Genomic DNA, 113,143 nt, shown 5'->3' with positions numbered 1-113,143 from the left:
CGAGTTGCTGTCGTTATGTGCACGGCGGTCCGCTGGCGCTTCCTGGTCGCAAAACCCGCGACGAGGCCCGGAGCAGCACAGACGGAACTGCCCCAGGCGCTTGCACCACAAGGGTTTGCGGCAAGCAGGCGCAGCGGGGCGTCGTGCAGGATTCTTGGGATTAAGGCGAGATTCTAACGCCAAAACGACGCCGTAAGGGGAGTTATCCACAGGGCCGGACCAGTCGATCGGGACGTACGGGGGTGTCGGAACAAGCCTCTAAGCTATTGACGACCAAGAGAAAACCGGCTTAAATAGCGGGTTCGGCGTAAACCAATTTCCAGCACCACCGTTCATTGCGTTCCCTGCGATGCTCGCGCGGTCATTTCTCAACAAGTGAGAGCAACATGAAACGTACTTACCAACCTTCCGTGACGCGCCGCAAGCGCACCCATGGCTTCCGCGTTCGCATGAAGACTGCGGGTGGCCGCAAGGTCATCAACGCACGCCGCGCGAAGGGCCGCAAGCGCCTCGCGATCTAAGGGCTGCTTCAAGCGGATTGCGCGCCGTGTCCGGCACCCGCGCTTCAGCGGGAACGGCTCACACGCCGCAGCAGGGATCGATTCCGTTGCGCGCGCAGGCCGCCTTCCCCAAAGCCGCAAGGCTGCTGAAAACGGATGAATTCTCATCCGTTTTTCGTTTGCGCCCGTGGCGCCGCTCTGCGCATTTCGTCGTGTACGCTAGTCCGACAGGCAACGAAGCGCGCTTAGGGCTCGTGGTCGGCAAGAAGCATGCACCGCGGGCCGCAACCCGCAACCTCGTGAAGCGCCTCGCACGCGAGGCGTTCCGGTTGCGGCGCGCCGACTTCGCCGGCTGGGACGTGCTGCTGCGCCTGCATACGAAGATCGACAGGAAGGCGTTGCCCAGCGCCTCGTCGCCGCCGCTGAACGCGCTGTGTACTGAAGAGATCAAGATGCTGCTCGACAAGGCCGCGCGTGAAATCGCCAGGCGTGAGGCGCAGCCTGCTGCACCTGCACCGCTTACACCGCCGGCTGCGACGCCATGACGCGCAACCGGCGTCGGCCCGCTCCGGTGAACACGGTGCCCGATCTTCCCCCTGTGCGGCGCAATCCGGTCGCTCAAGCCATGCAAACGGTACTCATCGCGTTGCTGCGTTTTTACAAGGTTGCCGTCAGTCCGCTGCTCGGCGACCGGTGCCGTTTTTATCCTTCCTGTTCCGATTACGCGCGCGAAGCAATCCAGTATCATGGCGCCGCGCGCGGAACTTACCTCGCCGCCAGGCGCCTGTGCCGCTGCCACCCGTTTTCGGCGGGCGGCATCGATCTCGTCCCGCCTCCCACTTCTGAAAAGCGCTGACGCGCCGTTCCCTCGACACTGAGACAACGCATGGATATCAAACGCACCGTCCTATGGGTCATCTTCTTCATGTCAGCTGTCTTGCTGTTCGACAACTGGCAGCGCGACCACGGACGTCCGTCGATGTTCTTCCCGGGCGCCACGCAGACGCATACCGCGGCAGGCGCCGCGCCGGGAACAACGACACCAGGAACCCAGTCCGCCGATCTGCCCACGGCCAATACGGCTGCGGGTACAGCGGCGCCCGGTAGCACGACGCCGGCCGCCGCCCAAGCGCAGCTGGTTCCGTTCAGCACCGACGTCTATAGCGGTCAGATCGACACCCGCGGCGGCACGCTATCGAAGCTGTCGCTGATCAAGCATGGCGACGGTTCGCAGCCCGACCTCGTCATCACGCTGTTCGATCACACCGCCGACCATACGTATCTCGCACGCACGGGCCTGCTCGGTGGCGATTTCCCGAACCATACTGACATCTTCACGCCGGTGCCCAACCAGCCGCACGACCTGACCGGCGACGCGAAGACGTTCCAGCTCAGCTTCGAATCGCCGGTGAAGGGCGGTGTGAAGGTCGTCAAGACGTACACGTTCACGCGCGGCAGCTACGTGATCGGCGTCGATACGAAGATCCTCAACGTGGGCACCGTGCCGGTCACGCCGACCGTCTATATGGAACTGGTGCGCGACAGCCAGCCGGTCGAAACGCCGCGCTTCTCGCACACGTTCATCGGACCGGCGGTCTACACGGCTGAGCATCACTTCCAGAAGATGACGTTCAGCGACGTCGACAAGAACAAGCAGGACTACGCGACCTCCGCCGATAACGGCTGGATCGCGATGGTCCAGCATTACTTTGCGACGGCGTGGATTCCGCAGCAGGGCGCGAAGCGCGACATCTATGTCGAAAAGATCGACCCGTCGCTGTATCGCGTGGGTGTGAAGGAACCGGTCGCGACGATTGCACCGGGACAGTCCGCTAATGTATCCGCGGAACTTTTCGCCGGTCCGGAAGAAGAGCGCATGCTCGAAGGCATCGCGCCGGGTCTCGAACTCGTGAAGGACTATGGCTGGGTGACGATCATCGCGAAGCCGCTGTTCTGGCTGCTCGAGAAGATCCATAGCTATGTCGGCAACTGGGGCTGGTCGATCGTGCTGCTCACGCTGCTGATCAAGGCCGTGTTCTTCCCGTTGTCGGCGGCGAGCTACAAGTCGATGGCCCGCATGAAGGCGATCACGCCGCGCATGCAGGCGCTGCGCGAACGCTTCAAGGGCGATCCGCAGAAGATGAACTCGGCGTTGATGGAGCTGTACAAGACCGAGAAGGTCAATCCGTTCGGTGGCTGTCTGCCGGTGGTGATCCAGATCCCGGTGTTTATCTCGCTGTACTGGGTGCTGCTGTCGTCGGTGGAAATGCGCGGCGCGCCGTGGATGCTCTGGATTCACGATCTGTCGCAGCAAGACCCGTTCTTCATCCTGCCGGTGCTGATGGCTGTCTCGATGTTCCTGCAGACGCGTCTCAACCCGACGCCGCCGGACCCTGTGCAAGCCAAGATGATGATGTTCATGCCGATCGCGTTCTCGGTGATGTTCTTCTTCTTCCCGGCCGGTCTGGTGCTGTATTACGTGGTGAACAACGTGCTGTCGATCGCACAGCAGTACTACATCACGCGGATGATGGGCTCGAAGAAGAAGGCTGCCTGAGTCTGAGTTTGTCGGGCGAAACGGGAGACGTTGCCCGTTTCGCCCCAGTAAAAAACCGCCCGGTGCAGTTCATGCACCGGGCGGTTTTTTTATGCGGGTACGGCTTCCGCTTGCTGCGCTCAATCCTTGTCGGCGTCGCCGTAGAACTGTGAAATCAGTTCCTGCACGAGATACCGGTGATGCGGCGTCAACGCTTCGATCTTCGATGCGAGTTCCAGCGCCTCGGGAGACAGCGGATACTTCTCGCCGCGCGCTCTCGGCTTCGGCACCGTACGCTTCGCGTCGCCAGGTGGCGGCCCGTAGTGCAGCCAGTGCAGATCGACGTCGAGCCATTCGGCTAGCGTCTGCAGTTTGTCGGCGGTGGGGATCGTGCGGCCGCTCAGCCACTTGTGCGCGGTTTGCGGCGAAATCGGATGCGCGCCGCGATACCGCAGATTGAAATGCAGCGCGAGTTCGGTTGGACCTTGAGGCGTCTCGGGGGCACGGCGCATCGCGAACTGCAGACGTTCGGTGAAGGCGGCTTTTTCTTCGGCGGTAGGCATGGCCGGATTGTGCAATTCGAGTGGTGCGACGCCGACAACCAGTTGCGCTATATTTATCTCCATTTAGTTATAAATAGCTCGACAGCTGACCGACCTGGAACGATACCCGGAACAATTCGGCCACGCACGAAGCTCATTCTGGAAGCGTGCGAGCGTAATTGTCGCGACAGATTGCCCGGCTCGCGATCAATCGCCATTATCTCAATTAAGATACTTCCTAGCCATTCTGACCGAAGACCGCGTGCAGACGCGCTCCGGCGCCCGTCCAAAGCGCCGAAAGCGCGCGCGTTACAATGCGTCGCACTTCATACAGCCCGCCGTCGACCACCTCCCTTCGTTCGTCCACCATGCTCGCCACCGATTCCGATCCCATCGTCGCCATCGCCACCGCTCCGGGTCGGGGTGGAATCGGCGTAGTGCGAATCTCGTTCGGACGGGCTGGCGAAGCGGCCGGCGCATTAATCGAGGCGCTGACGGGCCAGGCGCTCGCGCCGCGGCATGCGAGCTACGTGCCGTTTCTCGATGGCAAGGGCGAAGCGCTCGATCGCGGCATCGCGCTGTATTTTCCGGCGCCTCACTCGTACACCGGCGAGCACGTGTTTGAACTGCAGGGGCACGGCGGCCCGATCGTGCTGCAACTGGTCCTGCAGCGTTGCATCGACGCCGGCCGCGCATTGGGCCTGCGCCTCGCGGAGCCCGGTGAATTCACGCGACGCGCGTTCCTCAACGACAAGCTCGATCTCGCCCAGGCGGAAGCCGTCGCCGATCTGATCGAGGCGAGTACCGAAGCTGCTGCGCGTTCTGCAGGCCGCTCGCTCGACGGCGCGTTTTCGCGCGACATCCATGCGCTCGTCGAAGAAACGATCACGCTGCGGATGCTGGTCGAAGCGACGCTCGATTTTCCGGAAGAAGAGATCGACTTTCTCGAAGCCGCCGATGCGCGCGGCAAGCTCGCCCGGATCCGCCAACAACTCGCGAACGTGCTCGCCGAAGCGAAGCAGGGTGCGTTGCTGCGTGAAGGACTGTCGGTAGTGCTCGCCGGGCAACCGAACGTCGGCAAATCGTCGCTACTGAACGCGCTCGCGGGCGCGGAGCTGGCCATCGTCACGCCGATTGCCGGCACGACGCGCGACAAGGTCGCGCAGACCATCCAGATCGAAGGCATTCCGCTGCACGTGATCGACACCGCGGGTCTGCGCGAAACCGACGACGAGGTGGAAAAGATCGGCATCGCGCGCACGTGGAACGAGATCGAGCGGGCGGACGTCGTACTGCATCTGCTCGACGCGCGCAGCGGCATGACCGACGACGACGTTACGATCGCCGCGCGTTTTCCCGCCGGCGTGCCGGTCGTGCGGGTGCTCAACAAGACCGATTTGACGGGGCTTCCGGCTGCGGTGACGTTGCCCGGAGACGGTGCCGCCGGTTCGGATCTGCGCGAAGTGCGGCTCTCGGCCAAGCAAGGCGACGGTATCGGGTTGTTGCGTGAAGAACTGTTGCGGATCGCGGGCTGGCAGGCTGGCGCGGAGAGCGTGTACCTCGCGCGCGAACGGCATCTGATTGCGTTGCGCGCGGCGCAGGAACATCTGATGCTGGCGGCTCAACATGCGGATCAAAACGCGCAGGCGCTGGATCTGTTTGCAGAAGAGTTGCGTCTCGGCCAGGAACAGCTCAATTCGATTACGGGTGAGTTCACGTCCGACGATCTGCTTGGGGTGATCTTTAGCCGGTTTTGCATTGGGAAATAACGCGTATCGAGGCGCTTGCCTCGCGCGTCCCAATTGCAAAATGTGCAGCAACGTCAAAGATGGTCAATTCCACGCTTAAGAACTTGCCTGCGACCGCACACACACCCAGACTCTGGCAGTGACGTGCATGTATGGCGTTATGTGTGTGGTTAGGCCGCAGTTCCACGAACGCTGCGGCTTTTTTTTGCCCGCACGTTTTGTGCTCGACACCAATGCGCCGTCGCGTTCAGTGAGGATGCCGCAGGCTGCGAATCGGATGGCGCCAGTCGATGCGTCGTGGCGGCGATTGCTGCTCGCGGTCGCGATGTTCCTGCCATAGCTCGTCGGAGAATAGAAACGCGACGATCAATAGCGGCACGACCAGAAATGCGCCCAATATCAGGTGCTCGATCACGATGGCCTCCGATCTTCGTCACGCTGTTCTTTCATTGTAGGCGCACTGCGCGGCGAGTAGGTGAGCTGCCGCTCATACGCAGTCAACTGGCAAGTCCGGCACCGGTTACCACCAACGTCTCGGGGTCACTGAAGATCGTGACCGATCCCACCCCCGAAGTCATCGCGAACGGAAGCCCGTGAGGGAGTGTCATACCGTTATCCCCGAAGGCCGCCCGATTTATCGACGAACTTTTGCGCGGCGCCAGCGTCTCCCCAACCGTCAAGCCGCTCATTCGCAGGTCCGCAAAAATGAACCTGGCATCATTTTTATTCTGCGCGCGCGACTTTCTAGTGGTTTTACGCTTAATTCACTAAACGACTTTGTGTGCGCCGCATCAAGCGGTTACGGCATTTGTATTAAGTCGCTTAATTGAGTCTCCGCGTTTACGCGAATCATCGCGGCAAACCGTTGTAATTAAAGGGTGACACTAAAAGCCATTATTGAAAACGCATCGTTGCTACTGCCCTTTCACCCCACTTTCAGAGGCAAATCGGCGGACTGCGCAGGGTGCGACAATTCGCCACTGTTGCAAGCGCACACAAGATGTGCTTGTGCTCGCCGCTGCATTTTATACAGTGCAAGGTGCGGGTACCCCATTGAAGTTAAATACATAGCTAACCTGAGTAATATCACCCGCACGGAGGCAGTAACATGATCAAGCGTGTCGCTCTTCTTTTTGCAGTTGCGGGACTGGCTGTCGCGTCGGCGGTTCAGGCGCAAGATAACGTGATCAAACCGCAGCAGACGATCCAGTTCAAGCCTAATGCGTATGGCTGTCTGTCGAAGGACAAACTCGATGCAGCCGATCAGCACGCCCAGGCCGGCGAGCAGCAGAAAATGCAGGAATTTTTCTCCGGCTATCAGTGCTTGTCGACTCCTGAAAATGCGAGCTTCCGCGTGGTACGCGTGGTCGGACACGATATTGAATTCGTGAATTCCGGCAACAGCGACACGGAGGGGCTCTGGGCCAACGATAGATTCATCAAGCAATAACGCTGCATCTAGCGCTATTGGCGAATAGCCGATAGGCCGAACGTGCAGAGATTATCCGGCCTTTTACGGGCCAGCGTTGATTCGCGTATATAAAAGGCGGCTGGGAATTATCCCAGCCGCCTTTTTCATTGTGGCTCGTTTTCCCGCGCCGCCGCCCACCTTGCAGCACAGATGCCGCGCACATTCGGTATCATCACGCGCTGACTACCCAGACTTGGCGGACCCGCCACTCTTCGATTTCTCTCAGGCCCGTCACATTGGGCCCCTGGTGCTGCATGGCTCTCAAATCGACCATCTACAAAGCCGATCTACAGATCGCCGACATGGACCGGCACTACTACGCCGACCATACGCTCACGATCGCCCGCCATCCGTCCGAAACCGACGAGCGGATGATGGTTCGCGTCGCCGCATTCGCGCTGTTCGCGCAGGAGCGTCTGGAATTCTCGAAGGGGCTGTCCGATATCGACGAGCCGGATCTCTGGCAAAAAGACCTCACCGGTGCAATCGAAATGTGGATCGAAGTCGGGCAACCGGACGAGCGCCGCATCGCGAAAGCGAGCGGGCGCTCGAACGAGGTCGTCGTGATCGCATACGGCGGCCGTACGTCGGAGATCTGGTGGCAAGGCGTGCGCAGCAAGGTAGAGCGTCTGCGCAACGTGACGGTGTGGTCGCTCGGCGACGACGTCGCGGCGGCACTCGGCAAACTGGCGGAGCGCACGATGCGTCTGCAGTGCACGGTACAGGACGGGCAGGCATGGCTGGGCTCGTCGGAAGCGGACCCGGTGCCGATCGAATGGACGGTGCTGAAGGAGCCGGCCAACGCGTGACGTGTCACGCGTTCGGCGCAGCGCTTAAAGCGAAGTGGCCCGCGCAGCGTCCGGCGGACCTTTGAGTTCGACCATGTTGCCCTCCGGATCGAACAGATACAGCGACGTGCCAAAGCCATCCGCGCCATAGCGCGTCCCCAACTCGCCGATCCGCGCCCCGCATTCAGCGAGGTGTTTTTCCAGCGCAGCGGCATCGAACGGTTCGACGCGCAGACACAGGTGGTCCATGTTGCGTCCCGCGCCGGGCACGCCGCTCTCGGCACGATCAATTTTGCTGCCCACCGCCAGCAGATCGATCAGCGACCGTCCCGCACGCAACTGCACGAGTCCGATTTCGCGCTGCTCCTTCTCGACGCTGCATCCAAGTACGTCGCAATAGAAGCGGGTCATGGCCTCGAGATCGGCGGAACGAAGCACGACGTGGTCGATCTCTCGAATGTGAATCTGCATGGAGCGCACTCCCTTACCGGTTCAGTCCGCGGGTTATTCCGGCTGCGGCTGGCTAGTGGAAGTTTAAAAGAAAGACCAGGTATCTGCCGGCACGGCGAAGCGGCAAATGGCGCGCTCGTGTACGGTTTCATGGAGCTGACCCGGGCGCTGCCCCGGCGGACGATTGCCCGGAATGCAGGCGAAAAAAAGCCCGCTCACTGGGAGCGGGCTTAATCCATATCAGGAGGAGACATGGAGGAGACAAGAGTGACTATACACACGGGGTTGGTGCGACGCAATAACTTTTTAAGGGAAAACCCGGAAATTAACATTCTCTGACACCCCCCCGCTGCAAGCGGGGTCGGAGCCCGCTTCGGAACAGCTGCGGATGGCCACCCCACGGGCCTGAAGGGCTTCACGACGGGCTCCAATGACAGAGCAAGATCCGGAGCGTACTGTGTCGACCTGCGGACTAAATTGGTGAACATCGAAACTGTCTCCCGGAATCCACGATGAAAACCGCCTACACCACCTCTGCCGAACGCTGGGCCGCCGTCACAGGCCGCGACACTGACGCCGACGGTACTTTCTTCTACGGCGTCAAAACGACCGGCGTGTTCTGCCGCCCGTCGTGCGCGTCGCGCCAGCCGCGTCGCGAGAACGTCGATTTTTTCCCGTCCACCGATGAAGCGCGCGCCGCCGGCTACCGCGACTGCAAGCGTTGCCAGCCAGGTCGCCTGCCGCGTGAGATCGAGATCGTGAACCGCGCATGCGCGGCGCTCGACGCCGATCCGCAGGAACGTCTGACATTGCAGCAGTTGAGCGATCTCGTGCACGTGAGTCCGTTTCATCTGCAGCGTCTTTTTAAGCGTGTCGTCGGTGTGTCGCCGCGGCAGTACCAGGCCGCCCAGCGCGGCGCCGCGTTGCGCGACGCGCTTGCGCGTGGCACAGCAGTGACGCGTGCAAGCGTCGATGCCGGCTTCGGCTCACCGTCGCGGATGTACGACAGCGCCGCCGCCGAACTCGGCATGGCGCCGTCCGCGTATCGCCGCAAGGGCGCGGGCCTCGTCGTGCACTACGCGAGCGCCTCGACGCCGCTCGGCCTCGTGCTCGTTGCCGCGACTGGCAAAGGTATCTGCAAGATCGCATTCGGCGATGACGCTACGACGCTCGTCGACGAACTGCGCAGCGAATTCGCCAACGCCGAATTCATCGACGATCCCGCGCGGCTCGCACCGTTCATCGAACAGATCGACGCGTATCTGCACGGCACGCGTGAGCGCATCGACCTGCCGCTCGACATCGCCGCCACCGCGTTCCGGCAGCGTGTGTGGGAAGCCTTGCAGCGCATTCCGTACGGCGAGACGCGCAGCTACTCGGACATCGCCACGGAGGTCGGCTCGCCGCGCGCGGTGCGTGCGGTGGCAAGCGCGTGCGCATCGAACCCGGTCGCACTCGCGATTCCATGCCATCGAGTGATACAAAAGGGTGGCGCACTGGCCGGCTATCGCTGGGGTTTGCCGCGCAAAGCCGCGCTGCTCGATGCGGAAGCGCACCACACCGGCGCGACGTCCGCCCCCGTTACGATGGCAATCGCCGCCGACCTGGATCACGCCGCTTGACGACCGATATTGCTCATAGCGCCTCGCTCGAGTTGCCGTTCAAGGCGCCTTTCGACTGGCCGCGCTTGCTGCGTTTCTTCAAAGGGCGCGCGACGCCAGGCGTCGAAGCGGTCGAGGACGGCGCCTATCGCCGCGCGATCGACTGGGCCGGCGACGCCGGCACGCTGACCGTACGACTGCATCCACGCAAGCGCTGCATCGTCGCCACCATCGACGGCGCCGCGAGCCGGCACGCAGACGCGCTCGCCGCGCCGATCGCGCGCATGTTCGATCTGCACGCGAACCCGAAGGCAATCGGCGCGCATTTCGCCGAAGATCCATGGCTCGCACAGCTCTTCGACGCAGCCCCTGGATTGCGCGTGCCGGGCGCGTGGTCCGGCTTCGAACTCGTGGTGCGCGCGATCGTTGGTCAACAGGTCAGCGTGAAAGCCGCGACGACGATCATCGGTCGTCTCGTGCAACGCGCCGGCGAACGTATCGACGATCATCCGCACGAACACACCGCGTGGCGTTTTCCAACGCCCGCCGCGCTCGCCGCCGTCGACCTCGCAAAGATCGGCATGCCCGGCAAGCGGGTTGCCGCGCTGCAGGGTTTTGCGCAGGCGGTCGCGAGCGGCGACGTGCCGCTCGACAACGACACCGTAGACGCAACTGCGTTGCGCGCCGCGTTGCTCGCATTGCCGGGCATCGGCCCCTGGACGGTCGAATACGTCGCGATGCGCGCGTGGCGCGACATGGACGCGTGGCCCGCATCGGATCTCGTCCTGATGCAATCGATCGCGGCACGTCATCCGTCGCTGGTACGTCCGACGCAGCAACGCGCGCGTACCGATGCATGGCGACCGTGGCGCGCGTATGCGGCGATGCATCTGTGGAACGAAATCGCGGATCGCGCAGGCGCGGCACGCGGCGGCTAGCAGGCAAAGCAGGGCAGGGCAGGGCAGGACAGGGCGCGACAAGGCACGCATCGAACGACGACCACAACCCGAAACGCATCGGCAGTACCGCGCAAAAACCCTGTCATGGCACGTAAAAGCAGCGCCGAGGGCACCTCAAGCAGGTCTCGTGGCGAGATGTTAAAGTGCCCGCTACCAAGAATCCGCCGAACGTTGTCGGCCGCCGCCGGCGGTCATGGCGGCAGACAACGCCCGACCTGCAACTGCATCGATGCCAAATACATCTTCTCCCCATACGACCGATGTGCTGTCCCATCGCCTGTCCGTGCTGAGCGCGGGCCCGCAGGCCGATGCGCTGACTGCCGGCCTGCGCGGCATCGAAAAGGAAAGCTTGCGCGTCACGCCCGCCGGTCGCCTCGCAATGACGGCGCATCCGCGCTCGTTCGGCTCGGCGCTCACGCATCCGTCGCTGACTACCGACTATTCGGAAGCACTGGTCGAACTGATCACGCCGGCGGAACAAGACGTCTCGATGACGCTGGAGCAGCTCGATACGCTGCATCGATTCGTCTATACAAAGCTGGACAGCGAAATCTTGTGGAACAACTCGATGCCCGCGCTGCTGCCCGCGGACGACGAGATCCCGATCGCGCGTTACGGCACGTCGAACATCGGCGAGCTGAAGTATGTGTATCGCGTCGGCCTCTCGTTGCGTTATGGCCGCACGATGCAATGTATCGCGGGGATCCATTACAACTACTCGCTGAGCGAAGAAGTGTGGCGTCTGCTGCACGCGGACCAGCAATCTACAGCGAGCCCTGTCGATTTCCAGTCGGAGCGCTATCTCGCGCTGATTCGCAATTTCCGCCGCACCAGCTGGCTGCTGATGTATCTGTTCGGCGCGTCGCCCGCGCTCGACCGGCGCTTTCTGCGTGATCGTCCGCACACGCTCGAAACCTTCGATGCCGACACGCTCTATCGTCCGTATGCGACGAGCCTGCGGATGAGCGATCTCGGTTATTCGAATACGACCGCTCAATCCGCGCTGCGCGCCGACTACAACACATTGCCGGGCTATCTCGACGCGCTCACGCAGGCCGTGAGCCAGCCGTATCCGCAGTACGAAGCAATCGGCACGCATCGCGACGGCAAGTGGGTGCAGATCAACACCAACGTGCTGCAGATCGAAAACGAGTTCTATTCGACCATCCGGCCGAAGCGCGTCACGTATCCCGGCGAGCGCCCGCTGCATGCGCTTGCGACGCGCGGTGTGCAATACGTCGAAGTGCGCTGCATGGACATCGATCCGTTCGAGCCAGTCGGCATTTCGCTTGAAACGTCGCGCTTTCTCGATGCGTATCTGCTCGTCTGCGCGCTCGACGACAGTGCACCGTTGCCGCCCGATGCGTACTGCGAAGCAAACCAGAATTTCAGCGCCGTGACGTCGGAAGGGCGCAAGCCGGGGCTCGAGTTGACGCGCGACGGCAAGACCGTGTCGATGATCGACTGGGCGAATGAGTTGCTCGCAAAGATCGATCTTGCAGCGGCAAGGCTCGATGCCTTGCACGGCGACGATCGTCACGCCCGTGCAGTCACAACGCAGCGCGCCAAACTCGCCGATGTGTCGCTGACGCCCTCCGCGCGTGTATTGCAAACAATGCGTGAGCGCGAACAAAGCTTCCTCGCGTTCGGTCTTGCGCAAAGCGAAGCGCATGCGGCATGGTTCCGCAGTCGTCCGCTCGATGCTGCAAAAGAGAAAGAGATGACCGAACTCGCCGCGCAATCGCTCGCCGAGCAGGCCACGCTCGAGCGGGAAGAGGTTGGTTCGTTCGATGCGTTTATCGCCGCGTATCGCGCGTATACGTTGAACCGCTTTAGCGTGTAGGCAACCGGTCGTAGAACGGTTGTATCGCAGCGAACGCCGGCACGTTTCAGAGGAAAGAGGGCAGTCCAGACGGACTGCCCTCTTTGTTTACGCCTCGCTATCCGACACCGCAACATCGCACTGCGACCGATAAGCACCACGGCACGGCGATTGCTGCAAAAAAAGTACTGGCAGGATTTCCCGGAATCGCGAACCCGTTGAAACACGCGTGCCTTACGGGAGTCCAACGACTATGCTCTTTCCAGCGACCCGCTTCGCCAACGGAGGAATACCTTGATCAAGCAATACCTGTCGATCGCCGCGCTCTGTACTTTCGGCACGCTCGTCGCCGGTTGTTCTACCCGCGGCCAGGTTCAACCCGATGTCATGCAGATCGCCACCGCGCCGCTAACGTGCTCAAGCAAGGCGGAGTGCGATCTCTGGTGGCAGCGCGCGCAAACATGGGTAACGGGTCACTCGCGTTATCCACTTGAATCGAGCAGCGATACGTTGATCCAGACCACCGGTCCCGACGGCGGCAAACGCGCCCTCGCGTACGAGATCACGAAGACGCCGAACAACGACGGCACCTCGACGATCGGCTTCGCGGCGCATTGCGATAGCGCGCTCGGCTGCAAACCCGACCCGTGGCAAGCCGGTGCGGACTTCAAGCTGTTCGTGCGCAACGGCACAGCGAACGTGCCCGCACCGGGCAGCACGCCGGCGCCCGCCGCAGCGCTGGCACCTGAAGCGATGCCCGCACAGTCGATTGCCTCGCCAACCGGAGAACCGGCTTCTCAGTGATCGGCAACCGCACACTGTTCGTCGCGCGGCGTCAATGTCCCATCGACGCCGCCGCGCCTTTCTTCGGCTTCGTGATCCAGACCAGCGCCGCCAGAAAAATAAAACCGACGCACGAGATGCGGAAGAAATCGTTGGTCGCCATCATGAAGCCCTGCTGCGTCACGATCTCGTTCAACTGTGCAGTCACGCTTTGTCCGGCAACGCCGAGCGAAGACAACGCGTCGCGATAGGCGTTCGTGTTCTGCGAATACACGTTGACCGATTCCGACAACACCGCGTGGTGATAGATCGCGTCGTTCTCCCAATACGTCGTGCTGATCGCAGTACCGATTGCGCCCGACAACGTGCGGAAAAAATTCGACAGGCCGGATGCGCTCGCGAGCCGTTCGTCGGACATGCTCGATAACGTGATCGTCGTCATCGGCACGAAGAAACACGCCACGCCGATGCCTTGCACGAGCCTTGGCCAGATCACATGGTTGAACGGGACGTCGAGCGTGAAGGTCGAGTTCCAGAACGATACGAATGCGAACACGACGAAGGCGAAACTCGCAACCAGTCGCACATTGAGCCGGTGTATGTTGCGGCCGATCAGCGGCGAGAGGATCAGCGCGAGAAAACCGACCGGCGCGGTAGCGAGCCCGGCGAGCCCTGGGGTATAGCCCATCACCGTCTGTAGCCACAGCGGAAAGATCACCACCGAGCCGAAGAACGCCATGAAACCGCCGGCGATGATCAACACGCCGAGCGCGAAGTTGCGATCCTTGAACAGCGTCAGGTCGACGATCGGCTCCTTTTCCGTCAACTCCCAGACGAGCAAAAACGCAATCGATACGACCGCGGTGATGGCAAGCCCGACGATGAAACTGGAATTGAACCAGTCTCGATCCTTGCCGAGGTCGAGCACCATCTGCAGACACGACACACCGATCACGAGCAACGCTAGCCCGATCGCGTCGATACGCTGCTTCGTCGTCTTCGTTTCGCGGCCTCGCAGCAGGAAGTATGCGCAGGCGCCCGAGAACAGACCGATCGGCAGATTGATGTAGAAGATCCAGGGCCATGTGTAGTTGTCGGTGATCCAGCCGCCCATCACTGGCCCGAAGATAGGCGCGACGATCACCGTCATCGCCCATAAACCGAGTGCGAGCCCGCGCTTCTCGGGCGGATACGAGCGCATCAGGATGGTTTGCGACAGCGGCACCATCGGACCGGACACGAGCCCTTGAAGCAGCCGGAACGCGATCAACGATTCGAAGTTCTGCGCGAACCCGCACGCCGCCGACGCGATCGTGAACAGCACGACCGACAGCGTGAACAGCCGCACCTCGCCGACCCGCCGCGCGAGCCACCCGGTGAGCGGTACGGCGATCGCCGACGCCACCGAATACGACGAGATCACCCACGTGCCTTCGCTCGTCGACACGCCAAGGCTGCCGGAGATGGTCGGCACGGCAACGTTCGCGATCGATGTATCGAGCACCTCCATGAAGGTGCCGAGCGCGAGGCCGACGGTCAGCAATGCGAGCCTGCCGCCGGCGAGCGGGGCAGGTTCAGCGGGCGCGGCAGGCGCGGCGGCGGAAGCCGTGGCGGCCATAATTTCTCCTCATCGGGCCAACACTTGTCGTGGCACCCATATGCTGTTGCTATTAAGCAGATATTTCATGCACTAGCACTCTCTGCCCAGACAGACATTCGATTAAAGCAATGGCGCCCGAAAGCGCCCCCGACTGACTTACTCGTCGCCTTCCTCCGACGACTTTTCCCGCACCCCACACACCCCGGCGAGCACATTGCCAGGAGCCTGCGCGCCGGTGCCGTTCGCGATGAAACGGCCGAGCAGATTCACCAGGGTGGCGACTTCGTCGGCGGAGAATCCGTGCAACTGTTCGTTCAGCACCGCTTTGCCGAGTGCCGGCAGTTGACTCGCGGCTTCGCGCCCGGCCGGCGTCAGTTCGAGCTTGACGATACGCCGGTCGGTTTCGCTACGCGTACGTTCGATAAACCCCTTCTTTTCCAGCCTGTCGAGCATCCGCGTCATCGATCCGCTGTCGTACGACATCACCCGCGACAGCTCGAACGGCGTCGTCGCCCGACCACACCACAACAGCATGACTACGCCGACCTGCGGCGCGGTCAATCCCAGCGGCTTCACGGCCCGATCCATCCGCTCGAGAAATACCTCGCGTGCCTTCGCCAGGTAATAGCCGAGGCTCGATTCGATAGGTGTCTCACCTGTGCGATGGGGACTGTCGTTCATGGGAGTCGTACGTGGAGCCGAAAAATTGCAGCGGATTTTATTTACCTGGACCGATTCATCGGTCGACGCCTGAGCCAAAAACAACAAGGACCGTCAGGTTAAGCGGAAGTATCTTGAAATTTGATTGCATAGTCAATATTATTGCAGGCAACGAGTTACGCGCGTTTTCGCGCCACCCGAGACCATGTTCTGACCGCTTTGCCGCGTACAGCGTCCCGCTGCCACGCATAAGGATTCCCGCGATGCTGTACCTGAAAAACACCCTCGGCGGCCTGGGCCGCTCCATCACCGACACCGCACTGCACACGTTCCAGGGCTCGCATCGCTGGTGGAAGCTGGCGCTGTATGCGGCGATGTTCGTGTTGCCTGGGGGATCGCTGGGTGTGCTGCTGCTCGCGTGGATCGAAAGTCGTCGAGCGCGTCGCAACGGGCCGGCCGGGGCAGCGGCGGTGGAACGGCTGGGGCGCTTCAGCCTGCCGTCGCGGGCAAAGGATCGGGAGCCGCAGCCGCATCGCTGGTGCCGGGCGCATCGGTTTGCCAGTCGCGCGGCAACGCGTCGGTGTGCCGTGCCGCCGCGGGCAAGCTCGCGCGACAAAGCCTCAGCGAACGCGTCTGAACCTCAACAGGCGGGCCAAGGTCGGTTCGCCGTTGCATCGCCATTTGCCGGTATCCATTGCGGTTGCCTCCTGGGCCAGGTAATGCCGCGTAACCGGCCGGAACTCCCGGTAACACACCCAAGCCTCGCCCCACATTACTCTTCCTGTTTTCCGCGCCGGAGGCGTCGCGTAAGCTACCATTCCGGAGCCGTCGCGACACACCCGTCTTCTCGCCTCGCGGATGACCGCCCGGCCGCCAGAGCGCCGGCCGGCCGAATCGACAGGAACCCTTCGCATGCCGTTTGACCGTACCCCGCGCCCGCTGGCAGTTGCGCCACGCATCCTGACGCTCGCCGTGGCGGCAACGGTCGCGGCCGTGCTCGCCGGTTGTGCGGTCGGGCCCAACTACAAGCGGCCCGATGTCTCGGTTCCGGCGGCCTACAAGGAAGCCGCGCCGGAAGCAACGCAGCAAGCCGCGGACGGCTGGAAAACCGCCCAGCCCGCCGATCAGCACGATCGTGGCGCATGGTGGACCATCTACAACGACGCGCAGCTCAACGCGCTCGAAGACAAGTTGAACACCGCGAATCAGACCGTTGCGCAATTCGCGGCGGCGTACCGGCAGGCGCGCGCGCTCGTCGCCGAGGCGCGCGCATCGTATTTCCCGGTCATTAGTGCATCGGGGTCCGGCTCGCGGAGCCGCGCGGCGACGGGAACGAACAACAGCGGTTCCACGCGACCGAATTCGAGCGTCATTGGCAACAACTTCAGCGCATCGCTCGACGCCACCTGGGAGCCCGATCTGTGGGGCAAGGTGAGCCGCACGGTGAGCGCGCAGGAGGCCGGCCAGCAAGGCGCAGCCGCCGATCTCGCCAACGCCCGGCTGTCCGCGCAAGGCACGCTCGCCCAGACCTATTTCTCGCTGCGCTCGCTCGACGCCCAGCAAAAGCTGCTCGACGACACCGTCGCCGCCTACGAGCGTTCGCTGCAACTCACGCAGAACCAGTACGCCCAGGGTGTCGCCGCGCGTTCGGATGTGATCCAGGCGCAGACGCAGTTGCAGTCCGCCCAGGCCGCGGCAATTGATAACGGCGTCGCACGCGCGCAGGACGAACATGCGATAGCGGTACTCGTCGGCGAACCGGCGTCGACCTTCTCGCTGGCGCAGGTGCCGCTCGATGCCACACCACCGCCCGTCCCCGAACAGATGCCATCGGCGCTGCTCGAACGGCGGCCCGATATCGCTTCGGCGGAACGCAAGGCGGCGGCAGCCAACGAGCAGATCGGTATCGCGATTGCCGCGTTCTTCCCAACGTTGACGCTGTCCGCGAGCGGCGGCTTCCAGAACTCGGTGTTTTCGCAACTACTGACGGCGCCGTCGCGTTTCTGGACCGTCGGCCCGCAACTCGCGGCGACGCTCTTCGATGCCGGTTTGCGTAGCGCGCAGACCGATGCCGCACGCGCCGCCTACGACCAGCAGGTCGCAACCTACCGGCAAACCGTGCTGGCCGCGTTCCAGGACGTCGAGGACAACCTCGCGTCGCAGCGCATCCTCGCGCGGGAAATCGTCGTCCAGCAGCAAGCCGTCGATTCGGCCCGCCAGGCACTCGACATCATCACGAACCAGTACAAGTCGGGCACCGTCGCTTACCTGAGCGTACTGACCGCGCAGACCACCGCGTTCACGGCAGAACAGAAGCTCGCGAACCTTGCGGGCCAGCGGATGGTGTCGTCGGTGGGACTGGTGAAGGCGCTGGGCGGCGGCTGGGATGTGTCGCAGATGGCTCGCGAGACGGGGGCTGCGGCGGCTCCGGCGGCGGGTGCTTCGGGCACGTCGGCTGTATCGGCCACGCCGGTCGCGCAAAGTGGGGCGGTTACCAGCAATTGATCGCGGCGGAGTCCCCGCCGTGTCAGCCCATCACCGCGTAAACGTCAGCGCAACCGTACCCGGCCCATTCGGACGCCCGAGCAGGTTCAACAGCCCCGCGAGGTTGTCCTTCTGATCAGGCGACGCGCTCGCCGTGCCCTGAAACGACGATCCGCCGTTACCCAGCGTGCCATGCCCATCGAGCAGCAACGGCCCCTTTAACGTCGACAGATCGAGCGTCGACGCCGCGCCTTCTGCCTGAAACACCACCCGGTACGATCCCAACGGCTTGACCCGCGAAACACGCGAACTCATATCGTTGAGCGTGACAGTCAACTGACCGAACGACTGGCCGCGAAACGCGCGCCAGTCGGTCCACGACAGCCGCACGTCGCCTTGCAGATCGAGCGTATTGAACGGTGCGCCGAGCCCCGTCAGCAGCGAAGCCGGGACGGCAATGCTGCCCGCCGACAGCGTCGCGCTACTCGCCGCGGCATCGACGTTCACCGGATCGGGCATCGCCTCGCTCTGCCGCATCTCCATCCGCACCCGGCCGATAAAGAGCGGCCAGAACGCCGTGCGCCATTCGATCCGCCCAGGCAGCAGCGTCGCCGCGCTCGCATCCGGTCCCGCAGCGAGCATCAGCGTCGCCGAGCCGTGCCACAGCGAGCCCGCCGGATCGACGAGGTTGATATGTCCTTGCGTCTTCTTCGCGAACTGCGGCGTGATCCAGGCAGCCGGCAACATCGCCAGCAGCACGACCGCGCACGATACCGTCCCCACCAGCACCCACGGCAGCACGACGCGAGCGCGTCGTATCCAGAGACTCATGCCAAACCTTGTGCTTGTGCAGTCATTGCGGTCACTTCGCGGTCGACGGTTGCAGCGACGCCGTCAGGTCGACCTGGCCGTCGGCCTTCAGCGCCGTCACGTGCGCCTCGGCCACCTGCACTTTCAACTGCTTGCGCACGTCGTCGAGCCACTGGATCCACGCCGGAAACGACGCGTTCTTCAACTGCACCTGAACGACATCGCCGAGCACCTGCACCTGGGTGGGCGCGAGACCGTGTTCGGTGAGCGAGGTGGTGAGCGCATCCTTGAGCGCACCGCCGGTCGGCGCCACGCCTTGCGCGGCGCCCGACAGCGCCTGCGCTTCGTTGGCCTGCGCGGTCATCTCCGCGAGATGCCGCTGCATCGCGGGCAGGTCGTCGCGCAGATGCGCACGGCCCTGCTGCGCCGGCGCCCACAGCACCGACCAGCCGATCACGATGGCCAGCGCCACGCCGCCCCACGTAAGCAGCGCCTTTTCACGCGCATTGCGCGCGTCCCAGAATGTCGCCCAGGCTTCGAGTAATTGCGCTTTCATTGTGCGTTCCCGTGCTTGATCGTCCACTTGCCGACGGTGTCGCTATCGACCGTGCCGGACAGCCCGTTACCAGCAAGCCGCTTGGCCAGATCCGGATCGACCTTGACCTCGGGCTTGAACGTCACGTCGAGGCGCCTCTCGTGATAATCGAGCGCAGCGACCGCGTTCACCGGAATCGGCCCGAGCGAACGTGCCAGACCGTCGGCCAGCGACAGGAAATCGTCCGGCGACAGTTCGCCCGCAGCTACGCGCAGTTGTTGCAACTGGCGCGTCATCTGATCGGGCGCATCGAGCACGACGGTCGTCTTCGGGAACGCATTCAGCAGCAGCTCGGTCATCTGCGCGCTCAACGCGTCGCGTTGCCGCGCGAGCATCAGCCATTGCACATTCGTACAGATGATCGCCACCACCAGCGCCGCCACCCCCAGCAACACGGGGACACGCAAACGCCGCAGCGTCGCGCGATCGAGCCGCCACGGCTGCGACGCGAATTCGAACTGGCACAGGTCGAAGCGGCTCTCCAGCGCACGCCGCGCCAGGGTTTCGAACGGCAGCGGCTGCGCACCGGTTACGTACGACGCGAGACTGCCGCGCGCATTTCCGGCAAGACGCGGCTCGCTGCCCGGCATGTCGGTCAGTACGTGCAGCTTGACGGGAGCGGCGCCCGATAGCGCGGTAAGGGTCGTTTGCACCGTGCTCGCGGGCACGGCGAGCCCTTCGCCGAGCACACCACGCAGCACAGCCAGTTCGACACGCGGCGCGCCGGTGTCGAGCGCGGCCTCGCCAAGCAGCGCCGGCGCGGTCGACACCACCGTGCCAAGCACCGCGGCGACCACCGTCGTCAGTTCAGCCGCAGCGGCGGCCAGTTCTTCGACGCTCGGTTGCGCGGCCTCGGCGTCGCCGGGTTCGGTTGCCTTCCCGGGTGCTCCTAGCGGCGCCGCGGACGGCAGACAGCGCGTCACCGGTACCGCACGCAAACTGCGATGCCCGGCTGCGGTAAAGGACTCGGTGATGAACCTGAACCAGCCGCGATCGATGATCGCAACCACATGCCGACGCTCGTCGAGCGGCTTGGGGTCGACGGCGATGTGACAGGTTTGCGGGTCCTGGATCAGTTGATCCTCGACGATGTTCGGCAACGCCTGACGCAACCGCGGGCCCTTCAACGGCGGCAACGCGGTGGCAAGCATCAGCACATCGCGCGCAGCGACCATCAGCACGGTCGACGATGCGCGCGGCAGCAGCGCGAGCGCCGAACGGCCCGCGCGTTGCGTGCGCCCGGACTTGTCGAGCAGCAGAAACGGCAGCTCCGGCAGTTGCCATTCCTGCGATGGAACCGCCGGGTCGCGCGGCGGCAGTAGAACGATCAGTGTGCTCAAAGGCCACTCTCTGCGGAAAAGGCGTTGTTCATAGTTGGTCTCGCACCCGCACGATACGGGTGGTATGCGTCAACGAGTCGCGATAGACGAGCGTCGTGCGGTCCACTTCCGCGCGCTCGTGCTGCACGCGGCCGTGGACCAGGAAATAACTGGTGTTCACATCGAGCTGGTTCGGATCGATCAATACGTTCTGCACGCCGGCGGCCTGCAGCGCGAGCGTCACATCGCCGACGTTGCGGAAAAACACTGTCTCGCGGCGTGCGACCAGTGCCTGCGCGTTCGACAGATTCATGCCGGGCACGACAGCGGCGATCACCTCGGCGGTGGCGGTGTTCATGTTGATCGGGGTGGCCGTCGGCAGCACGGTCACGAACGGGCGCAGGCGGGCGACCTGTTCCGATGTGAAACCGGGCACGTCGAGCAGCGAATCGACGCTGGTCATCTGCAGCGGCGGGACACCCGTGTCGCTGCTGTCGTCGTCGATGCCAGGCTTGTCGGTGAAGTTGCTGCCATCACCACCGCCCCCACCGCCGATCGTCTGCGTCGAACCCGGTCCGCCCGTAAGCGGCGGCGCCTGAAAACGGGTTGCCGAGTGCAACAGCGCGAGGCGCACCTGGATCGCCGTCGTCTTGGCGAGCTGGCCGTTGATGCCGAGCATCGTGAGCAAACGCTGGAATGCCTGGATCTGCGCGATGTCGAGTTGCAGCGTGCCGGGCGCGGGGCTCGACACGAGATTACGCAGATTGAATTTCGCTTCGGCGTCTTCGATCGAACCCGACAGATACGTGTCCGAACCTTCCTGTGCACGTTTTTCGCCGATCTGCCCGAGAAAATCCGAGAGCCGCGTCTTGGCGATGGGCACGCCCCATACGCCACCGAGGTACGTGATACCGCCCGAGCTATCGGCTTCCGAGCGCAGGATCAGACGGGTCCAGTCGAGCGCGCCGCGCGACACCCATTGCGCCTGCGCGAGCAGACGCTGGTTCTCGATGCGACGGATCTGCACCTGCTGGCGATACAACATGCCCGACACGAGGATGGCCGACAGCGCGACGACCAGCAGCGCGCTGATGATGGCCGCGCCCCGTTCGCGCCCTGTGTGACGAGGACCATGCACATGCGGGCCGCGACGGCGAGCGCAGGCGCGGCTGGGGGCAGTGCCCCGCCGGACCGGCAGCCATGCTCGCATCACCTCAACGCCCCTCATGTCTCACTCCATCGCTCCGTCGCTCCAGCACTTGATCACTCGCCGACCAGAAACACGCGCGTCACCGGTTTCGCCAGCGACGTCGCTCCGATACTGACCTCGAGTCCGCTCACGGCACGCGGCAACGGCGCATTGCCCAGCTGCGGCACCTTCAGGTTATTGGCGTTCTCGGTGATCGCCGACTGCACGTCGGTCATCTGTGTGGTCCAGCCGACTTTCGGCACGTAGAGCCGTGCGTTGATCGCTCCAACGCCGCTCATCAGCGCCACCGAACTCCAGTCATTCTCGCTGCCCGCCTGCAACGCACGCTGCAAGTCGTTCAGGTTGCCGAGCGGCGGCGACACGTAGCGGACCACTCGCCCATTGCCGATGCGGTAACGCACCACCTCCAGACGCGGCGCGACACCCGGTGCATTGAGCTCGCGGACGATCTGCAGCACATTGCCGCGCACCGATACGGCCGGCTGACCCGCTTCATCGTCGGTGGCGGCCTGGCGTGCGTCGATGCGCATCTGATCGAACATCTGCGCGAACACGCGCTCGTCTTCCATCGCGTTGGTAATCGTCTGCCGGCCGCGCATGATCTGGTCGAGCCCGCGCCACGACAACACCGCAATGACCGCCATGATCGCGATCGCCACCAGCAACTCGATCAGCGTGAAGCCGGCCACCGTCCTGCGACCGGTTCGCGACACGCGGCGCTCAGAGCGAACGATTGGTTTCATTCGCCACCACCGTCACCATCTCCGCGAGATTGCCCGGACGTCCGGACAACGTCACCGTTACTTCCACGCGGCGGAATAATGGGTTCGGCGTTCCCGCCACATTCTCCGTGCACGTCAGCTGCAAATTACCTTGCGAACAGTCGAAAGTCTGCGACCCGATATCGGGCCATGTATGTGTCAAGCGCAACTGCGCGAGCGCATTGTCGGCGCTCCAGCCGGCCAGCAAGCGCCGGTGCAGGTCCGCTTCGCCGGTGGCGAGACTACCCACCGCGCGCAGCGACGCCGACAACGCCACCGCGATGATCGCGAGTGCGACGAGCACCTCGATCATCGTGAAGCCACGCGCGGCCGCACGGCCCACGACGCGGCTCCCACATTCCGTTCGCCGCATCTCAACGCACCTCATAGCGGCCATTGCCCGTACCGATGATCGTCGCGCGGTTGCCCGTCGCCGAATACAACGTGACCTGCACCGGTTCGTCGATACTCTCGGTGCCGAACACGATGCGATCCGGATGCGTGTCCGAGCCGGGATAGTCGATCGCTACACCGGTCACGCCACCTTGCCATTGACGCTGGCCGAGCAGATCGTCGCGCAGCGGACGCCAGCCGTCTTCGGAATGCACCTCGAAGCGAAAGCCGCCATCGAGCGGTTGCCATGCGATCGGCCGGGCTCGCACCTGCGCCTCGTCGCCCGCCGATTCGAACAGCAACGCAAGACGCTGCGCCTCTTCGTTCAGATCGGTACGCGGATTGCGGTTCAGCGACATCGACGCCAGCGATAGCAGCAACCCCGCGATCACCAGCACCACCATCATTTCCAGCAGCGTAAAGCCGCGCTGCCGCAGCGCGCCCCGCGACGCCGCATGCGGCGCGCATGGCACCGACGCCTCGCACGAAACGTCGGCATGAAACGGGCAGGGCATACGCATGGTGCGAGCGGTCGTGCGAAAGGGCGAGTGGACGCGGATCAGAAAACTATCGGCGCGTTATTGCCACGAACCCACGTCGGCGTCGTTGCCTTCGCCGCCGGGCTTACCGTCTGCTCCATAGCTGAACACATCGATGTCGCCGTGCACGCCCGGATTCAGATACTGATACGCATTGCCCCACGGATCGTTCGGCAGGCGCTCGAGATAACCGCCGTCCTTCCAGTTGTTCGGTACCGGGTCGGTGGTCGGCTTTTCGATCAGTGCGCGCAGGCCCTGGTCCTGGCTCGGATAACGGCCGTTATCGAGGCGATACAGTTTCATCGCCTGCATGACGGTGCCGATGTCCTGCTTGGCGGCGACACGACGCGCTTCGTCCGGGCGGCTCATGATCTTCGGCACGATCAGCGCGGCCAGAATGCCGAGAATCGCGATCACCACCATGACTTCGATCAACGTGAACCCCCGTTGACGGCCAGCGCGCACACCCGCGATTTCAGCGCGGCGATTGGTCCACATCTGCATAGCTTGCTACCTCGTTCAAAAAATTGGGCTCTCGATTTTGCCGGGTCAGGGCGCACTTCGCTACGTCGCGTGGGACGCTATTGAACACGCCCGACCGGTCATTTTAATGTCATGTGGTTGCAGGGTTTCAACTCAACGCAAAATTCACAATAGTCCGTACAATATGGCGCATGAACGCTATCCAAACCCGCCTCCTGTCGCTCGCGCTGTTCGCCGTATTCTGCGCGACGCTTACGTACTGGATCGTCACGCTCACGTCGCATCCGGCGCCTGTGCCGGCTGCGGCAGCCCGCGTTCCGGTGTCCACCGACCAGGCCGCCACGATATTCGGCGGACAGCTCACACGCAGCGTCAATCAGAACGTGCGGCTGTTCGGCATCCTTGTGCTAAACGGCGGTTCGTCCGCGATTGTCAGCACCGGTGACGAACCGCCGCGGGCCGTGTCGCTCGGCGGTAAGCTTATGCAAGGAGCAACGCTTGCCGAAGTACGTCCCCGCTCGATCATCATCGATCGCAACGGTGCGCATTCCGAAGTGTTCCTGCCCGCCAACGCACCTGGCCCTACCATCTACGTTCGCTAACGTTCGTCGATACTGCGCGGCACCGAGTGCCGCGCTTTCGCATCACATCACTGCACCAGATTGTTCAACTCGATGATCGGCAGCATCACCGCCAGCACGATCACCAGCACCACACCACCCATCGCGAGAATCAGCAGCGGCTCCAGCAGACTGGTGAGAAACATCGTGCGCCGTTCGAGCTCGCGCGATTCGCCTTCCGATGCGCGATCGAGCATCGTCGTCACGTCGCCGGTCGCTTCGCCTGAGCGGATCAGGTGCACGAGCACCGGCGGAAATGTCTTCGTATTGCCGAGCGCGCGCGACAGCGACGTGCCTTCACGCACACGCACGATCGCATCGTCGATGTTGTTGCGCATCGCCTTGTTGCTCAGTGTTTCGCTTGCCGCCTGCAACGCGCGCAGGATTGGCACACCGGCTGCCGTCAGGATGCCGAGCGTACTCGCGAAGCGCACCGTGTTGTAGCCGCGCACGAGTTTGCCGGCGAGCGGCGCCGTGAGCACCCAGCGGTCGAACGCGAGGCGTGGTCCGGCCTGTCGCAACGTCGCGCGCACGATGTAGGCGACCACCGCGATCGCGATCAACGTCGCCCACCACCAGTGCCGCACAAAGCCGGACAGCGCCATCATCATGATGGTGAGAAACGGCAGCTGCTGCTTGGTACTCGCGAACACGCTAACCACCTGCGGCACCACGTAGCTCAGCAGGAACGTCACGATGCCGAAGGCGATCAGTGTGACGATGCCCGGGTACGTGAACGCGAGCACGATCTTCTGCTTCAGCTGGTTGCTCTGTTCGATGTAGTCGGCGAGGCGCGACAGCACGAGACCGAGCTTGCCGGTATGTTCGCCCGCTGCCACCAGCGCGCGATAGATCTCGGGGAAATCGCGCGGATGCTGGGACAGCGCATTCGCAAGCGAATGGCCACCGAGCACTTCTGCGCGAATCGACGCCATCAGCTCGCGGATGTAATCGCGCTCCGACTGATCGGTGAGAACCGCGAGCGCTTCGTCGAGCGGCAGGCCTGCAATCAGCAGACTGGCGAGCTGGCGCGTGACGATGGCCTGCTCGCGTTGCGACAGCCGACGCCCAAGCGAGAGCCGCTGCTGCCGCTCGCCGCGCGTGCGGGTCGCGGCCGGTTCGACCACGAGCGGCGTCAGTCCCTGGGTACGCAACTGCGTGCGCGCACCGCGCGCGCTGTCGGCATCGAGTACGCCTTTCTGCGCCTTGCCGGCCGCATCGATTGCTTCGAAACGAAATGCCGGCATGCTTTTACACTCCGCCTGTCACGCGAATCACTTCTTCAAGCGAGGTGAGTCCCGACGCGAGCCAGCGGTCGCCGTCTTCGCGCAGCGTGCGCATGCCCTGCTCACGACCCGCCTGGAGAATTTCGGCATCGGGTGCGTTGCGGTGAACCAGCGTGCGGATGTGGTCGTCGATCAGCAGCAATTCATAGACACCGCGACGTCCCGCATAGCCGGAGTGACCGCACTTGTCGCAGCCCACCGGATGCCACTGTGTATGCCGTTGGCCGTCTTCGCCTTCCTCGATGCGCTCTTCCTTGCAGACCGGGCACAACCGTCGTACCAGCCGCTGCGCGAGCACGCCGAGCAGCGACGACGCGAGCAGGTAGGGTTCGACGCCCATGTCGGTCAACCGCGTCACCGCCGACGCCGCATCGTTCGTGTGCAGCGTAGCAAGCACAAGGTGACCCGTTAGCGAGGCCTGCACCGCGATCTGCGCGGTTTCGAGGTCGCGGATTTCGCCGATCATGATCACGTCCGGGTCTTGCCGCAGAATCGAGCGCAGTGCGCGCGCGAACGACATGCCGATACGTTCGTTCACCTGCGTCTGGCCGATGCCGGACAGATCGTATTCGATCGGGTCCTCGACGGTCATGATGTTCGTCGTCGTGGTTTCGAGCCGCGACATCGACGCATACAGCGTCGTCGTCTTGCCCGAGCCGGTCGGCCCCGTGACGAGCACAATGCCGTGCGGCCGCGAGATCAGCTTGTCGAACTTCACGAGCGTGTCGGCGGCCATGCCGAGTGCTTCGAGGTTCAGCCGGCCCGCGTCTTTTTCCAGCAGACGCAGCACCGCGCGTTCGCCGTGGCCTGTGGGCAGTGTCGATACGCGCACGTCGACCGGACGGCCGCCCACGCGCAACGTGATGCGACCATCTTGCGGCAGACGCTTCTCGGCGATATCGAGCTGCGCCATGATCTTGATCCGCGAGATCAGTGCGCCGTGCAGTGCTTTCTTCGGTCGCACGACATCGCGTAGCGTGCCGTCGACGCGAAAACGCACCACGGATGCATTCTCGAACGGTTCGATGTGGATATCCGATGCCTGTTCGCGCGCGGCCTGCGTGAGCAGCGCGTTGATCATACGGATGATCGGCGCATCGTCTTCCGACTCGAGCAGATCCTCGACTTCGGGAATCTCCTGCATCAGTCGCGACAGATCGACTTCGCCTTCCACTTCGCCGACCACCTGCGCCGCGCTACCGTCCTGGCGTGCGTACGCCTGGTTGATTGCCTGTACGAGGTCGTCGGGGGTATGCGCAGCACCGACAGCGCGCCGAAATTGCGTCCCACTTCGGCGAGCGCGGCATCGGTCGTGCGTTCGCTGATCCACACTTCGAGACCATCGGCGTGCTGATGCGCGATCAGGATCTGACCGGCCTTGGCGAAACCGTAGGGCAACAGGCGAGCGGCAAGCGGCGAGGGCGGCTCGCGCTCGCCGGAAGCTGTTGCAGCCGGTGCCGGTGCCAGCGTGCTCACGGATGGGCTCCTGGGGATTCGAGGGGGGCTGCGGGGGTGCTCGCGGGGGCGGCGGCGGCAGGCGGCTGCCGGGTCGCCTGCTCACGCCGCATCTTGTCGATATCGAACAGGTTCAGTTTCGATCCACCTTCCGCAGGACCGATCGGCATCGGCGGAGTCACCGGATCGTCCTTGTCCAGGATCAGGTTGTTGTCCGACTTGTATGCACCCTGTACGCCCTGTATGTAGTCATAGCGATTCTGCGTGATCGCCTGAGCGGTAGCACGGTCGTTGATGATCACAGGACGTAGAAACACCAGCAGGTTGGTCTTCGTGCGGCTCTTCGATTCCGAGCGGAACAACTGGCCGATCCACGGGATGTCGCCGAGCAGCGGAACCTTGCTGTTGTTGACCTGATAGTTGTCCTGCATCAAACCACCCAGCACGATGATCTCACCGTCGTCGGCGAGTACCGTCGACTGAATCGAACGCTTGTTAAACGTCGGACCGTTCGGGTTGAGCGCCACGTTCTGCGAACCGTTGACGATGTTCGAGTCTTCAGTAGCGAGTTGCAGTTTGAGAAGGCCGCCTTCGGTGATCTGCGGCTTGATATCCAGCGTCAGGCCGACGTCGACCCGATCGACCGTGTTGAACGTACTGGGGTTGCTGCCGCTGGTACTGGTGAGGTTCGCATACGACCCGGTCGTGATCGGCACGTTCTGGCCGACCACGATCTTGGCTTCTTCGTTGTCGAGCGTGATGAGGTTAGGCGTCGACAGCACGTTCACATCACCGGACTGGGACAATGCCTGCAGCAACGCGCCCAACCCCTTGACGCCGAAGACGTTGTGAAGCCAGCCTACGTTGAGCCCCTGCGAGATGCCGTTCAGCACCCCCGCCGTGCCGGCAGCGCCTCCGGCCAGGCCTGCGGTCAGGCTGGTGATCGTGTTGCCGCTGTTTGAAAAATTAGTACCGGCGAGGAGCGCATTGTTGCCGATCTGCCATTGGATCCCGAGGTCAGCATTGTTATTCGCCGACAACTCAACAATCAGCGCTTCGATGTAGACCTGTGCACGCCGCGCGTCCAACTGATCGATCACCGCCCGCAGGTTGCGGTATATCGCGTCCGGCGCAGTGATGATCAGCGAGTTGGTGGCCGGGTCGGCCTGGATCATGCCGCCCGCCTGGTTATCATCACCCTTGTCCTTGTCACCGCCGAGCAGGCCCGCGGCGGCGGTGCCACCGCCTTGCGAACCCGACGAGCCGGACGAACCACCGAACGACGACGATGAACTGCCAAGCCCAGACGGCAGCGGCGGCGTGCCCGAGGAACCTGTCGAGAAACTCCCGCCGCTCGACGACGACGAGTTACCGTTCTGGTTGAACGAGTTCGCATCGTTGGAGCTGGCCGACGAACCGCTATCACCGCCCTTGCCCATCATGCCGCGCAACGTCTTCGCGAGCTTCACTGCATCCGCGTTGCGCAATGGCACCACATGCATGTTGCCCATCTTCGAGGTCGGTGCATCGAGTTCTTTCGCGAGCTCTTTCGCTGCGTTAAGCCGTGCAGTATTCGACGCACGCAGCAACAGCGAGTTAGTGCGGGCATCTGCTGTGACGGAAACCTTCAACGTAGTATCCGTACTACCGATCGCGCCCGGATCGAGCATCTTCGACAGCGACTGTGCGGTGTCGAGTGCATTCGCGTTACGCAGCGGTATAACGGCCACCTGCTGACCCGCCGCCGTATCGACACCCGCGATGATCTGCGCGATCCGCCGCACGTTATCCGCGTAGTCGGTCACGACAAGCGTGTTGTTCGCAGGGTAGGCAGCCACCGTATTGTTCGGCGAGATCAACGGCCGCAGCACCGGCAACAGATTGTTAGCCGATTCGTTCTTCAGCTGGAACACCTGCGTGATCACCTGGTCGCCGCGCGCAGCAGGTGTATTGCCGACATAAGTCGGTACCCCCTGCAGCTTCGCATCGGCTTCCGGCACGACCTTCAATACGCCGTGATCCTGGACCAGAGAGAACCCTTGCATCCGCAACGCGGATTGCAATGTCTTGAGCGCCTGATCTTCAGGCACCGGGTTTTCCGAAACGAGATTGAGTTGACCCTTTACGCGCGGGTCGACAATGATCGTTTTGCCAGTCGCTGCGCCAATTGCTTTCGCCACCTGATCAATGTCAGCGTTGACGAAATTGAGTGTCACCTGTGCGTGTGCAATCTGCGCGGTGATCAGTCCAGCAACCAGCAGCGCAGTGGTAACGCGCCGCAATGCCATACGATTTATTCTCATGGAATGTGATGTCGATACCGGCGACTATCTTCAGTCACCGACGGTCATGCGCGGCGGATATCCGGGCAGCGGCAACCTCCTCGCTTGCTTTCACGCTCTGGAACAGCGGTGTGGCCCAGTCCAGGTGCGTGCTACCCAATATCCTAAAAGTTTGCACAGTAGCAGCTTTTCATGTCGAATTTGTCACAAAAGAATTGACGCAGTGAATTTCCTCTAATCGTCGGTCTGTGCCGTTAAGTTTTCGAAAGTTATCGAAAGTTTTCGACATCGCGATTGCCGATTTCGGGCTCGCCGTCGTTATAACAGAGACAGACGTCCGGAAGATTTCGCTTTTTCGATGCCTATGTCGGTCAGCCAACTTGACGCATGCCAGCCTGCCGGTATGATACGGGCGGTTCGGCATCGAAAGGCGTCGCTTGAACCGGGGTTTTCCCGTATTCCAGTTAGTGCGCTGCTCCAAAAATTTGGGATTTTCGAACGCGTCGCATGTTTTCCATGCATCCGGCCTGGCAATCCTGAACGTTCCACTGGGATGTCTTATCTGATCGATGAAACTGGCTGCCTTCACCGTTGCCGCTGCCGTTGCGCTAGGTGCACTGTGTGCCGCCGGGCCCGCGCGCGCGGATTGCTTCGACGAGGCGGCAAACTATCAGAAGGTGAACCCGCTCATCCTGCGCGCCATCGCGTGGCAGGAATCGCATAACCGGCCGGAAGCGCTGCATAAGAATGCGAACGGCTCGACCGACTACGGCGTGATGCAGATCAATTCGATCCATCTGCCTACGCTCGCTCACTACGGCATTTCATCCGATACGCTGATGCAGCCGTGCAAGAACGTCTACATTGCCGCCTGGCATCTGCGCCAGAAGATGAACAAATACGGCAACACCTGGCAGGCGGTCGGCGCGTACCACTCGGAAACGCCGTCGCTGCGCGATCAGTACGCGAAGCAGATCGTCGCCATTCTGCAGAAATGGAACCTGTTGCAGGCGTCGCGCTGAGTAGCGCGCGTGACGTTGCCGGTCAACCCGAAGCCTTCCACCTCACGCTTTTCGTTGTGCCCCAGGCTACCGCGAACCTCGGGTGCGCCAGGCGGCCGCGCGGCGTTTGATGCACAATGCGGCTTCGTGCTGCCGCCGGGCGTCCAGGGTCTCATTACGCCGGGGCCGGCCGCCTCCCATTTCCTCCTGCTTTCCGTACTGCGATGAACCAGCCGCCACTGCCCGTCACCGTGCTCTCGGGTTTTCTGGGCGCGGGCAAGACCACGCTCCTCAATCACATCCTCGCGAACCGCGCGGGCCTGCGCGTGGCCGTGATCGTCAACGATCTCGCCGCCGTCAACATCGATGCTGCGCTCGTGCGCGATGCCGCTGCGCTATCGCACGTCGAGGAGCAGCTCGTCGAGATGTCAAACGGTTGCATCTGCTGCACGCTGCGCGACGATCTGCTGACCGAGATCCGGCGGCTTGCCGGCGAACAGCGTTTCGATGCAATCCTGATTGAATCGACCGGTATTGCCGAGCCGATGCCGATCGCCGAAACCTTCACGTTCGTCGACGACGACGGCGTGTCGCTGTCCGACGTTGCACGGCTCGATACGATGGTGACTGTCGTCGACGCGTTCAACTTCCTGCGCGACTATGCCTGCGCCGATGCGCTCGCCGAACGCGGCCTCGCCGCCACCGACGAAGACGATCGCACGCTCGTCGAATTGTTGATCGAACAGATTGAGTTCTGCGATGTACTCGTCATGAACAAGACCGATCTCGTCAGTGCCGACGATCTCACACGTTTGCAGCACATTCTTGCTCACATCAATCCGCGCGCGGTGCAGGTATTGAGCCGCTTTGGCGTAGTTCCGCTCGCTGAAGTGCTCGATACGAAACGCTTCGATTTCGACGAAGCGTCGAATGCACCGGGCTGGCTCGCCTCGCTGCAACACGATCACGACCACGCGCATCACGGCGAGGCTGATGAATTCGGTATCGGCAACTTCGTTTATCGCGCGCGCAGGCCGTTTCATCCGGAACGTCTGTGGGCGCTGCTGCATGAAGAGTGGAAAGGTGTACTGCGTAGCAAAGGCTTTTTCTGGCTCGCGACGCGCAATGACATTGCAGGTTCGCTATCGCAGGCAGGCGGCGCATGTCGCCATGGGCCAGCGGGAATGTGGTGGGCCGCGCAGGATCGCAGCGAGTGGCCCGAGGGCGATGACGAACTGCTCGCGGAAATCACCGCCGACTGGCACGGCGATCTGCACGATACGAGTATCGGCGACCGTCGTCAGGAACTGGTGATGATCGGTGTCGATATCGATCCGACGTTATGGCGCGGAAAGTTTGATGCGTGTCTGTTGAACGACGACGAGTACGCGCAGGGAGCCGAAGCCTGGTCGCATTTCGCCGATCCGTTCCCCGCGTGGAATCTCGATGCCGAAGACGACCATGATCATGACCACGATCACGGCGATGGAGAGATCGTGCACCGGCACGACTAAACAAAAAACGCGGACGAAAAAAAACCCGCCTGAGGCGGGCGTCAACAAAAAAGCAACCGGGTGCTTAGCGCTTGTTGACTGCGTCCTTGAACGCTTTACCAGCCGTGAACTTGACAGTCTTGGCGGCCGGGATCTTGATAGTTTCGCCGGTCTTCGGGTTGCGGCCCGTACGTGCTGCGCGCTTGCCCGAACCGAAGCTGCCAAAGCCGATCAACTGGACCGAGTCACCTTTTGACACAGCCTTCTTGACCACTTCAAGCAACGTGTCCAGCGTTTCACCGGTTTGAGCCTTGCTGGCGCCCGTCTGTCCTGCGACGGCGTCGATCAGTTCCTGTTTGTTCATTAAGGTTCCTTTCTGAGTTTAGGTTGACACGAACAGCGCGAACGCGCCGATTATACGTGCGCGAGCCGCGCCATTGAGCAGCGACGGCTCCGGAAGCGGTCCGGACAAATGCGTCGCGCAAGGTACTGCATGACGGCCGTGCTGCCGCTTCCCTCCGCGGCGCTTGCTATGATAGCGCAGCGCAAACCCATGCAGGATAAGGGTTTCGAAGAATTACAGCGTTCTTTACGCGTTTCTCCTATGGAAAGTGCCGTTTTTGACCTCGACGGAACCCTGCTTACCGCGCGACACCAGTTTTTGTCGCCGTCGAGCGTTGGTTTTTGCCAACGCGGCGCGCCCAGAATCGCGCCCGCAGTCCGCGAAACCCGCACTGGGCGAGCCTTTCCCGGCAGTCTTCCGATGTCTGTTCGAGTGTTTTTTCACCACGCATGACCCACCCGCTCATCCCTGCGACGCTCGCATTTCGCGATAACGGCACACCGTTTTCGCCGCGTCACGACGACATTTATCACAGCGCGGTCGGCGGTTTGGCTCAGGCCGAATACGTGTTCTTGCACGGCAATGGTCTGCCGGAACGATGGCAAGGTCGGCGGATTTTCACCGTGCTGGAAACCGGCTTCGGCATGGGAATCAACTTCCTCGCGACGTGGGCCGCGTGGCGCGCGGACCCTGCGCGCTGCGAGCGGTTGCATTTCGTTTCGACGGAAAAGTACCCGTTTACTGAGGCCGATTTGCGCGCGGCGTACGCGGCGACGGTTGCGGAAACATCGATCGTAGAGCTGGCACAGACACTCGCCGAGGCGTGGCCGACACTCGTGCCCGGTGTGCATCGACTCGAATTCGAGGGCGGTCGTGTCACGCTGACGCTCGCCTTCGGCGATGCGCTCGAGACACTGCCGTCGCTGTGGTTGCGTGCCGATGCGTTCTATCTCGACGGTTTCTCGCCGGCGAAAAATCCCGAATTGTGGACGCCGCCAATCTTCAAGATGCTCGCGCGCCTCGCCGGCGACGACGCAACCTTCGCCACATATACAAGCGCCGGCGATGTGAAACGCGCGCTCACGCAAACCGGCTTCGAGTATCGCAAGGTGGATGGCTTCGGCTGGAAACGCGCGATGCTGGTCGGTCGTTTCGCGCCGCGTTGGCGCGTACGCCGACACGAGCCGCCGGTACCACTCGCCGTCAACGCACGACATGCCGTCGTGATCGGTACAGGGCTCGCGGGATGTGCAGCAATCGAACGACTCGCTGCGCGCGGCTGGCAAATCACGTCGCTCGAGCGACATGCCGACATTGCACGCGAAACATCGGGCAATCCTGCGGGCGTTTTTCATCCGCAGCTTTCGCGCGATGATAGCGGCACGTCGCGCATTACGCGCGCCGGTTTTGCGTACGCATTACAGCGCTGGATTGCACTCGAACACGCAGGTCATGATTTCGCGCGCAGCACCCAGGGCCTGCTGCAACTCGCCGCTGACGACGCCGAACTGCAAGCCATGACCGACGCGTTCACCGCGTTCGCGTGGCCGCGTGATTTTGTCGCACCGCTGTCGCGCGACGAAGCACAACGTATCGCGAAGGTGCCGCTCGCACACGGTGGATGGTTTTATCCGCACGGCGGCTGGCTCGATCCCGCTGCGCTATGTGCAGCGCAATGCGCCGCGGCCGGCACGCAGCTCGAACGGCGTTTCGGTGTTGAAGTTGCACGGATCGAACGCAGCGGCGATCAATGGACCGTGATCGATACATCGGGTCGCGCAATCATTTCGGCGCCCGTGGTGATTGTCGCGAACGCACATGAGGCCGCGCGGATCGCTGGCCTCCAGCATGCCGCGACACAGCGTGTACGCGGCCAGCTCACGCTACTGCCGCGCGGCAGCATCGTGGCGCCGCACGTGCCGGTCATCGGCGCGGGCTACGCTGTACCGCTCGTCGACGGCACTACGCTGAGCGGCGCGACCTACCACGTCGACGACATGGACGCATCCGTGCGCTCCGCTGATCACCTCGAGAATCTCGAACGCCTCGCGGAAATGATGCCGTCGCTGGATCCCGCATTGCGAACACAGAACCCGTCGACCTTCGCCGGACGCGTCGCGTTTCGCTGCGTCGCACTCGACCGCCTGCCGATGATCGGTCAGCTCGCCGACGAAACCGCCGCTACACTCGACGCCGAACGTCTGCGCGGCGCATGGCCGCTGGATCTACCTCGCGCGGACGGTCTATATGGCGCGTTCGCTTATGGCTCGCGCGGACTGGTGTGGGCGGCGCTCGGTGCCGAACTGATCGCCTCGCAGATCGAAGGCGAGCCGTGGCCGATCGAGCGCGACCTCGCCGAAGCCATCGACCCAGCGCGCTTCCTGCTACGCGCGCTGCGACAAAGCACGATCCGCTGAACCAATCCCCCTTCATCTCCTTCGACGCGCACCAGACTTGTCCACGCCAGGCTGTGGATAACTATCGGGAATGCGCGCGCAACTCATGTGGACTCGATGTGGACGTAAACGGGGTAACTTCGTTTCGGCGCGCGCCGCGGCAAAGTTATGCAAAGAAGCCAGCCGCTGTCGCATACGCTTTGCATCCGGTTATGCGTTCGCCAAGCAGATGATTCATTTCGGTAAACCGGGGTTGTCCACAGAAATGCGACCCCTTTGTTAACTGCTACTACGTATACATACAGGTAAACCATTTAAACCAAAGGGCCGCACGGGCTGTCCGACGATCACAGCCGAAAAAGGCACCGCAGGTACGATCTATCTATCTCTAACAGCGCAGCAAACCTGCACGAGGCCACGTTCCATACCCGGTCGCTTTTTCCTTCAATCCCGCACGATCGCGGTTGGTTTTACCGTTTTGCAAGCATGTTCGAGACACTTTCAGTCGAGTACGAAAAAGCTGTGGCACAATCGCCGTTCTTCCCGCGTTGCCGTTGCTTCGAGCGACGGACGCATCAACGGAACGGTTGCCGGTCAATCAGAATCTGATTCGAAAGTCGACGGCGTTCTTTTCATACGGGCCGACTGCTCCCGCTGCGCGACATCCGTTGCGACAGGCAGTGATGCAGTACCGGTTCGTTCTGTTTTCATCCGATCGTTGACAGCTCGCGATGTGGATCGGCCGCAGCGTATTTCGCCATGAACGCGGTGTACGCTCAGTCCTCCACAACGCTCCCCGCACGAGGCGGGTACAGCTGTCGCTGCCAAAGGAGAAGCCACCACGATGAAGTCGGCGTTTTCATTCTTTCCCGCGTGGCCACTCACGCCCGACGCAATTTTCTGGGCCGGTCTGGCGTTGCTTGCAGCAGGGCTGTGCGGCGAACTCTGTTATCGCGCGTGGCATCTGCCACGTATCTCCGGCTATGCGGTGATCGGTCTGATCGCCGGGGCGGCGGGCTCGGGTGTGATCGATGCGAGTGCGGCATCGGCTGCGCGACCGCTGCTCGACGTCGCGCTCGGGCTGCTGCTGTTCGAACTTGGCAGCCGGCTCGATCTACGCTGGATGCGCCGCAATTACTGGCTGATTCTCTCGAGCTTCGCCGAGTCGACGCTGACCTTCATCTTCGTACTCGTCGTGTTGCTGTTCCTCAAAGTGCCGACGATGGTCGCGATGGTGCTCGCATCGATCGCCATGGCAACGTCGCCCGCGATGGTGATCCAGCTGAAGACCGAGTTGCGCGCAGAAGGTCAGGTCACGCAACGTCTGATGGCGCTCACTGCGCTGAACAGCATGTATGCGGTCGTGATCGAAAAGCTCGCATCGAGCTGGCTGCATCAGGAGGTGTACGGCAACGTATTCGCAACGATCCTGCAGCCGCTGTATCTGCTGATCGGTTCGTTGATCCTGGCATATGGGCTCGCGCGCGCCTGTAATTTCTTCTATCGACGCATGAACATGCAGGACGAGCATTCGTTCGTCGCATTGTTCGGTCTCGTGCTGCTGGCCATTGCAGTCGCGCATCTGTTCAAGCTGTCGACGATCCTGAGTCTGCTCGCCGCCGGCATCATCGTGAAGAATCTCGAAGCGCGTCCGCAACTCTGGCCGCAGCATTTCGGCACAGCGGGATGGCTGCTGACCGTGATCCTGTTCGTGCTGACGCTCACCACGTTCGAGTGGAAAGATATCGCGCTCGGTGGCGTCGCCGCAGTGGGATTGATCATCGCGCGGCTCGTCGCCAAACTGCTCGGCGTGCTAGCCTTCGCGAAACCGAGCGGGCTGAACTGGAAGCAGGGCGTCGCGCTCGGTTTGTCGTTATCGCCGATGTCGGCGCTTGCGTATCTGCTCGTCGACGACACCTACACGCTGTACCCGAATTTCGATCCGATGCTGCGCGCGGTGGTGATGTGCTCGATCGTCGTGTTGCAGATCGTCAGCCCGTGGCTGGTCTATCGCAGTCTTGCGCTCGTTGGCGAGCGCCGCGAGTAGACGAACACCTTCATATACCGCTTTGCCATGGCCGGATGTCTTCGAAACATCCGGCCGATTTGACCCAGGGAACGCCATGTCACTCGAACCCTTCGTCGATTCGAAACCGTTCACATTCGGTATCGAACTCGAAATGCAGATCGTCAACACACACGATTACGATCTGACCAAAGCCGGCACCGATCTGCTGCGGCTCATCAAGGATGAAAAAATTCCGGGCAACATCACGCCGGAAATCACCGAGAGCATGATCGAGCTGTCCACCGGCATCTGTACTTCGCACGAGCAGGCCGTCACCGATCTGCGCACGATCCGCGACACGCTCGTTGCAGCCGCCGACCGGCTGAACGTCGGTTTATGCGGTGGCGGTACGCACGCATTCCAGCAATGGAGCGAACGGCAGATCGTCGATACGCCGCGTTTCCAGTACCTGTCCGAGCTTTACGGCTACCTCGCGAAACAGTTCACGGTGTTCGGCCAGCACGTGCATATCGGCTGTCCGGATTCGGATAGCGCGCTGTATCTATTGCATTCGATGTCGCGCTTTATTCCACATTTCATTGCGCTGTCGGCATCGTCGCCGTTCGTACAGGGTGTCGACACCGGCTTTCATTCGGCACGCCTGAACTCGGTGTTCGCGTTTCCGTTGTCGGGCCGCGCACCGTTCGTACTCACGTGGGACAGCTTCGAGGAGTACTTCTCGAAGATGGTGAACACGGGCGTCGTCAACAGCATGAAAGATTTCTACTGGGACATCCGTCCCAAACCGGGCTTCGGCACGATCGAAGTCCGCGTGATGGACACGCCGTTTTCCGTCGACCGCGCTGCGGCGATCGCCTGCTACATCCAGACGCTGGCACGCCACCTGTTGCTCGATAAACCGCTGATGCCGAAAGAGGACGACTACCTCGTCTACACATTCAACCGTTTCGAGGCCTGCCGCTTCGGTCTGGCGGGCACCTGCATCGATCCGCAGACCGGCGAACGCAAGACGATTTCCGAAGACATCATCGAGACGCTCGAGCGCATCGCACCGCATGCCGAAGCACTCGGTTCCGGCCGGGCGCTCGACGAAGTCGGCGCGATTGCACGTAGCCAGATCAACGATGCGACCTGGCTGCGCGGCGTCGTTACCGAAGAAAAATCGTTGCACGAAGCAGTGCGGCAGCAGTGCCTGCAATGGCGGGCGTAGCAAACGGGTACGCGGAAATCGTGTCAACCCCAGGTCTTGAACCCTCATGAACCCGCTCTGTGCGGGTTTTTTTATTTCCGACAGGACCTTCCCAAGGTTTTTATAGAACTGATGTATACGTCTGTAGTAGTAGTTAACAAGGGTCGACGGCTTCTGTGGACAACCCGATAATTCCCTGCAGAGTCATCGCGCTGCACGCAGCACAACCGCGCGATTCGTCTGTGTGCAGAGCACGCGAAACGCGGATAACCCGAGATGCCGGCCGATCGCCCTGCAAGTTGTCAAGAAACCGTGCACCGGTTGTTAAGCGCTTGTACCGTAGTTATCCACAGATTCTGTCGGATAACTTAGCTGTACGATTCGCCGCTCTCGAATAGAATGTTGTTTCCGTACTCCGCGTCGTCGTTCGAGTGGATGTGTCCCACGAGTAATGAAATGAAAGAAGCGCGCGAAAACAGTACGGTACTTTTTTGAGATACTTTATAAATTAGTAGATGTAAGAAGTCGACCCGCCCGGGATTCAGGCGGAAGTGCCCCCACCAGGCTGCCGGCGTTTTGACGCATGGCGACCGACCATGCAGCGAAAAGCTGTCAACAACCAAACAAAGATCATGAGCGAAGGCGTTTACGGAGAGCAGGCGATGGGACGTGTCACCCACAGCCTGTTACGACTGAGCACGGCCATGCGGAGCCAGGCATGGGAATGGGCGGAAGGTGCGGGTCTCACACCGACCCAGGGAGAAATCCTCGTGCTGCTGATGCAGCGCAAGGGGCCGATGCGACTGGGCGAGATCGCCCGTGAAACCGCACTGACCGCTGCCACGACGAGCGACGCGGTAAGCACGCTGGAAGGCAAGGGGCTCGTCGAGAAACGTCGCGCACTCGACGACGGCCGTGCACTGGCGGTGCGTCTGACCACACGTGGACGTACGGCGGCGAAACGCGCGGCGCAATGGCCGGACTTCCTGTCGAAAGCGGTCGGCACGTTGCGCGCCGACGAGCAATCGGCTTTCTATCGCACGCTGCTGAAGACGATTCGCCAGCTCGAAGCACAGGGCCACATTCCGCTACACCGCATGTGTGTGACCTGCACGTATTTCGAGCCGAGCAAGAATCCGAAGAAGACGCCGCATCATTGTGCGTTGCTCGATCTATCGCTGGCGGATACCGACTTGCGTCTCGACTGCTCGGTTCACGAGACGGCTGATGTCGCGACACAGAAAAAGACCTGGAAGGTGTTTGTCCAGCACGTCTGAGCTCAACCTGACGACGGAAGCCGCCGATGAATCCAGAAGTTCTGGCCATCCGCCATGTGCACTTCGAGGATCTGGGCAGTCTCGAACTGGTCCTCGGCGAGCGTAGCCGTCCGGTGCGCTATCTCGACGTGGGGTTTGCGCGCATCGAGGCGCCGGACCCTGTTGCGCCGTCCCTGATGGTCGTACTGGGCGGCCCGATCAATGCCTGCGACGATCTGCGTTATCCCGCGCTGGTGCCGCTCGTCGAGAAGATCGAGAAGCGTATTGCGGCGGGCCTGCCGACGCTCGGCATCTGTCTCGGTGCGCAGCTCATCGCACGTGTGCTCGGGGCGCGTGTCTACAAGGGTGCGCAGACCGAACTCGGCTGGTCGCCGCTGACGCTGACCGACGCGGGTCGCGCGTCGCCGGTGCGGCATCTGGATGCTACGCAGACCTCGATGCTGCACTGGCACGGCGACACCTTCGATCTGCCGGACGGTGCCACGCGTCTCGCGTCGACAGCAGTGTGCGAGAACCAGGCGTTCGCGTGGGGGGATCATGTGCTCGGTTTGCAGTGTCATCCGGAGATTCGGGCGGACCGCTTCGAGCCCTGGCTGATCGGTCACGCTGCCGAAATCGCCGCCGAAGGCGCGGACGTTCTGCAACTGCGCGACGACACGGCGCGTCTCGGACCGGCTCTTGAAGCCGCCGCGCGTCGCATGTTCGGCGAGTGGCTCGATCAGGTCGACGCGAAGCCGTAACGCTTGCTCGAGTATCGGTTTAGCGCGTCTGTCCGCGTGCTTGCGCGCTGCCCGTAGACCCGGTCCGGCACCCTGCAGCAAATTAACCGCGGTGCTATCCTCGATCGCTCATTCGCCTTCCCGGATCCCAATCCATGAGCGCTCTGTTTTCTTCGCTCGCGCTGCGCAGCGTGACGCTTCCGAACCGTATCGTCGTCTCCCCGATGTGCCAGTATTCCGCCGAGCGCGGCGAAGCCACCGCGTGGCACATGATCCACCTCGGCCATCTCGCGCTGTCGGGCGCAGGTCTGTTGTGCATCGAAGCGACGGCCGTCGAACCGGACGGTCGCATCACTCCCGGCGATCTCGGATTGTGGGACGACGCCACCGAAGCGGCGCTCAAGCCGGTGCTTGCCGCGATTCGCAAGCACTCCCATATTCGCGTCGCGATGCAGCTTGCTCACGCGGGACGCAAGGCATCGAGCGCCGCGCCGTGGGACGGCGGCCAGTTGATTCCGGTGGCGGACGGCGGCTGGTTGCCGCATGCGCCGTCGGCGGTGCCGCACAAGGATGGCGAAGAACCGCCGCTCGCGCTCGACGCGGCCGGCCTCAACCGCATTCGCGAAGCGTTTGCCGCAACGGCCCGACGCGCAGTCCGGCTGGGCATCGACGCACTCGAGGTGCATGCCGCGCACGGCTACCTGCTGCACCAGTTCCTGTCGCCGCTCGCGAATCAACGTACCGACGAATACGGCGGCTCGCGTGAAAACCGGATGCGCTTTCCGCTGGAGATTTTCGACATCGTGCGCGCGGTGTTCCCCGCCGATAAACCGGTCGGCGTGCGCGTTTCGGCGAGCGACTGGGTAGAGGGCGGCTGGACGCTCGACGACACGCTCGCCTTTGCCGCCGAGCTGAAAAAACGCGGTTGCGACTGGATCGACGCATCGTCGGGCGGTGTCTCACCGCTGCAGAAGATTCCGCTCGAGCCGGGTTATCAGGTGCCGTTTGCACGCGCCATCAAGCACGCGACAGGTCTGCCGACCATCGCCGTGGGTCTGATCACCGAGGCCTCCCATGCGGAGCAGATCATCAGTGAAGGCGCTGCCGACCTCGTCGCGATGGCCCGCGCGATGCTCTACGATCCGCGCTGGCCGTGGCATGCAGCGGCGCAACTGGGCGCCAGCGTCGAGGCGCCGCCGCAATACTGGCGCTCGCAGCCACGCGATCAGAAGGCGTTGTTCGGCGAGATTTCGTTTGGGCAACGCTGAGCAGGCTTATTGACTGTTGAACGAAGCCAGTCCAAGCGTGTAGGATGCCGATTGTGCCGCACATGCGGCACAGGTCGACGCGGCGCCCGCAAGGCGCCGCGTTTGCTATGAGCGTCGCGAAGGCCGGCGCATCGTCGCCGTGACTGGACTTTTCACCTCCCGTTTTTCACAAGGATTCATTCAATGGGTTCACGCAGGATCGCCGTGCGCAGTTCGGGCGTACACGGTAAGGGTGTATTTGCCACCGGAGCGATCGCGACGGGTGAGCGCGTGATCGAGTACAAGGGCGAGCGGATCTCGTGGAAGGAAGCCTTGCGCCGTCATCCGCACAATCCGGCTGAACCGAATCACACGTTCTACTTCGCACTCGATAACGGCGACGTGATCGACGGCAAGGTGGACGGCAATAACGCGCGCTGGATCAACCATTCGTGCGGGCCGAACTGCGAAGCCGAAGAGATCGACGGGCAGGTATTCATTCACGCGCTGCGCGATATCGAGGTCGACGAAGAACTGTTCTACGACTATGGCCTCGTGATCGATTCGCGCCAGACGAAGAAGCTCAAGCGCGAATACGAGTGCCGTTGCGGATCGCGCAAGTGCCGCGGCACGATGCTCGCGCCGCCGGACAAGCCCGGGAAATCGTCGAAGAAAGACGCGTCGAAAAAGGACGCGAAGAAAGGCAAGAAGAAGAAATGAGGCAACGCTGCGCGATGCGCGCAGCCCGTTGCTAGAAATCGATCGGCGCCTGGTGCGCCGATTTCTTTTCGCTGCGCCGTTCGTCGCGGGCACCGGCACCGGTATCGGCCGCGCTACCTGCTGCAACCAGCGGGATCCGCACGATGAAGCGCGCACCGCCCTCCGGCGCGTCCTCGTAATGCACGCTGCCGTGATGCAGCGCCATGATGTCGTGCACGATCGCAAGGCCGAGACCCGCGCCGCTGTCCACGCCGCCATCGCTCTGACCGTCGCCGCGGAAGAACCGTTTGAACAGATCGGCCTGCTGGTTCTTCGGCACACCCGGCCCGTTGTCCTCGACGATGATCTCCGCCGTGGCCACATCTTCGATCAATACCTGCGATACCGTCACCGTGATGCGGCCGCCGTCGAAACGCGACGGCGGTACGTACTTCAGCGCGTTGTCGAGCAGGTTCGCGATCACCTCATGCAGCAGCACCGGGTTGCCGCGGGCAATCAGCGGATGGCCGTTTTCCGGATCGTCGAGACGCTGGAAGCCGAGGTCGACGTGCACGCCGAGCGCGCGCGGCACCCATTCCGCACCGGTTTCGAACGCGAGTGCAGCCATGTCGACGCTCACGAAACGCGCGGCCTGTTCGCCCGGTTCCGCACGCGCCAGCGACAGCAACTGGTTGGACAGCCGCACCGCGCGATCGGCTGCGGCGCGCAGCTCGTGCACGGCGGCCAGCGCCAGTTGCGGGTCGCGCGCGACGGCGGCCTGCTCGGCATGCAGCTTGACCGCGGTAAGCGGCGTACGCAGCTGGTGAGCGGCGTCGGCGATGAACTTGCGCTGGGCGTCGAGGGCGGTTTTCAGGCGCCCGAGCAACGCGTTCAGCGCGCCTGTCAGCGGCCGGATTTCGACTGGCACATAGGTTTCGTCGACAGGCTCGAGCGAGGTGTGGGTTTGCCGGTTCAGCGAATCGGCAAGATCGGTCAACGGGTTGAGCTGCTGGTTCACGACGCGCCACACGATCACCCAGCCGGCCAGCAGCAACAGCAACAGCGGCATCATGATGGCGACGAGGAATTCCGCAGCGATCTGAAAGCGGTGACGGACCGGCTGGCCTACTTCGACGACGATCGGATTGCCGGCCGGCTGATCGACGCGGACCTGAGCGACGCGCACCGTGGTGCCCTCATGTTCGGCCTCGAACACGTACGCGTAATGCATGCGGCGCACGCTGACACCTTGTAGCGGCAGCTTCGGGTCGCCGGCAATTTCAGTTTCGCCGTCGCTGATCCGGTACACGAGCTGTTCGACGGGATCGGAGAACATCGCCTGCGCGAGCGGCGGCACGGTGATCGACGCATCGGGACCGGCGATCTGGATCTGCTTGGAGATGGCGGTAGCGAGATCGGCGAGCGACCGGTCGACGACATGCTGTGTGTATTGCCACGCAAGCCAGTACGCAATCAGGCCGCTCATTAGCGCGAGCAGCGAAAGCGGGGCGGCGAGGCGGCGCAGCAACGAGCGCCGCAAACTGTTTGCGGCTGGGTAGGGCATGGTCGTGGACAAGCTCGACAGCGGATCGTGGGCGAAGGAACCGCGCTGCGTCGGCCTGAGCCGGCGCAGCGCGCAGCAAGCCTGCATCATAGCGTGCATTGCCGGGCGCGCGCCGCTGTCCCCGCCCAGGGCGGGCAGGGAGGAGCCCCGAGGGGCTCCGATATCGCGCCGCGCTTATGCCGCCTGGCGGATTTCCTGCAGCAGGTAGCCGAAGCCGCGCACCGTGACGATTTCGACGCGGCAGCTCTCGAGTTTCTTGCGCACGCGGTGCACATAGACTTCGATCGCGGTATCGCCGAGATCGCCGCCGAAGTGCGTCAGGTGATCCTGCAACTGCGCCTTGCTGACCACGCGGCCGTGGCGCAGCAATAGCATTTCGAGTACGGCGAATTCGCGCGGCGACAGTTCGAGCGGCTTGTCGTCGTTGAAGATGCGGCGGTCGACACCCGACAGGCGCACACCGCCCAGCGACACTTCCGGACGCGGCATATCGCCGTGCGGACCGCTGCGGCGCATCACGGCGCGGATGCGTGCTTCGAGTTCGGCGGGTTCGAACGGCTTCAGCATGTAGTCGTCGGCGCCGGAATTCAGGCCCTGCACACGGTCGTTCAGCTCGTCGCGCGCGGTCAGCACAATGACCGGCGTGTGCCGGTTGCTCTGGCGAAAGCGCGACAGCAGCGTCATTCCGTCGATGCCGGGCAGACCCAGATCGAGGATCACGAGTTCGTGGCGGTTTTGGGTGAGAGCCTGTTCGGCGAAGATGCCGTCGTGGACCATGTCGACCGTGAAGCCGGCTTGTTCGAGGCTGCTTTGGATGCCGCGTGCGATGGGGCGGTCATCTTCGATCAGAAGGAGTCGCATGGATTTCGCTCAAGTACAATGGGTTAGGCATATCAGGTCACGGTTCGCCGCGGTGTCTGCTGCGCGGGAACCGTGCAGCGTTGCCGTACGATACGCCAGGGTGCAACCACGAGAATCATGTCCGATATTACGATCCACGAACTGGAAGCCGCGATCAACTTCTGGCGCGCCCGCTCACCTGCAAGCGGCGACGAACTTGTTCTGTGCAAGGAGGCTAGCGCGCTCTCCAAGCCCTATGCGCTGATGATTGTACAGCGTCAGAACGCGCTGGCGCGGGAACGTTTAGACCCCATCGCCGGCGATGCCTGGGATTCTTACACCCGCCTTAAGAATGGCCTGTAGAACTGAAGGTTTGCACGCCTGCCAACCTCCAAACCCCTTTCATCCTCTGCGCGCGGCCTGTTCCGGCCGCTAATTGCGGGTCTAAATCAACCCGGCGCCAGCCCTGCATCAGTCCCGCGACGCCGTTTTCGCAATCCCGTCAATAAACTGCGCGAGCTTGATATCCCGCTCGGTCAGACCATTCGCCTCGTGCGTCGACAGCGTGATTTCCACCTTGTTATAGACGTTGAACCACTCGGGATGGTGGTCCATCTCCTGTGCCTTGATGGCTACGCGGGTCATGAAGCCGAAGGCCTCGTTGAAATCGGCGAAGCTGAACTGGCGCTGGATCGCGTCGCGGCCCGTCGCGGCGTTCCAGCCGGCAAGGCTCGCGAGTTGGGTCGCGCGTTCTTCGGAAGTCAGTTTGTGGATCATGGTGTCACCTGCCTGTAGATGGATCGGGCGCGCCGGGGGCGGTAGAGCGCCGCTCCGGTTGACTTGGGCGCATGCCCCGAGCCATCCATTCTCACGCTTTTCCGCGCGGTGGGTACTGGGGATGCGGGGATGCGCGCGGCGCTGCAGGCACGGGCCGATTCAGGTAGATTTGCAGGCTTAGAGCGGGCATCGCGCTTAATGAGCGCATATTCGTCAGTTTAAATTCGATCAATGCGATTAGTTCGCATATTAGTCGAGAAATACGCGGAGAGGCTTCATGCTTGAACTGGATCACTTCGATCTCGCGCTGCTGGAGGTGTTGCAGCGCTTCGGCCGGGCTACCCATCAGCAGCTCGGCGAGCAGGTGCCGCTGTCGCCGTCGCAGATCGGCCGCCGGCTCCAGCGGCTCGAAGCGACCGGCATCGTGGATGGTTATCGCGTCGTGCTGCGGCCGGAGAAACTCGGTCTCGGTGTCACGGCCTTCACCAGTCTGAAGCTCGCGCATCACGGCGATTCGATCATCGAGCAGTTTCAGCAGCAGATCGACGCGCTACCGGAAGTGCTCGAATGTCATGCCGTGGTCGGCGACGCCGATTATCTGCTACGCATCGTCGCGCCGGACCTCGGCTCGCTGTCGTCGTTCGTGATGAAGAAATTGATGCGGGTGACGGGTGTCGACAGCGTGCGCTCGAATATCGTGCTGACTACGTTCAAGCGCAACGGGCCGCTGCCGCTTGGTCATCTGGCGGCTGGGGCGGCGCCGACCTGATATCCCCGGCCTGCGGGGCCACGCACGCCTGTGGGTGCGCGGGCCTCGTAACCAGGCTTCATCCGGCAGCTTGCAGCGACCTCCGATTCGATCGTCGGGGCGTTCCAGCTGCCCCGATTCGACCATCGAGCAGTTCTCGCAGAAGAATCACGCAGCCTGCAACGGCTCCGAATCCGCGTTTAGCAAGTCCACATAGGCCACGGCCACGAGATCCGACTCCGGCACGCCGAGCTTCGCGAACATCGCGTGAGCTTCGACTTCGCCGCCTTCTTCGTCATCGTCCTGCGCCAGCAGCACTTCGAGTTCGATGAAATCGCCAAGGCCGTCGACGCGATCGAGATGAATCCGCGTACGCCCCACCACGTACACATGCCTTTCCTTGGTCACGATGCCGCGCGTCGTGAGCGCGGTGGCGAGCAGCGAATGCATCGCTTCCGGGTTCGTCACGGGGCTGCGCGTGTAGTACGAGGCTTTCGGACCATCGCGGTCGTCGCGCTGGTAGAAGATCAGTTCGGCGGGTGTGCCGTCGTCGAACTGGCGCAGTTTCAGGCGCCCACGCGGCACGTCGTAGAAGAAATCCTGCTGGCGAAAGATCAGCGGCGCTTCAGGCGAGAGTTCGGCGGCGCGGGCGAGCAGCTGGTCGAATTGCCGCGCGCGGGCCTTGATTTCGATGTTGCGTGCCATATGAAGCTCCTGGTGAAACGACGGACGATGGATGGCTGAACCGCAGCGCTCGCAACAACCTGGCGACGTATGCGGACCGGAACCGGGAGTAAAAACGGCTGTACGGCGGGGAGGCGCCGTGCACAAACTCCGAATCTAGCAAAAAGCGCGTGACGGTGTTGTTACGCCGGCCTTTATCAGCGTTGCTCATATTGCAAACGATACCGCGGTACCTCGAGCGCCGTCAGTCATGCGGCGTCAGGCCGACCATTGCTGCTCGATCAGCTTTAGCGCCGCGGCGATCGCGGGTTCCTCCTTGCGCGCAGCCAGTGTGACGAACGCGAGTTCGGTCGGCACCGTGATGCCGTCAACGATCGTTAGCGCATGGGCATGCGCCTGGGCCAGCGCGGTGGCATCGCGGGCGAGTGTGAGGCCAACGCCCGATTTGACGAGATCGAGCATCGACGGCTCCTGGTCGACTTCCGCGACCTTGACCGGCGTGACGCCGGCCTCCGCGAACCGGCGCGACAACAACCGGTGATGCGCCGACGCCGGCGGTGTCCAGATCCACGGCAGCGCGGCGAGCGCGCGCCAGTCGCGCGCGCCCTTGACCCGGTCTTTCCACCCCGCGGGAGCGAGCACCCGGTACTGAAAATGCGTCAGCGTCACCGTATGAAAAACGCTGCCGTCGCGTCCTTCGTCTTCGGCGGGTCGACCGATGTAGTAGCCCACGTCGAGTTCGCGCGCCCGCACCTGGTCGAGCACCCAGCCGGACATACCGTGCCGCAGCGCGGTTTCGATGTGCGGCCAGGTTTCGACGAGCTGCTTCAGAAAGCCGCCGAGGCGCAGGAATTCCGGGTCGAGGATCGTGCCGATACGCAGCCGTCCGCGGATTTCATGGCGCAGTGTCGCTGCGGCCCGCTGAACGTCGCCGGCCGCGACCAGTGCGCGTTCGGCGTGCGGCAGCAGCGACTGGCCGTCGCGCGTCAGCGTGAGACCGTGCGATGTACGCGTGAAAAGCGTCACGCCGAGCGTTTCCTGCAGGTTCTTGATCTGCAGGCTCACGGCAGGTTGGGTCAGGTGCAGGTGCACGGCCGCGCGCGTGAGGTTGCCCTCGCGCGCGACGGTCACGAACGCCCGTAGAAGGGTCAAGTCCATAGCGTCGGGTCCATCCGCTGATATTAGCGCGACTTATAACGCAATTGAGCATAACTCATTGGATTTGCTGCGGGCCTGGCGATTACGCTGTGCATCAGTGAATTCGCGAAGCTGCGGCTACGCCCGACACCCACCGAACGAGGAACTCATGAGCGAGACACATCAAAACGACACGCGCGTGCGCGCACTGACCCACATGATCAACGGCCGCGCGGTCGAAGGCACGAGCGACCGTTTCGGCGACGTCTTCAACCCGGCGCTCGGCAAGGTGAGCGCCCGCGTGCCGCTCGCGAGCGTCGCTGAAGTCGACGCCGCAGTGGCCGCCGCGAAAGCCGCGTTTCCGGCATGGAGCGAAACCGCGCCCATCAAGCGCGCGCGCGTGATGTTCAAGTTCAAGGAACTGCTCGACCGGCACCACGACGAGCTGGCCGAGCTGATCACGCGGGAACACGGCAAGGTGTTTTCCGATGCGAAAGGCGAGGTAATGCGCGGCATCGAGATCGTCGAGTTCGCGTGCGGCATTCCGAATCTGCTGAAGACCGATTTCACCGATCAAATCGGCGGTGGCATCGACAACTGGAATCTGCGCCAGCCGCTCGGCGTGGTTGCCGGCATCACGCCGTTCAACTTCCCGATGATGGTGCCGGCGTGGATGTTTCCGGTTGCGATCGCGTGCGGCAATACGTTCGTGCTGAAACCTTCGGAACGTGATCCTTCGGCTGCGGTGCGACTTGCCGAACTGCTGAAGGAAGCCGGTCTGCCCGACGGCGTATTCAACGTCGTGCACGGCGACAAGGTCGCCGTCGATGCGCTGCTCGTGCATCCGGACGTGAGCGCGCTGTCGTTTGTCGGCTCGACGCCGATTGCCGAATACATCTATACGGAAGGCACGAAGCACGGCAAGCGCGTGCAGGCGCTGGGCGGCGCGAAGAATCATCTGGTGGTGATGCCCGATGCCGATCTCGACCAGGCCGTCGACGCGCTGATCGGCGCGGCCTACGGTTCGGCCGGCGAGCGTTGCATGGCGATTTCGGTAGCGGTGGCGGTCGGCCACATTGCAGACGAACTGATCGAACGACTGACGCCGCGCGTGAAGGCGCTGAAGATTCTCAACGGTATGGATGGCGAAGCTGAGATGGGTCCGCTCGTCACAGCGGTGCATCGCGAGAAGGTGAAGGGTTATATCGATGCCGGCGTCGCAGCAGGTGCGAAGCTGGTGGTCGATGGGCGTGGGCATGAAGTGGCCGGTCATGAGCAGGGGTTCTTCCTCGGCGGCACGTTGTTTGACGGCGTGAAGACCGACATGACCATTTATCGCGAAGAGATTTTCGGGCCGGTGCTGTGCATCGTGCGCGTGCCGGACTTCGCTTCCGCAGTCGAGCTAATCAACGCCAACGAATTCGCGAACGGTGTATCGCTCTTCACCTCCGATGGTGGCGTCGCGCGCGCGTTCTCTCGGCAGATCCAGATCGGCATGGTCGGCATCAACGTGCCGATTCCGGTACCGATGGCATGGCATTCGTTCGGCGGCTGGAAGCGTTCGCTGTTTGGCGATCACCATGCGTACGGCGAAGAAGGCGTGCGGTTCTATACGCGCTACAAGAGCATCATGCAGCGCTGGCCCGACAGCATCGCGAAGGGCGCCGAGTTCACGATGCCGGTGGCGAAGTAACACACACGCTGTAACTGTCAGCATGCATGCCGCGGACGGCGGCTCATGAAGGAGACGACGGTGAGCAAGACTGAAGGTGACGCACGTGCGTCCAGTCGAACGCTGGAAGGCGAGTTCGACTACATCGTGATCGGCGCGGGGACGGCGGGCTGTGTGCTCGCCAACCGCCTGACCGAAGACCCGGATGTGTCGGTGCTGCTGCTCGAAGCGGGCGGCAAGGACGATTACCACTGGATCCACGTGCCGGTCGGGTACCTGTACTGCATCGGCAATCCGCGCACCGACTGGCTCTACAAGACGCAACCGGAAGCAGGCCTTAACGGCCGTTCGCTGTCGTATCCACGCGGCCGTGTGCTCGGCGGCAGCTCGTCGATCAACGGCATGATCTACATGCGCGGACAGCGCGAAGACTACGACGAGTGGGCGCGCGTGACCGGCGACTCCGCATGGTCGTGGAACGCGGTGCTGCCGGTCTTCAAGCGTAGCGAGGATCATCACGGCGGCGCGAATGAATGGCACGGCAGCGGTGGTCCGTGGCGGGTCGAGAAGCAACGCCTGCAATGGAAGATTCTCGAGACCTTCGCACAGGCCGCACAGCAAACCGGCATTCCCGCCACCGACGATTTCAACCGCGGCGACAACACTGGCGTCGGCTACTTCGACGTCAACCAGAAGCGCGGCATTCGCTGGAACGCATCGAAGGCCTATCTACGTGCGGCGTCTGCGCGTCCGAACCTGACCATCATCACCGGCGCCGTCACGCAGCGTGTCGTATTCGAAGGCAAGCGCTGCGTCGGCGTCGAGTATCGCGGCAACGGTGTCGACTATCTCGCGAAGGCGCGCTGCGAAGTGGTGCTGAGTTCGGGATCGGTCAACTCGCCGCATCTGCTGGAACTGTCCGGTGTCGGCGACGGTACGCGTCTGCAGGGCCTCGGTATCGACGTCGTGCACGATCTGCGCGGCGTCGGCGAGAACCTGCAGGACCATCTGCAACTGCGCATGGCATTCAAGGTGGACGGTGTGCGCACGCTCAACACGTTGTCCGCGCACTGGTGGGGCAAGCTGCAGATCGGTTTGCAGTACGCGTTGTTCCAGAGCGGCCCGATGTCGATGTCACCGTCGCAACTCGGCGCGTTCGCGAAGTCCGATCCCGACGATCCATCGCTCACGCGCCCCGATCTGCAGTATCACGTGCAGCCGTTGTCGCTCGATCGCTTCGGCGAGCCGCTGCATCGTTTCAATGCGTTCACGGCGTCGGTGTGCCACCTGCGTCCGACGTCGCGCGGCAGCGTACACATCGCATCGCGCGATCCGCATGCGGCACCGGCGATCGCACCGAACTATCTCTCAACAGACTACGACCTTCGCGTTGCCGCCAACGCGTTGCGTCTCACGCGCCGTATCGTGAGTGCGAGCGCACTTGCGCGCTATCAGCCGCAGGAGATCCTGCCCGGTCTCCAGTTCCAGACGGAAGAAGAACTGCGGGCCGCAGCGGGTCAGGTCGGCACGACGATCTTCCATCCGGTTGGCACCTGCCGCATGGGCACCGCCGACGATGCGAGCGCGGTCGTCGACAACCGCTTGCGTGTGCTCGGTGTCGAAGGACTACGCGTCGTCGATGCATCGGTGATGCCGAACATCACCTCGGGCAACACAAATTCGCCGACGTTGATGATCGCCGAGCGTGCGAGTGAAATCATTCGCGCCGACCGCCGCGCACGCATCGCCGCTTCGGCTTCGTCAACCCACCCTGCCTCTTCGCCTGCCATGTCGATTGCATAACATGTGCGTCAGTGCTTTCCCGTAGACGCAAACGCCTGGTTGCACCAAAACGCCGCCAGGCGTCGACGCGTCGCTAAGGGCCACTAAGTGCAAATCCCAATGATTGCGCTGCATCATTGGGGCGACAATGGCCTCCATGCTGCGGGGTGCGGCATGGACTACCGTCCGCATTGACGCACCACGTCATGAACGACACAAGAGGTGTCGTTATCTTCATGTCGCGGGGGCGTCGCGCGGAAGATCGTCGCGCTTCGCCTTACTTCGCATGGAAGGGAACATGATTCTCGGCGATACGATTCTCGAGACGCGGGGACTGACACGGGAGTTCAAAGGCTTCATCGCCGTCAACGGGGTGAACCTGCGCGTGCGCCGAGGCTCCATCCATGCGCTGATCGGCCCGAACGGCGCCGGCAAGACCACCTGCTTCAATCTACTCACGAAGTTTCTCGTGCCCACTGCCGGGCAGATCGTGTTCAACGGTGTCGACATCACGGGCGAACGGCCGGCGCAGATCGCGCGGCGCGGCATCATCCGCTCGTTTCAGATCTCCGCGGTGTTTCCACATCTGACGGTGTTGCAGAACGTTCGCGTCGGTTTGCAGCGTTCGCTCGGCACCGCATTTCACTTCTGGAAAAGCGAACGCACGCTGCGCGAACTCGACGATCGCGCGATGGATCTGCTCACGCAGGTTGGGCTCACCGATTTCGCCGATGTGCCGACTGTCGAGCTTTCATACGGCCGCAAGCGCGCACTCGAAATTGCCACGACGCTCGCGATGGAACCCGAACTGATGCTGCTCGACGAACCGACACAAGGCATGGGACACGAAGACGTGGACCGCGTGACTGCGCTGATCAAAAAAGTATCGAGCGGTCGCACCATCCTCATGGTCGAGCACAACATGAACGTGATTGCCGGCATCTCCGACACGATCACGGTCTTGCAACGGGGCGAAGTGCTCGCCGAAGGCAGCTACGCCGAAGTCTCGAAGAACGCGCTCGTGATGCAGGCCTATATGGGCAGTGCCGAGGCAGCGCTGGCAGGAGCCCACGCATGAACACAGTGACCGAACGCGAGAACATCGAGGTCAGCGACGCGGCAAGCAGCGCGGAGCCCGCACTGGAAATTGCCGGACTACAGGCGTGGTACGGCGAATCCCACATATTGCACGGCGTCGATCTGACTGTGCACCGCGGCGAGGTCGTTACGCTGCTCGGCCGCAATGGTGCAGGGCGCACCACGACGTTGCGCGCGATCATGGGGCTGACCGGTCGGCGTACCGGTTCGATTCGCATCGGGGGGCGCGAGACGATCGCGCTGGCAACGCATCGCATCGCGCATTGCGGGATCGGTTATTGCCCCGAAGAGCGCGGCATTTTCTCGAGCCTGTCGTGCGAAGAGAACCTGCTGTTGCCGCCGCTGGTCGGTGCGACTACGAACGCGATGTCGCTCGACGAAATCTACGCGATGTTTCCGAATCTCGCGGAGCGCCGCATGAGCCAGGGCACGCGCCTCTCCGGTGGCGAGCAACAGATGCTTGCGGTCGCGCGCATTCTGCGCACCGGTGCGAACCTGCTGCTGCTCGATGAAATTTCGGAAGGACTTGCACCGGTCATCGTGCAGACGCTTGCACGCATGATCATGACGCTGAAGGCGCGCGGCTACACGATCGTGATGGTCGAACAGAACTTCCGCTTTGCCGCGCCGCTCGCCGATCGCTTCTATGTGATGGAGCATGGACGTATCGTCGAACACTTCGGGGCTGGGGAACTCGAATGCAAGATGCCGGTGCTGCACGACCTGCTCGGGGTTTGAAACCAGATCTAACAACAACGCATGAAACGAAGGAGACACGCATGAAAAGGACCACACTCGCGCGACTATCGTCATTCTGTTTTGCGCTCGCCACAGGCGCTGCGCTGACGATCGGCACGGCGCGGGCAGCCGACGATGCGGTAAAGATCGGTTTCATCACCGACCTGTCGGGGCTCTACGCCGACATCGACGGTCAAGGCGGACTCGAGTCGATCCGCATGGCAATCGCGGATTTCGGCGGCAAGGTTAACGGCAAGCCGATCCAGCTCGTCTACGCGGATCACCAGAACAAGGCTGACATTGCAGCATCGCGCGCGCGCGAATGGTTCGACCGCGACGGCGTCGATCTGCTGATCGGCGGCACGAATTCGGCGACCGGCCTCGCGATGAACCAGGTCGCGGGCGAGAAGCACAAGGTGTACATCAACGTCGGCGCGGGCGCCGATACGATGACGAACGAACAGTGCACGCCGTACACGATTCACTATGCGTACGACACGGTCGCGCTCGCCAAGGGCACCGGCTCCGCAGTGACGAAGCAGGGCGGCAAGACGTGGTACTTCCTGACCGCCGACTACGCGTTCGGCAAGGCGCTGGAAAAAGCGACCTCGGATGTCGTGAAAGCGAACGGCGGCCAGGTACTCGGCGCGGTGCGGGCGCCGCTGTCGGCGTCGGACTTCTCGTCGTTCCTGTTGCAGGCGCAGGCGTCGAAGGCGCAGATTCTCGGCCTCGCGAACGCCGGCGGCGACACGGTTAACTCGATCAAGGCGGCGAAGGAGTTCGGCATCACGAAGACGATGAAGCTGGCTGCACTGCTGGTGTTTATCGATGACATCCACAGTCTCGGGCTCGAAACCACTCAGGGCCTCGTGCTGACCGACAGCTGGTACTGGAACAAGGACGAGACGACACGCAAGTGGGCACAGCGCTACTTCGACAAGATGAAGAAGATGCCGTCGAGCCTGCAGGCCGCCGACTACTCAGCGGCGACGAATTACCTGAAGGCGGTGCAAGCGGTCGGCTCGACCGATTCCGACAAGGTGATGGCGCAACTCAAGAAGCAGAAGATCGACGACTTTTACGCGAAGGGCTACATCCGTCAGGACGGCAGCATGATCCATGACATGTACCTGATGCAGGTGAAGACGCCGGCCGAATCGAAAGAGCCGTGGGACTACTACAAGATCACCGCGACGATTCCTGGCGAACAGGCCTTTACGACGAAGCAGGAAACGCGCTGCGCGTTGTGGAAGTAGGCGAGGACTGAGGTCGCCCGCCAGATGTGACGCGCCGCCGGCGGGCGGCTGGCCGTAATTGGTTTCACCTTGACGACGGAATACGCGTTCAATGGATATCTTTGGCATTCCGCTGCCGGCGATGCTGAGCCAGTTGCTGCTCGGGCTCGTAAACGGCTCGTTCTATGCAATTCTGAGCCTGGGTCTCGCGGTGATCTTCGGCCTGCTCAACGTGATCAACTTCGCCCACGGCGCGTTGTTCATGCTGGGCGCCATGCTCGCATGGATGGGGCTGTCGTATTTCAATCTGCCGTACTGGGTCATGCTGGTGCTGGCGCCGCTGATCGTCGGTGTACTCGGCATGGCCATCGAACGCTCGATGCTGCGCTGGTTGTACAAGCTCGATCATCTGTATGGGCTGTTGCTGACCTTCGGTATCACGCTGGTTGTCGAAGGAGTGTTCCGCTCGATCTACGGGTCTTCGGGGCAGCCGTACGATGTTCCTGAGGCGCTCTCGGGCGCGACCAACCTCGGCTTCATGTTCCTGCCGAACTATCGTGCGTGGGTCGTGGTGGCGTCGCTGGTGGTCTGCTTCGCGACCTGGTTCGTGATCGAGCGCACGCGTCTTGGCGCGTATCTGCGCGCGGGCACCGAGAATCCCAAACTCGTCGAAGCGTTCGGCATCAATGTGCCGCGCATGGTGACGCTCACCTATGGCTTCGGTGTCGCGCTCGCGGCGTTTGCCGGTGTGCTCGCCGCACCGGTCATCCAGGTCTCGCCGCTCATGGGCCAACCGATGATCATCACTGTCTTCGCCGTCGTCGTGATCGGCGGGATGGGCTCAATCATGGGATCGATCGTCACGGGGTTGATGCTCGGTGTGATCGAAGGGCTCACGCGCGTGTTCTATCCGGAAGCCTCGGCGACCGTGGTGTTCGTCATCATGGCGCTCGTGCTGCTGATCCGGCCGGCTGGGCTCTTCGGCAAGGAAAAGTGATGCAGAAGAAAGCGCTCTATGGTCTGTTGCTGCTCGTGCTCCTCGTCGTGCCGTTTGTCGGCGTATATCCGCTGTTCGTGATGAAGGTGCTGTGCTTCGCGCTGTTCGCAGCGGCGTTCAACCTGCTGATCGGTTACACCGGTCTGCTGTCGTTCGGTCACGCGATGTTTCTGGCCACGGCCGGCTATACGACCGGCTACGCGATCCAGACGCTCGGACTCACGCCGGAACTCGGTGTGCTCGCGGGCGTCGTCGCAGCGACGCTGCTAGGGCTTGTGGTCGGGCTCTTTGCGATCCGTCGGCAGGGTATTTACTTCGCGATGGTGACGCTCGCGCTCGCGCAGATGGTGTACTTCGTGTATCTGCAGGCGCCGTTCACGCATGGCGAAGACGGACTGCAAGGCGTGCCGCGCGGCAAGCTGTTCGGTCTGCTCGATCTCGGTTCGGACCTGACGCTCTACTACGTGGTACTCGCGGCGATGGTGCTCGTGTTCCTGCTGATCGTACGCATCGTGCATTCGCCGTTCGGCCAGGTGCTGACCGCGATCAAGGAGAACGAACCGCGTGCGATATCGCTGGGTTACGACACCGACCGCTTCAAGCTGCTCGCCTTTATTCTCTCCGCGGGTATCGCGGGGCTTGCCGGCTCGCTGAAGGTGCTGGTGCTCGGCTTCGAAACCCTGGGCGATGCGTACTGGACGATGTCGGGGCTTGTCATCCTGATGACGCTGGTCGGAGGCATGGGCACGCTGTTTGGGCCGCTGCTCGGCGCGGCGCTGATCGTCGCACTCGAAGACCGTCTCGGCGACATCGGCACGGCGCTCGCATCGTGGACCGGGGTCGACTGGTTTCGCTCGCTCGGTGAATCGGCGACCATCGTGACCGGGCTGATTTTTATCGCCTGCGTGCTGGCATTCCGGCGTGGCATTGTCGGTGAAATTGTCGCGCGTGTGAGACCCTTGCGCGCATGAAACACGCGATTGAAAAAATGCTTCGGTCTCCAAGATAAATCGCAAAGTTAATCGCACGAAGCTGCGTGTGAACGGCGCAAATAATCGCGCTATTTATGCGTACTGAGACGCCCCAAATCAGTGCCGCAGTGCACCACTAGGGTAAATGCTAGTTGCCCGTCCAGGGGCCGCCGTTTAATCTTCACGCAGTTCTGATGCACCGCGAAAATTTGCAGGTGGAGAACGAGGAGACATGAGGCACTCAGTGCCCACACGAAAGCGCTGTTGGATGATTCCAACAGCGCTTTTTATTTTGTGCGTTCGCTAATTTTTATTCGCTCGCACACCCGCATTTTCGTTATCGCGCGCGTTTGTCCCCATGCCGGTGCGCACGGCATTTTCCATTTGTCTGATGCTTGCAAAACGCTTGCCGCGCGCAGTTAGCGTCCGTTAAACTCGCCATTCACCGACCGGTTGGTCGGTATTTGAAATCGCCAGATCTAAATCGAACAAACACGGCGACGCAGCGAACAACGGGTGTGAGGAGCGCAATGAAGCGAGCTTGGCATTGGACCAGTGCGGCATCGATCGTGACGGCGAGAGTCGGGGTAGCGAGCAACCCCGCATTGCGCACGGCACTCGAGCGCACTAAGCATCTGCTCGCGTCACACGGCATCTTCAATATGAGCGCGAGCGATCACACTGATCTCGATCAGCGGGCGCACGTGATGGTGCAGATTGTCGGCAGCAAGTCGCAACTTGCTGTCGACTGAACGGAGAACTGGCGAACTGGACCGGACACTCAAAAGGCACGTGCAATCGACGTGCCTTTTTTGTTGCGCGTGTTGTGCATGTTGCGTATGTGCTGAGCAGGGAAAACCATGCTTGGCATGCCCGGACCCGATCACTAGATTCAAGAGCCCGGCTCGCGGCCGGATCACACGGTAGGTAGACAAGGCGTTTGGAGACGGACCATGAAAACGACAAGACAACAGTGGGTGCGCGCCGGCATTGCCGCGGCGCTGGTGTGCGGGGCAGGTGTGGCGAACGCGCAGGTGAAGATCGGCGTGACGCTGTCGACGACGGGACCGGCAGCATCGCTCGGCATTCCGGAGAAGAACACGATCGCGTTGTTGCCGAAGGAAATCGGCGGCAAGAGCGTCGAGTACATCGTGCTCGACGATGCATCCGATACGAGCCACGCGGTGCAGAACACGCACAAGCTGATCGACGAGGATCACGTCGACGCGATCGTCGGCTCGACGGTCACGCCGAACGCGCTCGCGATGCTCGACGTGGCGTCGCAGGGCAAGACGCCGGTGATCTCGCTGGCGGCGTCGGCGGCGATCATCTCGCCGATGGATGCGAAGCGCGCATGGGCCTTCAAGCCGCCGCAGAACGACAGCCTGATGGCCGACGCAATCGCCGACTACATGGAGCGGCACGGCGTGAAGACGGTCGGCTTCATCGGCTTTGCGGATGCGTACGGCGACAGCTGGTACAACGTGTTCAGTACGGCCGCGAATGCCCATCACCTGAAACTGGTGTCGAACGAACGCTTTAACCGCACCGATGCGTCGGTGACCGGGCAGGTGTTGAAGATCATGGGCACCAATCCGGATGCGATCCTGATCGCCGGTTCGGGTACGCCGGCGGCGCTGCCCGCGAAGACGCTGAAGGAGCGCGGCTACAAGGGCAAGGTCTATCAGACCCACGGCGTCGCGAATAACGACTTCCTGCGCGTGTGCGGCAAGGATTGCGAAGGCGAACTGCTGCCAGCCGGCCCGATTCTGGTTGCCGATCAACTACCCGATTCGAACCCGGTGAAGAAGTCGTCGCTCGCGTACAAGGCAGCGTATGAAGCGGCCTATGGAACGGGCTCAGTGGCGACGTTCGGCGGTCATGCATGGGATGCAGGCCAGATGCTGCAGCGGGCGATTCCAGAGGCGCTAAAGAAGGCCCAGCCGGGTACGCCTGAGTTCCGCGAGGCGCTGCGCAGCGCGCTCGAAAACATCAAGGAACTGCCGGTTTCGCACGGCATCATGAACACCACACCGACCGACCATAACGGCCTCGACAAACGCGCCCGCGTGATCGTCGAAGTCGTCGACGGCAAGTGGAAGCTGCAGAACGACTAAAGCGGTACGCGCCTCTCGCGCATGGGCGGCGCTGACGCCGCCCGTTTTTCTGATCGACGACAATGGCACCCGCCCACCGCATTGCGGTGCGGTGGGTGAGTCACGCGTGCGCCGCTGTTAGCGCGTCGCTGCGGCGTGGGTCCGCGGTGGCCGGTTTCGAGGTTCAGGCAACACACGAAGAGGAAGTATGGATCTATCAATTGCGGCGATCCTCGCGCAAGACGGGATCACCACCGGTGCGATCTATGCGCTGCTCGCGCTGGCACTGGTGCTCGTGTTCTCGGTCACGCGTGTGATCTTTATCCCGCAGGGCGAATTCGTTTCGTATGGCGCGTTGACGCTTGCCGCGCTGCAGACGCAGAAATTTCCAGCGACCTGCTGGCTGCTGATCGCGATGGGTGTCGCGTGTTTCGTCGTCGAGACGGCAGGGCTCGCGCGGCATGCGGAGCGCCGCAGGAACGCAGCACGCACGCTCGCTGTGCTGGCCGGCAAGTATCTGCTGTTTCCGGTGGCGGTCTATGCGGTGACGCGCGGCGCTTTCATGCATCCGCTGCCGATGATCGTGCAGATCGCGCTGACGCTGCTGATCGTGATTCCGATGGGACCATTCCTGTACCGGCTCGCCTATGAGCCGATCGCCGAAGCGACCACCTTGCTGCTGCTGATCGTCGCGGTGGCGGTGCACTTTGCGCTGGTCGGTCTCGGGCTCGTGATGTTCGGCGCGGAAGGTTCGCGGACCAATGCGTTTTCCGATGCGACGTTCAACCTCGGCAGTCTGTCGATCTCGGGGCAAAGCCTGTGGGTGGTCGGCACTGCCGTCGTGCTGATCGTGGCGCTGTATCTGTATTTCGACCGCACGATCTCCGGCAAGGCACTGCGCGCAACGTCGGTGAACCGGCTCGGCGCGCGGCTCGTCGGTATCGGTACGACCCAGGCCGGACGGCTCGCCTTTACGCTCGCCGCAGGGCTCGGCGTACTGTGCGGCATCCTCGTCGCGCCGCTCACGACGATCTACTACGACTCCGGCTTCCTGATCGGGTTGAAGGGCTTTGTCGGGGCGATCATCGGCGGCCTGGTCAGCTATCCGCTTGCGGCAGCCGGCTCGGTGCTGGTCGGTGTGCTCGAATCCTATTCGTCGTTCTGGGCGAGTGCCTACAAGGAAGTGATCGTGTTCACGTTGATCATCCCGGTGCTGCTGTGGCGCAGTCTTGCGAGCCCGCACGCCGAAGAGGACGAGGACTGACACGATGAAATCTCTCCTCAGAAACGGGCTGTTCTGGGTGTTCCTCGTGGTGATGTTCGCGTTGCCGGTGCTGCCGGGCGCGGTTCGTGTGCCCGAGTACTGGGTGACGCTGCTCAACTACATCGGGCTGTATTCGATTGTCGCGATCGGGCTCGTGCTGCTCACTGGCATTGGTGGGATGACGAGCTTTGGGCAGGCTGCGTTCGTTGGCGTTGGTGCGTATGCGACTGCGTATCTAACGACGCAGTTCGGCGTATCGCCGTGGCTCGCGTTGATCGTCGGTGTGTTGCTCACGGCGTTGATCGCGCTGCTGCTTGGCCTGGTGACGATGCGCCTGTCCGGCCACTTTCTGCCGCTCGGGACGATCGCGTGGGGGCTCGCGCTGTTCTACCTGTTTGGCAATCTCGAGATGCTTGGCAAGTACGACGGCATCAACGGCATCCCGGTGCTCAACGTGTTCGGCATCGCGCTCGAATCGGGACGCCACATCTACTACCTGATCTGGATCGTTGTGCTGGTTGCTGTGGTGTCTGTTCAGAACCTGCTTAATAGTCGACCGGGACGGGCGATTCGTGCGCTGCGTGGCGGCGGTCTGATGGCCGAGGCGATGGGTGTGAATACGGCATGGATGCGCGTGGTGATTTTCGTCTACGCCGCTGTGCTGGCGTCGATCTCGGGCTTCCTTTACGCGCATTTGCAGCGCTCGGTGAATCCGACGCCGTTCGGCCTGAATCACGGGATCGAGTTCCTGTTCATGGCGGTAGTGGGCGGAGTCGCGCATGTGTGGGGCGCAGTACTGGGCGCAGCCATCCTCACGATCCTGCAGGACTATCTGCAAACCTTGCTGCCGAAGCTGCTCGGTGAGAACGGCAACTTCGAGGTGATCGTCTTCGGCATTCTGATGGTGCTGCTGCTTCAGTATGCGCGTCAGGGTGTGTGGCCTTTCGTTGCGCGACTGTTCCCGCGCGGTCCTCGGGCACACGTGCCGGAGCATGCCGAAGCATTGCCGCAGCGCAGCAAGCCTACCGCCGGCGAACCGCTGTTGAGCGTCGACAAGGCGCGCAAGCAGTTCGGCGGTCTGGTTGCCGTCAACGACGTCAGCTTCGAGGTGCAGGCTGGACAGATCATCGGGTTGATCGGACCGAACGGTGCCGGCAAGTCGACGACCTTCAATCTCGTGACCGGCGTGCTACAGGCGACCAGCGGTGAAATCAGGTTCCGCGGCGAGCGGATCGATTCGCTGAATTCACGTGAAATCGTCAAACGCGGAATCGGTCGGACCTTCCAGCACGTCAAGTTGCTGCCGGGTATGACGGTGCTCGAGAACGTCGCGATCGGTGCGCATCTGCGTGGACATGCCGGCGTGTGGCGCAGCGTCGCCCGGTTGAACCAGGCGGAAGAGGGTCGACTGATGGCGGAGGCGGCGCGGCAGATTCGCCGGGTCGGGCTGGAACAGCACATGTTTGAGGAGGCCGGCGGTCTCGCGCTCGGACAGCAACGGATTCTCGAAATTGCGCGTGCGCTGTGTTGCGATCCGACGCTGCTGCTGCTCGACGAGCCCGCGGCGGGGCTGCGCTACCAGGAAAAGCAGCAGCTCGCGACGCTGCTGCGCAAGTTGAAGGAAGAGGGTATGAGCGTGCTGCTGGTCGAGCACGATATGGATTTCGTGATGAATCTGACCGATCGCCTCGTGGTCATGGAATTCGGAACACGTATAGCCGAAGGGTTGCCGCAAGACGTGCAGAAAGATCCGGCGGTGCTGGAAGCCTATCTCGGCGGGGTGGAATGATGACGACACAAGCAAACAGTACCGCGGAGCCGATCCTTAAAGTGAGCAGCCTCGCGGTTCGCTACGGCAAGGTCGAGGCGCTGCACGGCGCGGCGATCGAAGTTCGCGCGGGACAGATCGTGTCGGTGATCGGACCGAACGGGGCGGGCAAGTCCACGCTGCTGAATGCGATCATGGGCGCGTTGCCCGTGATCGGCCACGCGAAAGGGGCGATCGTCTATCGCGGTGAAGACGTCAGCGCGATCCCGGTCGAGAAACGTGTCGCGCGCGGCATGTGTCTGGTACCGGAGAAGCGCGAGCTGTTCGCGACGATGACCGTCGAAGACAACCTGGTGCTCGGTGCCTATCGGCGCAAGCGGGCCGGCGAGCGAAATTATCTTGATCAGCTGGAGCCAGTTTTCGCCCTGTTTCCGCGGCTGAAGGAACGGCGCAAGCAGGCAGCGGGCACGCTGTCGGGCGGCGAACGGCAGATGCTCGCAGTCGGGCGCGCGCTGATGGGGAAGCCGGACTTGCTGATGCTCGACGAACCGAGCCTCGGGTTGGCGCCGCTTATCGTGAAGGAAATCTTCCACATCATCAGCGCACTGCGGACGAGCAATGTCGCGACACTGCTGATCGAACAAAACGCGCGAGCCGCGCTGCAGATTTCCGACTACGGCTACGTTCTCGAAACCGGAGAGCTGGCGCTGAAAGGGCCGGCGAGCGAGCTTGCGCAGAATCCCCGGGTTATCGAAACCTATCTGGGTTTGGTGAAGAAAGTCGCGTAACGCATTCGGTTGCGACTGCCGATCGGCAAATCAGGCGCCGTGTTTCACGTGAAACACGGCGCTTTTTTATCGCTAGCCGCTCGGACGAAATTCGGGCCAATAGCGAACCCGCTATAATTCGCGCATACATTTTCCTGAGAAAGGCTTACGCAGGGTTTCTTGCGTGAGATCCGCGATGCTTTATCCCACAGAATTTGACGTAATCGTCGTCGGCGGTGGCCATGCTGGCACGGAGGCCGCTTTGGCCTCTGCGCGCATGGGCAACACGACGCTCCTGCTCACGCACAACATCGAAACGCTCGGTCAGATGAGCTGCAACCCGTCGATTGGCGGGATCGGTAAAGGTCATCTGGTCAAGGAAGTCGATGCGTTGGGCGGCGCGATGGCGGCGGCAACGGACGAGGGTGGCATCCAGTTTCGCATCCTCAATTCATCGAAAGGGCCGGCCGTCCGTGCAACGCGGGCGCAGGCGGACCGTCTGCTTTATAAGCAGGCGATCCGGCATCGTCTCGAGAATCAGCCGAATCTCTGGCTGTTCCAGCAGGCCGTCGAGGATTTGATGGTTGAAGGCGACCGGGTAGTCGGCGCGGTGACCCAGGTGGGAGTTCGCTTCCGGTCACGTGCAGTCGTGCTCACGGCGGGGACTTTTCTCGATGGAAAGATTCATGTCGGCTTGAACAACTACACCGGCGGTCGGGCGGGTGATCCGGCGGCGGTTTCTTTGTCCGCGCGGCTCAAAGAATTGAAGCTGCCGCAGGGACGGCTGAAAACCGGTACTCCGCCGCGTATCGACGGTCGCACGATCGACTTCTCGAAGCTCGAAGAACAACCCGGCGATCTCGATCCGGTGCCAGTGTTTTCCTTTCTCGGCAACGCGGCTCAACATCCGCGGCAGGTGCCGTGCTGGGTGACGCATACCAACGCGCGGACACACGACATCATCCGCAGTGGTCTCGACCGGTCGCCTATGTATACAGGCGTGATCGAAGGAGTGGGGCCGCGGTACTGCCCGTCGATCGAGGACAAGATCCACCGCTTTGCATCGAAAGAGTCGCACCAGATCTTCCTCGAGCCGGAAGGACTGACCACCAACGAGTTCTACCCGAACGGTATTTCGACGAGCTTGCCTTTCGATATCCAGCTCGAGCTTGTCCGCTCGATGAACGGACTTGAGCACGCGCACATCCTGCGACCGGGCTATGCGATCGAGTACGACTACTTCGATCCGCGTGGATTGAAGGCATCGCTGGAGACCAAGGTGATCAACGGCCTGTTCTTCGCGGGTCAGATCAACGGTACGACCGGTTACGAGGAAGCCGCCGCTCAAGGTTTGCTGGCTGGTATCAACGCAGGTTTGCAGGTGCAAGGCAAGGATGCGTGGTGCCCGCGCCGCGATCAGGCGTATCTCGGTGTGCTCGTCGACGATCTGGTCACGCGCGGCGTGTCTGAGCCGTATCGGATGTTCACGAGCCGGGCGGAGTATCGCTTGAGCCTGCGCGAAGACAACGCTGACATGCGCTTGACGGAAGCGGGCCGCGAACTTGGTGTGGTCGACGACGCCCGTTGGGACGCATTCAGCCGCAAGCGTGACGCTGTTTCACGTGAAACAGAGCGGCTGCGTGCAACGTGGGTCAATCCGAAGACGTTGCCTACCGAGGAAGCGACCGCGTTGCTCGGCAAGGCAATCGATCACGAATACAGTCTGGCCGACCTGCTGCGTCGTCCGGGTGTGAGCTACGACGGCATCTGCGGCCTGCGCGACGGCACATGTGGCCCCGCTGAGCCGCTCGCCACCGATGAAGTTCTGCTCGCCCAGATCAAGGAGCAGATCGAGATCGCGATCAAATATCAGGGTTACATCGAGCGACAAGCCGACGAAATCGAACGCAATGAAGCGCACGAAAACACACGGTTGCCAGAGAGTCTCGATTACGCGGAGGTGCGCGGTCTTTCGTTCGAAGCGCGCCAGAAGCTGACGCAGTTCCGACCGGAGACGATTGGCCAGGCGTCGCGTATTTCAGGCATCACACCCGCAGCCATTTCATTGCTGATGGTCCATCTGAAGCGCGGCTTGGGGCGACGTGTGGCAAAACCCGCGAGCAGCGCAAGCAACGGCGACAGCGGCGGCACACCGGTGACCCAATGACGGCACAGCAACACCGAGGCGCCGGCCGCTCCGATGCCGGTCGCGAAGCATGGGCCGTTCTGCTGAAAAAGGGCGCCGACGAACTGGGCGTCCAGCTCAGCGACGCGCAACTGGGCAAGCTGCTCGACTACGTCGCGCTGCTGATCAAGTGGAACGCCGTCTACAACCTGACGGCGATCCGCGATCCGCGCCAGATGGTCATCCAGCACATCCTCGATTCCCTTTCGATCGTTCCGCATCTGGCAGGACGCGGTCCGTCGTCGGCACTCGACGTCGGCTCGGGCGGCGGTCTACCAGGCATCGTCCTCGCCATCGCATTTCCAGACTGGACCGTCACGCTGAACGACATTGTTCAGAAGAAAACGGCTTTCCAGGCGCAAGCCAAGGCCGAACTTGGGCTAGCGAATCTGTCCGTGGTGACGGGACGAGTCGAAACACTGCGCCCCGGCGTTGAAGTACCCAGCCAATTCGATGTGATCGTCTCGCGCGCATTCGCAGACCTCGCGGATTTCGTTACACTGGCCCGTCATCTCGTTGCGCCGAACGGCGCGATCTGGGCGATGAAGGGTGTACGCCCCGATGGCGAGATCGAAAGATTGCCGGCCGGCGCCCGCGCGCAGCAGATTATCCGGCTCAATGTGCCGTCGCTCGATGCAGAACGGCATCTGATCGAAGTCATCGTGGACGCGGACAGTCAGCCTCGCGAAGCGTGACAGAACAGCACCGCATTATTCCAATCATCCAGGGTCGAAAAGGGACACACCAACGATGGCAAAAATCTTCTGCGTTGCGAACCAGAAGGGCGGCGTCGGCAAGACGACGACAGCAGTCAACCTCGCCGCGAGCCTCGCATCGCAGGGACAACGTGTTCTGCTCATCGACCTGGACCCGCAGGGCAACGCGACGATGGGCAGCGGCGTCGATAAGTCGGCGTGCGAGAGCACGGTGTACGAAGTGCTCGTCGACGGTGTTCGGATCGCGGATGCACGTGTGCGGCCCGAAGCGATCCTGTACGACGTGTTGCCGGCCAACCGCGAACTGGCCGGCGCCGAAGTCGAACTGGTCAGTGTGCAGAACCGCGAGCGCCAGCTTAAAAACGCGCTCGAGCATGTCACCGGTGACTACGATTTCGTACTGATCGATTGCCCGCCGGCACTTTCCTTGCTGACGTTGAACGGCCTGTGCGCCGCACACGGCGTGGTGATTCCGATGCAGTGCGAATATTTCGCGCTCGAGGGCCTGTCCGATCTCGTGAATACGATCAAGCAGGTGCACGCGAACCTGAACCGCGACCTGAAAGTGATCGGCTTGCTGCGCGTGATGTTCGATCCGCGCATCACGCTGCAGCAGCAGGTATCGGATCAGTTGAAGGAGCATTTCGGCGACAAGGTGTTCGACGTCGTGATTCCGCGCAACGTACGGCTGGCAGAGGCGCCCAGCTACGGTTTGCCGGGCGTGGTGTTCGACCGCGCGTCGCGTGGCGCGCAGGCCTACGTGCAGTTCGGCGCGGAAATGATTGAACGGGTCCGCGCGCTTTGACGCGCGGCGATGCATCCCAAGCGGATCGAGGAAGCACGATGAACGCAGTAGCAAGAAAGAAGGGGCTGGGCCGCGGGCTGGAAGCGTTGCTGGGCGGTAGCGCGGATATCACTGAAGCGGTGAAGATCGATAGCGCGCCGCATGTGCTGCCGCTCGGTAAATTGCAGGCTGGCAAGTATCAGCCGCGTACGCGGATGGACGAGGGTGCGTTGCAGGAACTGGCCGCGAGCATTCGCGCGCAGGGTTTGATGCAGCCGATCCTCGTGCGGCCCGTGAACGAAGAGATGTACGAGATCATCGCTGGCGAGCGGCGCTTCCGCGCGGCCCGGCTGGCGGGTCTCTCCGAGGTGCCGGTGCTGGTCAGGGACGTGCCTGACCATACCGCCGCCGCGATGGCGCTGATCGAGAACATCCAGCGCGAAGACCTGAATCCGCTTGAAGAAGCGCAGGGCATCCAGCGGCTGCTCGATGAATTCAACTTCACGCACGAGCAGGCGGCCGAATCGGTAGGGCGCTCGCGCAGTGCCGTGTCGAACCTGCTGCGCCTGCTGAATCTCGCGGCGCCGGTGCAGACGATGTTGCTCGCCGGCGATCTCGACATGGGCCACGCACGCGCGCTGCTCGCCGTCGACGCAGCCACGCAAATCACACTCGCGAACCAGGTGGTCAACAAGCGGATGTCGGTGCGCGAGACCGAGAAGCTCGTGACGGCGACGACGAAGGCGGCCCCGGCGGTCAAGGCACGCGTGGCCAACGACGGTGGGCGCGATACACGCAGACTCGAAGAGGAGCTGTCGGATCTGCTCGCGTCGACCGTGAAAATCAAGCTCGGCCGGCGCGGCCGCGGCCATGTCACCATCGATTTCGGCGATCTCGACGCGCTCGAAGGGATTCTCGTTCGACTGCGCGGCAACGCTGCCGCGTGATGACCGTACGCCGTGCAGGATAACGCCAGCGCCGACAGGGCGCCTCAGCCTGTCCTGCGTAGGCTGCTAGGGCTCGCGACGAAGGAGCCGGTACTGTCGGTACTCGTCGTCGCGCTGATCGCCCTGCAGCTGTTTCATCCGAAGCCATGGACTGCGCTGCCGGCGCTGATCGACTGGCAGACCGTGCTGACGCTGGCGGGGTTGCTGATCCTGACGAAGGCTGTCGAATGGTCGGGATTCCTGATGTGGCTCGCGCATCGGGTCGTCCATCACATCCACTCGGAACGTGGTCTTGCGTGCCTGCTGATCGGCCTCGCGGCCGCGCTGTCGACATTGCTCACCAACGACGTCGCGCTTTTCGTCGTCATCCCGCTGACACTGTCGCTGCATCAACTGACGCCGCTGCCGCTCAGGCGCCTCGTGATCTTCATTGCGCTGGCCGTGAATGCCGGTTCGGTCCTGACGCCGCTGGGTAATCCGCAGAATCTGTTTCTCTGGCAAACGAGCGGCGTGTCGTTTGGCGCTTTCGTCTGGGCGCTCGCGCCGCTGTGCGCGGTGCTGATGGCGCTGCTCTATCTGCTCGCGGTGTTCGCGTTTCGCGCAGTACCGCTCGATCTGTCGAAGGACATCGACGCGCATCCCGTCGACCGCAGTCTGCTCGGCGTGGCCGTGCTGCTGTTTGCCGCGTTCGTCGTGCTGGCCGATGCGCGCCACGCGGGAATCGGCCTCGCAGGCGTCGCGATCGGTTTCCTCGCGTGGCGCCCGAAGATCGTGTTGAAGATCGACTGGCTGTTGCTGCTGATCGTCGTGTTCATGTTCGTCGTGCTGCGCAGCGTCGCAGCGCTGCCGGCCGTGCATGAAACGGTCAGCCACCTCGGACTCACGACGCCGCTGCGCGCTTATGCCGCCAGCGCCATTTTGTCGCAGGGCATCAGCAACGTGCCGGCCGCGATCATGCTGGCCGAATTCACCCGCGACTGGCGTGCGCTTGCGTTCGGCGTCAGCGTCGGCGGCTTTGGCCTGGCGATCGGTTCGCTCGCCAACCTGATTGCCGTGCGGCTATCGGGCGAGCGCGGCATGTGGGGCGCCTTTCACCTTTACTCGCTGCCGTTCTGGCTGCTGAGCGGACTGGCCGGCGGTTTTCTGCTGTCGCATTTCTGACATCGCCTGCGCGGCACACTCGCACGAATTCGCGTGAAAACAGGAGACCGCACAAGACCGGAGCGGCTTTACAGCACGCCGCCTTACAGACACCGCCCGTAACCTTGTCAAGCCGTTTCTTCCGTATCGTGAAGCGACGTTTCACCTAGGCGATTGACGGGCCTAAAGTCTTGAATTGCCTGCAACTATCGCTTACAATCGCCCGGATTTATTTGCTAGGCAACCCCGTAAGTAGCGCGTAAGCCTCGCGGGCTGGAACAGGACTTTGCGGAAGATTGCGATGGCGGGTCAAGCGCCGAACCAAAGGCACGACGAACACCGCGCAGCGCATGATGTTTCTGCCGCGTCGTCCGGTGCAAACCCCGTGTCGCATGAAGACGCGTGGGATGCCGAGCAAGAGGATAAAAATATCGTTCCGCTCACGCGGGCTGAAGCAGAAAAACTGTTTGGCCCCAATGTGAGTCGTCCATCGCGCGTTACGCCTTTTCGGGTTGTGGCTGCGCAAATGGTTTTGTCCCTGGGTGCGACGTTGTTGTGGTGGCTTTTCTTCAAGCCGCCGGGCGCCGCTGCGCTGTCCGCGTTCCTGGGGGAGCGATCTGCTGGGTGCCGAGCGCGCTGTTCGCGGCACGTCTGAAAACACTGAGTGGCGCCGCGACAGCGATGAGCTGGATGGTCGGCGAAGCGCTCAAGATGGGGGTGACGATTGCGATGTTTGTTGGCATCGCTTTCCGGTATCACGACGTTCAGTGGATCCCGCTGCTCGTGACCTACCTCATCGCGCTGAAGACGTACTGGATCGCGCTCGCCTTGCGGTGACGACGTAACAAACTAATGAGCCGGTGCACAGCACCGGCAAGAGGCGCGCGGCTGCAATACGACGCGACTCGACTCGCGCAGGTCTGTTCCCCGAGGCGCCTAACGGCGCCCGGAACGGCCTGAACCGATTTTCGACAATTTGGGTGGCATTAACGATATGGCAGCTAGCGAAGGCACGCACGCGATGGATCCGTCCGAGTACATCGCGCACCACTTGCAGAACTTTTCCACCTCGCACCAGACGTCGATCATCGATTTCCACGTGTGGAATCTGGACACGCTGTTCTGGTCGATCCTGTGCGGCCTCGCCACCATCGCGATCCTGACAGTTGCAGCACGCAAGGCGACGTCGGGCGTGCCGGGACGTTTCCAGTGCGCGATCGAAATGCTCGTCGAACTCGTCGAAGACCAGTCGAAATCCATCATCCACGGCAATCGCGCGTTTATCGCGCCGCTCGCGCTGACCGTCTTCGTCTGGGTCGCGCTGATGAACTCGCTCGACTTCATCCCTGTCGATCTCCCCGGCCACGTCATCGGCTGGCTCGGTCTGTCGGAAGCCATTCCCCATCATCGCATCGTCCCGACCGCTGACCTGAACGGCACGTTCGGCATCGCGCTCGGCGTGTTCGTGCTGATGATCTATTACAACTTCAAGATCAAGGGCGTCGGCGGCTTCGTGCACGAACTGCTGTCCGCTCCGTTCGGCGCACATCCGCTGCTGTGGATCCCGAACCTTTTCCTGAACATCATCGAGTTCGTCGCGAAGACGGTTTCGCTTGCCCTGCGGCTCTTCGGCAACATGTACGCAGGCGAACTGCTGTTCCTGCTGATTGCCCTGCTCGGCAGCCTCTGGACCTTCGGCGCGGACACGACGGTGCTTGGCTTCGTCGGCCATGTCATTGCAGGCAGCGTGTGGGCGATCTTCCACATCCTGATCGTTTTGTTGCAGGCGTTCATTTTCATGATGCTGACGCTGGTGTACATCGGCCAGGCACACGACAGCCACTAAACAGTGGCTTGTCGGATAAAAGAATCGTTTTAGTTTTTTTTAAATCCCAGTTCCAAAAAGACTTTTCACAAAGGAGTGATCATGCAAGCTTTCATCGCCAACATCCAGGGTCTGACCGCCATCGGTATCGGCATCATCATCGGCCTGGGTGCTGTCGGCGCCTGTATCGGTATCGGCCTGATGGGCGGCAAGTACATCGAAGCATGTGCGCGCCAGCCTGAACTGATGAACCCGCTGCAAACCAAGATGTTCCTGCTGGCTGGTCTGATCGACGCGGCGTTCCTGATTGGCGTTGGTGTGGCAATGCTGTTTGCGTTCGCGAACCCGCTGCTGTCGAAGCTGGTAGCAGGCTGAGGTTCCTCGGAAGTGTGCGCCTGATCGCCAGTCGATGAGGCGCAGGGCGGAACGGGTACTAGGCGCTGATCGGGCAATGAATCGATGAGCGCCTTGCCGTTTCACTTTCCGAACCAGTAACGTTTAAGGAAACACCGTGAATCTCAACGCAACCTTGTTTGCGCAAATGGTCGTGTTCCTGATCCTCGCGTGGTTTGTGATGAAGTTTGTCTGGCCACCGATGATCAAAGCGCTCGACGAACGCTCGAAGAAGATCGCCGACGGTCTGTCCGCTGCTGAAAAAGGCAAGGCGGAGCTCGAAGCGGCTCACAAGCGTGTCGACCAGGAACTCGCGCAGGCGCGCAATGACGGTCAACAACGTATCGCTGACGCTGAAAAGCGCGCAGTATCGGTCGCAGACGAAATCAAGGCTCAGGCGCATGCCGAAGCAGCCCGCATCGTCGCGCAGGCCAAGGCCGATGCCGAGCAGCAAGTCGTGAAGGCACGCGAAACGCTGCGCGGCGAAGTCGCCGCACTCGCCGTGAAAGGCGCAGAGCAGATCCTGAAGCGCGAAGTCGACCAGTCGGCGCATGCCGACCTGCTGAATCAACTGAAAGCCGAGCTCTGATCATGGCCGAACTTGCAACCATCGCCCGTCCGTACGCAGAAGCGCTGTTTGGCGTGGCCGAAGCTGGTGACATCGCCGCCTGGTCCACGCTCGTGCAGGAGCTGGCACAGGTTGCGCGTCTGCCCGAAGTGCTGTCGGTCGCTACGAGCCCCAAAGTAAGCCGTGCGCAGGTCAGCGAGCTGCTGCTGTCCGCGGTGAAGTCGCCGCTCAAGGACAACGCGCAGGCGAAGAATCTGGTGCAGATGCTGGTCGACAATCATCGCCTGCAGTTGCTGCCGGAAATCGCCACGCAGTTCGAAGCGTTGAAGAACGCTCGCGAAGGCGCAGCCGATGCGTCGATCGTCAGCGCGTTTCCGCTTGAAGGCGCGCAGTTGAACGACCTCATCGCAAGTCTTGAACGCAGGTTCCAACGCAAGCTGAAGCCGACCGTCGAGGTCGACGCGTCGCTGATCGGCGGCGTGCGCGTGACGGTTGGCGACGAAGTGCTCGACGCCTCGGTTCGCGCACGGCTCGCCAGTATGCAGACGGCGCTTACCGCTTGAAGCGCCTGCAGCGCGTACGCGGCTGGCACGCAACAGAATTGACTATCAGGAGCGAATAATGCAACTCAATCCCTCTGAGATCAGCGAGCTGATCAAGAGCAGGATCCAGGGCCTTGAAGCGAGCGCAGACGTTCGCAACCAGGGCACCGTGATCTCCGTGACCGACGGTATCGTGCGTATTCACGGCCTGTCGGAAGTGATGCAGGGCGAAATGCTCGAATTCCCGGGCAACACGTTCGGTCTCGCGTTGAACCTCGAGCGCGACTCGGTCGGCGCCGTGATTCTGGGCGAGTACGAACACATCTCGGAAGGCGACATCGTCAAGACGACGGGCCGCATTCTCGAAGTGCCGGTGGGTCCGGAACTGCTCGGCCGCGTGGTCGATGCGCTCGGCAACCCGATCGACGGTAAAGGCCCGATCAACGCAAAGAAGACCGACGCTATCGAAAAGATCGCGCCGGGCGTGATCTGGCGTAAGTCGGTGTCGGAGCCGGTGCAAACGGGTCTGAAGTCGATCGACGCAATGGTGCCGGTTGGCCGTGGCCAGCGCGAGCTGATCATCGGCGACCGCCAGTGCGGCAAGACCGCAGTTGCCGTCGACGCGATCATCAACCAGAAGGGCAAGAATCTCTTCTGTATCTACGTCGCGATCGGCCAGAAGGCTTCGTCGATCATGAACGTGGTGCGCAAGCTCGAAGAAACGGGCGCGCTCGAATACACGATCGTCGTCGCTGCGTCGGCGTCGGAATCGGCTGCGATGCAGTACCTCGCACCGTACGCCGGCTGCACGATGGGCGAATACTTCCGCGATCGCGGTCAAGACGCACTGATCGTATATGACGATTTGACCAAGCAGGCCTGGGCTTACCGCCAGATCTCGCTGCTGCTGCGCCGTCCGCCGGGCCGTGAAGCGTACCCGGGCGACGTGTTCTATCTGCACTCGCGTCTGCTCGAGCGTGCGGCTCGCGTGTCGGAAGACTACGTCGAGAAGTTCACGAACGGCGAAGTGAAGGGCAAGAGCGGTTCGCTGACGGCACTGCCGGTCATCGAAACGCAAGCCGGCGACGTGACCGCCTTCGTTCCGACGAACGTGATCTCGATTACCGACGGCCAGATCTTCCTGGAAACCGACCTCTTCAACGCAGGTATCCGCCCGGCTATTAACGCCGGCGTGTCGGTATCGCGCGTGGGTGGTGCGGCTCAGACGAAGGTCGTGAAGAAGCTGTCGGGCGGTATCCGTACCGACCTCGCGCAGTATCGTGAACTGGCCGCATTCGCGCAGTTCGCATCGGACCTCGACGAAGCGACCCGCAAGCAGCTCGAACGCGGCCGCCGCGTGACGGAACTGCTGAAGCAGCCGCAGTATCAGCCGCTGCAGGTGTGGGAACTGGCTGTCGCGCTGTTCGCAGCGAACAACGGTTACCTCGACGATCTGGAAGTTGCACAGGTGCTGCCGTTCGAAAAGGGCCTGCGCGAATTCCTGAAGACGAGCCACGCTGACCTGATCAAGCGCATCGAAGACACCAAGGAACTCTCGAAGGACGACGAAGCCCTGTTGCATACGGCTCTCAAAGACTTCAAGAAGTCCGGCGCTTACTGATCATGGGACTGGAGTAAGTGCTCTGCATGAGACCCGGGTAGCGCGCTAAAGCGCGAACCCGGGTCGACAGCTCAAGCGCTGACTCAGGTCGACAAGGAGCAAGCAATGGCTGGAATGAAGGAAATTCGCGGCAAGATCAAGAGCGTGCAAAACACGCGCAAGATCACGAAAGCGATGGAGATGGTGGCTGCATCGAAGATGCGCCGCGCTCAGGAGCGCATGCGCGCTGCTCGCCCGTACGCCGACAAGGTCCGCGATATCGCTGCGCACATGAGCCGTTCGAACCCGGAGTATCGTCACCCGTTCATGGTGTCGAATGAAGGCGCGAAGACGGCCGGTCTCATCCTGGTCACGACCGATAAAGGTCTGTGTGGCGGGATGAACACGAACGTGATGCGTGCGTCGCTGCAGAAATTCAAGGAACTGGAAGGCCAGGGCCAGACTATCGAAGCCACGGCGATCGGTAGCAAGGGTCTCGGTTTTCTGAACCGTCTGCGTGCGAAGGTGGTGTCGAACGTCGTGCAGCTTGGCGACACGCCGCACCTCGAAAAGCTGATCGGCGCGGTCAAGGTTCAGCTCGACATGTACTCGGAAGGCAAGGTTTCGGCGGTGTACCTCGCGTACACGCGCTTCGTCAATACGATGAAGCAGGAGCCTGTGATCGAGCAGTTGCTGCCGTTGTCGGCGGAACAGTTCGACAGCCAGCCGGAGTCGAACAGCGAAACGCCGAAAACCTCGTGGGATTACATCTACGAGCCGGACGCGCAAACCGTTGTCGACGAACTGCTGGTGCGCTACGTCGAGGCGCTGGTGTACCAGGCCGTAGCGGAAAACATGGCGTCGGAACAGTCGGCCCGCATGGTGGCGATGAAGGCGGCTTCGGACAATGCGAAGACCGTCATCAACGAACTGCAACTGGTCTACAACAAGAGCCGCCAGGCCGCGATTACGAAGGAACTGTCGGAAATCGTCGGCGGCGCTGCGGCAGTCTGACCCCGCGGTACGACCAGGCGGGAAGCCGGAATAAACGTCTCGAAACTGCGCCTTTGCGCGAGTAAAGAATCAAGTATCTAAAGGAAAAGCGATGAGTACTACTGCTTTGGTAGAAGGCAAGATCGTACAGTGCATCGGCGCGGTGATCGACGTGGAATTCCCGCGTGAAACCATGCCGAAGATCTACGACGCTCTCATTCTCGAAGGTTCGGAACTGACCCTCGAAGTCCAGCAGCAGCTGGGCGACGGCGTCGTGCGGACCATCTGTCTGGGCGCATCCGACGGCCTGCGCCGCGGCGTGGTGGTGAAGAACACCGGCAAGCCGATCAGCGTGCCGGTCGGTAAGGCAACGCTCGGCCGGATCATGGACGTGCTGGGTCGCCCGATCGACGAAGCTGGCCCGATCTCGAGCGAAAAGACGCGCTCGATCCACCAGAAGGCTCCGGCGTTCGACGAACTGTCGCCGTCCACCGAACTGCTCGAAACCGGCATCAAGGTTATCGATCTGATCTGCCCGTTCGCAAAGGGCGGCAAGGTCGGTCTGTTCGGCGGTGCGGGCGTGGGCAAGACCGTCAACATGATGGAACTGATCAACAACATCGCGAAGGAACACGGTGGTTACTCCGTGTTCGCCGGTGTGGGCGAGCGTACCCGCGAAGGGAACGACTTCTATCATGAAATGAAGGACTCGAACGTTCTCGACAAGGTCGCGCTGGTGTACGGCCAGATGAACGAGCCGCCGGGCAACCGTCTGCGCGTGGCGCTGACCGGCCTGACGATGGCCGAGCACTTCCGTGACGAAGGCCTCGACGTGCTGTTCTTCGTCGACAACATCTACCGTTTCACGCTGGCCGGTACCGAAGTGTCGGCACTGCTCGGCCGGATGCCGTCGGCCGTGGGTTATCAGCCGACGCTGGCTGAAGAAATGGGCAAGCTGCAAGAGCGTATTACGTCGACCAAGACCGGCTCGATCACGTCGGTGCAGGCCGTGTACGTCCCTGCGGATGACTTGACCGACCCGTCGCCGGCTACGACCTTCGGCCACCTTGACGCAACTGTCGTGCTGTCGCGTGACATCGCTTCGCTGGGCATCTACCCGGCAGTCGACCCGCTCGATTCGACCTCGCGTCAGATCGACCCGAACGTGATCGGCGAAGAGCACTACTCGATCACGCGCGGCGTGCAGCAAACGCTGCAGCGCTACAAGGAACTGCGCGACATCATCGCGATTCTGGGCATGGACGAACTGGCACCGGAAGACAAGCTCGCCGTCGCACGTGCCCGGAAGATCCAGCGTTTCCTGTCGCAGCCGTTCCACGTTGCGGAAGTGTTCACGGGTTCGCCGGGCAAGTACGTGCCGCTGAAGGAAACGATCCGCGGCTTCAAGATGATCGTTGGCGGCGAATGCGACCATCTGCCGGAACAGGCGTTCTACATGGTCGGCACGATCGACGAAGCCTTCGAAAAGGCCAAGAAGATCCAGTAAAGGTTGGGTGTAACGCAGCGGGCGCCGGCCTCGCGCGGTCAGCACGATCCACGTGCCGACCGCAACGCCGGTGCTCATGGTCTACGCTTAACCCAGTAGGAGTCGACAGGAAATGACAACCATCAAGGTAGACGTCGTCAGCGCGGAAGAGCAGATCTTCTCGGGCCAGGCGAAATTCGTCGCACTGCCGGGCGAAGCGGGCGAGCTCGGCATCTTGCCGGGTCACACGCCGCTCATCACGCGGATTCGTCCGGGTGCGGTGCGTATCGAAGCGGAAAACGGTGAAGAAGAGTTTGTGTTCGTCGCCGGCGGCATTCTCGAAGTGCAGCCGGGCGCGGTGACGGTTCTGGCCGACACGGCGATCCGCGGCAAGGATCTCGACGAAGCGAAAGCCGAACAGGCTCGCAAGCGCGCGGAAGAGGCGCTGCAGAACACGGGCTCGAACCTCGAATACGCGACCGCTCAGGCGGAACTGGCGTATGCGACGGCGCAGCTCGCGGCAATTCAGCGTTTGCGCAAATTGCGCGGTCAGCACTGACGTAATCGCATTGAAGAAAAGCAGCCTGCGTGGCTGCTTTTTTTTCGCCTGTAGTTGACGATTACGGAAAGGTGTTCGTGCGACGCGGTGCGATGTGATCTGATGCGATGTGCGCATACCGCGGGTAAGACTTGATGCCGCCAGGTCGTCCCGCAGTGGCAGAATCGGTTTCAAAATCATTGCAGGAAGCTCTCGGTTAATCGAGCGGGACTCCTCCCTGGAGACGACATCATGGCAACGCAAATCGCAGGTGACGGCGCATTGATCGAACCGAAAGACGGTCTGTCGTATGTGCGCGGCTCGACGGAGATCCCGCTTAGCGACGCTACGATCGCGCACTTCGTGCACGACACCGTGACGCGTTTCGCCGACCGGCCCGCCGTCGTGTTCCGCGAGCAACGCATCCGCTGGACGTGGCGCGAATTCGCGCAGGAGATCGATGTGCTGGCGGCCGGGTTGCTCGCGCTCGGTATCGGTGCCGGTGACCGCGTCGGCATCTGGTCGCCCAATCGTGTCGAATGGTTGCTCACGCAGTTTGCTACGGCGCGCATCGGTGCCGTGCTGGTCAACATCAATCCGGCTTACCGGCTGGCCGAACTCGAATACGCGCTGAACGCGGTGAGCTGCAAGGCGATCATCGCCGCGGAGCGCTTCAAGACGTCGATGTACCTGGAGATGCTGCAGGAACTGGCGCCCGAACTCGCGAGCGCAACGCCCGGCGATCTGCACGCCGCTCGATTACCCGAGCTGCGTATCGTGATCCGCATGTGCGATACCGAAACGCCGGGCATGTTGAGTTTTTCCGAGGTGGTCGAGCAGGGGCGAGCGACGCTCGATACAGCGAAACTCGATGCGATCGGCGCAACGCTGCACGCCGACGATCCGATCAACATCCAGTTCACGAGCGGCACGACCGGCAATCCAAAGGGAGCCACGCTGACGCATCGCAACGTCGTCAATAACGCGCGCTATATCGCGCTGGCGATGAGGCTGAGCGAAGCGGACGCGCTGTGTATTCCCGTGCCGCTGTATCACTGCTTCGGGATGGTGCTCGCGGTGCTGGCGTGCGTATCGGTTGGTGCGAACATGGTGTTCCCAGGCGAAGCGTTCGATCCAGTGGCGACTCTCGCAGCGGTATCGGAAGAGCGCTGCACAGCATTGCACGGCGTGCCGACGATGTTCATCGCCGAACTCGATCACCCCGACTTCGCGAGCTACGACTTATCGCGTCTGCGGACCGGCATCATGGCAGGCTCGCCGTGTCCGATCGAGACGATGAAGCGCGTCGTATCGAAGATGCATCTAGCCGAGATCACGATCGCGTACGGCATGACGGAAACGAGCCCGGTGTCGTTCCAGAGTTCGACTACCGATCCGCTCGACAAACGCACGACCACGGTCGGTCGCATCCAGCCGCATCTCGAAGTGAAGATCGTCGACGCGCTCGGCGACATCGTGCCCGTCGGCGAGACCGGCGAGCTGTGCACGAAGGGCTACTCAGTGATGCGCGGCTATTGGGGCGATGAGACGAAGACGCGCGAGAGCATCGTCGATGGCTGGATGCACACCGGCGATCTCGCGACGCTCGATGCCGAGGGCTACTGCAATATCGTCGGTCGCCTGAAGGACATGCTGATTCGCGGCGGCGAGAACATCTATCCGCGCGAGATCGAAGAGTTTCTGTTCCGTCACCCGAAGATCCAGAGCGTGCAGGTGTTCGGCGTGCCCGATGCAAAGTACGGCGAGGAAGTGTGCGCGTGGGTCGTGCTGCGTCCCGGCGAGCAGACCACAGCGGAAGAAGTGCAGGAATTCTGTCGCGGACAGATCGCGCACTACAAGGTGCCGAAGTACATCCGCTTCGTTGACGAACTACCGATGACGGTGACCGGCAAGGTACAGAAGTTCGTCATGCGCGAGCGGATGATGCGCGAGCTGCAGATCAAGGAAGACAAGACTGCATAAGCGCGAAGGCCGCGCAATATGCGCGGCCAGTGTGGCAAGCGAAGCTCGATTGGAGCGACGTCAGGTGTGACCGGAGTCCGCATGCAAACACGAACTTCGATCGGCACAAACGTTAGACGCAAACGTTTGGCTGGGCGAAAAAAAAGCGGGCCTGGAGCCCGCTAAAAACCACACGCTACGGGGTTAGCGCGAGGAGACCAATGGAGGAACCGGGGAACGACGCAATAACGTCGACCACGAATCCAGCAGGGATGCCCCTTCGCAGGGCTTCGGCATACGCCGACCGGCAAGTGCTTCATGTCCGCTCACACTACGCACCTGGCCACATCCGTGTTGGAACCGTTGAAAGGCATTGTGGGCGAATAAACCTATGAGCGCGGTAACAAAGTGTTTCAGGTTGTAACGCCCGCCAGATAAGGCTCTCCGGGATTTTTTTCCATTTAAAAAGGTTTAAAACATCATTTTTACCGATGCTTAAACAGGCGCTTGAAGTGATTCGACTAATACGATCTGTGAAGCATAGAGAGGTGTTCACCAGACGGTTAAACGAGCTAAAAAATTGCATGGAAAGACATGCCAGCATCGTGAGTGATTGATCCGTGACAGGCAGGATTCTTATCAAACTGAAATAAAAGATGCACTGTTGCGATGCATCGCGGATCGCGGCGTTTCGAGAAGGTGAAGAAAAAAATGCGGGTGGCATGCCTGGGCGGTGTTTTCGGCATTTGCCTACCGGCGCAGACTCGGCAAGAGCATCGCCCGTGGCCATTCATACGCGAAAAAAAGCCAGCGTTAGCCGGCTTCGTGATGTCACCCAGACGCTCACTTCAACCACTTATCCGAGATCGCCTGATACTCGCCGGTCGCCTGCAGCAGATGTAGCCACTGGTCGACATACTGCTGGAACACAACATCGCCGCGCGGCACGAGCCACGCTTTCTCTCCGTACTGGAATGGTTTGTCCGGATGTACCGAACATAGTCCGGGGTTCAATTTTTGCTGCAGCAGCGTCTCCGAAGCGTCGGTCACCATGACATCGGCCTTGCCCGCGAGGATCTGTTTGAAGATCGTCACGTTGTCGGGATAGACGGTCAGCGTTGCGTGCGGGAAATACTGTTTCGCGAAGCGTTCGTTGGTGCCGCCGGGATTCACGATCACGCGCGTCGACGGCTCGTCGATCTGCGCGACGGTCTGGAATTTCGCCACGTCGTCGCAGCGCGCGATCGGCGCCTTGCCGTCGATCTGATATGGCTGCGTGAAGAACGCGCGCCGCTGCCGGTCGAGCGTTGTCGATACGCCGCCCACGGCGACATCGCACTTCGCGATGAAGTCGTTCATCAGACCCGACCACGATGTTTTGACGAACTCCGCCTTCACGCCGAGCGACTTCGCCAGCGAGTTGGTCATATCGATGTCGATACCTTCGAACTGACCATCTGGCCTGAGGAACGAATACGGCTTGTAGTCGCCGGTGGTGCACGCGCGTAATGTGCCGCGCGCGAGGATGTCGTCGAGCCGCGACGTCGGTACTGCGGCGGGGGCGGTCGCCGCCGACGACGTAGGTGCGGTTTGGGCTGACACAGCACCGGCGCACAACAGTGCGCCGAGTACCGCAAATGCGCGAATCTTTTTCATCGGGTCTCCGTGTCGATCCAGTCCAGGTTAGCGCGCCAGTGCGCTAACCGGCTCCCATGCGAGGCTTATCGTTTGTCGTATGCAACAAGGCCGCTGATCATAGCCCGGCAATATAGCGATGAAAATCTCCGACCAACACCCAAGCGCCACACCGAATGCCTCAACTTATCCCGCACATCAATCACGATGTCCCGAGCCACGTCCGGTAAAATGCCTCTTTGCCTTCTGTCGTGCGCAACGTGGCCCATCAACTTCTCAACGATACTTTTCTGCGCGCGCTGCTGCGCGAGCCGACCGACTACACGCCGATCTGGCTCATGCGTCAGGCGGGCCGCTATCTGCCCGAGTACAACGCGACGCGCGCTCGAGCCGGCAGCTTCCTCGGCCTCGCGAAGAACCCCGCCTACGCAACCGAAGTCACGCTGCAGCCGCTCGATCGTTATCCGCTCGACGCCGCGATCCTGTTCTCCGACATCCTGACGATCCCCGATGCGATGGGCCTCGGCCTCGACTTCGCCGCCGGCGAGGGGCCGAAGTTCGCGCGCCCCGTGCGGACCGAAGACGACGTTGCGCGTCTCGCCGTGCCCGACATCGATGCCACGCTGCGCTACGTGACCGACGCGGTCAGCGAGATCCGCCGCGCGCTGACCGATGCACAGGGCCGTCAGCGCGTACCGCTGATCGGCTTCTCCGGTAGCCCGTGGACGCTCGCGTGCTACATGGTCGAAGGCGCCGGTTCCGACGATTTCCGCACCGTGAAGTCGATGCTGTACAGCCGTCCCGACCTGATGCACCGCATTCTCGAGATCAACGCGCAGGCGGTGGCCGCTTATCTGAACGCGCAAATCGAAGCGGGCGCTCAGGCCGTGATGATCTTCGACACCTGGGGCGGCGCGCTCGCCGACGGCATCTATCAACGCTTTTCGCTGCACTACATCGAACAGGTCGTCGCGCAGCTGAAGCGCGAGCACGATGGCCAGCGTGTGCCGGTCATCACGTTCACGAAGGGCGGCGGCCTCTGGCTGGAAGATATCGCGGCGACGGGCGTAGATGCGGTCGGCCTCGACTGGACCGTCAATCTCGCGCAGGCACGCGAGCGCGTCGGTGCGAAGGTCGCGCTTCAAGGCAACATCGATCCCTCCGTGCTGTTCGCGCCGCCGTCGGCGATTCGCAGCGAAGCGCGTGCGGTGCTCGACAGCTTCGGCGATCATCCGGGGCATGTGTTCAATCTCGGGCACGGCATCTCGCAGTTCACACCGCCGGAAAATGTCGCCGAACTCGTCGACGAAGTGCACCGGCATAGCCGGGCGATGCGTGCTGCATCGGCTGGCGCGGGTGCGAATGCGTCTTGAGTACATGACGCTTTTGTTGCGATGCGGTGACGCGGGCTCTCACCCTAAGGGTGAACCGGCCCTACCGGGGCCGCCGGGCGGTCATTTGCAGTTGTCAAGACTTGACTTATACACATTCCTCTCGTTGCGGCGCGGTAGAAGGTTTCATCGCTCGATAATCGTTGCAAGTCAAGTGCGTTTTGAGGCTATCCCTTGACTGGCAAGGGTTTCCGCGAGGTAGGCAAAACCGTGTGAAATCCGATAGGAGGCCGGCCGGACGCCGTTTTCCGCGCTTCTGAGCAGAGTTCTTAACAAAGTTATCCACAGGCATTGATCGGATGGCAATTGTTCAGCCGAATCCAAAACTTAGCGCTGAAAGTGATGTTTTACTTTAACTTCGGCAGGTATCTCACCGGTTCGCAGGGAGCGCTGTCCGGGGACTGCGAACGGGCGGCGGCAAGCGAGTGAGCCCGAGATTCGTCCGCGTCGCGCTCGATCACCCGCTGCCGACCCTCTTCGACTACCGCTGCGACGAGCGCTTTGCGCCGGCGCCGGGCATGCTCGTCGCGGTGCCGTTCGGCAAGCGTCAGGTGGTCGGGCTCGTGTGCGAAGTGACCACTGACACGGACGTTCCGCCTGAGCGGCTGCGGGCGGTGGACGATCTCTGCAGCGCTTGCCCGCCGTTGTCGGCGCACTGGCTCGCGCTCGCCACCTTTGCCGCGGACTATTATCAGCGCGGTCTCGGCGAGGTCGCGTTGCCTGCGCTGCCGCAGGCACTGCGCGATGCGTCGCGATGGGCGCGCCTGCTCGCCCCCGACGAGCGGTATCGCTTGCTGCCGGCCGGCAGCATCGCGTTGCCCGATGCGGTGCCGGCGCGCGCCACTGCGCTGCGGCGTCTTGCTGCGGCGCTTACTGAAGCCGGCACGCTGTCGGCGGCCGAGGCGCGCGCGCTTCATCCGAAGGCAATCGCTACGCTCGACGCGTGGTGCGCGGAAGGCTGGGTTGCGCTCGATGTGATCGAAGCCGCGGCGGGATATAGCGCACCTGCGGAATTGAATGCACTTCAACGGTCCAGTGCGCTGGGCGCAACGCAGGCCGCGACGGCCGCGCACACACCGACCGCGCAGCTCGACACTCCCCCGACGCTCCCCACCCTCACCGACGAACAAGCCGCCGCCGTCGACGCAATCCGCGAGACCCAGGGTTTCGCATCGTTCCTGCTACACGGCGTAACCGGCAGTGGCAAAACCGAGGTCTATCTGCGCGCACTAGCCGATCTGCTCGCAAGACGACCCGACGCGCAAGCCCTCGTGCTGGTCCCGGAAATCAACCTCACGCCACAGTTCGAAGCGGCCTTTCGCGCACGTTTCGCGATGTTGCCCGACAGCGCGATCGTCACGCTGCACAGCGGCCTTGCGGAAGGCGAGCGGGCGCGCAACTGGCTCGCCGCCCACACCGGCCGAGCGCACATCGTGCTCGGCACGCGGCTCGCCGTGCTGGCATCGCTGCCGAATCTGGCGCTGGTCGTCGTCGACGAAGAACACGACCCTGCGTACAAGCAGCAGGAAGGTTTGCGCTACTCGGCGCGCGATCTCGCCGTGTGGCGCGCCAAGCAGCTCGACGTACCGGTGGTGCTCGGCTCCGCAACGCCATCGCTCGAAAGCTGGTGGCAGGCGGATCAAGGTCGCTACCGACGTCTGACGCTATCGCGCCGCGCCGTGGCCGACGCGGTGCTGCCGTCGGTGCGGTTGATCGACCTCGAAGAAGAGCGACGACGCGGCCGGGCATCGGTGGAAGGATTGTCGGGGCCGCTGCTTGCCGCACTGCGAACGCGGCTCGAGCGCGGCGAGCAAAGCCTCGTCTTCCTCAACCGACGCGGCTATGCACCGGTGTTGTCGTGCGACGCCTGCGGCTGGGTTGCAGGCTGCCCGCGTTGCAGCGCCTACGTCGTTCTGCACAAACCGGAACGCGCACTGCGTTGTCACCATTGCGGCTGGGAATCGCGAATTCCACGCGCCTGTCCCGATTGCGGCAACGTCGATATCGCACCGCTGGGTCGCGGTACGCAGCGCGTCGAAGAGACGCTCGCGACCGCGGTGCCCGGCGCGCGCGTGCTGCGCATCGATGCCGACAGCACGCGCCGCAAGGGCAGTGCGCAGGCGCTGTTTTCCGATGTGCACGCGGGCGAAGTCGATATCCTCGTCGGCACGCAGATGATCGCGAAGGGACACGATTTTCAGCGCGTGTCGCTGGTCGGCGTATTGAATGCCGACACCGCGCTGTTCTCGCACGATTTCCGCGCCAGCGAGCGGCTGTTCGCGCAACTGATGCAGGTCAGCGGCCGGGCCGGGCGCGCCGGACTGCCCGGCGAGGTGCTCGTGCAGACCCGTTATCCGCGGCACGCGCTGTATCACGCGCTGGCGCGCCACGACTATGTCGGCTTCGCCACGTCGACGCTATCGGAGCGGCGCGACGCCCAGTTGCCACCGTTCGTCTACCAGGCGCTGCTGCGCGCCGAGGGGCGCACGCTCGAAGCGGCGCTTGCGTTCCTGCAGCAGGCTGCGGCGGCGCTGACGGAGATTCCGTCGGCGGAACGGGTCACCGTCTACGACGCCGTACCGATGACGATCGTCAAGGTGATGCACGTGCATCGCGCGCAGTTGCTGGTGGAGAGCGCATCGCGCGGCGCGCTGCAGGCGACGCTGCATGCATGGCAACCGATGCTGCGCGCATTGAAGGGCGTGCTGCGCTGGAATCTCGAAGTCGATCCGCTCGACATCTGATCTGCATAAACAGCCGCACAACCCGCGCAGAAACACGCCGGCTAATCCCTTTAAGTCATATTCATAGAGCGAAAGGTCGTTTCGTTTTCGACTGCGGCTCAACTATATTTCGCCGAATCGGCGCATGTTTCGCTGCACTTTCCACAACAATTCATCTTCCATCAGCGCGCCGACGATCTACTACTTTCCGGGGCATTGCCGATGAGCGACACCAACCAGAGTCTGCCGGCGCACGCGCAGCCGGCCGCCGATACCGCCCACAGCACACGCGGCGGCGGTCTCTTTTCCACCGAAGACTGGTGGGCCGTCTGGGTCGGCCTGCTGACTATCCTGATTGCATGGGCGTTGTTCGCCTCGGGTAGCAGCATCAAATGGATCGCGGTTGCACCGGCCAAATGGTCGAGCGTCGAGCAGGCCGCCGGCGATCTGGCAAAACATCTGCCGAACTATGTCGCGTTGTTCGTCGGCTTTGCCGTGCTGTTCGGCGTGAGTCTTGCCGCGCTGAAACAGCGCCTCGCGCACTTCCTGCCGTCGTTTCTGATTCTCTTCGTCGTCTCGGTGCTGATCTTCGTGCTCGGCGCGTGGGTCAACGCCTCGAAGTACGACCTCGAGCCGCCGCTCGTTGCACTGGTGCTCGGTCTCATCGTGTCGAACGTGTTCACGCTGCCGGAATGGTTCAAGGCCGGCCTGCGCGTCGAGTTTTATATCAAGGTCGGCATCGTGCTGCTCGGCGCGACGTTGCCGTTCACGCTGATCGTGTGGGCGGGTCCGGTCGCGATCGGCCAGGCGACGATCGTGTCGTTGATCACGTTCTTCGTGATCTTCTTCGCCGGCCGAGCGTTCGGCCTCGAACATCGCTTCGCCGCAGTGCTTGGCGTGGGCGGCGCGGTGTGCGGCGTGTCGGGCGCGATTGCGATTGCCGGCGCGGTGCGGGCGAAACGCGAGCAGGCATCGGTGGCGATTACGCTGGTTATCGCGTGGGCGATCGTGATGATCTTTGTGCTGCCGTTTGCGTCGCGTGCGCTCGGTCTGTCGACGGCCGTCGGCGGCGCGTGGATCGGCACCTCCGAGTTCGCGGATGCCGCCGGCATCGCGGCCGCGCAGGCATACGGTGATCTGGCGAAGCAGGCTGGCAGCACGATCGCCGGTGCGCCCGATGCAGCGTTGCAGGCATTCACGTTGATGAAGGTGGTCGGCCGCGATATCTGGATCGGCGTCTGGGCGTTCGTGCTCGCGATCGTCGCGACGACGCGCTGGGACACCGACGCTACGGGCGTGAAAGCGAAAGTCGATGCCGGCGAGATCTGGGCGCGCTTTCCGAAGTTCGTGATCGGTTTCGTGATCGCGTCGCTGCTGGTGACGTGGATTACCCGGCACTACTCGCTGGTGGATTACCGCAAGGTCGTGACTCCGGAATTCGTCGCACCGATCACAGCGCTGCGCACCTGGGCGTTCATCTTCTGCTTCTTCAGCATCGGGCTGACGACGCGGCTGCGGTCGCTGACTGCCACCGGCGTGCGTCCGTTCCTCGCGTTCACGGCTGGGGTCGCAGTGAATATCGTGATCGGCTATGTGCTGTCGGCGCATGTGTTTGCGCCGTACTGGAATAGTCTGGGGCAGGGATGAGGGGCGTGACAAACAACGCGGCGCATGCGGCGACGGCAACCGCCCACGGCGGCGAAGCCTTCGCGGCGCCGCATGATGCGCACTGCGCCGCCTGCCGTCACCGCGCCGACGACCGTCACGTTCTGGAGCAGAAGATCCCTGGCCTGGTGGTGTTCGGCTCCGGCTTCGGCGCGAGCGTCGCTAGCAGCCGGCTGTGCCGCGTGCACGACCAGCTCGTCTCGCCCGACGATACCTGTGGCCAGTTCAGCCCACTCACCGCGTAACGCACACGCCGCAGGGCGCGACTGACCGCTTCAACGCTCCGCCGGAACCTCAGCCCCCAACCTCGCCGGCGCCTTACGCGCCTCCCGCTCGGCCTCCCGCCGCGTCGCGGAGCAAGTCGCACCGCGAATAAAGAAGATGGCGCAGAGCGCGCACATCGCCCAGATACCTGCAATTACCACCCACTTTTCCATTTCACTGTTCCCCGAGACGGCCTTCTGCACGCTGATGGGCGTGTTCTGTGTGATCTGTATAACGGCCGAACAGCCATTCCGGTTGAGGGCAACCCTCAAGAAAACCGCCAGGGTAAATCCCGATCACGGTCTGCACCGGACCGCGCCATGCGGTTCGGCACAAACCGTTACCCAGCAAAGGTTTGGCGATGGTGCAACCGCAGCAGTGGACTGGTTGCACCTTTTTATTAGGAGGCGTACGATTCGGCCAACTTTTTAGTCTTTGGCCGGCGTCCGTCCAGCTGGCCCGTACAGAAGGAAACATGGCTAGCACCACCCTTGGCGTCAAGGTCGACGACCTCCTGCGCACCCGGCTGAAAGATGCCGCGACCCGTCTCGAACGCACTCCACACTGGCTGATCAAGCAGGCGATCTTCGCTTACCTCGAGAAAATCGAGCACGGCCAGTTGCCCGCCGAGCTATCCGGCACGCACGGTTCGACCGAACTGACCGATGCCGCCAGCGTCGAGGCGGAAGAAGACGGCGCCTCCCATCCGTTCCTCGAATTTGCGCAGAACGTGCAGCCGCAATCGGTACTGCGCGCGGCGATCACAGCCGCGTACCGCCGGCCCGAGCCGGAGTGCGTGCCGTTCCTGATCGGCCAGGCGCGTTTGCCGGCGAATCTCGCCAGCGAGGTTGAGGCGCTGGCCGGCCGACTCGTCGAGACACTGCGTGCGAAGCGTTCGGGCGGCGGCGTCGAAGGTTTGATCCACGAGTTCTCGCTGTCGAGCCAGGAAGGCGTCGCGCTGATGTGTCTCGCCGAGGCGCTGCTGCGCATTCCCGACCGCGCCACACGCGATGCATTGATCCGCGACAAGATCAGCAAGGGCGACTGGAAGTCGCACGTCGGCCAGGCGCCGTCGCTGTTCGTCAACGCCGCAACCTGGGGCTTGATGATCACCGGCAAGCTGATCACGACGAACAGCGAGACGGGTCTGTCGTCGGCGCTGACGCGCATGATCGGCAAGGGCGGCGAGCCGCTGATCCGCAAGGGCGTCGACATGGCGATGCGCCTGATGGGCGAACAGTTCGTCACGGGCGAAAACATTTCCGAAGCGCTCGCGAACAGCCGCAAGTACGAAGCGCGCGGCTTCCGCTACTCGTACGACATGCTCGGCGAAGCGGCGACGACCGAAGCCGATGCGCAGCGCTACTACGCATCGTACGAACAGGCGATCCACGCGATCGGCAAGGCTGCCGGCGGCCGCGGCATCTATGAAGGCCCGGGCATCTCGATCAAGCTGTCGGCGCTGCACGCGCGCTATTCGCGCGCGCAGCACGAACGCACGATGAGCGAGCTGCTGCCGCGCGTGCGCGCGCTGGCCATCCTCGCGCGCCGTTACGACATCGGCCTGAACATTGACGCCGAAGAAGCGGATCGCCTCGAAATCTCGCTCGATCTGCTCGAAGCGCTGTGCTTCGATCCGGAGCTGGCGGGCTGGAACGGCATCGGTTTTGTCGTGCAGGCGTATCAGAAGCGTTGCCCGTTCGTGATCGACTACATCGTCGATCTGGCGCGCCGCAGCCGTCACCGCATCATGGTGCGGCTCGTGAAGGGTGCGTACTGGGACACCGAAATCAAGCGCGCGCAGGTGGACGGGCTCGAAGGCTATCCGGTGTACACGCGCAAGATCTACACCGACGTGTCGTACGTAGCGTGCGCGAAGAAACTGCTCAGCGCACCCGATGCGGTGTACCCGCAGTTCGCGACGCACAACGCGCACACGCTGGCGGCGATCTATCACCTCGCTGGGCAGAACTACTATCCCGGCCAGTACGAATTCCAGTGCCTGCACGGCATGGGCGAACCGCTGTACGAAGAAGTGACCGGACCGCTCTCCGCTGGAAAACTGAACCGGCCGTGCCGCGTGTATGCACCGGTCGGTACGCACGAAACACTGCTCGCATACCTCGTGCGCCGTCTGCTCGAGAACGGCGCAAATACGTCGTTCGTGAACCGCATCGCCGACGAATCCGTGCCGGTCAAGGAGCTGATCGCCGATCCGGTCGACGAAGCCACGAAGGTCGTGCCGCTCGGCGCACCGCACGCGAAGATTCCGTTGCCGCGCCATCTGTACGGCGCGGAGCGCGTCAATTCGATGGGCCTCGATCTGTCGAACGAACACCGGCTTGCGTCGCTGTCGTCGGCGTTGCTGGCGAGTGCGCATCATCCGTGGCGCGCCGCGCCGATGCTCGAAGATCACGCGATCCCCGACGGTGCAGCGCGCGACGTGCGCAATCCCGCCGATCATCGCGACCTGGTCGGCACCGTCGTCGATGCGACGGCCGAACAGGTTAGCGCTGCACTGACGCACGCCGTGTCCGCCGCACCGATCTGGCAAGCGACGCCGGTCGAAGCGCGCGCCGATTGCCTTGCGCGCGCCGCCGATCTGCTCGAAGCTCAGATGCACACATTGATGGGTCTCGTCGTGCGCGAAGCGGGCAAGTCGCTGGCAAACGCGGTGTCGGAAATCCGCGAGGCAATCGATTTCCTGCGCTACTACTCGACGCAGATCCGCAGCGAGTTTTCGAACGACACGCACCGGCCTCTCGGTCCGGTGGTGTGCATCAGCCCGTGGAATTTCCCGCTCGCGATCTTCATGGGCCAGGTGGCCGCGGCGCTGGCCGCCGGCAACACCGTACTCGCGAAACCCGCCGAACAAACCCCGCTGATCGCCGCTCAGGCCGTGCGCATCCTACGCGAAGCCGGCGTGCCGGCGGGCGCGGTGCAACTGCTTCCGGGCGATGGCGAAACGGTCGGCGCAGCACTGGTTGCCGATGCACGCGTGCGTGCGGTGATGTTCACCGGTTCGACGGAAGTCGCGCGCCTGATCAACAAAACCCTGTCGAACCGCCTCGACGCCGACGGCCGCCCGATCCCCTTGATCGCCGAAACCGGCGGCCAGAACGCGATGATCGTCGACTCGTCGGCGCTCGCGGAACAGGTCGTCGCGGACGTGCTGCAGTCGTCGTTCGATTCGGCTGGTCAACGGTGTTCGGCGTTGCGCGTTCTGTGTCTGCAGGATGATGTTGCGGACCGCACGCTCGACATGCTGACCGGCGCGATGCGCGAACTCGCGGTGGGCAATCCGGATCGTTTGTCGGTGGATGTCGGTCCGGTGATCGACGCCGAAGCGAAGCGCGGTATCGATGCACACATTGCAGCGATGCGCGACAAGGGTCGCAAAGTAGTTCAACTCTCGATGCCCGACGGCGGTACGCACGGCACGTTCGTTCCGCCCACTTTGATCGAACTCGACAGCATCGACGAACTGAAGCGCGAAGTGTTTGGTCCCGTGCTGCACGTCGTGCGCTATCGCCGCAGCGCGCTCGACAAGCTGCTCGAACAAATCCGCGCGACCGGCTATGGTTTGACGCTCGGCATTCATACGCGTATCGACGAGACGATTGCGCACGTGCTTGCCCGGGCGCATGTCGGCAACATCTATGTGAACCGCAACGTGATCGGGGCGGTGGTTGGGGTACAGCCGTTCGGTGGCGAAGGGCTGTCGGGTACCGGTCCGAAGGCAGGCGGCGCGCTGTATCTGCAGCGGCTGCTGGCGACGCGTCCAGCAGGCCTGCCGAAGTCGCTCGCCCAGACGCTCATGGTGGACGCACCGCAAACAGCGGAAAACAGCGACAATCCACACTCTGTGCCGTCCGCTCAAGCCGCGCTGACTACGCTGCGCGACTGGCTGATCGGCGAGCGCGAAGCCGCGCTGGCGGCGCGCTGCGAAGCGTATCTGGCGCACGTACTGGCCGGCGCGACCGCGGTGCTGGCAGGGCCGACCGGCGAGCGCAACACGTACACGCTCAGCGCACGCGGCACGGTGCTGTGTGTACCGACCACCGCGAGCGGCGCGCGTGTGCAGTTCGCCGCGGCGCTGGCCACCGGCAACCGCGCGTTGTTCGAAGGTGCGGCCGGTGAGCAACTCGTCGCGGCACTACCCGCCGCGCTGAAGCAGCACGCGAGCGTACGCAAGAACGCCGACGCCGCCTTCGATGCCGTGCTGTTCGAAGGCGACAGCGACGAACTGCTCGCGCTGGTGAAGGAAGTCGCGAAACGTTCGGGACCGATCGTCTCGGTGCAGGGCGTCGCCGCGCGGGCACTGGAAAGCGGCGAGGAAGATTACGCGCTCGAACGTCTGCTGACGGAGCGTTCGGTGAGCGTGAATACAGCAGCAGCAGGGGGCAATGCTAATTTGATGACGATCGGTTGAGCGAACCTTATCGATCCATTCAAAAAATAACGGAAGCGGTACGGCGACCCCGCAATCGCTCCATTTACACCTGAACCAAGGAGAAGCTATGCAACACACGATGAAACAGCTGGCAGGCGCAACACTGGTTGCCGCAATGTCGCTGGCAGGGACCGCACACGCGCAGCAGGCAGAGGACGTCAAGGTTGGCTTCGCAGGTCCGATGACAGGCGCCCAGGCGCACTACGGCAAGGACTTCCAGAACGGCATCACGCTCGCTATCGAAGACATCAATGCGACGAAGCCGGTGATCGGCGGCAAGCCGGTGCGCTTCGTGCTGGATTCAGCGGATGACCAGGCCGACCCGCGCACGGGCACGACCGTGGCACAGAAGCTCGTCGACGACGGCATCAAGGGCATGCTCGGCCACTTCAACTCGGGCACGACGATTCCGGCTTCGCGCATCTATGCGAACGCGGGCATTCCGGAAATCGCGATGGCGACGGCGCCTGAGTACACGCAGCAAGGCTTCAAGACCACGTTCCGCATGATGACGTCCGACACGCAGCAAGGTTCGGTCGCCGGCACGTTCGCGGTGAAGAAGCTCGGCGTGAAGAAGATCGCGATTGTCGACGACCGCACGGCATACGGCCAAGGTCTGGCCGACCAGTTCGAGAAGGCAGCGAAGGCAGCCGGTGGCACGATTGTCGATCGTGAATACACGAACGACAAGGCCGTCGACTTCAAGTCGATCCTGACCAAGCTGAAGGCTGCGAACCCGGACCTGATCTATTACGGCGGCGCCGATTCGCAGGCTGCACCGATGGCCAAGCAGATGAAGGCACTGGGCGTAAAGGCCCCGCTGATGGGCGGCGAAATGGTTCACACGCCGACCTTCCTGCAACTCGCGGGTGACGCGGCGAACGGTACGGTAGCATCGCTGGCTGGTTTGCCGCTGGAAGAAATGCCGGGTGGCAACGACTACGTCGCGAAGTACAAGAAGCGTTTCGGTGAAGACGTGCAGACGTACTCGCCGTACGCCTACGACGGCGCGATGGCGATGTTCGCCGCGATGAAGAAGGCGAACTCGACCGATCCGGCCAAGTACCTGCCGTTCCTCGCGAAGACCGACATGCCGGCTGTCACGTCGAAGAGCCTGCAGTACGACGCCAAGGGCGACCTGAAGAACGGCGGCATCACGCTGTACAAGGTTGTCGACGGCAAGTGGACGACGCTGGAAAGCGTGGGCGGTAAGTAAGCGCTAGCAGGTTGCACGGCGACGAGACACGTCACACGTCGCGTTGCGCTGGATGGAAAAAATGCCTTGAGGCTTCGCGGCCTCAAGGCATTTTTGTTTATAGCGCGAGCAATGCTACGACGCGTCGACCGGCGCTTCCTTCGATGCGATCAACAGCAACGAAATATTGTTGAAGAAGAACATCCCCTTCACATGCCACGACGTGTACTTGCGGATCACGTTGAGCAACGTGTACGGCGTGAACCAGTAGTTATGATCGGGATGCACGATCTCGACGAAGGTCTCGTCGCGATCGACGAAATCGAAATGTCGTGGGTAGCACTGCACGGCATCGGGCACGGTGATCACGACGTTGCCGAAGTCGATCCGATCGATCTGTTCGAGAAACGACGCGACATTGCCGACGTGTTCGAGCACTTCGGGGATCAGCACGATATCGACGGGGCCCTGCACCTGCGCGAGGTCCGCATACAGCGGTTGATCGCAGTGCTGCGCGAGTTCGTGCAAGCCGTTCTCGTCCGCGTCGACGCCGATCAACTCCGTGCAGACGCCCGAGTTCAGCAGGCTCAGATGCAGGTTGCTGCGCGGATCGAAGATCGGCGAGTCGACGCAGCCTACGTGCAACACGCGCTTGCCCGTGCACATGCTGACTAGCGCAGCCGTGCGATCGTGCTTCGCGAGTTGCCTCGATACGGCGACCTTCTGCACGAAGAACGGCGCGTGCAACTGTTCGAGCACGCTATGGGCCGGCTGGACGGGAGGAATATTGGCTGTGCTCAATTGAATTCCAGTGCACGAAGGCTTTCGTAGTTATTGAACGTGCTGCCCCAGAACTGCTTCGCGTACACCCGGCCACTGCCCGTATAAGTCTGGCCGCTGTGATGACGCGGAATGAAGTAGTGGCTAGGGAACACCGTCAGATCGTTCGGCTTGAACTCGTGTACGGCCTGCGTGAAGCGCAGCGGTCCGACTGTTTTCCACGCGCGATCGTTGCAGACGGTCGGCAGCCGGCGAATGTCGTCGACCATCTTCTTGAAGAGCGGATGCCCTGGCCGCGCACCGACATAACCGGCGGCCATCAAGCCCGGCGCGGCCAGTTCGTTTTCCCAGCACGTGAAGAGATCGCAGTCGAACAGCTCGGCATCGAGCGGACGCACGCAGATGCTGTCGGCATCGACGGCGAACCCGCCGTACCAGTAGAGAAACTGCCAGCGCATCAAATCGGCGACACCGTTCAGTTCCTTCGACCACATCTCCTGCATCTGCGCAGCGTTAGGCCAGCGATGATTGCACAGGTCGTCGTTGCCCCAGATGCGAATCTGCAGGTCGGGGTTGAACTTGCGCCACGTGTCGATGCAGTTGTCCGGGCGTTTCGACGGATCGCCTACCCAGATGATGTGCAGCAATTTCGGAATCATGGCTATGGAGTCGTGGGAGAAAGCAGCATTACACGCGATGCTTCAGATACGTCGACCACTTCTGATGCGCACGGTAGTACGCCTCTTCCTCCGCGCTCAAACCCGACTCCTTGTACCAGGGCAGATGCCGGCACGTGTAGCGGCCTGCGAAGCGTATGCCGCAGATATGCCGCTCGCGATTGAAATAGCGTTTGTTGTAGACGGCGAACGTTGTGTCGAGCGGCGCGTTGTAGATCGGATCGCCACGCAGCGTTGCACCGATCTGCTGCTGCCAGAAGCGCGATTCCCATTCCCAGATCGAGTAGTCGCGATCGCCGTAACGGAAGCGATCGTCCTGCATCGTGTGCGGATTCGCGATGTCGAGTGCGAAGCCTGCCTTGCCGACACGGAAATGTTCGGTGGCTTCGATCAGTTCGAAGAGGAATTCGCGTGGCAGTGCGCCGTTGAATTCGAGGTCCGGGTCAGTAATGCAGAAAATGTCCGGTAGCCGCGCGTAGTTCGCTTCAGATAAAAAGATGCTGTGCGGTCCTGCGTTGTGGTCGAGCTTGACCACAACGTGTTCGTCCTGAAGCGTGTCGAGGTACGACAGCATCTCGGGCGCGCTCGATGCGTTGTCGACGATCACCAGGTTGCGTAAGCTCGCGGCCTGCAACTGCGAAATCATGTTGCGCAGGTAGGTTGCGTTGTTGAACGTCGGAATCAGCACGGGGACGTTCGCGACGAGACCGCCGGCGAGATGTCGATAGAAGCGGCTATCTTCGTGCGTTGCGGTGGCGTCGGCGTACGTGAGTGGCGCGATGGCAGGTGCGGACGATGCGACCGGCGCACTGGGCGCGGCGGCTTCGGCCTCAGCGGCGGCCAGCGCATCGGCCAGATCGCTCTGCACGCCTTCGTCGTCGGGAAGAAGGGTTGCTGCACGACGCAACGGTTCCACTGCGGCAGCGTGCTTGCCCTGTTGCGTGAACGCGGTTGCCAGCGCTTGCCAGCCCAGCGCGAAATCGGGCAGCAGCGCGGTCAGCTGACCGGCCACCGATTCCGCATCTTCAAAGCGTCGCTTGTCGAGCAGCACCGCGAGCGTCGACATGAACTCCGCGACAAGCGCGGCCAGCTCTTCCTCAGATGCATCCGCAATCTGCGCAGGTTGCAGATCGAGTGCGACCGGATCGACGCCACGTTGCTGCGCTTCCTGCACGACCTGACGCGCGGTTTCGGTCCAGCCAGCGTTCGTCAGCGCATCGATGTAGCCGGTCCAGAAGCGCGGCTCCGCAGGCGCGGCTTCGATCGCGGCGCGGAAATACGGCTGGGCGCTATCGAGCCGGTTCGATTGGGCGATCGCCATACCGAGCAGATGATTGGCGTCGGCGTTATCGGGCAGCGCTGCAAGAATCCGCCGATACGCCGCTTCGGCTTCGCCGTAGCGCCCCGACTGTTGATGAGCGACCGCCTGCTCGAGCTCGGCGCCGAGGTCGACCGCGGTGAGGGTGTCATTCATGGGCGAAGGTGACGCGAAGTTGGCAAGTTTGGCGACAGTGGGATTTGCGCAGGCATTTCCCGATTTGACGCATATTGCCTACAACTGCACACAACGCATTGGCCGAACAGAAGGCGAATTGGTGCGCTGTTCGATTGTTCGCGGGGGGAGGGGGAGACCGGCCGTACGCTCGCGAACGGCCGTAGTGATTCAGGCTGAGACCAAGACTAGCTGGCAGCGCCCCGCAGCTTGCGCCCTTGCTCGCGAACTTGTTCGAGCGTCGCGCCCGGCGTACTCGCTTCCTGCGGCATGCGGATTTCGATCAGCGCAGCGCATTTTGCGGCGCGCGCGCGTTCTAAAGCGGGCAGGAAATCGGCGGTGCGCTCGACGGTTTCGCCATGCGCGCCGAACGAGCGCGCGAACGCCGCGAAATCGGGGTTGGTGAGCCCCGTGCCATGCACGCGGTTCGGATAATGCCGCTCCTGATGCATGCGGATCGTGCCGAAGTGGCTGTTGTTCACGACGATGAACAGCACATGCAGGTCGTATTGCATCGCGGTTGCGAGTTCCTGCGCGGCCATCATGAAGCAGCCGTCGCCGGCCAGCGCGACCACGTCCCGGTCGCGATACAGCGACTTCGCCGCAATCGCGGCCGGTACGCCGTAGCCCATCGCGCCACTCGTCGGTGCGAGCTGCGAGCGGAAATGCCGATACGAAAAGTGCCGATGCAGCCACGTCGCGTAGTTGCCTGCGCCGTTGGTCACGATTGCATCGACGGGCAGGTGCTCGCGCAACTGCTGCATCACTTCGCCGAGTTGCACGTCGCCAGGAATCGTACGCGGCTTGCGCCATTCGAGGTACGCGCCGTGCGCTTCTTCGGCTGTGCCGGCCCACGGTAGCGTCGCGGGCGCTTTCAGCGCGGCCAGTTGTTCAGCCAGTTCCGGCATGCCGGAGACGATCGGCAGATCGGCGGCATACACGCGGCCCAGTTCTTCGGCGCCCTGATGCACGTGCACGAGCGTCTGTTTGGTCTTCGGAATCTCGAGCAACGTATAGCCGTTGGTCGTCGCTTCGCCGAGCCGCGGACCGAACGCGAGCAGCAAGTCAGCATCACTGATCCGTTTGGCGAGCGCGGGGTTGATGCCGAGGCCGACATCGCCGGCGTAGTTCGGGTGTTCGTTATCGAGCGTGTCCTGAAAGCGGAACGCGAGTCCGACCGGCAATTGCCACTGCTCGACGAAGCGCTGCAGGTCCGCGCTTGCAGCCGGCGTCCAGCCGCTGCCGCCGGCGATCAGCATCGGCCGTTGCGCGCCTTCGAGCAGTTGCCGCAAGCGCTCGATCTGCGCGGGCGCGGGCGCTGCCGCCACGCGATGGTAACGAGGCGCGCCCGGCACGACCGGACACGCATCGCTCAGCACGTCTTCGGGCAGCGATAGTACGACCGGGCCAGGGCGGCCCGACGTCGCGGTATGGAACGCGTGGCTCAGGTATTCGGGAATCCGTCGCGGATCGTCGATCTGCGCGACCCACTTCGCCATCTGGCCAAACATCCGCCGATAGTCGATTTCCTGGAACGCCTCGCGGTCCAGATGCTCGCGTGCGCACTGGCCGATAAGCAGGACCATCGGTGTCGAGTCCTGGAACGCCGTATGCACGCCAATCGATGCGTGCGTCGCGCCCGGTCCGCGCGTGACGAGCGCGACACCCGGCCGCCCCGTCAGCTTGCCGGTCGCTTCCGCCATGTTGGCTGCCGCCGCTTCGTGCCGGCAGACGATCGTCTCGATGCGCTCCGTTTCATCGTGCAGCGAATCGAGCACGGCGAGAAAGCTTTCGCCAGGCACGCAGAAAACACGTTCGACGCCATGCGTAAGCAGCGCATCGACGACAAGGCGCGCACCGGTGGTGGTGGCGGAGGCGGAATCGTTCGGCAGCGGCATTGCAGAAAATCCTCGTGAGGTGGTCGGACAAATCGGTGAGTGATCTGGCTTCGACAGCTTACGCCGGGAGGCGCGCGAATGTCACGGGCGCCGCCGGGCGAGCCGGCGGTAGCCGCGAAGCGGGCCGTACGCTTACAGAAGCGCTACAGGCGAGCAGCCGCGCTTGAAAAACCGCTAGCAAGCCTGAAGCCCGAGCCGCATCAGCATTCGACGATATTCACCGCCAGCCCGCCGCGCGACGTTTCCTTGTACTTGGTCTTCATGTCGGCGCCGGTTTCGCGCATCGTCTTGATGACCGAATCGAGCGATACGTAGTGACTGCCGTCGCCGCGCAGCGCCATGCGTGCGGCGTTGACCGCTTTCACGGACGCCATCGCATTGCGTTCGATGCACGGAATCTGCACCATCCCGCCGACAGGATCGCAGGTCAGGCCGAGGTTGTGTTCCATGCCGATCTCGGCCGCGTTCTCGACCTGCGAGGGCGTGCCGCCCATCACCGCTGCGAGCGCCGCGGCCGCCATCGAGCACGCGACTCCCACTTCGCCCTGGCAGCCCACCTCGGCGCCGGAGATCGACGCATTGAGCTTGTAGAGGATGCCGATCGCGGCGGCCGTCATCAGGAAGTCGATCACGCCTTGCTCGTTCGACCCGGGCATGAAGCGCATGTAGTAATGCAGCACAGCCGGAATGATGCCGGCCGCGCCGTTGGTCGGCGCGGTGACGACACGGCCGCCGGCCGCGTTCTCTTCGTTCACCGCGATCGCGTACAGGTTGATCCAGTCGATCATCGACAGCGGATCCTGCAGCGCGCGCTCGGGGTTACCCGACAGCGAGCGATACAGCTGCGGCGCGCGACGCTTGACCTGGAACGGCCCCGGCAGCGTGCCGTCGGCATCGGGGTTGCCGATGCCGCAGCCGCGCGCGACGCACGACTGCATCACGTCCCAGATTTTCAGCAGGCCGGCGCGCGTTTCTTCTTCGGTATGCCACGCACGCTCGTTGTCCCACATCAGCTGCGCAATCGACTTGCCGCTCTCGGCACACATCGCGAGCAGATCATTGCCGCTGCGAAACGGGTACGGAAGCTGGTCGGCAGCCGACAGCACTTTCGTGTTCGGCGCGCCGGCGGTGACGACGAAACCGCCACCCACCGACAGATACGTGGACTCGCGCAGCGCGGCGCCTTGCGCATCGAAGGCGCGCAGTGTCAGGCCGTTCGGATGTTCGGCAAGCGCCTGGCGATAGAACGAGATGTGATCTTTCAGCACGAACGGCACGTCGTGCTTGCCGAGCAGCGACAGCGTGCGCGACTTGCGAATCGCTTCGAGCCGCTCGACGATCGTGTCGGGGTTGACGGTGTCGGGCGCATCGCCGAGCAGGCCGAGCATCACGCCGCGGTCGGTGCCGTGGCCTTTACCGGTCGCGCCGAGCGAACCGTACAGATCGACTTTCACGGAAGCCGTGTCCGCGAGCAGCCCGTCGCGTTCGAGCCCCTGCACGAACATCAGCGCGGCGCGCATCGGCCCGACCGTATGCGAACTGGACGGACCAATGCCGATCTTGAAGAGGTCGAACACGCTGACGGCCATTACTGCTCCTGCGAATAAAAGTGGGGTTAGCGCGCCGGCAGCGGCAGACACACGGCGAGCCAGGCAGGCGGCGTCGGTGCTAGCCGCAGTGCGATCGGCGCGTAACGCCCATCGAGCCGCGCGGCAAGGTGAAACAGTTCTGTCGCGCTCTTCGGGTCCCACGGACCCGCGTAGCCGGGCAAACCGGCCTCGCGACGTTTGGCATCGAACGGCACGTTCGAATGCACGAATTCTTCATGCGTCTTCGTACCGAGCGCGTAGGGCGTGAGCCAGTTCAGCGCGGCGGCGAGCGACGCACCGCTCGCTGCGCGTTGCGGCAACCAGTTGCGGTTGTGACGGCGCGCGGCGAGTGCCGCCGTGACGAGCGGTTGCAGATCGTAGGTCACGTAATGCAGCGCATCGCGTTCCGCGAAATCGACTGTCGATCCATCGGGTGCAATGTTGTCGCCCACATGCTCGATGAACAGCCGCTGCGCCGCATCGATCATCTTGCGGTTATCGAGCGTAAAAGCCGCCATCGAGATCAGCTTGACCCGATGGCTCTGCCAGTTGTTGCGATACGTACCGGTGAGCGGCCGCGGTTGCGCATCGATCTGCTCGATGTAGCCGTTGGCGAGCTTCGTCAGGAACGCCATCGCTGCATTGCGCGTTTTTACCGGCAATGCGCTCGCGGTCATGTCGTAGGCGAGGATCAATCCTTCGAAATGCGTTTCGTCGATCGGATTGAAGCTCGGCTGATAGGTCGTGACCCACGCATACAGCAGCCGGTCGACAAACTTCAGATAGCGGTCGTCACTGGTTGCACGCCACGCGAGCGCCGCGTCGCGCAACAGATCGAGATCCTTCTCGGCCTCGACGCTCTGGTCGTAAATGCCCTCGTGCGGCAGCGTGCCTTCGGTATGCAGTCGCGCCACGGCATGCGCCGGATCGTTCAGATGCGCCTGCACGTTTGCGACCAGCGCCTTGACGCCCAGATCGGCATTCGTGCGTTCGCTCGCTTGCAGCGCGGGCGCGGCGCAGAAATTCATCGCGGCGCGCGCATGCTGCACACCCAGTAGCAGCATTCCGCCGAGCAGCATCGCAGCCAGCGGCGTCTTCGTTTCCCGCCTGCGGGGCACATCCGTCGCCGCCGCCGTTGACACACCACCCATCGACACGGACCGGCATTGCATCGTTCGCACCATTCTCGCCATGCGAAACTCCTTCGTTAGGCTGATTCGGTGTGTGATGTTAGCCGGTCCTGCGTTAAAACGGTGCAACGAGGTTGCACCCTGACTGTTGCCTGCTTATGTCACGAGTAGTCAGCGATCGGTACGCACGAGCAGAACAGATTGCGGTCGCCGTACGCGTTGTCGGCGCGACCAACCGGCGGCCAGTACTTGCGCGCGACGAGCGAAGCGAGCGGATACGCGGCGGCTTCGCGCGCATACGCATGCTTCCAGCCGTCGTCGACCACGACTGCCGCGGTATGCGGCGCGTGCTTTAGCGGATTGTCCTCGCGGTCCGCGCGACCTTCCTCGACAGCGCGAATCTCGTTGCGGATCGCGATCATCGCTTCCACGAAACGATCGAGTTCTTCCTTCGATTCCGATTCGGTCGGCTCGACCATCAGCGTGCCCGGCACCGGGAAGCTCATCGTCGGAGCGTGGAAGCCGTAATCGATCAGGCGCTTGGCGACGTCGTCGACGGTGATGCCGCTCGTGTCCTTGATCGGCCGCAGGTCGAGAATGCATTCGTGCGCGACAAGTCCGCCCGGGCCCGAGTACAGCACCGGGTAATGCGGCGCGAGCTTCTTCGCGACGTAGTTCGCGTTGAGGATCGCGGTTTCGGTCGCTGCGGTGAGGTTCTTCGCGCCCATCATCGCGATGTACATCCACGAGATCGGCAGGATCGAGGCGGAGCCGTACGGCGCCGACGATACCGCGCCGATGCCTTGCGGCGCGCGCTCATAACCCGACGACACCTGGTTCGGCAGGAACTTCGCCAGATGCGCGCCGACTGCGACCGGACCGACGCCCGGGCCGCCACCGCCGTGCGGAATGCAGAACGTCTTGTGCAGGTTCAGGTGCGACACGTCGCCGCCGAATTGTCCCGGTGCCGTGAGGCCGACCATCGCGTTCATGTTCGCGCCGTCCACATACACCTGGCCGCCGTGCGCATGCACGATTTCGCAGATCTCGCGGACGTTCTGTTCGAACACGCCGTGCGTAGACGGATACGTGATCATGATCGCGGCGAGCTTGTCCTTGTGCTGCCCGGCCTTCGCCTTCAGGTCGTCGATGTCGACGTTGCCTTGCGCATCGCAGGCAACCACCACGACCTGCATGCCGGCCATCTGTGCGGATGCCGGGTTCGTGCCGTGCGCGGAAGCGGGGATCAGACAGACGTTGCGATGACCTTCGCCGCGCGACTCGTGATAAGCGTGGATGATCAGCAGGCCCGCGTACTCGCCTTGCGAACCGGCATTCGGTTGCAGCGACACGGCAGCGTAGCCGGTTGCGGCGACCAGCATCTGTTCGAGCTGATCGATCATCTCGCGATAACCGACGGTCTGCGCAGCCGGCGCGAACGGGTGGATCTGGCCGAATTCGGGCCACGTGACCGGCAGCATTTCGGAGGTCGCGTTGAGCTTCATCGTGCACGAACCGAGCGGGATCATCGAGCGGTCGAGCGCGAGGTCCTTGTCCGCCAGGCTGCGCAGATAACGCAGCATTTCGGTTTCGGAATGGTGGCGGTTGAAGACGTGGTGCGTCAGGTACGTGCTCGTGCGGGCGAGTTCTGACGGAATCGACGCAGCTTCGGTTTGCGCCAGTTCGGTGTCGAGTGTGTCGATCTGCGGCACATCTGCCGAACCCGCGGCTTGCGCGAACACCGTCAGCAGATCGGCGAGATCGCCGCGCGTGGTGGTTTCGTCGATCGACAGGCCGACGCGCGTATCGCTCACGCGGCGCAGGTTGATGCGCTTTGCCACGGCCGCATCGAGCAGCGCCTGGGTGCGGGCGCCGGTGTCGAATGTGAGCGTGTCGAAGAAAGTCGTATTGACGGCCGCGTAGCCAAGCTGTTTCGCGCCGGCTGCGAGCAGCGCCGCGATGCGGTTCACGCGTAGCGCGATTGTCTTCAGGCCGTGCGGGCCGTGATAGACCGCGTACATGCTCGCCATGATCGCGAGCAGCGCCTGCGCCGTGCAGACATTCGAGGTCGCTTTTTCGCGGCGGATATGTTGTTCGCGCGTTTGCAGTGCGAGACGCAGCGCGGGCTTGCCTTGCGCATCGACGGTTACGCCGACCAGGCGCCCCGGCATCTGCCGCTTGAATTCGTCGCGCACCGCGAGGTACGCAGCATGCGGACCGCCGAAGCCGACCGGCACACCAAAACGTTGCGAGTTGCCGACCGCGACGTCCGCGCCCCATTCGCCGGGCGGCGTCAGCACGGTCAGCGCGAGCAGATCGGCGGCGGCGACCACGTGGCCGCCCGCTGCGTGGATCGCTTCGGCGAGCGCGCGGTAGTCGTGCACATCGCCGTTCACGCCCGGGTATTGCAGCAGCACACCGAAAGCATTTGCGTGCGCGGCTTCGGCGGCGGGGCCGACCTTCACCTCGATGCCGACCGGCTTCGCGCGCGTCTTCACGACTTCGATGGTCTGCGGCAGTACGTCGTCAGCGACGTAGAACACGTTCGATTGCGGCTTGCCCGTGCGTTGCAGCAGCGTCATCGCTTCGGCGGCGGCCGTGGCTTCGTCGAGCAGCGAGGCGTTGGAGATGGCGAGACCCGTCAGGTCGACGATCATCTGCTGGAAATTCAGCAGCGCTTCGAGCCGGCCTTGCGAGATTTCGGGTTGATACGGCGTGTACGCGGTGTACCACGCCGGGTTTTCGAGCACATTGCGCAGGATCACCGCCGGCGTGTGCGCGTTGTAATAGCCCTGGCCGATATAGGAGCGGAACACCTGGTTCTGATCCGCCAGCTCGCGCAGTGCGGCGAGCGCTTCCGCTTCGCTCTTCGGCTGGGCGAACGGGCCGAGCGGCAGCGTTTCAGTGCGGCGGATTGCTTGCGGAATCACCGCGTCGATCAAGGCGGCACGCGACGCGAAACCGAGCGCGTCGAGCATGGCCTGCTGATCGGCGCCATCCGGGCCGATGTGCCGTTCGGCGAATGCGTCGTGCACTTCGAGCGCGGCGAGCGAGAGAGGGGTGCGGTTCATCAGACGATCCGGATGTTCGAGCTTCATGGCAGTCCTGCGGGCGCGGGGCGCGGCTCAGGCGACTGGGCCGGCGCGCGCCGCGCGGTTCGTAAGTAAAAGTTAATCGATCAGCTTGCTGTAGGCGGCGGCGTCGATCAGCTTGTCGGTCGATGCGCCGGCCGCGAGCTTGATCTTGAAGAGCCATACGCCGTACGGGTCGCCGTTGACGTCTTCAGGGGAGTCGGCGGCTTCTGCGTTGATCGCGACGATCTCGCCCGATACCGGCGAATAGACGTCGGATGCAGCCTTCACCGATTCGACGACGCCGATCGCGTCGCCTTCCTTCACCTGCTTGCCGACTGCGGGCAGTTCGAGGAAGACGATGTCGCCGAGCGTGCTTTGCGCGTGGTCGGTGATGCCGACCGTCAGCGTGCCGTCCGCTTCGGTGCGGATCCATTCGTGTTCTTCGGTGTATTTCAGATCGGCCGGGACGTTGCTCATCGGATGCTCCTGGTGTGAATGCGTTAGGTAAGGGTCGGGCGCCGCGGGGCGGGCGGTCAGACAGCCAGCACTTTGCCGTTGCGCACGAACGGCAGTTTTACCACGCGCGCGGGAAAATTCTTGTCGCGGATCTGCACCTGCACCGTGTCGCCGATGGCAACGGCAGTCGGGACGCGCGCGAAGGCGATCGATTCCTGCATCGTCGGCGAAAACGTGCCGCTCGTGATCTCGCCGTCGCCGTGCGGCGTGACAACCTTTTGATGCGCGCGCAGCACGCCGCCCGCCTTGCCGTTTTCCTTCTGCAGGATCAGCCCGACGAACGTGCTGCGCGAGCCGTTCGCCTCGAGCGGCGCACGACCGACGAAGTCGCGCGGCTGCGTGAGGTCGACTGTCCATGCGAGACCGGCGTCGAGCGGCGAGACGTCGTCGTCCATGTCCTGACCGTACAGATTCATGCCTGCTTCGAGGCGCAGCGTGTCGCGTGCGCCGAGGCCGCACGGGCTCACGCCCTGGCGTTGCAGCGCATCCCAGAACTCACAGACGAAGCTGGCCGGCAGCACGATTTCGAAGCCGTCTTCGCCGGTGTAGCCGGTGCGCGCGACCATCAACTCGCCGAACGGCGTGTTGTCGATCTTCGCGGCGTTGAACGGCTTCAGGAGTTCGGTGGCGGTGCGGGTGGATGGTGCGACTTGCCAGACCTTGTTGCGCGCGTTCGGGCCTTGCACTGCGACGATTGCGAGGTCGCGGCGCGGCGTGATGGTCAGGCCATAGCCGCCGGTCGTATTGAGCTGGTTGAACCACGCGAGGTCTTTTTCGGCGGTACCGGCGTTGACTACGACGCGGAAGGTGTCGTCGGCGAAGTAATAGACGATCAGATCGTCGATCACGCCGCCGTTCGGGTTCAGCATGCACGAGTAGAGCGCGCGGCCCGGCGTTTGCAGCTTGCCGACGTTGTTGGCGAGCGCGTGCTCGAAGAAGGCGCGCGCCTTGGCGCCGGTCACATCGACGACGCACATGTGCGAGACGTCGAACATGCCGGCATCGGTGCGCACCGCGCGGTGTTCGTCGATCTGCGAACCGTAGTTGACAGGCATGTCCCAGCCGCCAAAGTCGACCATGCGTGCTTTAAGCGCGCAATGCGTGGCGTGGAGCGGGGTGTGTTTGGGTTCGGTCATCGGGGCCTCGGGCATTTCGCAAACAAAAAAGGCCATGCGGCGCAATCCTCGCGGCCTGCTGCCTGCGAGCGATACGGTGCATGACCCCTCTGTCCTCGATACCTGAGAGATTGCGCCACCACGACTGTGCAACGGTGTCGTGGCGAAACGCGCGCCCCTTCGGTGGGCAGCTTGCCAGAATGGTGGCTACTGCCGCTCTCCAGAGTGCGAAAACCGGTGCCAGATGATGCACGGCGACAGACGGATTTCGACGCGGTCGGTCCTTTTGCCTGAGAGTTTGTGGGTGTGCCCCTTCGGCGGCGCGGCCTGCTTGAAACTGCGATGGCCAGCGCGCTCTCCCGACGCGTGCGGCGAATGTACGCGAGCCCCGGAGGCTTGTCAAATGGACGATTGGGAGCCGCGCGGGGGCGTGCGCGGCGCTGCCCGGCACGGTGCTGTGGGTCAAAAATATGGGTGGATTGAAGCGATTTAGCGGGCGCAAAAATGCGGACGGCCCGCGCAGCGTGATGCCGTGCGGGCCGTCTTTGGAAAGCAGGCGCTTACTGGTCGATAGCGTGCGCGGCGCCGTCGAGTTCCTGATTCAGCACGCGCTGTTCGTCGCTGGACAGACCGACGCCATGCTGCGCGGCCATGTCGCGCGATTCCTGGCGGATCACGTCGAGACGGTGATGCAGCGCTGCCCCTTGCGGCGGCGGATAGTAGCCCTGGTTCACGCGGTTATCGATGCGACGGCCCAGGTTGTCGATGCGGCCGTTGACCTGATCGAAACGCTGAATCGCAACTTCTCGCGGAGTCGGACCCGTGTGCACGGTCTCCGGCGGCGCGACCACACAGGCCGCCAGCGACGAAACCAGCGCGACGCCTGCCAGTGCGCGAATGAAGCGTTGCATACCTTTCTCCTTGTTGCCTTGTTGTTGTGTCCGGGATTGTCGCCGGTCCGAAACGTTACCGCACAAGAACGACCGGCCGGTAACGCGCGATGACGTGCCGGGTCGTTTATTTGTAACCGTTTGTGCGGTGGTGGGTTTCTTTCGGTTTGTCAGGTTTGCGGTGTTCACGCGTGGCGAGTGAACGGCAGTCGGCGGCCTTCTTCCGCGCTGCGAGCGGCGAGTTCGATGATCGTCATCACATCGACGGCGTCTTGCGGGCTGACCGGGAACGGTGTGCCTTCGCGAATCGATGCCGCGACCGCGCGATAGAAGTCTGCATAAGCGCCGTCGAGTGTCGGCAGATCGCGCTCTACTTCGTCGTCGCCTTCCAGCACGCGCAGCCGGCCCGGCGTGTTGCCGCCACCGAAGCCCGGCTGGCCGGGACGCAGGCCCGCCTTCAACTGGTCTTCCTGCGTATCGAGGCCGTGCTTCACATAACTGCCGCGCGTACCGTGGATCGCGAAGCGCGGCGGCGCGAGCGCCGTCAGCGCGCTCGCGTGCAGGACGACTTCGAGGTTCGGATAGCCGAGTTGCAGATGTACGTAGTCAGGGGCGCTGCCTGCGTCGCGATGCAGCGCGACGGTTGCGTACACCGTGGATGGCGCGCCGAACAACGCCAGCGCCTGGTCGATCAGATGCGGGCCGAGGTCGAACAGCAGGCCGCCGCCGCGTGTCGCATCTTCGCGCCAGCGCTGCCGCACGAATGGACGGAAGCGGTCGAAGTGCGATTCGAAATGCGTGACGCGACCGAGTTGCCCACTTGCAAGCAATGCACGCACGGTGAGAAAGTCGCCGTCCCAACGACGGTTGTGAAACGGCGCGAACAACAGGCCCTTCGTGTGGGCGAGATCGGCGAGCGCGCGGGCTTCGTCGGCGGTTAGCGTGACGGGTTTGTCGACGACTACATGCTTGCCGCCTTCGAGTGCACGTTTCGCGAGATCGTAGTGCGTGTCGTTCGGCGTCGCGATGACGATGCATTCGATGTCGTCGAGTGCGACGAGCGCATCGAGGTCGCGGACGATCTTCGCATCCGGAAAGTCGGCCTGCGCGCGTTCGGGCTGACCGGTGGCGATGGCCGCGACGCTCGCGCGTCCGCAGTGGGCGATGACCGGCGCGTGAAAAGTCTGGCCGGCGAAACCGTAACCCATCAGGCCGGTTTTGAGCGGTGAAGTCATGGGAGCATTTCCTGCGGTAAAAGCTGAAAGGGCGCGCAACGGCGACATTCTGGCATGGCCGGCGCGCAGATCGTGCGCGGGGTGTGACGTTACGGCTGGGTGGCATACAGCGTGGTGTCGCTTCAGGCCGTTGCGCGATACATGAGATGTCGTTCATCCGTGTTAACATCGCCGGTCTCGCGCAACGGGGATCCGCGTAGGTAAGCCGTTGCGCCGCATGTCTCAAGGGTCCTTGCGCCCTCAACCGTTACACCCCATCCACTGACGATGTCCGCAGGTCTAAACCCCGCTCAAAACGAAGCGGTGCGCTATCTCGATGGTCCGTGTCTTGTGCTAGCCGGTGCCGGCAGCGGCAAGACGCGCGTTATCACGCAGAAGATCGCGCATCTGATCGAAGCCAAAGGCTTCGAGCCGCGCCACATCGCCGCCGTCACGTTCACGAACAAGGCCGCGGCGGAAATGCGCGAGCGCGTCGGCAAACTGCTCGAAGGCAAGACGCTCACGACGCCGGGCAAGGAAGGCCGCAAGGTTCCCGTCAATCAGCTCACCGTGTGTACATTCCACTCGCTCGGTGTGCAGATCCTGCGTCAGGAAGCCGAGCATGTGGGCCTGAAACCGGGGTTCTCGATCATGGATTCCGACGACTGCTTCGGCATGGTGCAGGAACAGATCGGTACGACGGATAAAGGCCTGATCCGCAAGATCCAGTCGATCATCTCGCTGTGGAAGAACGGCCTCATCATGCCCGACGAGGCGATGGCGATCGCCGCGAATGAAGACGAACAGCAGGCCGCAATTGTTTATCGCAACTACGTGGCGACGCTGCACGCGTACCAGGCCGTCGATTTCGACGATCTGATCCGTTTGCCCGCTGAGCTGTTCGCGCGCAACGAGCAGGTGCGCGACCGCTGGCAGAACAAACTGCGCTACCTGCTGATCGACGAGTACCAGGACACCAACGCGTGCCAGTACGAACTGCTCAAGCAACTGGCTGGCCCGCGTGCTGCGTTCACCGCGGTGGGCGACGACGACCAGGCGATCTACGGATGGCGTGGCGCCACGCTCGAAAATCTCGCGCAGCTTGGCAAGGATTTTCCGAAGCTGCATCTGGTGAAGCTTGAACAGAACTATCGGTCGACGGTGCGCATTCTGACAGCGGCCAATAACGTCATTGCGAATAATCCGAAGCTGTTCGAGAAGAAGTTGTGGTCCGAGCACGGGATGGGCGACACGATTTCGGTGACGCCTTGCAACGATGAAGAACATGAAGCGGAATCGGTGGTGTTCAGGCTGTCCGCGCACAAGTTCGAACGGCGTGCGCAGTTTCGCGATTACGCGATCCTGTATCGCGGGAATTTTCAGGCGCGGATCTTTGAACAGGTGCTGCGGCGCGAGCGGATTCCGTATGTGCTCTCGGGTGGCCAGTCGTTTTTCGACAAGGCCGAGATCAAGGATATCTGCGCGTATCTGCGCTTGATCGCGAATGCCGACGACGATCCTGCTTTCATCCGCGCGATCACTACGCCGCGGCGTGGTGTCGGCAATACGACGCTCGAAGCGCTCGGTTCGTTTGCGGGGCAGGCGAAGGTGTCGTTGTTCGAGGCGGTTTATATGGGCGGCATCGAGGCGCGCTTGTCGGCGCGCCAGGTCGAACCGTTGCGCGCGTTCTGCGATTTCATGCAACGACTTACCGACCGCGCGGACAAGGATGCCGCGACGACGCTGCTCGACGACATGATGGAGGCGATTCACTACGAGGCGTACCTGTACGACACGTTCGATGAGCGCCAGGCGCAGTCGAAGTGGCAGAACGTGCTCGAGTTTATCGAGTGGTTAAAGCGTAAGGGCACGAAGCCCGAGCCGGAGATTTCCGCGGATGGCGACAGCGAAGAAACCGGTTATGACAACGCGGATGGTCTTGCGGATACCGGCAAGAACCTGCTGGGGTTGATCCAGACGGTTGCGCTGATGTCGATGCTCGAAGGGAAAGAGGAAGATCCCGATGCGGTGCGGCTATCTACGGTGCATGCGTCTAAGGGGCTCGAGTATCCGCATGTGTTTCTGGTCGGCGTCGAGGAAGGGATCATGCCGCATCGCGGTGGGTCCGACGATGCGCCGATCGACGATGCGCGTATCGAAGAAGAACGGCGGCTGATGTATGTCGCGATTACGCGGGCGCAACGCAGTTTGCATCTGAACTGGTGCAAGAAGCGCAAGCGCGCGCGGGAGACGGTGGTGTGCGAGCCGTCGCGGTTTATTCCGGAGATGGAGCTTGATGACGCGCCGCCGCCTACCGCCGATGAGGCGCCTATGTCGCCGAAGGATCGGTTGGCGAGTTTGAAGGCGTTGTTGCAGAAGCCTTGAGTGTGTTGGGCTTTGTGTGTGGGGTGAGATGGGAAGACCCTTACCGCACGAGGCTCATCGACCGTCGCGGCGATTATGCGCGGTAGAGTGGCACGGCCTGTTCAGCCGAGAATTCCATGCGTTTGTCGCTGCCTCCCACGCCGTACCGCGTTGCGCTCGAAACCTATATAGACGCGAAGGACAACACGCGGCCCGAGCGCATCGACGAGATTTTTGCGGCCGATGCCGTGCTCACGTTCTCCCTCGCCACCGAAAACATCGCTTTTCCGGCTCGCACCGTGGGCGCGCCCGCGATTGCGAAGACGCTCGTCAGCGATTTTGGTGCGCAATATGCGCGATGCCGGACGTACTACGTATGCGACTCGCTTCATGTGAGCGGGACCGGGGACGCAACCGGTGCGCATGTCGATGCGCTGCCGTGGCTCGTGGTGATGCGCGAACCCGCGACTGGGTCGTTGCGGGTTGGGCACGGCGTTTATCACTGGATGTTTGCGCGCGATGCGGCTGGTGTGCGGGCGACGCGCCTTCACATTCATATTGCGCGGATGGATGTCGTGGCGGACCCGGATGGCGTAGCGCTCGCGACGTTGCAGGATGGGTTGAGCTACCCGTGGTTGCGGCCCGAGGAGTTGAGAGAACGCATTCTTTCGATTGCACGCGAGGTGCCGGCGCTGGGCTTTGTCGAATCCTTTAGCCAGCCGGTAACGATGCCGGTTGCATCGACTCCGAAATGAAAAATCCCTGCGGCGTGCGGTTGCACGTGCAGGGATGATGTTGCTTCGCGGCGCTGACCAGGTACCCGACTGACTGCGGCAATGGCGGCGGTCGCTGCCGCCTCGCTGCTGTTACCCGTTACCCGTTACCTGTTAGCCGCCGGCAGCCGCGCCTGATGCAGGTGCTGCGCCAGAAGCGGCTGCTACGCCGGATGCTGCCGCGGCGTCAGAAGCAGGTGCGGCTCCCGATGCAGCTGCAGCACCGGATGCCGCCGCCGCACCAGCCGCCGCCGGCACTGGCGGATCGCCGAACTTGCCGCCCGAGTTGTCGGCCATGTAGGCGACGGCGAGACCGATTTCGTAATCGCTGTAGTCGTCGGGGCTCGTGCCGCCGCGCGCGGGCATCGCACCGGTACCGGTTAGCGCGGTATGCCAGAGCGTAGCGAAGCCTTGCGCGATGCGCGGGGCCCAGTCGCCGGTGTTGGAGAACTTCGGCGCGCCGGCTACACCGGCCGCATGGCATGCCGAACAGACGGCCTGATAGACCTGCTGACCGGTTTTGTAGACGCGCGGCGCATTGGCGTCGCGAATGGCGACCTGAGCGATTGGCGCGATGCGCTCGCCTACGGCGGCATCGGTGAGGCTATCGGTGCCTGCGCCGGTGCGCGTCGAGTTGTTAACGTAGTACGCGAGCAGGATGATGATAATTACGGGGACAGCAAAACCGGCAATGATGGCGGCAATGAGCTGCGCGGGGGTTTTGATCGGGGCTTCGTGTGGTGCTTCGCTCATGCTTGTCTCGTCTCCCATCGGTATTGTGAGCGGTACAGCGTGACAGCTACGACCTGTTGTTAATTTATCGCCACGCCGATTATAGACGGAAGGTTTAAGTGAGGGCGAGCGGGCTTGCTGACTTGTTCAGCAGTCGTTTACCCGGAGTGATGGGTCCCTTTGCTTTGGTTTGCCTGCTTTTGGTCCGGCCGAGGCTTGTCTGTCAAGGCTGTGCGGTGGACGGGTAGCGGGAAACCGGGTATTCTCTCGGTCTCGCTGGCGCTGCTTCCTCGTCTTCCTCGCAGGTTGCGGCGCTTTCGCGTTAATGCGCCCGTAGCTCAATGGATAGAGTACTGCCCTCCGAAGGCAGGGGTTGCTGGTTCGATCCCAGCCGGGCGCACCAACTGATTCTTTTCTTTCTCTGCGGCTTGTGCCTTTTGAGGTGCGGTGCCCGCTACTGTTACTGCTCCCACTCCTAGTACGACCGTTGCGGTTACACCGGCTGCATGCAGGTTTCCTAATGCGCGGTCCCATACCGAGCGCTGTTCTGCGTTCAGTTCGCGCTCCACTTCCGCAAGCGTCTCGAACACGGGCAGTTCTGCCATTTCCGCTAGTAGAACTATTTCCGTGGCGTTCGGCTTGTTTCGACCGGCGCGCCATTTAACTGAGGAACGCTCGGTGCCGGTGGGTAGGGTGTTTGTTGCTTTAACATCATAAAAGTGGGCGTTAAATTTCTTTATCTATGAAAAATGAATCATAAATTTCAAAATTAACGTTGCGAAGTGAATCAATTGATCGACATGCCTCGTCGTATTGGGGCCGTTGCCGGGTGCTTTCCCCTATGGTTCACAAAAGTCAGCTAATATCGTCGCTATTAGGCGAACCTAACTCTCCGTTGCGCGAGCGTGGCGTTCGTGAGTGCATGTTGGGATGACATAGAAAAATGAAATTCGAGAACGCGCCACTTATCGAGCTAGTTGCGGAGCTGCGGTGGGGAGCTCCGGCGGTTGTCCCGTTGTCTGCGATTGCAAGCCCACCGTTTGCCACAGCTCATGCGAATCTCAACACAGAGTTAGATACCTTTGTGGATCAGTTCGGTCGCAACATCGCGGGGGCGGGGTATGTGCTAACGGAGCGACTTCTTCCGCTCGGTGTGTCTTACATTCCGTTTCAACCGTCGCACCGCTTTCGTCGTGCCGATGCTTCCGAGGGGACAAGCCTGTTTAGCCTCGGCGTAGGGATTTTTTCGGCGAACATCACGCCGCCGTACAAGACATGGGAATCGTTTCGGCCGATTGTTAAGCTTGGAGTGGAGGCACTTCTTAAGAGCCGCTCGGAGGATGCCACCAAGCTGCCATTTGTCACTGTGTCGCTTAGATATTTGAACGCCTTTCACAGCAATTTGACTCGTGGTCAAAGCGCTATGGAGTTCATGGAAACACTTGGTATTCGTTTTTCGCTTCCGGAGTCGCTGCAAGCACGGGTCGACAAATCCCGGGCGATAAAGCCCATGTTGTTGTTAAGCGTGCCTATCTCTGGCAATCGCGTGATGAATATGAACGTAGGGGATGCGGTGTTGAACGGTCAGAGCGCTGTCCTCATGGATAACGTCGTCGCATCGAAGGAACCGGTTGATCCGACAGTGGATGCTGTTATGGCTGAGTTCGATGCTGCTCGCGAAGTGATCCATGACGTGTTCGTACAATCGACAAAGCCCATAGTCGATTTGCTAGCTCCCACAAAGGATACTGAATGAGCACCTATGAATTGCCAGGGTATCTCCAGTCGTTCGGTATTCCAAGCGTGGATGACGTGCGATATGAGACCTCGACGCGGGGTTACGCGGCTCGTGGTTACCTGTCTGACGCGCAAGCGAGTCTCTCGGAGGCTTGGGAGCAATGCGTGGAGGAAATTGACCGGTTAGAGTCGTTGGAAGATGGCTGGGATGGATATGGAGGTCTCGGAATCGGTAGCGAGGCTATCGGTGCGGCTCGGCTTGCTTGTGCTCGGTTCTCGGTAGCAAATTTGCCTGTGCCGGATATATCACCGAAGTCAGGGGGAACGATTGGTTTGTCGTGGGACTTGGAGGATGCAGAGGCGTACATTGAGATAGGGAATACAACGTTCTCGGGGTATCTCAAGATCGGGAACTTCGAGCCTGCGCTCTTCCAGGGCGCGGCCGTCGAGATTTCAGCGGAGCACCTGATTCCACTACTTCAGATCCGGCTGCCGTTTGATGCCGCTGGATATACAATTTCTGATATAAAAATAAATCCAGAATTGATCTATGGATCTGCCGCTTGAAATCGATGACTCAGAAACTATCGTCCGTGGCATGTGTTCGCCTTATCACGTATCAAGCAAGGGTAAGGTAAAACCGGAGGCTTTTGACCCGACGCCAGATACCGACGAGGTTTCGGTGATGCGGCACGACTACATGGGTAGTGATGCATGTAGGGAACGTGCGCTCGCCTTAGAGGACACTGCGAAGGGAAAAATATATCGTGGGCTTGCTGCGTTGAGCGCTGGGAGTATTCGAGAGGCGGGTGCCGACGTGGTAGATAGCCGACACATCTTCGATGGACACGGTGATATTAAGCTCGGATTTGTTGTGAAACCGGGGGAACCATTACCTCCTGAAGAATTGATTCGGATGCGGGCTCTTACGAAGGCGCTCGCGAAGGCGGCAAAGTATTTTCCTGATCCCAATCCCCAGGCGGCCCAATGGACTGGGCAAGCTATAGTCTATTGTGATTGTTAGGCTGCGGTGCTATGGATGGTCTGTGAGTTAATTGAGGCCCCTAACGCACCCTACCGCATTCGTTCTAGCACGAACATTTGATCCGTGAGACCTCACTATGAACCTTGCTCAGCTCATTCAAGTAGGTGTTCATTGGGCGGACCTTGTTACTGTAGATTCGCACTTTACGGCGACGGGAATTCGGGATGTTGAGGGCTGTGTTCATCTAAAGGCGGCGCTGATCGCTCTCGCTAACGTCGCTGACTTCGAACTAAAACTTCGTTCCACCTATAAGCTTCACCGTGGACCATCAGCGGTCATCAAGCCGCTTTATAAGAACTTGGAGTTCGCGAAGTATCTTCGAAACAAGTTTGTTGGCCATATTCATTCAGATTTGGTAGGAAAGGCTATTGAATGGCAACCGGCATTGCGTCAAATTGCGGGACGTCTGGGTGAGCCAAAATACGCAATCTTAGTGAACCTGTGGTTACTTGAGACCGCGATCAACACATACCTGGACGAGGCGGGAAAGCACAAATTTTTCGACAGTGAGACGGATCTTCTTTATCCTCCCGACTGTGAACGCTTCCTCGGGTTCCTTGAAATTACTGTAAGGGGTTCTATTGCGTACCTGAAAGCGCTTAACGATCTGTGGGCTCCCAAACTTAGGTCAGACGATGACGCTGGGTTTGACTTGGAGTTGGCGATGAAAGCTGGAATGACCAAATTCAAATATCTAGCCCAGTGAGCTATATTGGATTTATGACCCGAGGTTGTGCGAGTTGGGCGTACCGACAATTATTTCCCGAAGAGTAGACAAGCGATACCACCGACCAAACCAGCAATCCCAAAACAGATAAAAACAAAATTAAAACATCTGGAATAACTGAAATGCCCGCTCCAAAGTGGAAATTTTTCCCGGGATT

At 62.3% G+C, this 113,143-nt stretch carries 96 protein-coding genes, 1 tRNA gene, 4 pseudogenes and 2 riboswitches (1 of these 103 only partly in view); of the genes and pseudogenes, 65 read left to right on the top strand and 36 right to left on the bottom strand.

What is annotated here, in order from left to right; translation table 11 throughout:
* Positions 1 to 386: 386 nt before the first annotated feature.
* From rpmH to yidC, 4 genes are all read left to right on the top strand, one after another.
* On the top strand, positions 387 to 521 hold the full coding sequence (gene rpmH / locus FNZ07_RS33510) for a 50S ribosomal protein L34 (protein ID WP_004198824.1): 135 nt from the start codon (positions 387 to 389) through the stop codon (positions 519 to 521).
* A 26-nt stretch (positions 522 to 547) separates the two neighbouring features.
* Positions 548 to 1,045, top strand: coding sequence for a ribonuclease P protein component (gene rnpA / locus FNZ07_RS33505; RefSeq protein ID WP_091017555.1), 498 nt, complete (start codon positions 548 to 550; stop codon positions 1,043 to 1,045).
* Between the two features lie 80 nt (positions 1,046 to 1,125).
* Positions 1,126 to 1,356, top strand: a complete 231-nt coding sequence (gene yidD, locus FNZ07_RS33500) for a membrane protein insertion efficiency factor YidD (RefSeq protein WP_091017557.1) — start codon at positions 1,126 to 1,128, stop codon at positions 1,354 to 1,356.
* A 30-nt stretch (positions 1,357 to 1,386) separates the two neighbouring features.
* Entirely contained in the window at positions 1,387 to 3,057 is a 1,671-nt protein-coding gene (gene yidC / locus FNZ07_RS33495; RefSeq protein ID WP_091016925.1) for a membrane protein insertase YidC, read from the top strand.
* A 119-nt stretch (positions 3,058 to 3,176) separates the two neighbouring features.
* On the opposite strand, the gene FNZ07_RS33490 is transcribed toward yidC, so the two are convergent.
* Complete coding sequence (locus FNZ07_RS33490) at positions 3,177 to 3,599, bottom strand: helix-turn-helix domain-containing protein (RefSeq protein WP_170275890.1); 423 nt, start codon at positions 3,597 to 3,599, stop codon at positions 3,177 to 3,179.
* A gap of 347 nt (positions 3,600 to 3,946) precedes the next feature.
* Here FNZ07_RS33490 and mnmE point away from each other — a divergent pair, with 347 nt between their 5' ends.
* Positions 3,947 to 5,347, top strand: coding sequence for a tRNA uridine-5-carboxymethylaminomethyl(34) synthesis GTPase MnmE (gene mnmE, locus FNZ07_RS33485; RefSeq protein WP_091016928.1), 1,401 nt, complete (start codon positions 3,947 to 3,949; stop codon positions 5,345 to 5,347).
* A gap of 226 nt (positions 5,348 to 5,573) precedes the next feature.
* Here mnmE and FNZ07_RS33840 read toward each other — a convergent pair whose 3' ends face one another.
* Complete coding sequence (locus tag FNZ07_RS33840) at positions 5,574 to 5,741, bottom strand: hypothetical protein (RefSeq protein ID WP_170275873.1); 168 nt, start codon at positions 5,739 to 5,741, stop codon at positions 5,574 to 5,576.
* Between the two features lie 693 nt (positions 5,742 to 6,434).
* Here FNZ07_RS33840 and sap1 point away from each other — a divergent pair.
* Both sap1 and FNZ07_RS33475 read left to right on the top strand, forming a co-directional pair.
* Entirely contained in the window at positions 6,435 to 6,776 is a 342-nt protein-coding gene (gene sap1, locus FNZ07_RS33480; RefSeq protein WP_091016933.1) for a surface attachment protein Sap1, read from the top strand.
* A 275-nt stretch (positions 6,777 to 7,051) separates the two neighbouring features.
* A complete protein-coding gene (locus FNZ07_RS33475; protein WP_091016936.1) occupies positions 7,052 to 7,606 on the top strand; it encodes a YaeQ family protein in 555 nt (184 codons plus the stop codon).
* A 24-nt stretch (positions 7,607 to 7,630) separates the two neighbouring features.
* Here the strand turns inward: FNZ07_RS33475 and FNZ07_RS33470 are convergent, their stop codons facing one another.
* Entirely contained in the window at positions 7,631 to 8,056 is a 426-nt protein-coding gene (locus FNZ07_RS33470; RefSeq protein ID WP_091016939.1) for a VOC family protein, read from the bottom strand.
* 491 nt (positions 8,057 to 8,547) lie between these two features.
* Between FNZ07_RS33470 and ada the strand changes: the two genes are divergently transcribed.
* The 4 genes from ada to FNZ07_RS33450 all read left to right on the top strand — a co-directional run bounded on the left by ada (position 8,548) and on the right by FNZ07_RS33450 (position 13,221).
* Positions 8,548 to 9,657, top strand: coding sequence for a bifunctional DNA-binding transcriptional regulator/O6-methylguanine-DNA methyltransferase Ada (gene ada / locus FNZ07_RS33465; protein WP_091016941.1), 1,110 nt, complete (start codon positions 8,548 to 8,550; stop codon positions 9,655 to 9,657).
* Positions 9,654 to 10,574: a DNA-3-methyladenine glycosylase family protein gene (locus tag FNZ07_RS33460; protein ID WP_170275764.1), complete on the top strand. Its 921-nt coding sequence runs from the start codon at positions 9,654 to 9,656 to the stop codon at positions 10,572 to 10,574. The genes ada and FNZ07_RS33460 overlap by 4 nt, the downstream gene beginning before the upstream one ends.
* A gap of 250 nt (positions 10,575 to 10,824) precedes the next feature.
* A complete protein-coding gene (gene gshA / locus FNZ07_RS33455; RefSeq protein ID WP_091016944.1) occupies positions 10,825 to 12,438 on the top strand; it encodes a glutamate--cysteine ligase in 1,614 nt (537 codons plus the stop codon).
* A 276-nt stretch (positions 12,439 to 12,714) separates the two neighbouring features.
* Complete coding sequence (locus FNZ07_RS33450; RefSeq protein ID WP_091017564.1) at positions 12,715 to 13,221, top strand: hypothetical protein; 507 nt, start codon at positions 12,715 to 12,717, stop codon at positions 13,219 to 13,221.
* 31 nt (positions 13,222 to 13,252) lie between these two features.
* Here FNZ07_RS33450 and FNZ07_RS33445 read toward each other — a convergent pair whose 3' ends face one another.
* Positions 13,253 to 14,821, bottom strand: a complete 1,569-nt coding sequence (locus FNZ07_RS33445; protein ID WP_407670696.1) for a DHA2 family efflux MFS transporter permease subunit — start codon at positions 14,819 to 14,821, stop codon at positions 13,253 to 13,255.
* A gap of 135 nt (positions 14,822 to 14,956) precedes the next feature.
* Positions 14,957 to 15,481 (bottom strand): MarR family winged helix-turn-helix transcriptional regulator, encoded by a 525-nt coding sequence (locus tag FNZ07_RS33440; protein WP_091016949.1) that lies wholly within the window; start codon positions 15,479 to 15,481, stop codon positions 14,957 to 14,959.
* Positions 15,482 to 15,878: 397 nt separating this feature from the next.
* Between FNZ07_RS33440 and FNZ07_RS34240 the strand changes: the two genes are divergently transcribed.
* Entirely contained in the window at positions 15,879 to 16,097 is a 219-nt protein-coding gene (locus FNZ07_RS34240) for a hypothetical protein (protein WP_249040675.1), read from the top strand.
* Positions 16,098 to 16,372: 275 nt separating this feature from the next.
* On the top strand, positions 16,373 to 17,965 hold the full coding sequence (locus tag FNZ07_RS33430; RefSeq protein WP_091016953.1) for an efflux transporter outer membrane subunit: 1,593 nt from the start codon (positions 16,373 to 16,375) through the stop codon (positions 17,963 to 17,965).
* 30 nt (positions 17,966 to 17,995) lie between these two features.
* Here FNZ07_RS33430 and FNZ07_RS33425 read toward each other — a convergent pair whose 3' ends face one another.
* From FNZ07_RS33425 to gspG, 8 genes are read right to left on the bottom strand one after another with little or no spacing between them, the layout of a single operon-like run.
* Positions 17,996 to 18,775 (bottom strand): type II secretion system protein N, encoded by a 780-nt coding sequence (locus tag FNZ07_RS33425; RefSeq protein ID WP_091016956.1) that lies wholly within the window; start codon positions 18,773 to 18,775, stop codon positions 17,996 to 17,998.
* A gap of 31 nt (positions 18,776 to 18,806) precedes the next feature.
* On the bottom strand, positions 18,807 to 19,310 hold the full coding sequence (gspM, locus tag FNZ07_RS33420; RefSeq protein ID WP_091016958.1) for a type II secretion system protein GspM: 504 nt from the start codon (positions 19,308 to 19,310) through the stop codon (positions 18,807 to 18,809).
* Positions 19,307 to 20,689, bottom strand: coding sequence for a type II secretion system protein GspL (gene gspL, locus FNZ07_RS33415; protein WP_091016959.1), 1,383 nt, complete (start codon positions 20,687 to 20,689; stop codon positions 19,307 to 19,309). The genes gspM and gspL overlap by 4 nt, the downstream gene beginning before the upstream one ends.
* 28 nt (positions 20,690 to 20,717) lie before the next feature.
* Positions 20,718 to 21,896, bottom strand: coding sequence for a type II secretion system minor pseudopilin GspK (gspK, locus tag FNZ07_RS33410; RefSeq protein WP_177228317.1), 1,179 nt, complete (start codon positions 21,894 to 21,896; stop codon positions 20,718 to 20,720).
* A gap of 35 nt (positions 21,897 to 21,931) precedes the next feature.
* Positions 21,932 to 22,621: a PulJ/GspJ family protein gene (locus tag FNZ07_RS33405; protein WP_091016964.1), complete on the bottom strand. Its 690-nt coding sequence runs from the start codon at positions 22,619 to 22,621 to the stop codon at positions 21,932 to 21,934.
* Positions 22,599 to 23,012 carry a type II secretion system minor pseudopilin GspI gene (gene gspI, locus FNZ07_RS33400; protein ID WP_091016966.1) on the bottom strand — a complete coding sequence of 138 codons (414 nt, stop codon included), beginning with the start codon at positions 23,010 to 23,012 and terminating at the stop codon, positions 22,599 to 22,601. The genes FNZ07_RS33405 and gspI overlap by 23 nt, the downstream gene beginning before the upstream one ends.
* A 1-nt stretch (position 23,013) precedes the next feature.
* Positions 23,014 to 23,553, bottom strand: a complete 540-nt coding sequence (locus FNZ07_RS33395) for a GspH/FimT family pseudopilin (RefSeq protein WP_091016969.1) — start codon at positions 23,551 to 23,553, stop codon at positions 23,014 to 23,016.
* Between the two features lie 57 nt (positions 23,554 to 23,610).
* Positions 23,611 to 24,075, bottom strand: coding sequence for a type II secretion system major pseudopilin GspG (gene gspG / locus FNZ07_RS33390; RefSeq protein ID WP_091016972.1), 465 nt, complete (start codon positions 24,073 to 24,075; stop codon positions 23,611 to 23,613).
* 170 nt (positions 24,076 to 24,245) lie between these two features.
* On the opposite strand from gspG, the gene FNZ07_RS33385 reads away from it, so the two are divergent.
* A complete protein-coding gene (locus tag FNZ07_RS33385) occupies positions 24,246 to 24,656 on the top strand; it encodes a type II secretion system protein N (RefSeq protein WP_091016973.1) in 411 nt (136 codons plus the stop codon).
* A 47-nt stretch (positions 24,657 to 24,703) separates the two neighbouring features.
* On the opposite strand, the gene gspF is transcribed toward FNZ07_RS33385, so the two are convergent.
* The 3 genes and pseudogenes from gspF to gspD form a co-directional block, all read right to left on the bottom strand.
* Positions 24,704 to 25,921 (bottom strand): type II secretion system inner membrane protein GspF, encoded by a 1,218-nt coding sequence (gspF, locus tag FNZ07_RS33380; protein ID WP_091016975.1) that lies wholly within the window; start codon positions 25,919 to 25,921, stop codon positions 24,704 to 24,706.
* A gap of 4 nt (positions 25,922 to 25,925) precedes the next feature.
* Positions 25,926 to 27,436, bottom strand: a pseudogene (gene gspE / locus FNZ07_RS33375) (type II secretion system ATPase GspE).
* Positions 27,433 to 29,718, bottom strand: coding sequence for a type II secretion system secretin GspD (gene gspD, locus FNZ07_RS33370; RefSeq protein ID WP_407670694.1), 2,286 nt, complete (start codon positions 29,716 to 29,718; stop codon positions 27,433 to 27,435). Before gspD ends, gspE begins: the two are co-directional and overlap by 4 nt.
* A 548-nt stretch (positions 29,719 to 30,266) precedes the next feature.
* On the opposite strand from gspD, the gene FNZ07_RS33365 reads away from it, so the two are divergent.
* Positions 30,267 to 30,719, top strand: a complete 453-nt coding sequence (locus FNZ07_RS33365; RefSeq protein WP_091016982.1) for a lytic transglycosylase domain-containing protein — start codon at positions 30,267 to 30,269, stop codon at positions 30,717 to 30,719.
* 203 nt (positions 30,720 to 30,922) lie between these two features.
* On the top strand, positions 30,923 to 32,212 hold the full coding sequence (locus FNZ07_RS33360; protein WP_091016985.1) for a GTP-binding protein: 1,290 nt from the start codon (positions 30,923 to 30,925) through the stop codon (positions 32,210 to 32,212).
* Between the two features lie 64 nt (positions 32,213 to 32,276).
* On the opposite strand, the gene FNZ07_RS33355 is transcribed toward FNZ07_RS33360, so the two are convergent.
* Complete coding sequence (locus tag FNZ07_RS33355) at positions 32,277 to 32,555, bottom strand: HU family DNA-binding protein (RefSeq protein ID WP_091016988.1); 279 nt, start codon at positions 32,553 to 32,555, stop codon at positions 32,277 to 32,279.
* 428 nt (positions 32,556 to 32,983) lie between these two features.
* Between FNZ07_RS33355 and mnmC the strand changes: the two genes are divergently transcribed.
* The 7 genes from mnmC to FNZ07_RS33320 all read left to right on the top strand — a co-directional run bounded on the left by mnmC (position 32,984) and on the right by FNZ07_RS33320 (position 42,111).
* On the top strand, positions 32,984 to 34,951 hold the full coding sequence (gene mnmC / locus FNZ07_RS33350; protein WP_091016991.1) for a bifunctional tRNA (5-methylaminomethyl-2-thiouridine)(34)-methyltransferase MnmD/FAD-dependent 5-carboxymethylaminomethyl-2-thiouridine(34) oxidoreductase MnmC: 1,968 nt from the start codon (positions 32,984 to 32,986) through the stop codon (positions 34,949 to 34,951).
* 823 nt (positions 34,952 to 35,774) lie between these two features.
* The gene (locus FNZ07_RS33345) at positions 35,775 to 36,977 is read left to right on the top strand and encodes a cation:proton antiporter (protein WP_091016994.1); all 1,203 of its coding nucleotides are present in this window, start codon (positions 35,775 to 35,777) and stop codon (positions 36,975 to 36,977) included.
* Between the two features lie 76 nt (positions 36,978 to 37,053).
* The gene (locus FNZ07_RS33340; RefSeq protein ID WP_091016996.1) at positions 37,054 to 38,169 is read left to right on the top strand and encodes a YbdK family carboxylate-amine ligase; all 1,116 of its coding nucleotides are present in this window, start codon (positions 37,054 to 37,056) and stop codon (positions 38,167 to 38,169) included.
* 611 nt (positions 38,170 to 38,780) lie between these two features.
* Positions 38,781 to 39,425: a MarR family winged helix-turn-helix transcriptional regulator gene (locus tag FNZ07_RS33335; RefSeq protein ID WP_091017567.1), complete on the top strand. Its 645-nt coding sequence runs from the start codon at positions 38,781 to 38,783 to the stop codon at positions 39,423 to 39,425.
* Between the two features lie 26 nt (positions 39,426 to 39,451).
* Positions 39,452 to 40,165, top strand: a complete 714-nt coding sequence (locus tag FNZ07_RS33330; protein ID WP_091016998.1) for a glutamine amidotransferase — start codon at positions 39,452 to 39,454, stop codon at positions 40,163 to 40,165.
* Between the two features lie 134 nt (positions 40,166 to 40,299).
* The gene (locus FNZ07_RS33325) at positions 40,300 to 41,412 is read left to right on the top strand and encodes an NADH:flavin oxidoreductase/NADH oxidase (protein ID WP_091017000.1); all 1,113 of its coding nucleotides are present in this window, start codon (positions 40,300 to 40,302) and stop codon (positions 41,410 to 41,412) included.
* Positions 41,413 to 41,595: 183 nt separating this feature from the next.
* Positions 41,596 to 42,111, top strand: a complete 516-nt coding sequence (locus FNZ07_RS33320) for an SET domain-containing protein (RefSeq protein WP_091017002.1) — start codon at positions 41,596 to 41,598, stop codon at positions 42,109 to 42,111.
* 31 nt (positions 42,112 to 42,142) lie between these two features.
* On the opposite strand, the gene FNZ07_RS33315 is transcribed toward FNZ07_RS33320, so the two are convergent.
* Positions 42,143 to 43,654, bottom strand: coding sequence for a sensor histidine kinase (locus FNZ07_RS33315; protein ID WP_091017570.1), 1,512 nt, complete (start codon positions 43,652 to 43,654; stop codon positions 42,143 to 42,145).
* 174 nt (positions 43,655 to 43,828) lie between these two features.
* Positions 43,829 to 44,515: a response regulator gene (locus tag FNZ07_RS33310; RefSeq protein ID WP_075155370.1), complete on the bottom strand. Its 687-nt coding sequence runs from the start codon at positions 44,513 to 44,515 to the stop codon at positions 43,829 to 43,831.
* 117 nt (positions 44,516 to 44,632) lie between these two features.
* Here FNZ07_RS33310 and FNZ07_RS33305 point away from each other — a divergent pair, with 117 nt between their 5' ends.
* Positions 44,633 to 44,857: a DUF3717 domain-containing protein gene (locus tag FNZ07_RS33305; protein ID WP_091017004.1), complete on the top strand. Its 225-nt coding sequence runs from the start codon at positions 44,633 to 44,635 to the stop codon at positions 44,855 to 44,857.
* A 108-nt stretch (positions 44,858 to 44,965) separates the two neighbouring features.
* Here FNZ07_RS33305 and FNZ07_RS33300 read toward each other — a convergent pair whose 3' ends face one another.
* Positions 44,966 to 45,271 (bottom strand): 4a-hydroxytetrahydrobiopterin dehydratase, encoded by a 306-nt coding sequence (locus FNZ07_RS33300; protein ID WP_091017006.1) that lies wholly within the window; start codon positions 45,269 to 45,271, stop codon positions 44,966 to 44,968.
* A 277-nt stretch (positions 45,272 to 45,548) separates the two neighbouring features.
* Between FNZ07_RS33300 and FNZ07_RS33295 the strand changes: the two genes are divergently transcribed.
* A complete protein-coding gene (locus tag FNZ07_RS33295) occupies positions 45,549 to 46,040 on the top strand; it encodes an Lrp/AsnC family transcriptional regulator (protein ID WP_091017008.1) in 492 nt (163 codons plus the stop codon).
* Between the two features lie 147 nt (positions 46,041 to 46,187).
* Here FNZ07_RS33295 and FNZ07_RS33290 read toward each other — a convergent pair whose 3' ends face one another.
* Both FNZ07_RS33290 and FNZ07_RS33285 read right to left on the bottom strand, forming a co-directional pair.
* Positions 46,188 to 46,724, bottom strand: a complete 537-nt coding sequence (locus FNZ07_RS33290) for a class IV adenylate cyclase (RefSeq protein ID WP_091017010.1) — start codon at positions 46,722 to 46,724, stop codon at positions 46,188 to 46,190.
* 237 nt (positions 46,725 to 46,961) lie between these two features.
* A complete protein-coding gene (locus FNZ07_RS33285; protein ID WP_091017012.1) occupies positions 46,962 to 47,861 on the bottom strand; it encodes a LysR family transcriptional regulator in 900 nt (299 codons plus the stop codon).
* A 148-nt stretch (positions 47,862 to 48,009) separates the two neighbouring features.
* Here FNZ07_RS33285 and FNZ07_RS33280 point away from each other — a divergent pair, with 148 nt between their 5' ends.
* The 27 genes and pseudogenes from FNZ07_RS33280 (at position 48,010) to FNZ07_RS33150 (ending at position 77,928) form a co-directional block, all read left to right on the top strand.
* Complete coding sequence (locus FNZ07_RS33280) at positions 48,010 to 49,533, top strand: CoA-acylating methylmalonate-semialdehyde dehydrogenase (RefSeq protein WP_091017015.1); 1,524 nt, start codon at positions 48,010 to 48,012, stop codon at positions 49,531 to 49,533.
* 60 nt (positions 49,534 to 49,593) lie between these two features.
* Positions 49,594 to 51,315, top strand: coding sequence for a GMC family oxidoreductase (locus FNZ07_RS33275; RefSeq protein ID WP_245811667.1), 1,722 nt, complete (start codon positions 49,594 to 49,596; stop codon positions 51,313 to 51,315).
* Between the two features lie 277 nt (positions 51,316 to 51,592).
* Positions 51,593 to 52,372 carry an ABC transporter ATP-binding protein gene (locus FNZ07_RS33270; protein WP_091017019.1) on the top strand — a complete coding sequence of 260 codons (780 nt, stop codon included), beginning with the start codon at positions 51,593 to 51,595 and terminating at the stop codon, positions 52,370 to 52,372.
* On the top strand, positions 52,369 to 53,130 hold the full coding sequence (locus tag FNZ07_RS33265) for an ABC transporter ATP-binding protein (RefSeq protein WP_091017020.1): 762 nt from the start codon (positions 52,369 to 52,371) through the stop codon (positions 53,128 to 53,130). The genes FNZ07_RS33270 and FNZ07_RS33265 overlap by 4 nt, the downstream gene beginning before the upstream one ends.
* Positions 53,131 to 53,171: 41 nt before the next feature.
* Positions 53,172 to 54,386, top strand: a complete 1,215-nt coding sequence (locus tag FNZ07_RS33260; RefSeq protein ID WP_091017023.1) for an ABC transporter substrate-binding protein — start codon at positions 53,172 to 53,174, stop codon at positions 54,384 to 54,386.
* Positions 54,387 to 54,477: 91 nt separating this feature from the next.
* A complete protein-coding gene (locus FNZ07_RS33255) occupies positions 54,478 to 55,362 on the top strand; it encodes a branched-chain amino acid ABC transporter permease (protein ID WP_091017025.1) in 885 nt (294 codons plus the stop codon).
* The gene (locus FNZ07_RS33250) at positions 55,362 to 56,333 is read left to right on the top strand and encodes a branched-chain amino acid ABC transporter permease (protein ID WP_091017028.1); all 972 of its coding nucleotides are present in this window, start codon (positions 55,362 to 55,364) and stop codon (positions 56,331 to 56,333) included. The genes FNZ07_RS33255 and FNZ07_RS33250 overlap by 1 nt, the downstream gene beginning before the upstream one ends.
* A 590-nt stretch (positions 56,334 to 56,923) precedes the next feature.
* Positions 56,924 to 57,085 (top strand): annotated as a pseudogene (locus tag FNZ07_RS33245) (ABC transporter substrate-binding protein); the annotation flags it as partial.
* Between the two features lie 201 nt (positions 57,086 to 57,286).
* The gene (locus FNZ07_RS33240) at positions 57,287 to 58,450 is read left to right on the top strand and encodes an ABC transporter substrate-binding protein (RefSeq protein ID WP_091017032.1); all 1,164 of its coding nucleotides are present in this window, start codon (positions 57,287 to 57,289) and stop codon (positions 58,448 to 58,450) included.
* A 187-nt stretch (positions 58,451 to 58,637) separates the two neighbouring features.
* A complete protein-coding gene (locus tag FNZ07_RS33235) occupies positions 58,638 to 59,693 on the top strand; it encodes a branched-chain amino acid ABC transporter permease (RefSeq protein WP_091017035.1) in 1,056 nt (351 codons plus the stop codon).
* A 4-nt stretch (positions 59,694 to 59,697) separates the two neighbouring features.
* Complete coding sequence (locus tag FNZ07_RS33230; protein WP_091017037.1) at positions 59,698 to 61,482, top strand: branched-chain amino acid ABC transporter ATP-binding protein/permease; 1,785 nt, start codon at positions 59,698 to 59,700, stop codon at positions 61,480 to 61,482.
* Entirely contained in the window at positions 61,482 to 62,249 is a 768-nt protein-coding gene (locus tag FNZ07_RS33225) for an ABC transporter ATP-binding protein (RefSeq protein WP_091017572.1), read from the top strand. The genes FNZ07_RS33230 and FNZ07_RS33225 overlap by 1 nt, the downstream gene beginning before the upstream one ends.
* 175 nt (positions 62,250 to 62,424) lie before the next feature.
* Positions 62,425 to 64,395, top strand: coding sequence for a tRNA uridine-5-carboxymethylaminomethyl(34) synthesis enzyme MnmG (gene mnmG, locus FNZ07_RS33220; RefSeq protein WP_091017039.1), 1,971 nt, complete (start codon positions 62,425 to 62,427; stop codon positions 64,393 to 64,395).
* The gene (rsmG, locus tag FNZ07_RS33215; RefSeq protein WP_091017042.1) at positions 64,392 to 65,108 is read left to right on the top strand and encodes a 16S rRNA (guanine(527)-N(7))-methyltransferase RsmG; all 717 of its coding nucleotides are present in this window, start codon (positions 64,392 to 64,394) and stop codon (positions 65,106 to 65,108) included. The genes mnmG and rsmG overlap by 4 nt, the downstream gene beginning before the upstream one ends.
* Before the next feature lie 55 nt (positions 65,109 to 65,163).
* Positions 65,164 to 65,934: a ParA family protein gene (locus FNZ07_RS33210; RefSeq protein ID WP_091017044.1), complete on the top strand. Its 771-nt coding sequence runs from the start codon at positions 65,164 to 65,166 to the stop codon at positions 65,932 to 65,934.
* A gap of 38 nt (positions 65,935 to 65,972) precedes the next feature.
* A complete protein-coding gene (locus tag FNZ07_RS33205; protein WP_091017046.1) occupies positions 65,973 to 66,860 on the top strand; it encodes a ParB/RepB/Spo0J family partition protein in 888 nt (295 codons plus the stop codon).
* Positions 66,861 to 66,872: 12 nt separating this feature from the next.
* Entirely contained in the window at positions 66,873 to 68,021 is a 1,149-nt protein-coding gene (locus FNZ07_RS33200; RefSeq protein WP_407670695.1) for an SLC13 family permease, read from the top strand.
* A 280-nt stretch (positions 68,022 to 68,301) separates the two neighbouring features.
* A pseudogene (locus tag FNZ07_RS33195) lies at positions 68,302 to 68,837 on the top strand (ATP synthase subunit I).
* A gap of 157 nt (positions 68,838 to 68,994) precedes the next feature.
* Complete coding sequence (gene atpB, locus FNZ07_RS33190) at positions 68,995 to 69,846, top strand: F0F1 ATP synthase subunit A (protein ID WP_091017051.1); 852 nt, start codon at positions 68,995 to 68,997, stop codon at positions 69,844 to 69,846.
* Between the two features lie 81 nt (positions 69,847 to 69,927).
* Positions 69,928 to 70,200, top strand: coding sequence for a F0F1 ATP synthase subunit C (atpE, locus tag FNZ07_RS33185; RefSeq protein WP_091017054.1), 273 nt, complete (start codon positions 69,928 to 69,930; stop codon positions 70,198 to 70,200).
* Between the two features lie 136 nt (positions 70,201 to 70,336).
* On the top strand, positions 70,337 to 70,807 hold the full coding sequence (locus FNZ07_RS33180) for a F0F1 ATP synthase subunit B (protein WP_091017057.1): 471 nt from the start codon (positions 70,337 to 70,339) through the stop codon (positions 70,805 to 70,807).
* 2 nt (positions 70,808 to 70,809) lie between these two features.
* Positions 70,810 to 71,349, top strand: coding sequence for a F0F1 ATP synthase subunit delta (locus FNZ07_RS33175; protein WP_091017058.1), 540 nt, complete (start codon positions 70,810 to 70,812; stop codon positions 71,347 to 71,349).
* A 58-nt stretch (positions 71,350 to 71,407) separates the two neighbouring features.
* Entirely contained in the window at positions 71,408 to 72,949 is a 1,542-nt protein-coding gene (gene atpA / locus FNZ07_RS33170) for a F0F1 ATP synthase subunit alpha (protein ID WP_091017059.1), read from the top strand.
* Between the two features lie 105 nt (positions 72,950 to 73,054).
* A complete protein-coding gene (gene atpG, locus FNZ07_RS33165) occupies positions 73,055 to 73,942 on the top strand; it encodes a F0F1 ATP synthase subunit gamma (RefSeq protein ID WP_091017062.1) in 888 nt (295 codons plus the stop codon).
* Between the two features lie 91 nt (positions 73,943 to 74,033).
* Positions 74,034 to 75,428, top strand: coding sequence for a F0F1 ATP synthase subunit beta (gene atpD / locus FNZ07_RS33160; protein WP_091017064.1), 1,395 nt, complete (start codon positions 74,034 to 74,036; stop codon positions 75,426 to 75,428).
* Positions 75,429 to 75,540: 112 nt separating this feature from the next.
* A complete protein-coding gene (locus tag FNZ07_RS33155) occupies positions 75,541 to 75,966 on the top strand; it encodes a F0F1 ATP synthase subunit epsilon (RefSeq protein WP_091017066.1) in 426 nt (141 codons plus the stop codon).
* A 231-nt stretch (positions 75,967 to 76,197) separates the two neighbouring features.
* Positions 76,198 to 77,928 (top strand): AMP-binding protein, encoded by a 1,731-nt coding sequence (locus FNZ07_RS33150; protein ID WP_091017068.1) that lies wholly within the window; start codon positions 76,198 to 76,200, stop codon positions 77,926 to 77,928.
* An 822-nt stretch (positions 77,929 to 78,750) separates the two neighbouring features.
* On the opposite strand, the gene FNZ07_RS33145 is transcribed toward FNZ07_RS33150, so the two are convergent.
* On the bottom strand, positions 78,751 to 79,563 hold the full coding sequence (locus FNZ07_RS33145) for a transporter substrate-binding domain-containing protein (protein ID WP_091017070.1): 813 nt from the start codon (positions 79,561 to 79,563) through the stop codon (positions 78,751 to 78,753).
* A 239-nt stretch (positions 79,564 to 79,802) separates the two neighbouring features.
* Between FNZ07_RS33145 and hemE the strand changes: the two genes are divergently transcribed.
* The 6 genes from hemE (at position 79,803) to FNZ07_RS33110 (ending at position 91,254) form a co-directional block, all read left to right on the top strand.
* On the top strand, positions 79,803 to 80,915 hold the full coding sequence (hemE, locus tag FNZ07_RS33140) for a uroporphyrinogen decarboxylase (RefSeq protein ID WP_091017576.1): 1,113 nt from the start codon (positions 79,803 to 79,805) through the stop codon (positions 80,913 to 80,915).
* A gap of 443 nt (positions 80,916 to 81,358) precedes the next feature.
* Positions 81,359 to 83,677 (top strand): primosomal protein N', encoded by a 2,319-nt coding sequence (locus FNZ07_RS33135; RefSeq protein WP_091017073.1) that lies wholly within the window; start codon positions 81,359 to 81,361, stop codon positions 83,675 to 83,677.
* Positions 83,678 to 83,878: 201 nt separating this feature from the next.
* Positions 83,879 to 85,303 (top strand): YeiH family protein, encoded by a 1,425-nt coding sequence (locus FNZ07_RS33130; RefSeq protein ID WP_091017075.1) that lies wholly within the window; start codon positions 83,879 to 83,881, stop codon positions 85,301 to 85,303.
* Between the two features lie 5 nt (positions 85,304 to 85,308).
* Positions 85,309 to 85,566, top strand: a complete 258-nt coding sequence (locus tag FNZ07_RS33125; RefSeq protein WP_245811669.1) for a hypothetical protein — start codon at positions 85,309 to 85,311, stop codon at positions 85,564 to 85,566.
* Positions 85,567 to 86,060: 494 nt separating this feature from the next.
* A complete protein-coding gene (putA, locus tag FNZ07_RS33115; protein WP_091017080.1) occupies positions 86,061 to 90,017 on the top strand; it encodes a trifunctional transcriptional regulator/proline dehydrogenase/L-glutamate gamma-semialdehyde dehydrogenase in 3,957 nt (1,318 codons plus the stop codon).
* Positions 90,018 to 90,105: 88 nt separating this feature from the next.
* Positions 90,106 to 91,254, top strand: a complete 1,149-nt coding sequence (locus tag FNZ07_RS33110) for a branched-chain amino acid ABC transporter substrate-binding protein (protein WP_091017082.1) — start codon at positions 90,106 to 90,108, stop codon at positions 91,252 to 91,254.
* A 114-nt stretch (positions 91,255 to 91,368) separates the two neighbouring features.
* Here FNZ07_RS33110 and FNZ07_RS34235 read toward each other — a convergent pair whose 3' ends face one another.
* The 11 genes from FNZ07_RS34235 to FNZ07_RS33060 form a co-directional block, all read right to left on the bottom strand.
* Positions 91,369 to 92,034 carry a methyltransferase domain-containing protein gene (locus FNZ07_RS34235; protein ID WP_245811670.1) on the bottom strand — a complete coding sequence of 222 codons (666 nt, stop codon included), beginning with the start codon at positions 92,032 to 92,034 and terminating at the stop codon, positions 91,369 to 91,371.
* Entirely contained in the window at positions 92,031 to 92,672 is a 642-nt protein-coding gene (locus FNZ07_RS34230) for a glycosyltransferase family 32 protein (RefSeq protein ID WP_245811672.1), read from the bottom strand. Before FNZ07_RS34230 ends, FNZ07_RS34235 begins: the two co-directional genes overlap by 4 nt.
* A gap of 28 nt (positions 92,673 to 92,700) precedes the next feature.
* On the bottom strand, positions 92,701 to 94,164 hold the full coding sequence (locus FNZ07_RS33100) for a glycosyltransferase family 2 protein (RefSeq protein WP_091017085.1): 1,464 nt from the start codon (positions 94,162 to 94,164) through the stop codon (positions 92,701 to 92,703).
* Between the two features lie 206 nt (positions 94,165 to 94,370).
* Positions 94,371 to 96,080, bottom strand: a complete 1,710-nt coding sequence (locus FNZ07_RS33095) for a thiamine pyrophosphate-binding protein (RefSeq protein WP_091017087.1) — start codon at positions 96,078 to 96,080, stop codon at positions 94,371 to 94,373.
* 200 nt (positions 96,081 to 96,280) lie between these two features.
* Complete coding sequence (locus FNZ07_RS33090) at positions 96,281 to 97,669, bottom strand: L-serine ammonia-lyase (protein ID WP_091017089.1); 1,389 nt, start codon at positions 97,667 to 97,669, stop codon at positions 96,281 to 96,283.
* 26 nt (positions 97,670 to 97,695) lie between these two features.
* Positions 97,696 to 98,862, bottom strand: coding sequence for an alginate lyase family protein (locus FNZ07_RS33085; protein WP_091017091.1), 1,167 nt, complete (start codon positions 98,860 to 98,862; stop codon positions 97,696 to 97,698).
* A gap of 98 nt (positions 98,863 to 98,960) precedes the next feature.
* The gene (gene gcvP, locus FNZ07_RS33080; protein WP_091017093.1) at positions 98,961 to 101,897 is read right to left on the bottom strand and encodes an aminomethyl-transferring glycine dehydrogenase; all 2,937 of its coding nucleotides are present in this window, start codon (positions 101,895 to 101,897) and stop codon (positions 98,961 to 98,963) included.
* 72 nt (positions 101,898 to 101,969) lie between these two features.
* On the bottom strand, positions 101,970 to 102,350 hold the full coding sequence (gene gcvH / locus FNZ07_RS33075) for a glycine cleavage system protein GcvH (RefSeq protein ID WP_091017095.1): 381 nt from the start codon (positions 102,348 to 102,350) through the stop codon (positions 101,970 to 101,972).
* A 56-nt stretch (positions 102,351 to 102,406) separates the two neighbouring features.
* Complete coding sequence (gene gcvT / locus FNZ07_RS33070; RefSeq protein ID WP_091017097.1) at positions 102,407 to 103,525, bottom strand: glycine cleavage system aminomethyltransferase GcvT; 1,119 nt, start codon at positions 103,523 to 103,525, stop codon at positions 102,407 to 102,409.
* A gap of 79 nt (positions 103,526 to 103,604) precedes the next feature.
* Positions 103,605 to 103,738, bottom strand: a riboswitch (glycine riboswitch).
* A 34-nt stretch (positions 103,739 to 103,772) separates the two neighbouring features.
* Positions 103,773 to 103,876: riboswitch (glycine riboswitch) on the bottom strand.
* 188 nt (positions 103,877 to 104,064) lie between these two features.
* Positions 104,065 to 104,415 (bottom strand): hypothetical protein, encoded by a 351-nt coding sequence (locus tag FNZ07_RS33065; RefSeq protein ID WP_091017099.1) that lies wholly within the window; start codon positions 104,413 to 104,415, stop codon positions 104,065 to 104,067.
* A gap of 164 nt (positions 104,416 to 104,579) precedes the next feature.
* Positions 104,580 to 105,629: an oxidoreductase gene (locus FNZ07_RS33060; RefSeq protein ID WP_091017101.1), complete on the bottom strand. Its 1,050-nt coding sequence runs from the start codon at positions 105,627 to 105,629 to the stop codon at positions 104,580 to 104,582.
* A 267-nt stretch (positions 105,630 to 105,896) separates the two neighbouring features.
* Here FNZ07_RS33060 and FNZ07_RS33055 point away from each other — a divergent pair, with 267 nt between their 5' ends.
* Both FNZ07_RS33055 and FNZ07_RS33050 read left to right on the top strand, forming a co-directional pair.
* The gene (locus FNZ07_RS33055) at positions 105,897 to 107,993 is read left to right on the top strand and encodes a UvrD-helicase domain-containing protein (RefSeq protein WP_091017103.1); all 2,097 of its coding nucleotides are present in this window, start codon (positions 105,897 to 105,899) and stop codon (positions 107,991 to 107,993) included.
* Between the two features lie 116 nt (positions 107,994 to 108,109).
* On the top strand, positions 108,110 to 108,727 hold the full coding sequence (locus FNZ07_RS33050; protein WP_091017105.1) for a nuclear transport factor 2 family protein: 618 nt from the start codon (positions 108,110 to 108,112) through the stop codon (positions 108,725 to 108,727).
* A gap of 144 nt (positions 108,728 to 108,871) precedes the next feature.
* On the opposite strand, the pseudogene FNZ07_RS33045 reads toward FNZ07_RS33050, so the two are convergent.
* Positions 108,872 to 109,498 (bottom strand): annotated as a pseudogene (locus tag FNZ07_RS33045) (c-type cytochrome); the annotation flags it as partial.
* 306 nt (positions 109,499 to 109,804) lie between these two features.
* Between FNZ07_RS33045 and FNZ07_RS33040 the strand changes: the two are divergent.
* From FNZ07_RS33040 to FNZ07_RS33020, 5 genes are all read left to right on the top strand, one after another.
* Positions 109,805 to 109,880, top strand: a tRNA-Arg gene (locus FNZ07_RS33040).
* A gap of 540 nt (positions 109,881 to 110,420) precedes the next feature.
* Positions 110,421 to 111,233 carry a TIGR04255 family protein gene (locus FNZ07_RS33035; RefSeq protein ID WP_091017107.1) on the top strand — a complete coding sequence of 271 codons (813 nt, stop codon included), beginning with the start codon at positions 110,421 to 110,423 and terminating at the stop codon, positions 111,231 to 111,233.
* Positions 111,230 to 111,781, top strand: a complete 552-nt coding sequence (locus tag FNZ07_RS33030) for a hypothetical protein (RefSeq protein ID WP_091017109.1) — start codon at positions 111,230 to 111,232, stop codon at positions 111,779 to 111,781. Before FNZ07_RS33035 ends, FNZ07_RS33030 begins: the two co-directional genes overlap by 4 nt.
* Positions 111,765 to 112,238, top strand: a complete 474-nt coding sequence (locus FNZ07_RS33025; protein ID WP_091017111.1) for a hypothetical protein — start codon at positions 111,765 to 111,767, stop codon at positions 112,236 to 112,238. The genes FNZ07_RS33030 and FNZ07_RS33025 overlap by 17 nt, the downstream gene beginning before the upstream one ends.
* A 97-nt stretch (positions 112,239 to 112,335) precedes the next feature.
* Positions 112,336 to 112,965, top strand: a complete 630-nt coding sequence (locus FNZ07_RS33020) for a hypothetical protein (RefSeq protein ID WP_091017114.1) — start codon at positions 112,336 to 112,338, stop codon at positions 112,963 to 112,965.
* 50 nt (positions 112,966 to 113,015) lie between these two features.
* Here FNZ07_RS33020 and FNZ07_RS33015 read toward each other — a convergent pair whose 3' ends face one another.
* Positions 113,016 to 113,143: the end of a RipA family octameric membrane protein gene (locus FNZ07_RS33015; protein WP_143098140.1), read on the bottom strand. It continues 349 nt past the right edge of the window; only the last 128 of its 477 coding nucleotides appear in the window; its start codon lies off the right edge, out of view; the stop codon is at positions 113,016 to 113,018.

The sequence above is a fragment of the Paraburkholderia megapolitana genome, assembly GCF_007556815.1.
GTDB lineage: Bacteria > Pseudomonadota > Gammaproteobacteria > Burkholderiales > Burkholderiaceae > Paraburkholderia > Paraburkholderia megapolitana.
This window is presented reverse-complemented; position numbering and strand designations above follow the sequence as displayed.

What these genes read in the sequence shown, in the direction of transcription:
- rpmH (WP_004198824.1), top strand. Translation starts at nt 387, where the DNA reads ATGAAACGTACTTACCAACCTTCCGTGACGCGCCGCAAGCGCACCCAT.
- yidD (WP_091017557.1), top strand. Translation starts at nt 1,126, where the DNA reads ATGCAAACGGTACTCATCGCGTTGCTGCGTTTTTACAAGGTTGCCGTC.
- yidC (WP_091016925.1), top strand. Translation starts at nt 1,387, where the DNA reads ATGGATATCAAACGCACCGTCCTATGGGTCATCTTCTTCATGTCAGCT.
- FNZ07_RS33490 (WP_170275890.1), bottom strand. Translation starts at nt 3,599, where the DNA reads ATGCCTACCGCCGAAGAAAAAGCCGCCTTCACCGAACGTCTGCAGTTC.
- mnmE (WP_091016928.1), top strand. Translation starts at nt 3,947, where the DNA reads ATGCTCGCCACCGATTCCGATCCCATCGTCGCCATCGCCACCGCTCCG.
- sap1 (WP_091016933.1), top strand. Translation starts at nt 6,435, where the DNA reads ATGATCAAGCGTGTCGCTCTTCTTTTTGCAGTTGCGGGACTGGCTGTC.
- FNZ07_RS33475 (WP_091016936.1), top strand. Translation starts at nt 7,052, where the DNA reads ATGGCTCTCAAATCGACCATCTACAAAGCCGATCTACAGATCGCCGAC.
- FNZ07_RS33470 (WP_091016939.1), bottom strand. Translation starts at nt 8,056, where the DNA reads ATGCAGATTCACATTCGAGAGATCGACCACGTCGTGCTTCGTTCCGCC.
- ada (WP_091016941.1), top strand. Translation starts at nt 8,548, where the DNA reads ATGAAAACCGCCTACACCACCTCTGCCGAACGCTGGGCCGCCGTCACA.
- gshA (WP_091016944.1), top strand. Translation starts at nt 10,825, where the DNA reads ATGCCAAATACATCTTCTCCCCATACGACCGATGTGCTGTCCCATCGC.
- FNZ07_RS33440 (WP_091016949.1), bottom strand. Translation starts at nt 15,481, where the DNA reads ATGAACGACAGTCCCCATCGCACAGGTGAGACACCTATCGAATCGAGC.
- FNZ07_RS33430 (WP_091016953.1), top strand. Translation starts at nt 16,373, where the DNA reads ATGCCGTTTGACCGTACCCCGCGCCCGCTGGCAGTTGCGCCACGCATC.
- FNZ07_RS33425 (WP_091016956.1), bottom strand. Translation starts at nt 18,775, where the DNA reads ATGAGTCTCTGGATACGACGCGCTCGCGTCGTGCTGCCGTGGGTGCTG.
- gspM (WP_091016958.1), bottom strand. Translation starts at nt 19,310, where the DNA reads ATGAAAGCGCAATTACTCGAAGCCTGGGCGACATTCTGGGACGCGCGC.
- gspK (WP_177228317.1), bottom strand. Translation starts at nt 21,896, where the DNA reads ATGAGGGGCGTTGAGGTGATGCGAGCATGGCTGCCGGTCCGGCGGGGC.
- FNZ07_RS33405 (WP_091016964.1), bottom strand. Translation starts at nt 22,621, where the DNA reads ATGAAACCAATCGTTCGCTCTGAGCGCCGCGTGTCGCGAACCGGTCGC.
- gspI (WP_091016966.1), bottom strand. Translation starts at nt 23,012, where the DNA reads ATGCGGCGAACGGAATGTGGGAGCCGCGTCGTGGGCCGTGCGGCCGCG.
- FNZ07_RS33395 (WP_091016969.1), bottom strand. Translation starts at nt 23,553, where the DNA reads ATGCGTATGCCCTGCCCGTTTCATGCCGACGTTTCGTGCGAGGCGTCG.
- gspG (WP_091016972.1), bottom strand. Translation starts at nt 24,075, where the DNA reads ATGCAGATGTGGACCAATCGCCGCGCTGAAATCGCGGGTGTGCGCGCT.
- FNZ07_RS33385 (WP_091016973.1), top strand. Translation starts at nt 24,246, where the DNA reads ATGAACGCTATCCAAACCCGCCTCCTGTCGCTCGCGCTGTTCGCCGTA.
- gspF (WP_091016975.1), bottom strand. Translation starts at nt 25,921, where the DNA reads ATGCCGGCATTTCGTTTCGAAGCAATCGATGCGGCCGGCAAGGCGCAG.
- gspD (WP_407670694.1), bottom strand. Translation starts at nt 29,718, where the DNA reads ATGAGAATAAATCGTATGGCATTGCGGCGCGTTACCACTGCGCTGCTG.
- FNZ07_RS33365 (WP_091016982.1), top strand. Translation starts at nt 30,267, where the DNA reads ATGAAACTGGCTGCCTTCACCGTTGCCGCTGCCGTTGCGCTAGGTGCA.
- FNZ07_RS33360 (WP_091016985.1), top strand. Translation starts at nt 30,923, where the DNA reads ATGAACCAGCCGCCACTGCCCGTCACCGTGCTCTCGGGTTTTCTGGGC.
- FNZ07_RS33355 (WP_091016988.1), bottom strand. Translation starts at nt 32,555, where the DNA reads ATGAACAAACAGGAACTGATCGACGCCGTCGCAGGACAGACGGGCGCC.
- mnmC (WP_091016991.1), top strand. Translation starts at nt 32,984, where the DNA reads ATGACCCACCCGCTCATCCCTGCGACGCTCGCATTTCGCGATAACGGC.
- FNZ07_RS33345 (WP_091016994.1), top strand. Translation starts at nt 35,775, where the DNA reads ATGAAGTCGGCGTTTTCATTCTTTCCCGCGTGGCCACTCACGCCCGAC.
- FNZ07_RS33340 (WP_091016996.1), top strand. Translation starts at nt 37,054, where the DNA reads ATGTCACTCGAACCCTTCGTCGATTCGAAACCGTTCACATTCGGTATC.
- FNZ07_RS33335 (WP_091017567.1), top strand. Translation starts at nt 38,781, where the DNA reads ATGAGCGAAGGCGTTTACGGAGAGCAGGCGATGGGACGTGTCACCCAC.
- FNZ07_RS33330 (WP_091016998.1), top strand. Translation starts at nt 39,452, where the DNA reads ATGAATCCAGAAGTTCTGGCCATCCGCCATGTGCACTTCGAGGATCTG.
- FNZ07_RS33325 (WP_091017000.1), top strand. Translation starts at nt 40,300, where the DNA reads ATGAGCGCTCTGTTTTCTTCGCTCGCGCTGCGCAGCGTGACGCTTCCG.
- FNZ07_RS33320 (WP_091017002.1), top strand. Translation starts at nt 41,596, where the DNA reads ATGGGTTCACGCAGGATCGCCGTGCGCAGTTCGGGCGTACACGGTAAG.
- FNZ07_RS33315 (WP_091017570.1), bottom strand. Translation starts at nt 43,654, where the DNA reads ATGCCCTACCCAGCCGCAAACAGTTTGCGGCGCTCGTTGCTGCGCCGC.
- FNZ07_RS33310 (WP_075155370.1), bottom strand. Translation starts at nt 44,515, where the DNA reads ATGCGACTCCTTCTGATCGAAGATGACCGCCCCATCGCACGCGGCATC.
- FNZ07_RS33305 (WP_091017004.1), top strand. Translation starts at nt 44,633, where the DNA reads ATGTCCGATATTACGATCCACGAACTGGAAGCCGCGATCAACTTCTGG.
- FNZ07_RS33300 (WP_091017006.1), bottom strand. Translation starts at nt 45,271, where the DNA reads ATGATCCACAAACTGACTTCCGAAGAACGCGCGACCCAACTCGCGAGC.
- FNZ07_RS33295 (WP_091017008.1), top strand. Translation starts at nt 45,549, where the DNA reads ATGCTTGAACTGGATCACTTCGATCTCGCGCTGCTGGAGGTGTTGCAG.
- FNZ07_RS33290 (WP_091017010.1), bottom strand. Translation starts at nt 46,724, where the DNA reads ATGGCACGCAACATCGAAATCAAGGCCCGCGCGCGGCAATTCGACCAG.
- FNZ07_RS33285 (WP_091017012.1), bottom strand. Translation starts at nt 47,861, where the DNA reads ATGGACTTGACCCTTCTACGGGCGTTCGTGACCGTCGCGCGCGAGGGC.
- FNZ07_RS33280 (WP_091017015.1), top strand. Translation starts at nt 48,010, where the DNA reads ATGAGCGAGACACATCAAAACGACACGCGCGTGCGCGCACTGACCCAC.
- FNZ07_RS33270 (WP_091017019.1), top strand. Translation starts at nt 51,593, where the DNA reads ATGATTCTCGGCGATACGATTCTCGAGACGCGGGGACTGACACGGGAG.
- FNZ07_RS33265 (WP_091017020.1), top strand. Translation starts at nt 52,369, where the DNA reads ATGAACACAGTGACCGAACGCGAGAACATCGAGGTCAGCGACGCGGCA.
- FNZ07_RS33260 (WP_091017023.1), top strand. Translation starts at nt 53,172, where the DNA reads ATGAAAAGGACCACACTCGCGCGACTATCGTCATTCTGTTTTGCGCTC.
- FNZ07_RS33255 (WP_091017025.1), top strand. Translation starts at nt 54,478, where the DNA reads ATGGATATCTTTGGCATTCCGCTGCCGGCGATGCTGAGCCAGTTGCTG.
- FNZ07_RS33250 (WP_091017028.1), top strand. Translation starts at nt 55,362, where the DNA reads ATGCAGAAGAAAGCGCTCTATGGTCTGTTGCTGCTCGTGCTCCTCGTC.
- FNZ07_RS33240 (WP_091017032.1), top strand. Translation starts at nt 57,287, where the DNA reads ATGAAAACGACAAGACAACAGTGGGTGCGCGCCGGCATTGCCGCGGCG.
- FNZ07_RS33235 (WP_091017035.1), top strand. Translation starts at nt 58,638, where the DNA reads ATGGATCTATCAATTGCGGCGATCCTCGCGCAAGACGGGATCACCACC.
- FNZ07_RS33230 (WP_091017037.1), top strand. Translation starts at nt 59,698, where the DNA reads ATGAAATCTCTCCTCAGAAACGGGCTGTTCTGGGTGTTCCTCGTGGTG.
- FNZ07_RS33225 (WP_091017572.1), top strand. Translation starts at nt 61,482, where the DNA reads ATGACGACACAAGCAAACAGTACCGCGGAGCCGATCCTTAAAGTGAGC.
- mnmG (WP_091017039.1), top strand. Translation starts at nt 62,425, where the DNA reads ATGCTTTATCCCACAGAATTTGACGTAATCGTCGTCGGCGGTGGCCAT.
- rsmG (WP_091017042.1), top strand. Translation starts at nt 64,392, where the DNA reads ATGACGGCACAGCAACACCGAGGCGCCGGCCGCTCCGATGCCGGTCGC.
- FNZ07_RS33210 (WP_091017044.1), top strand. Translation starts at nt 65,164, where the DNA reads ATGGCAAAAATCTTCTGCGTTGCGAACCAGAAGGGCGGCGTCGGCAAG.
- FNZ07_RS33205 (WP_091017046.1), top strand. Translation starts at nt 65,973, where the DNA reads ATGAACGCAGTAGCAAGAAAGAAGGGGCTGGGCCGCGGGCTGGAAGCG.
- atpB (WP_091017051.1), top strand. Translation starts at nt 68,995, where the DNA reads ATGGCAGCTAGCGAAGGCACGCACGCGATGGATCCGTCCGAGTACATC.
- atpE (WP_091017054.1), top strand. Translation starts at nt 69,928, where the DNA reads ATGCAAGCTTTCATCGCCAACATCCAGGGTCTGACCGCCATCGGTATC.
- FNZ07_RS33175 (WP_091017058.1), top strand. Translation starts at nt 70,810, where the DNA reads ATGGCCGAACTTGCAACCATCGCCCGTCCGTACGCAGAAGCGCTGTTT.
- atpA (WP_091017059.1), top strand. Translation starts at nt 71,408, where the DNA reads ATGCAACTCAATCCCTCTGAGATCAGCGAGCTGATCAAGAGCAGGATC.
- atpG (WP_091017062.1), top strand. Translation starts at nt 73,055, where the DNA reads ATGGCTGGAATGAAGGAAATTCGCGGCAAGATCAAGAGCGTGCAAAAC.
- atpD (WP_091017064.1), top strand. Translation starts at nt 74,034, where the DNA reads ATGAGTACTACTGCTTTGGTAGAAGGCAAGATCGTACAGTGCATCGGC.
- FNZ07_RS33155 (WP_091017066.1), top strand. Translation starts at nt 75,541, where the DNA reads ATGACAACCATCAAGGTAGACGTCGTCAGCGCGGAAGAGCAGATCTTC.
- FNZ07_RS33150 (WP_091017068.1), top strand. Translation starts at nt 76,198, where the DNA reads ATGGCAACGCAAATCGCAGGTGACGGCGCATTGATCGAACCGAAAGAC.
- FNZ07_RS33145 (WP_091017070.1), bottom strand. Translation starts at nt 79,563, where the DNA reads ATGAAAAAGATTCGCGCATTTGCGGTACTCGGCGCACTGTTGTGCGCC.
- FNZ07_RS33130 (WP_091017075.1), top strand. Translation starts at nt 83,879, where the DNA reads ATGAGCGACACCAACCAGAGTCTGCCGGCGCACGCGCAGCCGGCCGCC.
- putA (WP_091017080.1), top strand. Translation starts at nt 86,061, where the DNA reads ATGGCTAGCACCACCCTTGGCGTCAAGGTCGACGACCTCCTGCGCACC.
- FNZ07_RS33110 (WP_091017082.1), top strand. Translation starts at nt 90,106, where the DNA reads ATGCAACACACGATGAAACAGCTGGCAGGCGCAACACTGGTTGCCGCA.
- FNZ07_RS34230 (WP_245811672.1), bottom strand. Translation starts at nt 92,672, where the DNA reads ATGATTCCGAAATTGCTGCACATCATCTGGGTAGGCGATCCGTCGAAA.
- FNZ07_RS33100 (WP_091017085.1), bottom strand. Translation starts at nt 94,164, where the DNA reads ATGAATGACACCCTCACCGCGGTCGACCTCGGCGCCGAGCTCGAGCAG.
- FNZ07_RS33095 (WP_091017087.1), bottom strand. Translation starts at nt 96,080, where the DNA reads ATGCCGCTGCCGAACGATTCCGCCTCCGCCACCACCACCGGTGCGCGC.
- FNZ07_RS33090 (WP_091017089.1), bottom strand. Translation starts at nt 97,669, where the DNA reads ATGGCCGTCAGCGTGTTCGACCTCTTCAAGATCGGCATTGGTCCGTCC.
- FNZ07_RS33085 (WP_091017091.1), bottom strand. Translation starts at nt 98,862, where the DNA reads ATGGCGAGAATGGTGCGAACGATGCAATGCCGGTCCGTGTCGATGGGT.
- gcvP (WP_091017093.1), bottom strand. Translation starts at nt 101,897, where the DNA reads ATGAAGCTCGAACATCCGGATCGTCTGATGAACCGCACCCCTCTCTCG.
- gcvH (WP_091017095.1), bottom strand. Translation starts at nt 102,350, where the DNA reads ATGAGCAACGTCCCGGCCGATCTGAAATACACCGAAGAACACGAATGG.
- gcvT (WP_091017097.1), bottom strand. Translation starts at nt 103,525, where the DNA reads ATGACCGAACCCAAACACACCCCGCTCCACGCCACGCATTGCGCGCTT.
- FNZ07_RS33065 (WP_091017099.1), bottom strand. Translation starts at nt 104,415, where the DNA reads ATGCAACGCTTCATTCGCGCACTGGCAGGCGTCGCGCTGGTTTCGTCG.
- FNZ07_RS33060 (WP_091017101.1), bottom strand. Translation starts at nt 105,629, where the DNA reads ATGACTTCACCGCTCAAAACCGGCCTGATGGGTTACGGTTTCGCCGGC.
- FNZ07_RS33055 (WP_091017103.1), top strand. Translation starts at nt 105,897, where the DNA reads ATGTCCGCAGGTCTAAACCCCGCTCAAAACGAAGCGGTGCGCTATCTC.
- FNZ07_RS33050 (WP_091017105.1), top strand. Translation starts at nt 108,110, where the DNA reads ATGCGTTTGTCGCTGCCTCCCACGCCGTACCGCGTTGCGCTCGAAACC.
- FNZ07_RS33035 (WP_091017107.1), top strand. Translation starts at nt 110,421, where the DNA reads ATGAAATTCGAGAACGCGCCACTTATCGAGCTAGTTGCGGAGCTGCGG.
- FNZ07_RS33030 (WP_091017109.1), top strand. Translation starts at nt 111,230, where the DNA reads ATGAGCACCTATGAATTGCCAGGGTATCTCCAGTCGTTCGGTATTCCA.
- FNZ07_RS33025 (WP_091017111.1), top strand. Translation starts at nt 111,765, where the DNA reads ATGGATCTGCCGCTTGAAATCGATGACTCAGAAACTATCGTCCGTGGC.
- FNZ07_RS33020 (WP_091017114.1), top strand. Translation starts at nt 112,336, where the DNA reads ATGAACCTTGCTCAGCTCATTCAAGTAGGTGTTCATTGGGCGGACCTT.